Below are 110,076 nucleotides of genomic sequence, written 5' to 3'. Positions count from 1 at the left end.
CTTCGACCTGGATATCCGCGCCCAGGCGCAGCAGTTCGTTGACGTGCATGAAACGGTTCTCGAAGATCGTTTCGTTGATCACACCCACGCCGTCGGCCACGCAGTTGAGCGCCATGAACTGCGCCTGCATGTCGGTCGGGAACGCCGGGTACGGCGCGGTGGTCAGGTTGACCGCCTTCGGCCGCTTGCCCTGCATGTCCAGGGTGATGCTGTCGTCGGTGGTCTCGATCTTCGCACCGGCTTCGACCAGCTTGGACAGCACCGCGTCCATGGTGTTCGGGCGCGCACGGTTGACCGTGACCTTGCCACCGGTCATCGCTGCGGCCACCAGGAAGGTGCCGGTCTCGATACGGTCGGGCAGCACTTCATGGCGGCCGCCGGACAGGCGCTCGACGCCTTCGATCACCAGCCGGGCAGTGCCCAGGCCTTCGATCTTCGCGCCCAGCGCGATCAGGCAGTGCGCCAGATCGGTCACTTCCGGTTCCATCGCGCAGTTGTCGAGGATGGTGGTGCCTTCGGCCAGCACCGCGCCCATCAGCACGTTCTCGGTGCCGGTGACGCTGACCATGTCGAAGGTGAAGTGCCCCCCCTTCAGCCGCTTGGCGGTGGCCTTGATGAAGCCGTTCTCGACCACGATCTCGGCACCCAGCGCCTGCAGGCCCTTGATGTGCTGGTCGACCGGACGCGAACCGATCGCGCAGCCGCCCGGCAGCGATACTTCGGCCGCGCCGAAGCGGGCCAGCAGCGGGCCCAGCACCAGGATCGAGGCGCGCATGGTCTTGACCAGCTCGTACGGTGCCACGTGCTGGTTGACCGAACGCGGGTCGACCACGATCGCACTGCCGCGCGACAGCGTGCCCTGGTCGATGGTGACCTTGGCGCCCAGCTCGCCCAGCAGCTTCACCGTGGTGACCACGTCGTGCAGGTGCGGCACGTTGGTGATCTCCACCGGCGCATCGGCCAGCAGGGTCGCGCAGAGAATGGGGAGGACGGCGTTCTTGGCGCCGGAGATGCTCACTTCACCGTGCAGCGCAGCGCCGCCGGTCACAACGATCTTGGCCATGTATTCGGGATCTTCTGCGGTTCAGCCGGCTTCGGCCGGGGTCACGGTTTTCAGCGCCAGCGCGTGGATCGCGCCGCCCATCAGGTCGCCCAGCGTGGCATACACCATGCGGTGGCGAGCCAGCAGCATCTTGCCGGCGAAGGCCTCGCAGACCACGGTCGCTTCGAAATGCACGCCATCGTCGCCCTGCACGTCGGCGCGGGCGCCGGGCAGGCCGGTTTCGATCAGATTGCGGATGGTGTCGGCGTCCAACGGGCTTTCCTAATAAAATGTGCCTCCATTCTACTTCCGCTGCGTGGCGTCCGCATGGCCGAATCCCTGTTGCCCCCCCGTTCCGTCGACCCTGCCGGCCTGGTCGCCAGCGGCCGCCGCGTGTTCGAGATCGAGCGGCAGGCGCTGGATGCCGTGGCCGACCGCCTCGGCGAGGCCTTCCAGCAGGCCTGCCAGGCGATCCTGGCCAGCCGTGGGCGCGTGGTTGCGACCGGCATGGGCAAGTCCGGCCACATCGCCCGCAAGATCGCCGCCACCCTGGCCTCGACCGGCACACCCGCCTTCTATGTGCACCCGGGCGAAGCCGGCCACGGCGACCTGGGCATGATCACCGAGGACGATGTGGTGCTGGCCCTGTCCTATTCGGGCGAATCGGACGAGGTGCTGATGCTGCTGCCGGTGCTCAAGCGCCAGGGCAACGTGCTGATTTCCATGACCGGCCGCCCGCAGTCCAGCCTGGCCACCGCCGCCGACATCCATCTGGACGTGAGCGTTCCGGCCGAGGCCTGCCCGCTGGCGCTGGCGCCGACCTCCAGCACCACCGCCTCGCTGGCGATGGGTGATGCGCTGGCCGTGGCCCTGCTCGACGCACGCGGCTTCACCGCCGACGATTTCGCCCGTTCACACCCGGCCGGCAGCCTCGGCCGCCGCCTGCTGCTGCATATCACCGACGTGATGCACACCGGCGACGACCTGCCCAGCGTGGGCGCCGACGCCAGTCTCAGTGAAGCGCTGATGGAGATGAGCCGCAAACGGCTGGGCATGACCGCCGTGGTCGATGCCGACGGCGTGCTGATCGGCCTGTTCACCGACGGCGACCTGCGCCGCGCGCTGGACAGTGCGCTGGACGTGCGCACCGCCAAGATCGCCGATGTGATGACGCGCAACCCGCGCACCATCGGCGCCGACCAGCTGGCCGTCGAGGCGGCCCGGCTGATGGAGACCCACAAGATCACCGGCCTGATCGTGGTCGATGGCCAGGGCCGCGCAGTCGGTGCCCTGAACATTCATGACCTGTTGCGGGCCCGGGTGGTTTAACCGACAGTCCATAGACCCCATTCAGTCTGTAACGCCGCACCCGCCCCCAACGAGCCTGCCGCCCTGATGCCCTGGTCCCCCCTGCCCGCCTTCCCCGCCCACCTGCATGCCGCCGCGGCCCGTATCCGCCTGGCCTGCTTCGACGTGGACGGCACCCTCACCGACGGTCGGCTGTACTACGACAAGGACGGCAACGAGAGCAAGGCGTACTTCGTGCAGGATGGCCTGGGCCTGAAACTGCTGCAGCAGCACGGCATCCATCCCGTGCTGATCACCGCGCGCAACAGCCAGTCCGCGCTCAAGCGCGGCGCCGACCTCGGCATCGATACCCAGATCGCCGTAGGCGACAAGCTGGCCAGCGTGCAGGCGCTGTGCGCGCAGCATGGCATCGGCCTGGAACAGGTGGCCTTCATGGGCGATGACCTGCCGGACCTGGCGCCGCTGGGCGCGGTCGGCCTGGCGGTGGCGCCGGCCAACGCCCATCCGTGGATCGCCGAGCGCGTGCACTGGCAGACCCGTGCCGATGGCGGGCGTGGCGCCGCGCGCGAGCTGTGCGACATCCTGCTGGCCGCGCAGGGGCATGTGGACGCCGTACTGGCGAGGTTCGGAGCATGAACCTGCCGACCGTGAACTGGCGCACCCTGCTCGGCATCGGCCTGCTGCTGGCCGCCCTGCTGAGCAGCTGGGCGGCGCTGCGCAACCGCGACAAGGGGCCAGCCAGTGGCGGCCAGGAAGTGGGCGTGGATTACATCCTGCACGACTTCCAGATCGTCGCCCTGGATGAGCACGGCAAGGAATCGACCACGCTGCGCGCACCGTTGCTGGAACGCCAGCGCGGTGACCAGACCATCAACATCGCCACGCCGTTGTTCGAGATGCCGGACAAGGATGGCAGGCACTGGACCCTGCGTGCCGAAACCGGCTGGCTCAGCGCCAAGGGCGACGAGATGAAGCTGCGCGGCAACGTCGCCGGCGACAGCCCGGTCGGCCCGGGCACGGTGCCGACCACCTTCCGCACCGACCATCTGGACGTGTTCCCGAAGGAAAACCGCGCCCGCACCGACGCCCTGGTGACCATGACCCGCCCGGGCATGGAACAGTCCGGTGTCGGCTTCGAAGTGGATTCGAAGAACAACACGTATCATTTCCTCAGCCAGTCCAAGGGCCGCTACACGCCCAAACGCTGATTCCGCCGCCAGCCTGCGACGTCTCCGGACAGGCGCAAGGCCGGCAGCCCCACCCGCCCGCCCCCGGTCCACCCGGGAGGCCCCCACCGGTAGAACGGACCCCGATGAAGATTCCCTTTGCCGCCGTACTCGCGCTTGGTCTTCTTGTCCCCAGCGCCGCCTTCGCCAAGTCCACCGACCGCAACGAAGACATGCACATCGATTCCGGCGCCCAGTCGGGCACGCTCACCGGCGACGGCAAGACCGTGCTGTCGCAGGGCGTGATCATCACCCAGGGCACGCTGGACCTGCGCTCGTCCGAGGCCGAGATCTACCTCAAGGACGGCGAGCCCGTACGTGCGGTGTTCACCGGCAAGCAGGCCAAGATGAAGCAGCAGCTCGATGATGGCACCTGGATGGACGCGCTGGCCGACCGCATCGACTACGACATCAAGACCGAGATCATCACCCTGACCGGCAACTACAAGGTCACCAGCGCGCGCGGCACCAATGCCGGCCAACGCATGGTCTACAACACCCGCACCGGCGAAATGAACTCCGGTGGCGACGGCAGCCGCGTGCGCACTGTCATCCCGCCGAAGAACAAGACCCCGGCCGCACCTGCGGCACAGCCCAAGGCCACCACGCCGGCACAGCCGGCCGGGAGCAGGAAGTAATGCTCGTCGCCAAGGGCCTGCGCAAGAAGTACAAGCAACGCGAAGTCGTCAAGGACTTCGGGCTGACCCTCGACGCCGGTGAAGTGGTCGGCCTGCTCGGCCCCAACGGCGCCGGCAAGACCACCTGCTTCTACATGATCGTCGGCCTGGTTGCCGCCGATGCTGGCAGCATCGTGCTCGACGGCAAGGACATCACCGGCGACCCGATGTATACCCGGGCCAAGCAGGGCGTGGGTTACCTGCCGCAGGAGCCGTCGGTGTTCCGCAAGCTGACCGTGGCCGACAACCTCCGCCTGGTACTGGAGCTGCGCGAAGACCTGGATTCGGCTGGCCGCGAGCGTGAATTGAACAGCCTGCTCGACGAACTGCAGCTGGGCCACGTCGCCGACCAGCTCGGCGCCAGCCTGTCCGGTGGCGAACGTCGCCGCTGCGAGATCGCCCGTGCCTTGGCCGCGCAGCCGCGCCTGATCCTGCTCGACGAACCGTTCGCCGGCGTCGACCCGATTTCCGTCGGCGAGATCCAGCGCATCGTCACCCATCTCAAGCAGCGTGGCATCGGCGTGCTGATCACCGACCACAACGTGCGCGAGACCTTGGGTATCTGCGACCGCGCGTATATTCTCGCCGAGGGCAGCGTGCTGGCCCAGGGCTCGCCGGAAGCGATCCTGGACAACGCCGATGTACGTCGCGTCTACCTCGGGGATTCCTTCAAGCTGTGAAGCAGTCGCCGGGTTCCTCTCCTTCCTTTCGGCACAGGCATGAAGACTCGGCTGCAGACATCGTTGGGACAGCAACTGGTGCTCACGCCCCAGTTGCAGCAGGCGATCAAGCTGCTGCAGATGTCCACCACCGAGCTGGAGCTGGAGATCGCCCAGGCGGTGGAAAGCAATCCGCTGCTGGACTGGGCCGACAGCAGTGACAGCAGCAGCGCCAGCAACGAAGGCAGCGATGGCAACGACGGTGACGCCCCGGCAGAACGTACCGATGCCGGTGACGACTGGGCACCGGCCGAACTGGACTGGAGCGCGGCCGGCAGCGGCGGCAGCTTCGACGATGACGACGACACCGGCAGCGCCGCCGAGCGCGTAGCCGAAACCGAAACACTGGCCGACCATCTGCTGTGGCAGCTGCATCTGTCGCATCTGTCCTCGCGTGATCGCAGTATCGGTGCCGCACTGATCGATGCGCTGGACGACGACGGTTACCTGCGCGAGCCGCTGGCCACCATCGCCGAAACCCTGTTGCCGGCGATCCACGCCGACGAGGACGAGATCCTCGCCGTGCTGCATCGCATCCAGCGTTTCGATCCGGTCGGTGTGGCTGCACGCACGCTGGGCGAATGCCTGCTGCTGCAGCTGGATGTGCTGGCCGGTGACACGCCCGGCCTGGTGCTGGCGCGACAGATTGCCGCAGGCCCGCTGGAACGGCTGCCGCGCAGCGGCGTCGCCGGGCTGGCCCATGAACTGAAACAGCCCTTGGACGAGGTCGAGACCGCAGTCACCCTGCTGCGCTCGCTGGACCCGCGCCCGGGCACGCAGATCGCACCGCTGTCGCAGGACACCTACGTGGTGCCGGATGTGGTGGTGTGGCGGCAGAACGGCGTATGGCGCGCAGCGCTGGCCGCGCATGCCGGGCCGAAGGTGGTGATCCACCGCGGCTACGAACAGCTGATCCGACGTTGTGGCGACGCCGATGCCGGCTACCTGCGTGCCCAGCTGCAGGAAGCGCGCTGGCTGCTGAAAGGGCTGCAGCAGCGTGGCGAAACCCTGCTGCGGGTGGTACGCAGCCTGATCCTGCAGCAGGCCGGCTTCCTCGAATTCGGCGAGCAGGCGCTGCGTCCACTGACCCTGCGCGAGATCGCCACCGAGCTCGGCCTGCACGAATCCACGGTCTCGCGCGCGATCGCCCGCAAGCACGTGCGTACCCCGCGCGGCACCCTGCCGCTGCGCGCCTTCTTCGCCTCGGGCATCGATACCGAGGGCGGTGGCGAGGCGTCCAGCACGGCCATCCAGGCGATGATCCGGCGCCTGATCGACGACGAGAACCCGCGCAAGCCGCTTTCTGACGCCAAGCTGGCTGACCTGCTCAAATCGTCGGGAATTCCAGTAGCGCGACGCACCGTGGCGAAGTATCGTGAAGCCATGAACATTTCCGCCTCGCACGAAAGGGTCAGAATCGCTTGACGCGCCGCCGCGCCCGGCGGAGAGGTTCATTGGCACATCCGAACACAGGAGAAACCCGATGCGCATCGAAACGTTTGGCAAAGATGTCGAAGTCACCCCGGCCCTGCAGTCCTATGTAGAGGAGAAGCTGGCCCGGATCGGCAAACACTTCGACCAGCACTGCGAAGCGCGGGTGACCCTCAAGCTGCAGAAGACCGAACACCACGTCGACGCCAGCCTCAACATTCCCGGCCAGACCCTGCACGCCGAGGCCAATGCCCAGACCATGTATGCCGCGATCGACCTGCTTGCGGACAAGCTTGACCGTCTGGTGATCAAGCACAAGGAGAAAAAACAGCAGCACGCACCGCTGCCGGTGGGCGACAATGGTGGCTGATCGCCACCGTTCCCCGCAGACATGCCCCTGACTGACCTCCTGGCGGCCGTGCAGACCCAGCTCTGCACGGCCACCGACCGCGACAGCGTCCTGCAGGCCGCCGCCGGGTTGCTGGCCTGCCGCCAGGCCAACGCCGAACAGATCTATCTGAACCTGTGCCAGCGCGAAGCGCTGGGCAGCACCGCGATCGGTCATGGCATCGCCATTCCCCACGGCCGCGCGCCAACCCTGGACCGCCCCCGCGGCGCCCTGCTGCGGTTGGCCACCCCGGTCGACTTCGGTGGCGACGAGCCGGTGGACCTGGTGTTCGCCATGGCCGTCCCCGCCCACTACACCCACCAGCACCTGATGCTGCTGTCCGAGCTGGCCGAGCTGTTTTCGGCGCCCGACATCCGCCAGGCCCTGCGCGAAGCGGGCGATGCCCGGGCGCTGCGCGAGGCGCTGGACATGACCCCACCTGCGAGTGCCGCATGAATACCAGCATCACCGCCCGTGAACTGTTCGAACAGCAGCGCGAGCGGCTGGGGCTGCGCTGGGCTGCCGGCAAGTCCGGCGAGAAGCGCGAGCTGGAGGCCGGCAACACGGTCTCGCGGCGTCCATCGCTGGCTGGTTATCTCAATGCGATCTACCCCAACAAGGTGCAGATCCTGGGCACCGAGGAACTGTCCTGGCTGGATGCGCTGGAACCGCGCCAGCGCTGGGAGACCATCGAAAAGATCATGCAGTCGCACCCGCTGGCGCTGGTGCTGACCCGCAACCAGGCCTGCCCGGAAGACCTGCGCGCCGCTGCTGACGAATCCGGCACGCCGCTGTGGCTGTCGCCCAAGCGCGGCCACGAACTGCTGAACCATCTGTCCTACCACCTGGCGCGCACGCTGGCGCCGCGGGTGATCCTGCATGGCGTGTTCATGGAGATCTACTCCATCGGCGTGCTGATCACCGGTGAGGCCGGATCGGGCAAGAGCGAGCTGGCGCTGGAGCTGCTCAGCCGCGGCCACCGCCTGGTTGCCGACGATGCCCCCGAATTCACCCAGATCGCGCCCGACGTGCTCGATGGCACCTGCCCCGAACTGCTGCAGGACCTGCTGGAAGTGCGCGGCCTGGGCGTGCTGAACGTGCGCGAGATGTTCGGCGACACGGCTGTAAAGAAGAACAAGTACCTTCGGCTGATCGTCCACCTGACCAAGCCGATGACCGAACCCACCCCGCATGGCTACGAGCGCCTGACCGGCGACTCGGGCACCCGCCATGTGCTGGACCTGGATGTACCGCTGATCACCCTGCCGGTGATGCCCGGCCGCAACCTGGCCGTGCTGACCGAGGCCGCGACCCGCCTGCACATCCTGCGCACCAAGGGCATCGACCCGGCGGCCATGTTCATCGCCCGCCACAGCAACCTGCTGGAACGGCGAACACCCTGATTCCCCTGTCCTTCGAAGAGCCTGTCCATGAGCACCGTCACCCCCTCCGCCCCGACCCTGATCATCGTCAGCGGCCTGTCCGGCTCGGGTAAATCCGTCGCCCTGAAGACCTTCGAGGACCAGGACTACTACTGCTCGGACAACCTGCCGATCAATCTGCTGCCCGACTTCGTGCGCAGCCTGCTGGCCAACCACGACGGCAGCGCACCACGCCGCCTGGCAGTGGGCATCGACGTGCGCGGCCAGGCCGACCTGAGCCAGCTGGGCGACTGGCGGCAGCTGGCCACCGATGCCGGCGTGGAAGTGAAGGTGCTGTTCTTCGAGGCCAGCGACGAGGCCGTGCTCAAACGCTACGCCGACACCCGCCGCCGCCATCCACTGAGCCAGCTGGGCCTGTCGCTGCCCGAAGCGATCGCGCGTGAGCGTGAATTGACCGCACCGCTGCGCCGCGAGGCCGATGCGGTGATCGATACCAGCAATCTCAACGTGCATCAGCTGCGGCGGCGGATCATCACCGAGTTCACGATGGACCATGCCACCGGCCTGTCGCTGCTGTTCGAATCGTTCGCCTACAAGCGCGGCGTGCCGGCCGAGGCTGACTTCGTGTTCGATGCGCGGGTGCTGCCCAATCCACACTGGGACCCGGATCTGCGTGCGCTGAGTGGCCGCGAACCGGGCGTGCGCGACTACCTGGAAGCGCAGCCGGACGTGCAGCGCTACCTGACCCAGCTGATGGATTTCCTCGATACCTGGCTGCCGAAGCTGGGGGATGGCACCCGCAGCTATGTGACCGTGGCCTTCGGCTGCACCGGCGGCAAGCACCGTTCGGTGTTCCTGGCCGAGCGCCTGGCCCGGCATGCCCGCGAGATGGGCTGGGAAGACGTGGCGACCTACCACCGCGAACAGGATTGAGGGGGTCGGCCGGGCTACGCCCGGCACCCGCAGGTAGTGCCGGCCGCTGGCCGGCAACAGCAAAAGCAAAAGCGGCATTCCGTGGGATGGCGGGGCGGTGTGGGTCTGCAGGACACGCCGTAAACCCGTCCATGGGGGCTCGATGGCGCCATCCATGGCGCCAACGGTCCTGCAGACCCACACCGCCCCACCTCTGACAGATTCCGTGTGCTGTTGGTAGGTGTCGACCTTGGTCGACACAGTAGATCCACGCCATGCGTGGATGAATCCCGGTCAGGCACCGAAAAACGGATGGGGTCGGATCCTTTTCCAACGGAAATGGGCTCCGACCCGAGCAACGCTGAATACGGGACACAGTGCCCCTCATCTGCTGCTATCGCCAATTCACCTTGACCTGTTAACGTGCAGTAATGACCTGTGGCATTCTCCTCGTAACACATCCCGGGGTCGGGACCGCCCTGCTAGACGTGGCGACCCGGCTCCTGCGGCAATTGCCGCTGAAAACCGAAGCTTTCGAAGTTCCGTTCGACGCAGACCTGGACGCCCTGCTCCCGCTCGCCTCGGCCGCTCTGCGGCGGGTCGACAATGGTGAAGGCGTGCTGATCCTGACCGACCTGTACGGCGCCAGCCCCGCCAACCTTGCCGGGCAGCTGGCCCGGCTGGGGACCCCGGTTCGCCGGGTGTCGGCGCTGAGCCTGCCGATGTTGCTGCGGGTGATGAATTATCCGGAACAGGGACTGGATCAACTGCCCGCCACAGCCGCGGCGGGTACCCGTAATGGAGCGATAGTCGACGATGCTTGAACGAGAACTCACCGTGAGCAACCGCCTGGGCCTGCACGCCCGGGCCACCGCCAAGCTGGTGCAGACCCTGGCGCCGTTCCGCTGCAACGTGACCATGGCCGCCAAGGGCCGTGAGATCAACGCCAAGAGCATCATGGGCGTGATGCTGCTGGCCGCCGGCCAGGGCACCCCGGTCACGGTGCGCATCAACGGCGAGGACGAAGCCGCCGCGATGGAAGCGGTGGTCGGCCTGTTCGAACGCCGCTTCGACGAGGACAGCTGAGCGTGCCACGCGCGCGCGCCGGCCAGGTCCCTTCCGGCCAGCGGCCGGTACAGCTGCTGGCCGGGCACGGTGCTGCCCGTGGCGCGGCGATGGGCCGGGCGCGGGTGCGCCTGCCACATGCGCTGGAAGTGGCCGAGCAGCGCGTCGCCGCCCATCAGGTCGAGGCCGAGCTGGCCCGCCTGCACCGCGCGGTGGATGCCGCGCGCACGGAAATGCACGAACTGCGGCAGCGCCTGCATGGCGCCCTGAACCAGGAGGTGGGCGAGTTCCTCGACCTGCATGCCCTGCTGCTGGACGACCCCGAGCTGTTGTTCGGGCTGGACGAACTGATCCGCAGCGGCCCCTACAGCGCCGGCTATGCGTTGCGCCTGCAGCGTGACCGCCTGGCCAAGGTCTTCGATGGCATGGACGATGCCTATCTGAAGAGCCGCATGGACGACCTCGACCATGTGATCGGCCGCATCCATGCATTCCTGCAACCCGAGCGGCCGCCAGCGGTGAAAGGCCTCGCCGGTGAAATCCTGGTCTGCGACAACATCGCGCCCTCCGAGCTTGCCCAGTTGCAGGCGCAGGGGGTGGTCGGCATCGTCACCGCCGCCGGCAGCGCGCTGTCGCACAGTGCGATCCTGGCGCGCAGCCTGCACCTGCCCTTGATCGTCAACGTGCCGCAGCTGCTCAGCCGTATCGCCGATGGCGACGTGCTGATCATCGATGGCGCCGACGGCAGCATCACCGCCAACCCGCAGGCCGACAACCTGCGCGACTACCGCGCGCGCCTGAAAGAACATGCGCGCGAGCAGCGCGAGCTCGGCCGCCTGCGCAGCAAACCCAGCCGTACCCGCGACCAGGTCGACATCGCCCTGCTGGCCAATGCCGAATCGCTGGAGGACGTCACCCAGGCGCATGCGCTGGGCGCGCAGGGGCTGGGCCTGTACCGCACCGAATTCCTGTTCCTGCAGCGCAACGAGCTGCCGGACGAAGAAGAACAGTTCCAGACCTACCGCAATGCCGCGTTGGGCATGAGCGGGCGACCGGTCACCATCCGCACGCTCGATCTGGGCGCGGACAAGGCCGACCGCACCGGCCTGACCCTGAGCAACGAAGAAAACCCGGCCCTGGGACTGCGCGGCGTACGCCTGTCGCTGGCACGGCCCAAGGTGGCCGACACCCAGCTGCGCGCGATCCTGCGCGCCTCGGCCTACGGCAAGCTGCGCGTGCTGGTGCCGATGGTCAGCACCCGCGAGGAACTGCTGGCGGTGCGCCGGCGCATGCTCAAGCTGACCGAACAGCTGCGCAGCGAAGGCCACATGGTGTCCGACCATGTGCCGCTGGGGGCGATGATCGAGGTGCCCGCTGCGGCGTTGGCGCTGGAGAGCTTCATCGACCTGGTCGACTTCCTGTCGATCGGCACCAACGACCTGGTGCAGTACCTGCTGGCCGCCGACCGCAACAACGAGGCACTGGGCGAGCTGTATTCGCCGCTGCATCCGGCCGTGCTGCGGTTGCTGCAGATGGTGATCGAGACCGGCGCGCGGCATCGCATTCCGGTGGCGGTCTGCGGTGAGATGGCCGGTGATGCACGGATGACTCCGCTGCTGCTGGCGCTGGGCCTGAGCGAATTCAGCCTGCACCCCGGCACACTGCTGGAGGTGCGCCGCGCGATCCGCGAGGCCGACCTGGCCGCGCTGCGCGCGCGCGCACCGAAGCTGCTGGCCGCACGCGACCGCCGCGCGATCGAGCGCTGGCTGGCGCTGGTGGCGGATACGCCCTGAGCGCCAAGGGTAGTGCCGGCCGCTGGCCGGCAACCTCATGGCCTTCGATGGGGCCGCTTGCCGGCCAGCGGCCGGCACTACCACCGCCCGGCGGCTATGCGTTGAAACATCCCCTTGCGATAATGACGCGCTGAACACCCCTGTTGCCGCATCCTTGCCGGGATCGCGGCTTTTCTTATCCCGCGGGAGCTGCGATGGCTGAAGCTGTACGCCACGACAAGACTGCGCGCCAACTGCGGATGCTGTCCGACGCACTGGACAGCGGTCGGCTGGGCCCGGTGCGCCGCCTGGTCAACACCCTGGCCCCGGCCGAGATCGGCAACCTGCTCGAATCGCTGCCGCCGGGCAAGCGCGAGGTGGTCTGGGGCCTGGTCGATCCGGAAGATGACGGTGAGGTGCTGGTCCACGTCGGCGACGACGTGCGCGAGAGCCTGCTCGCCGACATGGACCCGGACGAGATCATCGCCGCGGTCGAAGACCTGGACATCGACGATCTGGCCGACCTGGTCGAAGATCTGCCGGACACGGTCATCGACGAAGTCCTCAAGTCGATGGACCGCGAGAACCGCGAGCGCCTGGAGCAGGTGCTGTCCTACCCCGAGGACAGCGCCGGCCGCCTGATGAACCCGGACGTGGTGACCGTGCGCGCCGACGTCAACGTTGACGTGGTGCTGCGCTACCTGCGCCTGCGTGGCGAACTGCCCGACCACACCGATCATCTGTTCGTGGTCAGCCGTCGCCATCAATACCTCGGCCGGGTGTCGCTGGCGGCACTGGTGACCCACGAGGACACCACCCCGATCAACCGCCTGATCGACGACGAGCAACCGGCGATCGATGTCGGCGAAAGCGACCAGGAGGTCGCCCGCCAGTTCTCCGACCATGACTGGATCTCCGCGCCGGTGGTGGACGACAACAACATCCTGGTCGGCCGCATCACCATCGATGACGTGGTCGACATCATCCGTGGACAGGCCGAGCACCAGGCGCTTGGCGCCGCCGGCCTGGACGAGGACGAGGATCTGTTCAGCCCGGTCTGGCGCGCCATGCGCCGCCGCCTGATGTGGCTGTCGGTCAATCTGTGCACGGCATTCCTGGCGTCCAGCGTGGTCGGCCACTTCGAGGGCACCATCGACAAGCTGGTGGCGCTGGCGGTGCTGATGCCGATCGTCGCCGGCCTCGGCGGCAATGCCGGCACCCAGGTGCTGGCGCTGATGGTGCGCGGCCTGGCGCTGGGCCAGGTGGGCGCCTCCAACGCGCGCACGCTGCTGTGGAAGGAAGTGCGGGTCGCCTTGTTGAACGGCGTGATGCTGGGCTCGGTACTGGGCCTGATCGTATTGGCCTGGTTCCATTCACCCGGACTGTCGGCGGTGATCGCCATCGCGCTGACCTGCAACCTGCTGTTCGCCGCGTTGGCCGGCGTGCTGGTGCCACTGACCCTGAAACGCTTCGGCTTCGACCCGGCGCTGGCCAGCGGCATCTTCCTGACCGCCGTGACCGACTCGATGGGCTTCTTCACCTTCCTCGGCCTGGCCACCCTGGTGCTGCTGCACTGACCGCATCAAGGATCGGGCCCCGCCAAGCGGGGCTCGGACCCCACTCAACGGGAACACCCATGGCAACAACGATAGAAAACTACTTCCAGCCCGGCTGGCGCGACCAGCAGCACACCTGCCCGGCCTGCGAATGGAAGGGCAGCTCGCGTGCCATGGAGATGGAGCTGGACGAGGACGCCACCGAGTACGACTGCCCGGTCTGCGAGAACCCACTGCTGGTGGTGCTGCATCCGGATATGGCGCAGGTGCAGGCGGCCGCCGCCGAAGGCAATGCTGAAGCACAGGAGCAGCTGGACATCATCGCCAGCTTCCCGCGCCCGCAGTGACGCGGCGCATGATGCCGGGCCGACGTTGGCGGACTACGATGCAGGCGTTCTCGCCGCTTCGGAAAACCCCATGGTCCGTTTGCTGTCGCGCTGGCTGCCACTGCTGGCCCTTCTGATGATGAGCGGTTGCACTTCGCTGCCGGACAGCGCGCGTGGCCGCTTCGAAGCACGTGCGGTGAAGGTCGATGGCGAGACGGCCTACTACCAGGTGTTCATTCCCGCGGGCCTGCAGGCCCACAGCCCTGGTGGGCAGACGCCCGCAACCTCCAACGTCCCGGTCATCCTGTTCCTGCACGGTTCGGGCGAGCGCGGCGCCGATGGCATCAAGCAGACCCACGCCGGGCTGGGGCCTTATCTGCGCGAGCATCCCGACTTCCCTGCCCTGGTGGTGTTTCCACAGGTACCGGGCCATGAGGAATGGAGCGGCCGCAACAACCGTGCGGCCGTTGCCGCGCTGGACGCGACGATCGCCGAGTTCGGCGCCGACCCGGCACGGCAGTACCTGACCGGTATGTCGATGGGCGGCTATGGCAGCTGGAACATCGCGCTGGATGACCCGCACCGCTTTGCCGCGATCGTGCCGGTATGCGGTGCCGTGCTGGCACCACGCGCAAAGCGCCCGACCCTGTTCGTCGAGCAGGTCGCCCAGGAAACCGATCCGTATGCCGTGATCGCGCAGCGCCTGCAGCACACGCCGATCTGGATCTTCCACGGCGCGCTGGACGACGTGGTGCCTCCGGATGACGACCGCAGGCTGCATGCCGCATTCCAGAGCGCCAACGCACGCGATGTGCGCTACACCGAGTACCCGGAAGGCAATCACAATGCCTGGGACGCCACCTATGCCGACCCGGCCATGTGGGCGTGGCTGTTCGCGCAGAAGCGCTGAACCGCAGTTTCTCGTAGCTGCCAACCTGGGTTGGCACTGACTGCTCTGGTAGTTGCCAACCTTGGTTGGCACTGACTGCTCTGGTAGTTGCCAACCTTGGTTGGCACTGGCCTACCTGAAACCAAGCCATTCCCCGATGTTCACTGGAAGCAGGCCCATCCATGCTTGCTCCATGCAGAACACACGTCTCCTGCTCGGTCGTCGCTCCAGCGTCGGCCTCAGCTATATCCTCACCACAGTCGTCCATGACCGCGCACCGCTCTTCACCAACGCCGCAGTGGCCGCCTTGGCAGTGCGCGAATTCCAGCGACTGGATCAGGAAGGCTTCACCCGCTCGATTGCCTACGTGGTCATGCCCGACCACATTCACTGGCTGGTCGAACTGCGCGCCGGGTCACTGGAAACCGTCATGAAGCGTTTCAAGTCGCGCACAGCCCAGCAGGCAAACCGGCTGCTGGGGCGAGTCGGGCGCTTCTGGCAGGCCTGCTATCACGATCATGCGATCCGCTCGGACGAATCGTTGCACCGACATGCGATGTACCTGATGGGAAATCCGATCAGGGCCGGGCTGACGACGCGGTTGGGGCAATATCCCCATGCATGGTGCGAATGGGAGCATGGGGCATCATGTGATCTACCCGATGACATGAGCTCCGGTGGATAGTGCCAACCAAGGTTGGCATCTACCAAAGCGGTGCGCGGACAAGCCGAGCGGTGAGTGTGCCAACCAAGGTTGGCACCCACCACAACAGCAGTACCAACCAAGGTTGGCACCCACCAAAGTGGTCAGCCCAGCAGCGTTTCCAGCACGGCCATGCGCACGGCGACGCCGTTGGCGACCTGGCGCAGCACCCACGACTGCGGGCCGTCGGCCACCTCGTCGGTCACTTCCACGCCGCGGTTGATCGGGCCTGGATGCAGCACCGCGGCATCCTTGCCGGCGCGGGCCAGGCGTTCGTTGGTCAGGCCGTACTGCGCGTGGTACTGCTCCAGCGACGGCACCAGGCCTTCTTCCATGCGCTCGCGCTGCAGGCGCAGCATCATCAGCGCGTCGACGCCTTCCAGCATCGCGTCGAAATCATCACCGACCACGCAGCCCTTCAGGGTCTCGTCGTCGGGCAGCAGCGACTGCGGGCCGCACACGCGGATCTCGCCCACGCCCAGCGTACGCAGCGCATGCAGGTCGGTGCGGGCCACGCGCGAGTGCTTCACGTCGCCGACGATCACCACTTTCATCTTCGAGAAATCCGGGCCCTTGGCCTGGCGCAGGGTCAGCATGTCCAGCAGGCCCTGGGTCGGGTGCGCGCTGCGCCCGTCACCGGCGTTGATCAGTGCAGTGCCCTCACCCGCTGCCTCGGCCAGTGCGGCCACGGCGCCATCATCGGGGTGGCGCACCACGAAGCCGCGCACGCCCATCGCCTCCAGGTTGCGCAGCGTGTCGCAGGCGGTTTCCCCCTTGCGCGTGGACGAGGTCGATGCATCGAAGTTCAGTACGTCGGCGCCCAGGCGCTGCGCGGCCAGCTGGAACGAGCTGCGGGTGCGTGTGGACGGTTCGAAGAACAGCGTGCACACCGCCGAACCGGCCAGCACGTGGCGCTTGTTGCCGACACGACCGACCGCGGCGTCGCGGATCTGCCCTGCCCGGTCAAGCAGCTGCAGCAGGGTGTCGCGCGGAAGGCCTTCGAGGGTCAGCAGGTGGCGCAGGCGGCCGGAGGCATCGAGTTGCTGGGCGGTCATGGCGGTGTCGGGCAGTCAGGGAATGGGGATGGCATCGTCGGGGGACGACAGCCAGCGGTCGATGATCACCGCCGCGGCAACGGCATCGAGGGCGGCCGCATCACGGCGGCGCTTGCGCCCTTCGGCGCGCTCGACAGCGAAGCGGCGGGCGGCCTCGACCGAGCTGGAACGCTCGTCGATCATCACCACCGGCAGCTTGAAACGTTCCCGCAGCTGGCGGGCAAAGCCCTGCGCGCGCTTGCGGTTGGGCTGGTCCTGGCCGTCCAGGGTCAGCGGGTCGCCGACCACCAGGCCGTCGGGCTTCCATTCCTTGAGCAGGCGTTCGATCGCGGTCCAGTCCGGGCCGTTGCCATGCACATCGACCACCGCCACCGCGCGCGCATGCGCAGCGAAGGCACTGCCGATGGCCACGCCGATGCGGCGCGAGCCGACATCGAACCCCAGAACGGTGCCGTCACGGCGGATGGCCGGGGCAGCAGAATCCGGCGCGGGCGTGATGGGCTCAGACATGGCCGCTGTAGTCGGTCAGCCGGAACAGGTCCACGCCGATGCGCGAAGCCGCGCCCTGCCAACGCTGCTCCAGCGGCAGCTGGAACACCAGCTCGGCATCGGCCGGCACGGTCAGCCAGCTGTTCTCGGACAGCTCGCTTTCCAGCTGCCCTGCGCCCCAACCCGCACAGCCCAGCGTGACCACGGCATTGGCCGGGCCTTCGCCACGTGCCATCGCTTCGAGGATGTCGCGCGAGGTGGTCAGGTACAGGCCTTCACCCACGATCAGGCTGGAATCCCATGCGCGTGCGTCGTCATGGATGACGAAGCCACGTTCGGGATGCACCGGGCCACCGTTGAGCACCATGCGCGCCTGCAGGTCGCCATCACCGGTGGTGATGTCCATCTGAGCCAGCACTTCGCCCAGCGTGTATTCGGAAGGCTGGTTGACCAGCACACCCATCGCACCGTTCTCGTCGTGCTGGCAGATCAGCGCAACGCTGCGGGCGAATGTCGCGTCGAGCAGCGACGGCAGCGCGACGAGCAGGTGATCGGCAAGGGAAGTCGGCGTTACAGGCATGCCCCCATTCTACCTGCTGGGGGCGGGATGGTCGCGCGATGGCGCCGAACCGCGATGGGCTAGGATGGTGCTTTGCCATGGAAGGTCGTCGATGCAGTCTTCATCGCCCCTGACCCTGCCGGCACGCAGCGCCATCGTCCTGATCGCGCTGCTGCAGGGCCTGATGCTGTATGCCGCGCAGGAGCTGTCCGATGCGTGGCCGTTCCGCGATATCGGCTGGCGCTACTGCTGGTACGCCTGGGTGCTTGCCATTCCCAGCGCGGTGGCATTGAGCCTGGTCGAGCTGGGCCAGCGCCGCCTGTGGCTGCAGGCCGCGCTCGGCTCGGCGGTGGTGCTGGCGCTGGCCGCCTGGATCGGCTGGAACCTCAACGGCGAGACCGCACTGGAATCGGGCGCGCTGCAGTTCCCGCTGACCGTGGGCATGGCCGTAGCAGTGTTCGTGGCCCTGCCCTGGTGGCAGTTCCAGCTGCAACACGGGCATTGGCGTGCCAGCTATCCGGAGCTGTTCGAGCGCGCCTGGCAGAACGGCCTGACCCTGGCCCTGGCGGCGCTGTTCACCGGGCTGACCTGGCTGCTGCTGTGGCTGTGGGCGGCGCTGTTCCAGCTGCTCGACGTGACCATCTTCCGCGACCTGTTCCGGCAGGACGCGTTCATCGCGCTGGCCACCGGCAGCCTGGCCGGGTTCGGCGTGCTGATCGGGCGCACCCAGCACCGCGCGATCCAGATCACCCGCCAGGTGCTGTTCGCGATCTGCCGCGGGCTGCTGCCGCTGCTCTCGTTCATCGCCGTGCTGTTCGTGCTGAGCCTGCCGCTGACCGGGCTGGAGCCGCTGTGGAAGACCCGCTCGGCCGCCAGCCTGCTGCTGGTGCTGTCGCTGCTGCTGGTGTCATTCACCAACGCGGTCTACCAGCAGGGCGACGACACCGCGCCCTACCCCGTCGTGCTGCGCCGGCTGGTCGAGGCCAGTCTGCTCGCGCTGCCGATCTATGCGGTGCTGGCACTGTATGCACTGGGCCTGCGCGTGGTGCAGTACGGCTGGACCCTGGACCGCTTCTGGGCGGTGCTGATCGCGCTGGCCGTGGCCGGATATGCCGTGGGCTATGCACTGGCGGTGCTGCGCCGGCAGCCCCGCTGGTTGCAGACACTGGAACCGGTCAACCGCTGGATGTGCTGGGTGGTGCTGGCATTGGCCTTGCTGGGCAACTCGCCGCTGCTGGACCCGGTGCGGCTGACCCTGTCCAGCCAGTTGGCGCGCCTGCGTGCGGACCCGCCAGCGATCACCAGCAGTGACGTCAACGTGCTGCGCTTCGATCTTGGGCGCCGTGGCGTGCAGGCGCTGCGCGAGCTGCAGCGTGATCCGGCCATCACCGCCGATGCCAACGCGCCACAGGTGATCGCTGCCGCGCTGGCACGTACCTCGCGCTGGGACGATGGACAGCGCCTGGACAAGGGTCTGCAGGACGTCGCCGCCCTGCAGCGCGCGCTGAAGCTGGCCAAGGGATCCAGCTCGCCACCCGACGATTGGTGGCAGGCACTGGCCACCCGCTCGATCAATGGCGAATCCTGTGCCCAGAGCGAGCGCGACTGCCTGATCGTGCATCGCGACCTGGATGGCGACGGCAACGCCGAGGTACTGCTGTGCGAGCTGTACACCCACCGCGGGCCGGACTGCGTGCTGTACGCACGTGGCAGGGATGCCCAGTGGCGCCGCGCCGGTTCGCTGTTCGGCACCGTCAGCGGCCAGGCCGAGGCGATCAACCAGGCCCTGCGTGACGGCGAACTCATGCTTGTGCCACCGCGCTGGCCGATGCTGTCCATCGGCGGGCGCCCCGCGGTGGCCATCGATCCCGAACCCGAATCCAGCGAGTCTTCTCCATGAGCGGTTACTGCCTCATCGCCCCGGGCCATCCGGTGCACGACTACTACCACGCCAACGAATACGGCTTCCCGCAGCGTGACGAGCGCGAGCTGTTCGAGCGGCTGGTGCTGGAGATCAACCAGGCCGGGCTGAGCTGGGAGACCATCCTGAAGAAGCGCGAGGGCTTCCGCGCGGCCTATGACGGCTTCGATGTGGATCGGGTTGCAGCCTACGCCGAGCAGGACATCGAACGGCTGCTGTCGGACGCGGGCATCATCCGCAACCGGCTGAAGGTGCTGGCGGCGATCCACAACGCACAGGTGATCCAGCAGCTGCGGGCCAGCCACGGCAGCTTCGCGGCGTGGCTGGACGCGCACCATCCGCGCAGCAAGGCCGACTGGGTGAAGCTGTTCAAGAAGACGTTCCGCTTCACCGGCGGCGAGATCACCGGCGAATTCCTGATGAGCCTGGGCTACCTGCCCGGTGCGCACGCCGAGGACTGCCCGGTGCATGCGCGGCTGCTGACGCTGTCGCCGCCGTGGTTGCAGGCCTCCCGGTAGTGCCGGCCGCTGGCCGGCAACCTCGGAACGCCTCAGGTGTTGCCGGCCAGCGGCCGGCACTACCGTCGAATCGTCACACGCCCATGTAACGGCCCGGGCGGTGGTTGAACATCAGCACCAGGCTGAGCACCACCGCGCCGATCGCCGAGTACAGCACCTTCGACGGCGACAACACGAAGAACGCGGCCACCATCAGGCAGGCGTCGTAGGACATCTGCACCTTGCCCGCGCTCCAGCCGCGGGTGCGCTGCAGGTACACCGCCAGGATGCCGATACCACCGAGGCTGGCACGGTGCCGGATGAAGAACAGGATGCCCAGGCCGGACAACGCACCACCGACGATCGCCGAATACAGCGGGTTGATGTGCGAGAAATCGATCCAGCGCGGCAGCAGGTCGGTCAGCACGCCACAGGCGGTGACCGCGGCGAAGGTCTTCAGGGTGAATTCCCAGCCCATGCGCCGCAGCGCCACCCAGTAGAACGGCAGATTGACCAGCACGAACACCAGGCCGAAGTTCCAACCCATTGAGTAGTGCAGCAGGAAGGCCATGCCAGCCATGCCGCCGATCATCAGCCCACCCTTGGCGAAGATGGCCAGGCCCAGCGAGGCCACCATCGTGGCCAGCACCATGCCCTGCACGTCCTCGGCAATCGAGTGGCGCAGCGCTTTTTCGTCGGCAGTGGTGCCGGCGCTGTCGGGTGGTGGGGTCAGCGGACCAGCGGTGACCAGGTGGCCGTCAGCGTCGTCGCACGGCGCGGGGCCATGGGCGGGAAGGGACATACGGGTGGGGGAACAGCAGGTGGGGAGCGATATTAGACACGATCTGCATGACAGTTGCAGATGAAATCGTTCAGCTGCGCTCGCCCATTCAGGTTATTCCGGAGGCGTCACCGGCAGCACGGCCAGCATGTCCTCGCCATCATCGTCCATGCCTGTCTCGACGAAACCGAAGCTGCCATAGAAGGCGCCCGCCACCGGATTGCGCGGGTTGTAGCAGATCTCGATCTCGGCCAGGCCGGGCGTGTCCCGGATCTGCGCCAGCGCCACTTCCAGCGCGCGCCGCCCGATGCCACGCCCCTGCCAGCGCTGATCGACCATGAAGCGCCAGATCGAGATGCGCTGCGGCGTCTCCGGCACCCACATGAAGAATCCGACCAGCTCGCCATCGGCCTGGATGGCGCGGGTCTGGTAGCCGGGATGGAATGCTGCCTGCACCAGCGACCAGGTATTGCCGGCCACGAAGTCCTGCTGCGCCTCGCTGACCTCGAGGTCGCACACGGCTTCGTAGTTGTCGACGGTGATCGCGTCCAGCGTGACCTGCATGAGGGCGTCCTGCCTCGGGATGAACGCCCAGTCTGCCTGACCCCGGAGGCCGTGTAGCCTGACCCCCACACGACCGTTCAGCGCCGGGTTGCCTGCTCAGCCCTTTCCGGCCAGATGGTGCGCCACCAACGCGTTGGCATGGCCGTGGCCCAGCCCATGCTCGCTTTTCAGGAAGCTGACCAGTTCCATGTGTTTCAGGCCCTTCTTGCCCGCCAGCAGCCCGAACCAGTGCGTCACCGGTTGCCCATAGGTCTTCTCGATGGAGGGGAAGTACGAGGCCGGGCCTTTCGGCTTGGTGTCAGTGCTCATGTGCAGCTCCTGTTGAAGTCATTCATTCGACGAACCACAGTCCCTGAAATCGACATCCCCACACGCCTACACAGAATGGGGTCGGAGCCGTTCCAACAGCTCGCGGGAAATTGTCGAAGGCGGGGCGGCTCAGGTTGCGGGGGCGTGAGCGCCATGGATGGCGCGACCGAGGCTACATGGACGTACTTGCGCCGTCCCCCGCAACCTGAGCCCCCCCGCCTCCCACGGGAAGCCAGCTTTTGACGTTGCCATTGACGTTGTTTCGGCGGGTGCCGGGCGCAGCCCAGCCGTATCATCCCGTCATGCCCCGTGAAAATCTCAACGACCTGCAGGCCTTCGTCCACGTTGCCCGCGAAGGCAGCTTCACCAGGGCCGCCGCCCAGTTGGGTGTCTCCCAGTCCGCGCTCAGCCATGCCATGCGCGGCCTGGAAGAGCGCCTCGGCGTGCGCCTGCTGACCCGCACCACCCGCAGCGTGTCCACCACCGAAGCCGGTGCCCGCCTGCTCGAGACCCTCGCCCCACGCCTGGCCGAGATCGAGGATGAACTGGCCGCACTGGCCGAGTACCGCGAGCGACCGGCCGGCACCATCCGCATCAATGCCACCGGCCATGCCGCCGAATACATCGCCTGGCCGCGGCTGGCGCCATTGCTGCAGCAGTATCCGGACCTGAAGGTGGAACTGGCTGCAGACTACGGGCTGGCCGACATCGTCGCCGAGCGCTACGACATCGGTATCCGCCTCGGCGAACGGCTGGCGCGCGACATGATCGCGGTACCGGTCAGCCCACCGCTGCGCATGCGCGTGGTCGGTGCGCCCAGCTACTTCCGCCAGCACGTGGTGCCGCGGCATCCGAACGACCTGGCCGAGCACAACTGCGTCACCCTGCGCCTGCCCACGCATGGCGGGCTGATGCCGTGGGATTTCGGCCAGGACGGCAACGAACTGAGCGTGCGCGTGACCGGTCAGTGGACCTTCAACACCATGGGCATGACCCGCGCGGCTGCACTGGCCGGCAGCGGACTGGCCTGGCTGCCGGAAGACCAGGTGCAGCCGATGCTGGACGAGGGCCGCCTGCAGTCGGTGCTGGACGATTGGTGCCCGCACTTCGATGGCTACTACGCGTATTACCCGTCACGCCGCCACGTCACCGTGGCGATGCGCACTGTGCTTGATGCGTTGCGCGGGCCGATGGCTGGATGAGCTGAGGAGTGCGGACCAACGGTCCGCACCCACGGCCGGCGGTCAGCCCTTGGCCTGCGCGGCGCGCTGCGCGTTGTAGCGCTCACCGACAATCGACACTTCATCCAGCGCCTGCGCGATGCGTTGCAGTTCCTCCGGCGCCAACTGCAGGTCGGCCGCGCCCAGGTTTTCTTCCAGGCGATGGACCTTGGTGGTGCCCGGAATCGGCACGATCCACGGCGCCTGCGCCAGCAGCCAGGCCAGCGCCACCTGCGCCGGCGTCGCGCCACGTGCGGCAGCAATCGTGCTGATGCGATCAACCAGTGCCTGGTTGGCACGACGCGCTTCCACTTCGAAACGCGGCACGGTGTTGCGGAAGTCGTTGGCGTCGAAGGTGGTATCGGCGTTGATCGCGCCGGTCAGGAAGCCACGGCCGAGCGGACTGAACGGCACGAAACCAATGCCCAGTTCCTGCAACGTCGGCAACAGTTCGCGCTCCGGCTCACGCCACCACAGCGAGTACTCGCTCTGCACGGCGGCCACCGGCTGCACTGCATGGGCGCGACGCACGGTGGCGGCACTGGCCTCGGACAGGCCGAAGTGGCCGACCTTGCCTTCGGCGATCAGGTCGCGCACGGTACCGGCCACATCCTCGATCGGCACGTTGGGGTCGACGCGGTGCTGGTAGAACAGGTCGATATGGTCGGTGCGCAGGCGCTTGAGGCTGGCCTCCGCCACCGCGCGGATGTTCTCGGGACGGCTGTCCAGCCCGGTATCGACGCGCGCATCCTTGAAGCCGAACTTGGTGGCGATCACCAGCCTGTCGCGGTACGGCGCCAGCGCCTCGCCGAGCAGGTCTTCGTTGGTGTAGGGGCCATACACTTCGGCGGTGTCGAAGAAGGTCACGCCACGCTCGACGGCGGCCTGCAGCAGGGCGATGCCCTGACTGCGCTCCACCGGTTGGCCGTAGCCATGGCTCAGGCCCATGCAGCCCAGGCCGAGGGCGGAAACCTTCAGGCCACTGCGGCCGAGTTCACGTGTCTGCATCGTCGTGCTCCAGAGGGGGAGCGCTGACGATACGCCTGCAGAGCCCACGGATTGAATGGGCAGCATTGCAGTTGGTCATGACTGGAATTCATCAATACGCGCAGCCGCCCGCCCGTAGCGTCGAGCCTGCTCGACTCGACAAGAACAGTCGAGCAGGCTCGACGCTACGGAACACCCAGGTCACCGGATCTCGGAGATCTCCACGCCATCCAGCCCCTGCGACAGGGTGCGCGCGTCGCCGCCCTGGCTGAGCTTGATGCGCAGGCGCACTTCGTTCTGCGAATCGGCGTAGCGCAGTGCGTCCTCGTAGCTGATCTCGCCGGCCTGGTACAGCTCGAACAGGCTCTGGTCGAAGGTCTTCATGCCCAGCTGGACCGAATCCTTCATCACTTCCTTCAGCTTGTGGATCTCGCCATCGCGGATGTAGTCCTGCACCAGCGGCGTGCCCAGCAGGATCTCCATCGCCACCTTGCGCGAGCGGCCATCGGGCGACGGCACCAGCTGCTGCGCAACCACGCCCTTCAGGTTCAGCGACAGATCCATCAGCAACTGGTTGCGACGATCTTCCGGGAAGAAGTTGACGATGCGGTCCATTGCCTGGTTGGCGTTGTTGGCATGCAGGGTGCACAGCACCAGGTGGCCGGTTTCAGCGAAGGCGATGGCGTGGTCCATGCCTTCGCGGGTACGCACTTCGCCGATCATGATCACATCGGGTGCCTGGCGCAGGGTGTTCTTCAGCGCGGCTTCCCAGCTGTCGGTATCGATGCCGACTTCGCGCTGGGTGATGATGCAGCCTTCATGCTTGTGCACGAATTCGATCGGGTCTTCGATGGTGATGATGTGGCCGGTCGAGTTCTGGTTGCGGTAGCCGATCATCGCTGCCAGCGAGGTCGATTTACCGGTACCGGTGGCGCCGACGAACAGGATGATGCCGCGCTTGGTCATCGCCAGCGTCTTGATGATCGGCGGCAGGCTCAGCTCTTCCACGGTGGGAATGCGCGTCTCGATACGACGCAGCACCATGCCCACCTGGTTGCGCTGGTAGAAGCAGCTGACACGGAAGCGGCCGACACCGGACAGGCCGATGGCGAAGTTGCACTCGTGGGTCTTTTCGAACTCTTCGCGCTGCGCCGGGGTCATCACGTTCAGGACCAGGTCGCGGCTCTGCTGCGGCGTGAGCGGGGTCTGCGTGATCGGCGAAATCTTGCCGTTGACCTTCATCGCCGGCGGCATGCCGGCGGTGATGAACAGGTCCGAGGCGCGCTGGTGCGCCATCAGCTTGAGGAACGAAGTGAAATCGATGGTGGTCGCGGTGGTGTTCACGGCGGGCTCCCAATGGGGCATGTACCAGGAAACGGTCGGAGGCGGAAACGGCGCGGAAACGGCGGCGCACTGGCGCACGCCGTCCCGTTGCGGCCCCGCCTTACTCGAACAGGCGCTTGTCCTTGGCGTAGTCGCGGGCCTGGTTGCGGGTGATCAGGCTGCGCTTGACCAGGTCCTGCAGGTGCTGGTCCAGGGTCATCATGCCGTACTGCTGGCCGGTCTGGATGGCCGAATACATCTGCGCCACCTTGTCCTCGCGGATCAGGTTGCGGATGGCCGGGGTGCCGACCATGATTTCCCACGCAGCGGTACGACCGCCGCCGACCTTCTTCAGCAGCGCCTGCGAGATCACTGCACGCAGCGACTCGGACAGCATCGAACGCACCATCGGCTTTTCGCCGGCCGGGAACACGTCGATGATGCGGTCGATGGTCTTGGCCGCCGAGCTGGTGTGCAGGGTGCCGAACACCAGGTGGCCGGTTTCCGCGGCGGTCAGTGCCAGGCGGATGGTTTCCAGGTCACGAAGTTCGCCGACCAGGATGATGTCCGGGTCTTCACGCAGTGCCGAGCGCAGCGCTTCGTTGAAGCCATGCGTATCGCGGTGCACTTCGCGCTGGTTGATCAGGCACTTCTGCGAGGTGTGCACGAATTCGATCGGATCCTCGACGGTGAGGATGTGGCCGTATTCGTTTTTGTTGATGTAGTCGATCATCGCCGCCAGCGTGGTCGACTTGCCCGAGCCGGTCGGGCCGGTCACCAGGATCAGGCCCTGCGGCTGCTGGATCACTTCGCGGAACAACGGCGGGCAGGCCAGGTCCTCGAGGGTGAGCACCTCGGACGGAATGGTACGGAACACCGCACCGGCGCCGCGGTTCTGGTTGAACGCGTTCACACGGAAGCGCGCCAGCGACGGGATCTCGAAGGAGAAGTCCACTTCGAGGAATTCCTCGTAATCGCGGCGCTGCTTGTCGGACATGATGTCGTACACCAGCGCGTGGACCTGCTTGTGGTCCAGGGCTGGGATGTTGATCCGGCGCACGTCGCCGTCCACGCGGATCATCGGCGGCAGGCCTGCGGACAGGTGCAGGTCGGACGCTTTGTTCTTTACGGAAAACGCCAACAGCTCGGCGATATCCATGAGCGGCTACTCCCCAATAACGGCTTCGACTGGAAGGATCTTTCCCCGGGCGGCAGTATAGCCTCCTGATTCAACGGAACGCGTTACGTGGCCACTCCCCTGCCCCAGATCCTGAGCAACCTGCACGCCGCCGCCGAGGCCGCTGGCAGGCCCGACCCACGCCTGCTGGCGGTGTCCAAGACCCAGCCGGCCGAGGCCGTGGCCGCGCTGGCCGCACAGGGCCAGCACGCCTTCGGCGAGAACTACGTGCAGGAAGCACTGGCCAAGATGCAGGCGCTGCAGCACCTGGCGCTGGAATGGCACCTGATCGGCCACCTGCAGTCGAACAAGGCCGATGCTGTGGCCAGCCATTTCGACTGGGTGCAGAGCGTGGACCGTTCCAAGCTGGTGACCGCGCTGGCACGCCATCGCCCGGCCGCGCGTGGCCCGCTGAACGTACTGATCCAGGTCAACATCGACGATGAATCCAGCAAGCATGGCTGTGCACCGGAAGAAGTGGATGCACTGGCCGCCGCGATTGCCGCCGAACCCAGCCTGCGCCTGCGTGGCCTGATGGCGATTCCCGCACCGTGGCCGGAAGCGGGGCGCCGTCGGGATGCATTCGTGCGCATGCGCACACTTTTCCAGTCGCTGGCTGCCCAGCACGCGCGGATCGACACGCTGTCGATGGGCATGAGCAGCGACTACGCCGAAGCCATCGCCGAGGGTGCCACCCTGGTGCGCATCGGCACCGCCCTGTTCGGCGCCCGCCCGGGCCCGGCCTGATTTTCCAAGGAGACTTCCATGGCAGCTGATTCCATCACCTTCATCGGCGGCGGCAACATGGCCCGCAGCCTGATCGCCGGTCTGATCCGCCAGGGCGTGCCTGCCGCGCACATCCACGTGGCCGAACCGGTGGCCGCACTGCGCGAGTCACTGGCTGCCGACTTCGGCGTGCAGGTGCACGACAACGCCGCCGATGCCGCCGCGCACGGCCGCACCTGGCTGCTGGCGGTGAAGCCGCAGGTGCTGCGCGATGTGTGCCAGTCGCTGCAGGCGCTGGCGCAGGCGAACCGGCCACTGGTGGTGTCGATCGCCGCCGGCATCACCAGCACGCAGCTGGAACGCTGGCTGGGCGGCAATCTGCCGGTGGTGCGCGCGATGCCGAACACCCCGGCCCTGCTCGGCGCCGGCGTGACCGGCCTGTACGCCACCGCGTCGGTGGACGCGCAGCAGCACGCACGCGCCGAACAGGTGCTGGCCAGTGCCGGACGCACGGTGTGGATCGACAGCGAGTCGCTGATGGATTCGGTCACCGCGGTCTCCGGCAGCGGCCCCGCCTACGTATTCCTGCTGGCCGAAGCGATGGAAGCGGCGGGTATCGCCCAGGGCCTGCCTGCAGAAGCGGCGCGCACGCTGGTGGTGCAGACCCTGCTGGGAGCCTCGCGCATGCTTGATGAGGCCGGTGAAAGCCCGGCCGAGCTGCGCCGTCGCGTGACCTCGCCGAACGGCACCACCCAGGCCGCGATCGAGAGCTTCCAGGCCGGTGGTTTCGAGGCGCTGGTGGACACCGCGCTGCGCGCCGCGCAGGTACGTGGGCAGGAACTGTCTGCGGCGAATGATTGATCCCGATGTGTGCCGACCAACGGTCGGCACCTACCATCATCCACGCATGGCGTGGATGTTCATTGCCCCAATGTGGCCATGACGAAATCGACGAAGCACTGCAACCGCGGGCGCGGCCGTCGATCCGGCAGGTAGATCAGATGCATGGGCCGCGGTTCGGGCAGGTAGTCGCGCAGCAGCGGCTTCAACCGCCCGGCCGCGATTTCGCCGGCCAGCAGCGCGGTCGGCTGCAGCACCAGCCCTGCGCCGGCCACGGCGGCCTCGCGCAACGCGACACCATCATTGCAGGTCAGGCGCGCTTCCCAGTCCACCTGTTCGCCGTTGGCCAGCTGCCAGCCATGGCCGCCGCGCCAGGCCAGGTGGCTCAGGCAGTCATGCCCGGCCAGATCCCCAGGGGTGCGCGGCGTGCCACGCCGGCGCAGATAGGACGGTGCCGCGCACAGGCTCATCGCGTACGGCGGCAACGGCCGCGCCACCACTTCCTGTGACGGCAGCGGCCCAACGCGGATTGCCACGTCGAAGCCATCCTCGATCAGGTCCACGCGGCGGTTGCTCAGGTCCAGTTCGATGTTCAACTGCGGCTGCGCGCGCAGCAGGCCGGCCAGTTGTGGCGCCAGCACACAACTGCCCCAGGTGGTTGGCGCGCTGACCCGCAGCAGCCCGCGGGGTTGTACCTGCAGTCCGGCCACGTCCGCCTCCGCCTGCTGCACCTGCTCCAGCACCTGCCGGCACCCGGCCAGGTAGGCGCTGCCGGCTTCGGTCAGGCGCTGGCGGCGGGTGTTCCGTTGCAGCAGCGCGGTACCCAGGTGCGCCTCCAGTTGCTGGATGTACTTGCCGACCATCACCGCCGACACCTGCAGCTGCTCGGCGGCGCCAGTGAAGCTGCCGCGCTCGGCCACCGCGACGAAGGCCTGCATGCAGCGAAGCGTATCCATTGCTAATCCATAGTTAGGAATCTGCGAAGCATACGCCCCTTACCGAACCCAGATGTGAGGGCGCAGACTGCGCTCATCCCCCTCTCGCAAGGAACCGCCATGAAGATTCTCCTTGTGGGTGCCAGCGGCACCCTCGGCCAGGCAGTCGCGCGCCAGCTTGGCCAGCAGCATCAGATCCTCGCCGCCGGCCGCAACAGCGGTGAGCTGCGCGTCGACCTGACCGACGACGGCAGCGTCGCCGAACTGTTCTCGCGCACCGGTCCGGTCGATGCAGTGATCTCCACCGCTGGCAAGCTGCACTTCGGTCCGCTGAAGGACATGACACCCGAGCAGTTCAACCTCGGCCTGCAGGACAAGCTGCTGGGCCAGGTGCGGCTGGCACTGGTCGCCCAGCACCACCTCAACGCCGGCGGCTCGATCACCCTGACCAGCGGCATCGTCAGCGCACAGCCGATCCGCGATGGCGTCAACGCCACCTCGGTGAATGCCGCGCTGGAAGGCTTCGTGCGTGCCGCCGCGTTGGAGCTGCTGCCGCGTGGCCTGCGCATCAACGTGGTCAGCCCGAACGTGCTGATCGAATCGATGGCGGCTTACGGCCCCTATTTCCCAGGCTTCGAAGCGGTGAGCGCGCAGCGCGCGGCGCTGGCCTTCCAGCGCGCGGTGGAAGGCATCCAGAGCGGCGAGACGATCACGGTCTGGTAAGAAAAAAGGGGACGGAGGGGATTAAGTCGTTAATGCACAAACGACATAATCCCCTCCGTCCCCTTTTCGCGGATCACTCCCAGCGCATCGGGCCGTCGCCGCGTTCGCCGAGGACGTCTTCGGGGTTGGCCAGGCGGCAGCGCTGCAGCGACAGGCAGCCGCAGCCGATGCAGCCGGTCAGTTCATCGCGCAGCAGTTCCAGCATGTGGATGCGCTCCTCCAGCTCGGTGCGCCAGCGCGCGGACAGCTTGGCCCAGTCGGCCTTGGTCGGCGCGCGGCCCTCGGGCAGGCTTTCGAAGGCACGGCCGACAGCTTCCAGTGGCATGCCCACCCGTTGCGCGACGCGGATCACGGCCAACCGTCGCAGCACGTCACGGCTGTAGCGCCGCTGGTTGCCCGAGGTGCGCAGGCTGCTGATCAGCCCCTTGCGCTCGTAGAAATGCAGCGCGGAAACCGCCACGCCACTGCGCTGGGAGACTTCGCCAACGCTGAGTTCCTGGGAAACCATTGCTTGACCTAAACTGCAGTTGAGGTGGCATGCTGCTATCTTCGCCGCCAGTTGACAAGCGCGGCCCGCATCTGACTCGTATGTCCCCCACTCTTTCGCCCGCCGACGCCCGTGCGCCGGCTGATACGTCGATCCTGTCTCCCCGCTATCGCGCCACCACCATCGGCATGGTGGCACTGGTGGCGCTGCATGCCTTCGAGGCCCTGGCGGTGGCGGCCGCCATGCCGACCGTGGCCGAGGCGCTGGATGGCCTGCGCCTGTATGCGCTGGCCTTTGGCGGCACCCTGGCCACCAGTGTCATCGGCATGACCCTGGCCGGACGCTGGGCCGACCGCCAGGGACCAGCTCGGCCGCTGTGGTATGGCCTGGGCTGCTTCGTGCTGGGCCTGCTGCTGGCCGGCTTCGCCATGCGCATGGGCATGCTGGTGGCCGGGCGCCTGCTACAGGGCCTGGGCGCAGGCGCGATCTCGGTCTCGCTGTACGTGATGGTTGGCCGCAGCTATCCCGAACACCTGCGCCCGAAGGTGTTCGCCGCGTTCTCCGCCGGCTGGGTGGTGCCGTCGATGATCGGTCCCGCGCTGAGCGGGCTGATCGTGCAGCATCTCGGCTGGCGCTGGGTGTTCCTGGCCGTACCACTGCTGGCGGTCCCGGCCGCGCTGCTGCTGCGCCCGGCGCTGGCGCGCAGGCAACCGAGCGATGCAGGAAACAGCGACGATGGTCGCGGCAACGTGGTGCGCTGGGCCAGCGGCGCCTCGCTGGCGGCGCTGCTGCTCTACTTCGGCGGCCAGCAGCAGGGCCTGCCTGCGCTGCTCTGCATCGGCGTGGCCATGCTGGCGCTGCTGTTCTGCGTGCACCGCCTGTTGCCAGCCGGCACGTTGCTGCTGCGCCGCGGGTTGCCCAGCGTGATCGCGCTGCGCGGCGTCGCGGCGGCCGCATTCTTCGCCTGTGAGGCCTACCTGCCACTGCTGTTGCAGCGCGAACGCGGGCTCTCGCCCAGCTGGGCCGGCGCGGTGCTCAGCCTCGGCGCATTGGGCTGGTTCGCCGGTTCATGGCTGCAGGGTCACCAGCAGCGCGGCTGGTCACGCCAGCTGCTGCTGCGCGTTGGCACACCGCTGATGACGATCGGCATCGCCGCCACACTGGCCGTGCTGTTCAACGCAGTGCCGCTGCCGGTGGCACTGGTCGGCTGGGCCATGACCGGCTTCGGCATGGGCATGATCTACGCCAGCCTGTCGGTGCTGACGCTTTCGCTGTCGGCGCCGCATGAGCAGGGCGCCAACACCTCGGCGCTGCAGCTGAGCGAAGCGTTGTCGGTGACCACCGCACTGGCGGTGTCCGGTGCTCTGTTCGCGTTGTTCGTGGAAACCGCACCACACACCGGCTACTTCCTGTGCCTGGCAATCACCTTCGGCCTGGCACTGCTGGCCACGGTAATCGCGCGGCGGGTGTAGCACCGCCGCATTGCGGGATTGCCGGCCCGCGGCCGGCACTACCGGCTGCCGGTCCCCATGTCATCGATATCCCGGTGCAGGATGCGCCTCACCTCCAGCACCGCCTGCGGGGTTTCCTGCACGCTGTGGCCGGAGATGATCACCTTCTCCGACAGCGCGCCCGGCAGATGTGCGCTCCAGTACGGCACCAGCCCATCATCGGATTTCTCCACCGGCAGCTCCGGCTTGCGCTGGGCGATGATCGAGTGGTACTTCAGGCCCGCCTCAATCGGCAGCTGTGCGGCGGCCTTCACGAACGGATCGCTGGCCTTGAGGTTGTCGATGCTGTTCGGGATCTTCGGCTTGGCGGTGCCATCGACCTGCTGTTCGGCCTGTGCCAGTGCCATGAACACGTCCTCGAACTTGCCGAGGATTGTCAGCGGCAGGCGTACCAAGCGACCGATCAGGCGACCGACCTTGTTGCCGGCAATGTCGGTGCCCTGGTGCGGCGCGGCGATGAAGATCGCACGCTCCACGTTCGGCTGTGCCTTGAAATGCAGCAGCGGGCCCAGCTTGCTCTGCACCCGCTTCAGCCGTTCCCCCTTCAGGTCGTAGTTGGCCAACAGGTCGTTCCACAGTACATCGCCGGAATCGCTCACCAGCAGGCGCGCCAGCACGCCGCCCATGCTGTGACCGATGTAGACCATGTCCTTCGACGCACGCGTGCTGCCGTTGGGATCGAAATGCTTCAGCGTGTCGTTGAATGCATTGGCGATCTCGTAGCGGTTCAGCGCGATCGGCGCATTGGTCGGGTAATAGACCTGCCACACCTGGAACTGCTGGCGCAGCTCGGGGTCACCCATGATCTCGTTGGCCAGGTTCACCCACGCTTCCGGGCTGCTGGCCAGGCCGTGCAGCATGAAGATGATGCGGCGGTTCGGGTCCCACGGCTGCATCAGGTAGATGTGCGGCTCGCCGATGCCCTCGCTCATGCCGAACAGCGTACGCAGCGACTGCCGGGCGAAGCCACTCTGCGCCAGCCACAGGCCGTAGGCGGCAGTGAAGTTGCCGGCCAGCGGTACCTGCTCACCGTGCAGAGTGATGCGCTCGGTCGCTTCCGGCGAATAGGCATCCAGCTCGACCCGGCGCGTGCGCATCACGTCTTCCAGGCTGCTGCCTTCGAACCGCAGAAGCGCAGTGACGTTGATCGAGGACATCTCACTGAACTCGGGCACCGAATCGTCATGGCGGTGGCGGCGGCCGCGACGCTCATCGTCCTCATCGTCCTGCGCGGTTTCCGCCTTTGGGCCGTCGGGCGCGATCACTGGCGCGACCAGTTTCGGCGGGTCCATCACCATCACCAGCTCGGCACCGAAGCCATCGCGGCGATAGGTGCTGCGCAGGCCGACGAAGCTGACCGTTCCCGCCGGCACAAGCTGCGCCGGAATGCTCTTCAGACCCAGCTGCTGGTAGTTGGAGGCCAGCGACCAGCTACCGACCGTGAGCGGCTTCGTATAGTCCTCGCCGGCCAGCGCAGCGGCACGTGCGCGCACGAACAACACCACCGCCGCCTTCTCGGCCGCGTAGTTGTAGTAGTCGCGCACCTGCGTCTGGCGGTCCTCGAAGGCCCGGTCGGACGGTGAGCGGCCACTGTAGAACAGGTAGGCATAGGCATAGCGCGCGGCTTCCAGCCAGGCATCCAATGCCGCATCGCTCATCGGCGGGTCGCCTGCGGCGGTCTTCTTCGGCGTCATCGCCAATGCAGCCTTCACCCACAGCTCGGACAGCGCCGACAGCCGCTGCTCGACATTGAGGTCGTCGGTCATCAGCAACGTGCTGCGGCAGACCAGGAAGTCCTTCTCGCACTGCGATTCGTCCAGGCCCGCTGCGCTGAGCGTTTCACGCGCGGCAGGGCTGAGCTTGCCGGTGTTGAGCACATCCGCGCGCTTGTTGACCAGTGAATCACTGGATTTGACCTGCTTGACGGTGACCATCGCGCAGCCGCTGCTGCCCAGCAGCAGGAAGGCGGCGAACAACACCGGCAGCAGGCGCTGCCAGCGGGTCAGAAAAAGTTGGGTCATTACTGCGGGTCCTGCTCGGTGCCGGGCACGCCCTGGCGGATCACGGTGGAGAAATGCTCGCCATCACCCAGGTCCAATGCGCGCTGGGTGATGCGGCCCTTGTCGTGCAGCTCGGTGTACGGCACGCCCGGCGTGAGCGCGCCGACCTCCTGCGCGTACTCGGCCAGGTAACCGGACAGCAGCAGCCGATAGTCCAACGGCAGGCGCGGCGCGATGTGGCGGGCCAGGTCGAAGACGATGGTCGTGCAGTTGCTGGTCAGCGTGTTGTAGAAACCCGGCTTGGCATCCAGTTCACGCGCCTGTTTGATGTACGCAGCGAACAGTTCCTTCAGCTGCGCGCGATCCATGCCGTGCAGGCGGTACAGGTAGACATCCTCGCCCCGCGCGTTGGTACGCGTGCGGATGATGTCGGTCTCTTCCGAGGCCACCAGGGTCATCTCGAACTTGCGGAAGAAGCCGCCCAGCGCGGAGAACGACTCGCCGCGCTCCTTGCGGATCTCCAGCGAGAACACCACGTGGCGACCATCCTCGAAACCGAACGAGATCAGCGTGTGGGCGATCGCCGGGCCCATCCAGTACGACAGCACCAGGTCGGCCGAGCGCAGCTGGTCCAGGTCGTATTCGCGGCGCACCCAGTGCGCGTCGTAGTCGGTTTCACTGCGCCAGCTGAAGTCGCGCACGTTGTCCAGCACCACATGGCGCCCGTCGAAGGACACCACATGCAGGCGCTGGGCCACGTCGTCGGCCCATACGCGGTCCTGGCGCGGGGTCAGCAGCAGCCACCACAGGCCGGCCAACGCCAGCGCCACACCGAAGGCCGTGCCGAGGCGGCGGGAGGCACGTCCCCGCGCGACCCGCCACGACGCCCACAGCGCCACCAGCAGCCACAGCACGGCCACGCCGGTGGCCAGCCAACCCGGCCCCGGCAGCTGGTAGGCCAGCAGCCCGCTCACCCACAGCGCCGCCAGCGCCATGGCACTCCCTGTCATCCAACGTCCTGCGGCGTTCACTGGCATCCTGTCGCGGTCTCGAAGCCGCATAGTTAGCCACAAGCGGGTTCACCGTGGCATCTACGGACCGTTCAGGCTGGGCAGCGCACCGTCGGCGGCGGCCTCTGCGGCCAGGTTCACTTCACAGGAGCAACGATGGGCATCACTTCCGTGGCCGGCGTTCCGGTCCAACCCCGGCACCGAGCCACCTGCCACTGCGGCACGGTCGAACTGCTGCTGGACCTGCCGGACGGTATTGTCGAACCCCGCCGCTGCGACTGCTCGATGTGCCGGCGCCGGGGGGCCATTGCCGCCAGCGTCAGCCGCGCGGGCCTGCAGGTGGTGCGCGGGCAGAACCACCTGCAGCTGTACCAGTTCAACACCCATGTGGCCGAGCACTATTTCTGTGGCGTGTGCGGCATCTACACCCATCACCGGCGCCGCTCCAACCCGGAACAGTACGGCTACAACGTGGCCTGCCTGGAAGGCATCGACCCGTTCGCGCTGGGTGTGATCCCGGTCAATGATGGGGTCAACCATCCCGCAGACCGCACCGGTTAGTGGCGCGTGCGCCGTGGCGGTGCGGCAACCTTCTGCCAGGGGGCCATGCCGCTGCGGCCTGCCCGCACCGGGCGCTTCAGCCAGGGCCGGCGGGGCGTCGCCTGCGGTTCGGTGGCGACCGGGGAAGGAACAGGTCTACGGCCGGGCCAGAGATGATCGAGCAGCCACATGGCAGGTCTCCGTGGGGGACGGGGACGACCTACGCTAGCGGCACCTGGGCAAAGAACGGGTGAGGGCGCCGCGGCAGCCAGATGACAGCCGCGCCCCCCTCAGTCCTGCGGCCGTGACCGGCCCAGGCGGCGCACCAGCACGAAGAACAACGGCACCAGCACCACTGCCAGCACCGTGCCGGAGACCATGCCGCCGATCACGCTCATGCCGATTTCACGGCGGCTGACTGCGCCCGCGCCGGTGGCCAACGCCAACGGGATCACACCGGCCACGAAGGCCAACGACGTCATCACGATCGGGCGCAGGCGCAGGCGTGCGCCCTGCAGTGCCGCTTCCACCGCTGAACTACCAGCGCGATAGCGTGCCTCGGCAAACTCCACGATCAGGATCGCGTTCTTGGCCGACAGGCCGATGGTCGTCAGCAGACCCACCTGGAAGTAGATGTCGTTGACGAACCCGGCCGCGGTAGTCGCCAGCACCGTACCAATCACGCCCAATGGGATCACCAGCACCACTGCCACCGGCACCGTCCAGCTCTCATAGAGCGCTGCCAGGCACAGGAAGATGAAGGCAATGGAGGCGATGTACAGCCACAACGTCTGGTTGCTGGCCAGTTGTTCCTGGTAGGACAGGCCACTCCACTGCAGGTCGAACCCGGGTTGATCGGCAACCAGCGCCTGCATGCGCTGCATCGCCTCGCCCGAGCTGCGGCCTTCGGCAGCGCTGCCCTGGATCTGCATCGCCGGCAGGCCGTTGAAGCGCTGCTGCAGTTGCGGCCCGCGCGCCCAGTGGCTGCTGGCGAAACTGGCAAACGACGCCATCTGGCCGTTGCCACCGCGCACATACCACTGGCCGATGTCGTCGGGCACGCTGCGGTAGGGCTGGTCGCCCTGCATGTAGACCCGCTTGACCCGGCCACGGTCGAGGAAGTCGTTGATGTAGCTCCCGCCCCACGCCGCCGACAACGTTGAATTGATGTCAGCCTGGGCCAGGCCCAGTGCGCTGGCCTGGGCATGGTCGATGTCCAGCCGCAGCTCGGCCTTGTCGCCCAGACCGTTCAGGCGCACCGAGGTGAGCCCGTCGTCTTCGCCGGCCGCGCGCACCACCTGTTCCTGCGCCGCCTGCAGGGCCACGCGCCCGGCCGCGCTGGTGTCCTGCAGCCACAGTTCGAAGCCGCTGGACTGGCCCAGTCCACGCACCGCCGGCGGTGCCAGTACATTGACCTTGGCATCCGGCAAGCGGCGGAAGTAGGCATTGGCTCGCGTGATGATCGCCGCAGCGGTGTTGTCGCCCGTGCGCTCATCCCAGGGTTTCAGTGCGAGAAAGCCCTGCCCGGCGTTCTGGCCGGTGCCGGCATTGTTGCGGCCGACCACCACGAACACCACATCCAGGTTCTGCTTCTCGTGCTCCATGAAGTAGCGGCTGATCTGCTCGCCCAGCGCTTCGGTACGTGCCATCGGCGTGCCTTCCGGCGTGGAGAACTGGAAGGTTACCTGGCCCTGGTCTTCCACCGGCAGGAAGCCGGTGGGCATCCGCGCGTACAGCGCGACCATGGCGACCACCAGCAGCAGGTAGAACGCCATCCAACGCCGCGGCCGGGAGACGACGCCGCCGAGTCTGCCCTGGTAGGCCAACTGGCTGCGCTCGACGCCCCGGTTGAACGCCCGGAAGAAGCGGCCCTGCGGTTTCTGCGCCGAAGACGGCTTGAGCAGGGTCGCGCACAGCGCCGGGGTCAGCGTCAGCGCCACCAGCGCCGACAATGCCATGGCAGACGCAATCGTGATCGAGAACTGCCGGTAGATGATGCCGGTGGAACCACCGAACAGCGCCATCGGCAGGAACACCGCGCCCAGCACCACGGTGATGCCGATCAACGCGCCGGTGATCTCGCCCATCGATTTTTCGGTCGCTTCGCGCGGCGGCAGATGCTCGTCGTGGATGATGCGCTCCACGTTCTCCACCACCACGATCGCATCGTCGACCAGCAGGCCGATCGCCAGCACCATCGCGAACAGGGTCAGTGTGTTGATGGTGAATCCGGCAACGGCCAGCACGCCGAAGGTGCCCAGCAGCACCACAGGCACCGTGATCGCCGGAATCAGCGTGGCGCGCAGGTTCTGCAGGAACAGGAACATCACCACCACCACCAGAACGATGGCTTCGATGAGGGTATGGATGACCCCCTCGATCGAGACCCGCACGAACGGTGTGCTGTCACGCGGGTAGGCCACCTGCAGGCCGGGCGGGAAAGTCGGCCGCAGCCGTTCGATCTCCGCGCGCACCGCATCGGCCGTGGCCAACGCATTGGCACCGGAGGCCAGGGTGACCGAGAAGCCAGCCGCCGGATAGCCATTGAGATAGCTGCTGGTCTGGTAGTTCTCCGCGCCGATCTCGACCCGTGCGACGTCGCCCAGCAACACCGCCGCGCCATTGGGCAGGGTGCGCAGGATGATCGCGCGGAACTGTTCGGGCGTCTGCAGGCGCGACTGCGCGGTGACCGTGGCGTTGAGGCTCTGCGTCGGGCTGGACGGCATCGCGCCCAGCTCACCCGCCGTCACCTGCGTGTTCTGCGCCTGGATCGCAGCGCGCACGTCCGACGGCATCAGGTCATAGGCGCGCAGCTTGTGCGGGTCCAGCCATACGCGCATTGCGTAAGCCGAACCGAACACGTTGATCTCACCGACACCGGGAATGCGGCTGATCGGGTCCTGCACGTTGCTGACCAGGAAATCGGAAACATCCACCCGTTCCATGCGCCGGCTGGTGTCGTACAGCGAGACCACCATCAGCGAGTCGCCCTGCGACTTGGCCACCGTCACGCCTTGCTGCTGCACTTCCTGCGGCAGCCGGTTGATCGCCTGGTTGACGCTGTTCTGCACCTGCACCTGAGCGATATCCGGGTTGGCGCTCTGGTCGAAGGTGACCGTGATGCGCGCCTGCCCCGATGACGAACTGGTGGAGGAGAAATACAACAGGTGATCGATGCCTTTGATCTGCTGTTCGATCACCTGGGTGACGCTGTCTTCCACCGTCTGCGCCGAGGCACCGGTGTAGTTCGCGGTGATGTTGACCTGTGGTGGTGCGATGTCCGGGTACTGCTCCACCGGCAGCTGGGTCACCGCGATGGTGCCGAAGGCCATGATGCAGATCGCCAGGACCCAGGCGAATACCGGGCGATGGATGAAGAAGCGCGGCAGCATGCGCTCAGTCCTTCCCGACCGGGGCGGGTGCGGGCTTCACCCGCACCGTCATGCCATCGGCCAGGCCCTGCGCGCCGGCCACCACCACCTGCTCGCCGGCGGCCAGGCCATCAAGGACCAGCCACTGGTCGCCGATCGCACGCGCGGTGCGGAACAGCCGCAGCCGGGCCTTGCCGTCCTTGTCCACCAGCCACGCCTGCGCCTCGCCCTTGGGGCTGCGGTCGACCGCAGCCTGTGGCACCAGCAGCGCCTGCTGGCGGGTTCCCTGTCCCACCAGCGCGCGCACGTACATGCCTGGCAGCAGCTGCCCATCCGGGTTGGGGAAACGCGCCCGCAGGGTGATGCTGCCGGTCTCCTGCTGCACGTCCACGTCGGCAAATTCCAGCGTGCCGGGCAGCGGGTAGTCGGTGCCATCGGACAGGCGCAGCCGCACCGGTGCTGTGTCGGCCTGCACGCCACCGTCGGCGATGGCGCGGCGCAGTGCCAGGTACTCATTGCTGGACTGGGTGATGTCCACGTTCATCGGGTCCATCTGCTGCACCCGTGCCAGTGGATCGGCCTGGCCCGAGGTGACCAGCGCCCCCGGCGTGAACAGCGCACGGCCGATGCGCCCGGCAATCGGCGAGGTCACCGTGGCAAACCCCAGCCGTGTGCTGGCCGTGTCACGCGCGGCCTGTGCGGCCTGCGCCACGGCGGCAGCCTGCTGGTCGCTGGCGATCGCATCGTCCACGTCCTGGCGCGCGGCCAGCTGGTCCTTGCCCAGCGCCTGCATGCGCTGCGCCCGCAGGCGCGCGGTCACCGCAGCGGCCTCGGCGGTCTTCAGGTTGGCCTGCGCCTCGTTCAGCGCCGCCTGGTACAGCGCGGGCTCGATCTGGAACAGTGGCTGCCCGGCCTTCACCCACTGGCCCTGCTCGAACAACCGCTTCACCAGCACGCCATCCACCTGCGGACGCACGTCCGATTCCTGCGAGGCAACGCTGCGCCCAGGCAGTTCCTGCTGCAGTGCCAGCGGCTGGCTGCGCAGGGTCAGCACCGTCACCTCAGGCGTCGTCGCGCCGGGCTTGGGCGCGTCCTTGCCGCAGGCGCTGAGCAGGCCGGCCAGGGCGAGCGCCAGCAGCGGCAGGCCCGCGGTTCGCGGCAGCCGCCAGGCACGGTACGGACGGGAGGGGTTCGGAAGGATCACGGCTGCAGGTTCCACGCGTGGGGGAGCGTTCGGCGCCGAATATAGAAGACGTGGCGGCACGATCCTGCTAAATGGCGCATGAAACATTTTTCATTTGCAGTCGCTGCCCACGATTGCGAGGATGCCCCTGTCCCACTCTGCACACTGGCCCATGCCGCGCGTACTCACCATCGAGGACGATCTTGTCACCGCCGAGGAGATCGCCACCGAACTGCGCAGCCACGGCTTCGACGTGGACCTGGCCAGCGACGGCAGCAACGGCCTGGCGCTGGCACGTGCAGGCGACTACGCGGTGATCACCCTGGACCGCATGCTGCCCGGCATCGACGGGCTGGCCCTGGTCACCGCCTTGCGCCGTGAAGGCATCACCACGCCGGTACTGATGATCAGTGCGCTGTCGGACGTGGATGAACGCGTGCGTGGCCTGCGCGCCGGTGGCGACGACTACCTGACCAAGCCCTTCGCTTCCGACGAAATGGCCGCACGCGTGGAAGTGCTGATCCGGCGCCAGGGCCAGGCCGCTGCCATCGACAACGTGCTGCGCGCCGGTGACCTGGAACTGGACCTGATGACCCGTTCGGCGCGACGCGGCGGGCATGAAATCGCGCTGCTGCCGACCGAGTTCAAGCTGCTCGAATTCCTGGTTCGCAACGCCGGCCAGGTGGTTACCCGCAGCATGCTGTTCCAGGAAGTCTGGGGCTACCACTTCGATCCGGGCACCAACCTGATCGACGTGCATATCGGCCGCGTGCGCAAACGCATCGAACAACCCGGCCGACCGCAGCCGATCATGACCGTCCGTGGAACCGGCTATGTCTTCGACGCGCAATCCTGACCACTGGCGCTCTTCCAGCAGCAGACTGCTGGGCCTGTACTGCATCCTGTTCGTGGCGTGGTCGAGCCTGCTGCTGGGCGTGATGTACTGGCGCATCTCGGATTACCTGAGTGACCTGACCGAATCAGGCCTGCAGCAGCGCGCGCACCTGTTCATGAGCTTCGACGGCCCGGCACTGGATGAAGCATTGCGCGACAGCCAGCGCTTCGATCTGCACCAGGTCTATACCTATGGGTTGTTCGACAAGGGCGGCATGCCGATGGCGGGCCCGCTGACAGCGATCCCCGAGGGACTGCCGCTGGATGGCAACTCGCATGCGGTGGACGGTTGGACGCTGGCCGATGGCCGCCACGACAACGGCGGCAGTGCGCTCGGCGTGGTGACCCGCGATGGCCGCACGCTGGTATTCGTACGCCAGAATGGCAAGCTCATGGCGGTCAACAGCATCATCCTTGATGCACTGCTGTGGGGCGTGTCGCTGACCGTCATTCCCGGCCTGGTGGGCTGGCATCTGCTGCGTCGGCGCCCGTTGAAACGTATCCAGCAGATCGAAGCGGCCACCAGTCGAATTGTTGCTGGCGACCTCGGCCAGCGCCTGCCGGTCTCCAGCCGTCGCGACGAGATCGATCGGCTGTCGAGCATCGTCAACGCGATGCTGGAACGCATCGAACAGCTGATGACCGAGGTCAAAGGCGTGTGCGACAGCATCGCCCACGATCTGCGCACGCCCCTGACCCGCCTGCGCGCGCATCTGTACCGCATGCGCGTGGGGCTGGACGAACGGGACCCGCATGCCGATCCATTGGACAAGGCGCTGGCCGAGACTGACATGCTGATGGCGCGCTTCGCCGCGCTGCTGCGGGTGTCGGAACTGGAGAGCCACCAGCGACGTTCGGCCTTCGACGCGGTCGACGTCACCGAGCTGCTGCAGGAACTGCACCAGTTCTACCTGCCACTGGCCGAAGAGAAGCAGCAGTTGCTGGAGCTGCAGGTGGACCCGAAGGTGGGCCCGCTGCGTGGCGACCGCGAGCTGCTGTTCGAAGCGCTGGCCAACCTGCTGTCCAACGCTCTGCAGTTCACCCCTGCACACGGCCGCATCCTGCTGCGTGCGGTCGATGACCATGGCGTTCCCCGGATCGATGTGATCGACAACGGGCCGGGCATTCCGCCACAGGACCGCACGCTGATCTACCAGCGCTTCTTCCGTGGCAGCAGCAGCGCCGGCCAAGGGCCTGGATTCGGCCTGGGCCTGTCGATCGTGGCCGCCATTGCCGGCCTGCACGGCTTCCGTGTCCGCGCCGGCAGCGCCCCCGGTGGCGGCGCCTGGATGAGCATCCGCGGCGCGACGGACGGCCTGCCCTGACGCCGGGCCAGGGCGCCTCAATCGCACTTGGGAATCATTTGTATTTGAAGGCGAGCATCCGGATAATCCGCCGTCACCGCCCTTCCCGGATCACTCCCGATGCCCGCTCTGCCGTCGCGTCCGCTGCTGTACACGCTCGCCCTGCCCACCCTGCTGGCCTCGGCCATCGCCCAGGCCCAGGACACCCCGGCGGCGCGCACCCTGGACAAGGTAACGGTGGTGGCCGAGCGGGCCAGCACCGCGACCAAGACCGACACCGCCCTGATCGAGACGCCGCAGGCGATCAGCGTGGTCACCCAGCAGCTGTTCACCGATCGCGGCGCGCACAACCTGCAGGAAGTGCTGCGCTACAGCGCCGGCGTCACCGCCGATGCCTGGGGCCTGGATACCCGCAACGATGCGACCTCGGTGCGCGGGCTGGACCCGGTGCAGTACCAGGATGGCCTGCGCCGCAGCTACGGTTTCAGCCCCCTCGCCCGCCCGGAAATCTATGGCCTGGAGCGGGTGGAAGTGCTGCGCGGCCCGTCCTCGGTGCTGTATGGTGCCGGCGCCACCGGCGGCATCATCAATGCAATGAGCAAGCGCCCGACCTTCGGCGCCCTCAACGGCGAGGTCGGCGTGCAGCTCGGCAGTTTCGACCGCAGGCAGCTGCAGGGGGACTTCAGCGGCGCCTTGAACGATGCCGGCACGGTTGCCGGACGCTTCGTCGGGCTGGTGCGTGAATCGAACATGCAGACCGATGTATTGAAGGATGACCGCGTCTATCTGGCACCGTCGATCAGCTGGCGCGGTGAACGCAGCACCTTGACCCTGCTGGCCAGCTATCAGCATGACAAGACCGGCTCCAGCCAGCAGTTCCTGCCGCTGGCCGCGACCCTGCTTGCCCCGCCCGGACGCCGCCTCGACCCGTCCACCTTCATCGGCGATCCCGACTTCGACCGCATCGACTCGCGCGTCTACAGCCTGACCGCGCTGTTCGACCACAGCTTCAACGACACGCTCAGCCTGCGCTCGGCAGTGCGTTACATCGATGGCAGGACCACTCTGCAGCAGATGTACGTGGACAGCTACAGCAATCCGGCCGATCCCTTCATCGACGCCGATCGGCGCGTGGTCAACCGCACGGCCTATGGCACCCGCCCCGACGTGCAGATCTTCAGCGCCGACAATGCGCTGCAGTTCGACTTCGCCACCGGTGCCTTCCAGCATCTGCTGCTGGCCGGCGTGGACTACAGCCAATACAAGGAGCAGCTGCAGCGGCTGGACGCCACCGGCACGCCGATCGACATCTACACCCCGGTATCGGTCGCACCGATCGTGCGTGGCTGGGATCGTCAGCCGGACCAGACCTCCACCCAGCTGGGTGTCTATGTGCAGGACCAGATCCGCTGGGCCGACCGCATCTCGCTGGTGCTGGGCGCGCGCCGCGACCATGCACGCTCGAAGACCGAAGGCCAACCCAGCCAGACCGACAACGCCACCACCTACCGCGCCGGCCTGATCGGCGACCTCGGCGGCGGAGTATCGCCCTACCTGAGCTACAGCGAATCGTTCCTGCCGGTATCCGGCCAGGATCTGTTCGGCAGCGCCTTCAAGCCGATGCGCGGCCGCCAGTCCGAGGCCGGCATCAAGTGGCAACCGGCGCGTAGCCTGCTGCTGACGCTGGCGGCGTACCGCATCACCGAAACCAACCGGCAGACCAACGACCCGGACAACGTGCTGAACGTGGTGCAGACCGGGCAGATCCGCTCCAAGGGCGTGGAGCTGGAAGGGCAGTTCCAGTTCGCCAACGACCTCACAATCACCGCTGCCGTTGCGCGCAACGAGGCTGAGGTCAGCCGCAGCAACTTCGCACTGGAAGTGGGCCAGCGCCTCAACGACACCCCGCAGGACCTGGCCTCGGCCTGGGTGTCGAAGGGCTTCCAGCTGGATGATGCCGCACGCCTGCGCCTGGGCCTCGGCGTGCGCCATGTCGGCAATACGGTGTCGCTGGGCAATGGCGGGCGCATCATCACGCCCAGCTACACGCTGGCAGACGCCTTGGTGGAAGTACAGGTGACTGACTGGACGATGGCGTTGAACATCACCAACCTCACCGGCAAGCGCTACTACGCGCCGTGCCGCACCTTTGGCGACTGCTTCGCCGGCTACCCGCGCGTGGTGACCGGCACCATCAGCTATCGGTTCTGATCACGGCCAACGCTGGCCGCCGCAGCAGCAGGTGCAACAGCACAGCGCATGCGGCAGTCAGCAGCGCCAGGACACGCAGCAGTATCGCCAGCGCCTCGGCACTGGCCTGCTGCAGCTGTGCGCCGCTCATCGCCGGAAGCAGTGCCTGCGCCTGTGCCTGCGCCCCCGTGGCCAGATAGGCACCGGCGCGCGCCAACGATGCCGGCGATGCTCCCTGCAGCTGGTGGCCGATCAGCAGCGCAAGCAAGGCCGTGACTGCGGCCAATGCGATGCCTTCACCGGCCACCCGCACGGTTCCGAAGATGCCGGCGGCCATGCCCGCACGCTGCACCGGCACCACGCTGACCGACAGCCCATCCATCAGGCCCCACGGCAAGGCCGTTCCTGCACCAACCAGCATCAGCAACGGCGCCCACTGCGAGGGCGACGGATGCGATGCATGGCGCGACAACAGGTACAGGCCAGAGGCACAGACCAGCAGGCCCAGCGTGCACAGCCGCGCACTTCCAACGCGCTCCGCCCAGCGCGCGGCCAGCATCGGCAGCACCAGCATCGGCGCAGACAAGGCCAGCATCTGCAGCCCGACCAATGTCGTGCTCTGTCCATGCACGCCCAGCAACTGCAGCGGCAGTACCACCAGCAGCACCACGTAGCCGAAGCAGGTTGCGACCGGCAGCAGCTGGACACCCAGGAACGCCGGTTGCGAGAACAGTGAGAGGTCCAGCAACGGTGAGCGGTGCAGTCGTTCGATACAGACGAACACCCCGCCCAGCATCAGCGTCGCCAACAGCGCCAGTTGCACGCGCATGGCATGCAGGCCGAATTCACCCAGCCACAACAGGGCCAGGGTCAACGCCGCAAGCATCAGGCTGAAGCCCAGCATGCCGCCAACATCCAGCCGCCCGCGTTCGCCATGGCTTTCGGACAACGCGCGCGCGCCCACGGCGAACGCCGCCAGCGTCAGTACACCGCCCGCGGCGAACACACTGCGCCATCCCAATGCCTGCAACAGCAGACCCGCGAGCAGCGGCCCCAGCGCCAGCCCCGCACCGAATGTGGTGCCCAGCAGGGCGAACACACGGGCACGCACCGGCCCCTGCCAGGCATGCGCCAGCGCAGCGGTGCCGGACGCCAGCGCCGCTGCAGCGGCAACGCCCTGCAGCCCACGCGCCAGATCCAGCCACAGCAGCGTGGGCGCAAGGCAGACGACGGCAGTGGCGATGCTGAAGCCCGCGGTACCCAGCAGGAACAACCGCCGTCGGCCATAGCGGTCCGCCAGGCCACCGGCAGCAAGCAACAGGCTGCCGAAGGTGAGCATGAAGGCGTTGGTCACCCAGGCCAGCGCAGTCGGCGACGACGCCGCGGAACGGGCCAGCGCCGGCACCGCGACGGCACCGGCCGAGAAGGACAAGGGCAGCGCCAGTGCAGCCAGGCAGACGGCAAGCAGGGTCCAGCGCTGATGTGTGCGGGAAAGTACGGGGAGCATCGAAACCGGGGCCATGCGGGCCTCCATCCATCAGGGGCATTGATGATGGACAGGCAGCTATTGCTGAAAAACAGGCTCCATGGACGTTGATTGCGGCCGACTGTTCCGCAATCATGCCTCTCATGGACTCCATCTCTGCCCTGCTCGCCTTCGTCCGCACCGCGGAGGCGGGCAGCATCGTCGGTGCCGCCCGCGTACTCGGCCTGTCCGCGTCGGCGGTCGGCAAGCGCATCGCCCGCCTTGAACAGGAACTCGGCACGCGCCTGTTCCAGCGCACCACCCGCCGCGTGCACCTCACCGACGAAGGCGAACTGCTGCTGCAGCGCTGCCGGCGGGCACTGGATGAACTTTCCGAAGCGCAGGCGGATCTGGCGCAGCGACAGCACGCCCCGAGTGGACTGCTGCGCATCGGCCTGCCCACCATCGGCTACCGCTTCCTGTTGCCGGTACTGCCGGGGTTCCAGCAGCGCTACCCGCAGGTGCAGCTGGAGCTGGACTTCAACGACCGCATCGTCGACGTGGTCAGCGAAGGCCTCGACGCGGTGATACGCAGCGGTGAACTGGCCGATTCCAGCCTGACCGCACGGCGGCTGGGCGGCTTCCGTTTCATCCTCTGTGCGGCGCCGGGCTATCTGCAGGCCCATGGCACGCCCGGTGATGTGAGCGAGCTGCGCCTGCATAGCGCGCTGCGCTTCCGTTACCCCACCACCGGAAAGCTGCACCCGTGGCAGCTGCCGGGCATCGAAGGCGATGCTGGAGCGCGCCTTCCCACCGCGATGACCTGCAACAACATGGAGGCCGTGCTGGCCGCTGCGATCGGTTGCATGGGCCTGGCCTGGATGCCTGACTTCCTCGCAGCCGACGCGCTGGCCGATGGCCACCTGCAGCGGGTACTGCCAGCACTGCCCACGCACCAGGGGCAGTTCTCGTTGCTATGGCCCGGTGGGCGCCATCCCAGTGCACGCCTGCGGGTGTTCATCGACTATGCCGTTGCGCATCTGTTCCAGGGCGACAAGGCGTAGCAGGTCCACAGAATCAGTTGGTGCCCGCCGTCTGCAGGAAATTGCGCAGCACCGGCGATGGCTGTTCCGGCCGCTTGCAGAACGGCAGGTCGAAACGCGCTGCTTCGTCCTCCAGCACGCGATAGACGATCTCCTGCGAACGGAAGCTGGCCATGCTGGCCGGAACGATCGCCACGCCAGCCTCCACCGCCACCAGCGACAGCACCGCGTGCATGCCCTGCGCTTCCTGCACCACGCGCGGGGTGAAGCCCGCAGCGGTACACAGGCCCAGCACCTGCGCGTGGAAGCCGATGCCCTCGGCTGCAGGCCATGAAACGAACGGTTCTTCAGCCAGCATCGCCACACTGACCTCCGGCGCGTCGACCAGCGCATGAGCGCGCGGCAGCGCAATCGCCAGGCGGTCATGGTCGAAGTCGTGCAGTACCAGCTCGGCGGCGGGAATCGGTGGAATCAACACGCCAACGTCGATGCGCTGCTCACGCAGCCACAACTGCTGCTGGCGCGACGTGGCTTCCTGCAGGTGCAACTGCACCTGCGGGTACTGCTGGCGGAAGCGGCGGATCAAACCTGGCAGGCGGCCATACAGCGCACTGCCGACATAGCCTACACGCAGGCTGCCGGACTGCCCCGCTGCAGCTTCGCGCGTGCGCTGCAACCCCTGCTCGGCCTGCTGCAGCGTTGCCCGCGCCTCCACCAGCAAGGTCTGCCCGGCCACGGTCAGGCCCAGCGTGCGGTTGCCGCGCACGATCAGTTCACTTCCGAGCTCGTCTTCCAGCCGTCGTATCGCCGCGGTCAGCGGCGGCTGCGACATGTGCAGGCGGGCGGCGGCGCGGTGGAAATGCAGTTCTTCGGCCACGGCCACATACTGGCGAAGCAGGCGCAGGTCGATCATCTCGAAGCAGGCAGTGGGAACCCGCCTAGGGTACGCCCTCAGCCGCGCACGTCGACGCTGGCGCGGGCGATGGCCGGCCACTGCAGCGCCACCGACTCGATGCTGTCGGCACTGACCGCGCGCAGATCCCTTGGGTACGCCACATGCTCGGCCTCCTGCAGGCGCAGTGCGTGGAACTGGCCATTGCTTGCGCGCAGCACCCAGCCGCCGTCCTGGCAGCGCGCGGATGCCAGATAGGCCACACCTTGCGCAACAGCTTCCGGATGCAGCTCATCGGGCTCACCCTCGATGCCCCACATGCGCGTCTTTGCCACCGGCGAAACCGCATTGACCAAGATGCCATGCTCGGCACCTTCCAGTGCCAGCACATTGACCAGACCAAGCGCGGCCAGCTTGCCCATCGTGTAAGCGGACAGCCCGCGCTGTGCGTACTGCGGATACAGCGCGCGATCGGACGTGGTGATGACGATGCGCCCACCGCCCGCCGCGCGCATTGCCGGCCACGCCGCCTGCGCCAGCCACAACGGCGTCTTCGCGGCCAGGCACAGCATCTGCTCCAGCGCATCGTCCTCGATCGCTTCCAGCGTCTGGTACTCGACCCAGCCGGCGTTGTGGATCAGGAAATCGATGCGGCCGTGCTGCTGCAGCAGATCCTGCACCAGCCCGTGGCAGCCCGTGCGATGGTCGATGGGATCACTGACGGCCTGCACCGATAGCCCCCGCGCCTGCAACGCTTCGGCACTGTGCTGGATGCGAAGCGGATCGGTACCACGGCCATCGGTGCCGGCACCGACGTCATGCATCACCACATGCGCGCCGCGCTCGGCCAGCAGGCGGCTGTAGGCCAGGCCCAGTCCACCGGCGGCGCCGGTCACCAGACCCACCTGGCCTTCGAAGGAAACACGCGAGATTGGCTTCATGCGCCCAGCTTCAACCAAGCACGCAGGCCGCAGCCAATACTGTTCACCGCCCTCCACGATACGCGCACGCTATCGTCGGAAAGGGGACGGAGGGGATTAAGTCGTTTCAGGCACAGTAGGGCCGATTACGACTTAATCCCCTCCGTCCCCTTTTTCGCTCAGCGGCTGAAGCGGCGCGCGCCTGCCACGCAGATCACCGCGACCACGGTCACCAGCACCATGCTGAGGCTGACCGATTCGTGCAGCAGCAGCGCGGCCAGGGCCAGGCCGAAGAACGGCTGCAGCAACTGCAGCTGGCCAACAGCGGCGATGCCGCCCTGGGCCAGCCCGCGGTACCAGAACAGGAAGCCGATCAGCATGCTGAACACCGCCACGTAGCCCAGCGCCCACCACGCCGACGCACCGACCGCGGTGAACGAGGCCGGGCGCATCAGCACTGTCAGCGGCAGCATCACCGGCAACGCCAGCAGCAGCGCCCAGCTGATCACCTGCCAACCGCCAAGGTGGCGGGCAAGTCGACCACCTTCGGCATAGCCGAGCCCACACACCACGATCGCCGCCAGCATCAGCAGGTCAGCCTGCAGCGAGGCCTCGATGCCGTTGCGCACCGCATAGCCGACCACGCAGGCACTGCCCAGCAGCGAGAACAACCAGAACGCCGGGCGCGGTCGATCGCCGCCGCGCAGCACGCCGAACACCGCAGTGCTCAGTGGCAGCAGGCCGAGGAACACGATGGTGTGTGCCGATGACGCATGCCGCAGCGCGAGCGCGGTCAACAGCGGAAAGCCGACCACCACCCCCAGGCTGACCACCGCCAGCCCCGGCAGGTCATTGCGCCGAGGCCACGGCTGGCGCAGCAGAAGGAGCAGGCCAAGGCCGAGCACGGCGGCAATGGTCGCGCGTGCAGCAGTGACGAATCCGGCGTCCAGCTGCAGCACCGCCAAGCGGGTGGCCGGCAGGGAGCCCGCGAAGATCACTACACCGATGAAGCCATTGATCCAACCACTCGCCGACCGTTCCACGCCTGTACTCCTGAAGGTGCCGGACGATGCCCGGCTGGACCTGTATGGAAGCATCCAGCGCGGAACGACCCCAGCTACAATCCAGTACAGTCGCAAGTAACTGTACCGCCCACACTTCCACTACGGTTCCGCCATGCCACGTTCGCTCACCCGCATTGAATCGGTCATCCAGACCGTCCGCGCCCGCATCGGTGCGCGGGTGGATGGCCCCGGCTCGCGCCTGCCTTCGGTACGTGCGCAGGCGGCGGCGATGGGGGTGTCGGTCTCGACCGTGGTCGAAGCCTACGAGCGCCTGGCCGCCGAAGGCCTGATCAGTGCGCGCGCAGGATCCGGCTTCTACGTCAGTGGGCCGGCCGCACCGCTGGCGCTGGCTGAAATGGAACCCCGGCTGGATCGCGCCGTGGACCCGCTGTGGGTGTCGCGGCAATCGCTGGAAACACCGGCCGGCCATCTCAAGCCGGGCTGCGGCTGGATGCCCAGCGATTGGCTGTACCACGATGGCGTGCGCCGCGGCCTGCGTCGGCTGGCGCGTGCCGATGCATCACAGCTGGTCGACTACGCCGGCCCGCTCGGGCTGCCCGCATTGCGCCAGCTGCTGCAACGGCGCAGCGCGGCGCTGGGCATCGATGCGCCGATGGAGCAGATCCTGCTGACCGAATCCGGTACGCACGCGGTCGATCTGCTCTGCCGTTTCCTGCTCAAGCCCGGCGACTGCGTGCTGGTGGATGACCCGAGCTACTTCAACTACCACGCGTTGCTGAAGGCGCACCAGGTGCAGGCTATCGGCGTGCCGTACACGCACAGCGGCCCGGACCTGGAGGCGTTCGCGCAGGCAGTTCAGGCGCATGCGCCGCGGCTGTACATCACCAACTCAGGCCTGCACAACCCGACCGGCGCGGTGCTTTCCGCCAGCACCGCGCACCGCCTGCTGGGCCTGGCCGAACGCAATGAACTGATCATCGTCGAGGACGACATCTTCGCCGACTTCGAACTGCAGCCTGCACCGCGGCTGGCCGCGCTCGATGGACTGTCGCGGGTGATCCACGTCGGCAGCTTCTCCAAGACGCTGTCGGCGGCTTCGCGCTGTGGCTACATCGCTGCGCGCCATGACTGGATCGAGGCGCTGACCGACCTGAAACTGGCCACCAGCTTCGGCGGCGGCCATCTGGCGATGCAGTTGATGCACATCGCGCTGACCGACAGTGGATACCGCCGCCACATGCAATCGGTGCGTTCGCGCCTGGCCGATGCGCGCCGGCACACGCTGCGCAAGCTGCAGACGCTGGGCATCAGGCCGTGGCTGCAGCCGGAAGCCGGGCTGTTCCTGTGGTGCCAGCTACCCGATGGCCGCGATGCCGCCGCACTGGCCCGGCAATGCCTGCGCGAGGGCATCGTGCTGGCGCCGGGCAACGCGTTCAGCCAATCGCAGCGCGCGACTGACTATGTACGTTTCAACGTTTCGCAGTGCCAGGACCCGAGGATCTGGCAGGTATTGGCGCGGGAACTGCGCTGAGCCGAGCACCGACCAGGCAGCGTCCACGCTCAGTCGCCCCGCAGGTAGGTTTCCGCTGGAATTTCCATCAACTCCGGCCCCGAGAGCATCGCACCCTTCAGATCGGCGCCTGCGTTCAGGGCATTGTTGATGGCGTTGAGCGACGAACTGCGTTGGCAGATCGCCTTGAATGCGCCACGTGGTCCCTGGTGGTACATCTTCAATGCACGCTCGAGACCCTCCGCCAATATCGGCTCGCAGTCCAGCGGCAGTTCATGCAGGACGCCCTGCCCATCGCGCGCGGTGAATGTATGCGGCAAACGCACTCCCAGTTCCATATGCGCGATCAGGGCCATGGCAAACGCTTCCGGCAGCCAGATCAGCAGACGGATCACCAACCCGCGGGCCACGCCACGCGCGACCAGGTCCCGCTCGGCCTGTTCCTCATCGACGTCTTCCCGGCCAAGCAACGACAACGCGAGCTCGAAGGCCTCGGTCGAGGGCATTGGAGGTGGGCGATGTTCCATTCGCTGTGTCCTTCAGCTCCAGACAGGCGCACACCTTAGGCAAAGCAGCGCCGGCGCGCAATGCCTCTTGCGCGCCGCGCTACAGTGGTATGTCCCCCGCTGCAGGAATCCGCGCATGTCCACGTTCTCCGATCCGCAGGCGGTGGCCCGCTATGCCGAAGCACCGCTGCGCCAGGTGCCCGGCTTCCTCGCCCTGCAGCAGATGAGCCGGCTGCTGCTGGCCGAACGTGTTCCCGCTCAGGGCCGCGTGCTGGTGCTGGGTGCCGGTGGCGGGTTGGAACTGAAGGCCTTCGCCGAGGCGCAGCCGGGCTGGCAGCTGCTGGGGGTCGACCCGGCCGCGCCGATGCTGGCCCTGGCCGAGCAGACACTGGGTCCGCTGATGTCGCGCGTGCAGCTGCTGGAAGGCTATATCGACGATGCACCCGATGCGCGCTTCGACGGTGCCAGCTGCCTGCTGACCCTGCACTTCCTCGATGCCGGGCAGCGCCTGCACACGCTGCGCGAACTGCACCGGCGCCTGCAACCCGGCGCGCCGCTGGTGGTGGCGCACCACAGCGTGCCACAGGACCCGGCCGGCAAGCTGCGCTGGTTGCAGCGCTACGCGGCGTTCGCCGAAGCCTCGGGGGTTGCCCACGCCGATGCGCAGCGCGCGATCGACGCCATTGCCGAACGGTTGCCGTTGCTGTCGCCGGAGCAGGAGGTTGTGCTACTGCAGGAGGCCGGCTTCGACAACGTGGAGCTGTTCTACGCCGGCTTCAGCTTCAAGGGCTGGGTGGCGTACGCCGGATGATGCCTACGGCACCACGGTAATGCCGATGCGCTGCATCAACAGCGCCACCTGCTGCACATCCAGCGTGGCGCCACGCAGATTGGTGCTGCGCAGGTCCAACTCGCCCAGCTCCGAGTTGGTCAGGTTGCAGTCGGTGAAGTTGGCACTGTTCCAGTCGATCCCCTCGAACTGGCCACCGGACAGGTCCGAACCGGCGAAGCTGGCACCGCTCACATTCGCGCCATCCCAGCGGTTTTCCCACAGTTCGCACTTCTCCAATGTCACCCGCGAGAAATTGGCGTAGCGCAGGTTCGACTTCTTGATGAAGGCACTGCAGAACCAGCTGCGCGTGGTGATCTGGTTCATGAAGCTGGCGTTGCTGAAGTCCGCGCCCTGCGCACGGCACTCACTGATCTCCAGGCCCAGCGCCTTGATGAAACTGAAGTGGCACATGCTGATGTCGCAACTACGGAAGCTGGCTTCCTTCAATGTGGCGCCATTGAAGCGGCAACCGGCGCGGTTTTCAGCGTCATAGAAGCTGCAGTTGATGAACTCGGTGGCGGTGAGGTCAGCGCCGGAGAAATCGCATTCGTAGAACTGCTGGTCGACCACTTTCTGGCCGGTGTACTGGTCCGCGCCGATGCGCAGCTTGCGGTGAACGGTGGGGGACATCGTGGATTCCATGCCAGGTGCCCCGCCATGATGCCGGGCCGCGAGGGCGATCCATAGACGCTGGCGCGGTTGGGTTCACCGACAGTCCAGCCGATCTGTGGCCACGCCCGCCCAATGCACGTTGTTGCACGATAATGCACGAACGTGCAGACTTGCGTCATGAGCTCCGATCCCAGCCCCCTCCCCGCCCAGCGCACCCTGCAGATCCTCGAGGAACTGCGCCAGCAGGGCCGCGTGGTCGCCGCCGAACTGGCGCGCCGCTATGCCGTCTCCGAAGATTCGATCCGCCGCGATCTGCGCGAGCTGGCCGCCCAAGGCCTGTGCCAGCGTGTCTACGGCGGCGCCGTGCTGCCGCCCCCCAAGGAACGCCCGCTACGCGAGCGACTGACCCGCGACCGCGGCGACAAGGCCGAGCTGGCCGCCCGCGTCTGCACGCTGCTGCAGCCCGGCCAGGTCGTACTGCTCGACGCCGGGTCGACCAACCTGGCGATCGCCCAGCAGCTGCCGACCGCTCTCGGCCTGACGGTGATCACCAATGCTCCGCAGATCGCCACCGCCGCCAGCATGCTTGAAGGCACCTCGGTGCAGCTGATCGGCGGCCGCCTGGCCAGCGGTGGCGGCGCGGTCGGCGCTGAAGCGTTGGCGCAGGTGCAGCGCCTGCGCGCCGACGTATACCTGCCCGGCCCCTGCGCGGTGGACGGCGACACCGGCGTCTGGGCAATGGATGCGGAAGAAGCCACGCTGAAACGCGCGATGGTGGCCTGCAGCAGCCGCGTCATCGTCGCCGCCACCACTGAAAAGCTCGGTGCCCGCGGCAACTGGCAGATCGCCAGCCTCGATGAAATCGACGATCTGGTGCTGACCACCTCGGCCCCGCCGGCGCTGGCCGCGCGCTTCCGCGCAGCCGGCATCGCGGTACACCCCACTCCGCCCTGACCGTACCGCCATGTCCCTTGCCAACCGCGCGCGTGCCGAACAGCACGCGACCCGCGCTGCGTTCTTCATTCCCGGCTTCGCCACTGCGTTGTGGGCCACCCTGGTGCCATTCGCCAAAGCACGCACCGAGATCAACGACGCTACGCTGGGGCTGGTGCTGCTCTGCCTCGGTGCCGGTTCGCTGCTGGCGATGCCCTTGTCCGGCGTGCTGGCCGCGCGCCTCGGTTGCCGCCGGGTGATGGTGGCCAGCAGCCTGCTGATCTGCCTGACCGTGCCCGGCCTGGCGCTGGCCGGTTCGGCCTGGTCACTGGGGCTGGTGCTGTTCGTGTTCGGCGCCGCCGTGGGCGCAATGGACTGCACGATGAACGTGCAGGCCGTCATCGTCGAGCGCGAAGCACGGCGGGTGATGATGTCCGGCTTCCATGCCTTCTTCAGCATCGGCGGCTTCCTCGGCGCGGCCACCATGACCGTGCTGTTGTCCGCACAGCTGCCGCCACTGGCATCGGTGCTGATCGGCGTTGGCGCCATGCTGCTGGTGATGCTGCTGTCGGCGGCGTACTGGCACAGCGAACGCATGCCGCACGACACACCGATGTTGGCCCTGCCGCACGGCATCGTGCTGTTCATCGGCGTGCTGGCGTTCGTCGCCTTCCTCGGTGAAGGCGCGATGCTGGACTGGAGCGCGGTCTTCCTCAGCGATGTGCGTCGCGTCGATGCCAGCCTCGCCGGTATCGGCTATGTAACCTTCACCCTGACCATGACCGTGGCGCGCTTGTTCGGCGACGCACTGGTGGAGCGCGTAGGCCGTGAGCGCGCGATCGTGTTCGGCGCGCTGCTCGCCGCCGCGGGAGTGCTGGTGCTGACCCTGGTCACGCCGTGGCAGGCGTCGCTGGTGGGCTATGTGCTGGTCGGCCTCGGTTGCGCCAACATCGCACCGGCACTGTTCTCGCTGGCCGGCCACCAGACCCGCATGCCCGGCGCATTGGCAATCACCGCCGTTTCCACGCTGGGCTTTGCCGGCATCCTTGCTGGCCCAGCACTGATCGGTTTTGCTGCCAACCACTTCGGCCTGATCGCTGCGTTCATCGGCGTGGCCACGGCCTTGTTGCTGGTGGCCGTGTCCACACGTTGGCTGCGGATGTAGCCCAGGGCCTCAGCGCCGCCTGTGCCGCAGCTTCATCCGCAATCGCCGATAGCCGATCACCGTCGCCGTGGCACACAGCGCGGTGCCAGCAGCGCTCAGCAGCAGCAACACCGCCAGCCGGGCACCTTCCTGGCGCAGCATCGACGGCAGGTCCCAGCTGTGCAGGAAGTAGAACAGCCAGCGCCCCACGCGCTCACGGTGCCCCATCGTCAGCAACGGATCGCCGGTGGCCAGGTCGAGGTAGACGCGCGTGGCCTCGGCATCGCCGAAATCCGCCACCGCCACTGGGAAGCGCCGTACCGCCGCCCCGTTCATGGCTTCCGGTGCACGCGGATAGAAGTAGGCGTCCGCTGCACGCTGCACCACGAAGCCCTGCATCGGCGCAGCGGACAGCGCACGCACCTTCTGCTGCAGCCACGCGGCCGGCAGCAACCGCGCAACCTGCAGATGCCCATCGTTGCCGGACACGATGCGGGTATCGCCTTTCCCATCCAGCAGCACCGCGAACAGCTCGCCTCCGATGCGGCGCCACTGGATCTCGACCGGTTGGAAGCGCTCAGCACCGGCCACCGCCAGAAGCTTCGCCGGCTCACCCAACGCGCCATCCACCGCCACCACGCCGCCACGATAGCGCCCGCTGTCGATCGCTTCACGCGTGCTGCTGAAGACCCCCAGCGGATTCATCGACATCAGCCCGCTGAAGATCCAAGTGAACACGAAGGCCGCAGCCATCAGTCCGATCAGATGGTGCCAGCGCATCCACGGTTCGACGTACGGCGTCTTCGCACCGGAGCGGTAGCGCCCGCGGAAACGCCAGCGCCACACGCCCACCACGATGCCGCTGACCGCCGCCACCGTGCACAGCGCGGACAGCACGATCACCACCCACGTCCATACCGGATCCACCGACTGCATGCGCAGGAAATACAGCCAGTGCAGCCAGGCCCCCACATAGTTCCAGCGCTGCTGCACGTGCGGTGCGTCCAGCACCACTTCACCGGTGCGCGAGGACACATACAGGTCACCGGGCTGTGCGCCCCCCACCTCCACCCGGTACAGCGGCCGGTGCGCGTCCAGCGCGCGCGAATGCGTCCAACGGTCCTCTTCCACGCGCATTGCACCGACAAAGGCCGGGCCGCCAGCAAACTGTGCCGCTGACGCTTCGGCGCGCTGTGCCGATACGGGCAGCAGGGCGTGGCCGGTGACGGCTGACCACGCCCCCACGTTGCTTCCCGTGCGCACCACATACGCAGGCTGGCCACGCAGCGTGGTCAGTGCCACGGTCTCCGGCTCGGCCTGCACGGCTGCAGGCAGCACCGACAGCCCGCGCAGATCGCGGGCCTCCGGCAGCACCGGCAATGCCGCCAGACGTTCACCGGGCGTCAGCTTCGGGTAGCCGATGAACAACATCACCATGCCGCTGACGAACCACAACAGCATCAGCAGGCATCCGCCGATGCCGAGCCAACGGTGCACCAGGTAGGTCCAGCGCTTGGCAGTGGATCGCAGCGACATGGTGCGCGTCCTCAGAAGCGATGGTCGACGGTGAACTCGACGCGACGATCCGCGCCCAGCAGCCACTGCGTGCTGGTGTAGTACGCGGTGGCGTAGTACGCCTTGTCGAATACGTTGAACAGGCGCGCTGACAATCGCGTGCGCGGTGCTGCCTGCCAGGTCAGCCCCAGATCAGTGGTGCTGTAGCTGGGCAACTCCAGCGTGTTGGCATTGTCTGCGTAGCGCTTGCCGACATAGCGAACGCCACCCGCCGCGCTCCAGTCCGGTGCGAACTGCCAGCTCAACCACACATTGGCCAGGCGTTCGGCCACGTTCGGCGGCACGTTGCCATCGCGCGAGACCAGCATCGGCGGCGAACCGGTGGTCTCCAGGAAGTCCTCGAACTCGGCCTTCAGCACCGTGGCGTTGGCATCCAACGTCCAGTGCGGCGCGACGTTCCAGTTCAACGACGCCTCGATACCACGCGAGGTCTGCGCGCCCATCTGCACGCGGCGGTCCGGCACCAGCGGATCGCGGCTGAGCAGCCCGGTCTTGCGGATGCGATACGCCGCCAGCGTCCACTCGCCGCCATCGAAGGCCTGCTTCAGGCCCACCTCGATCTGCCGGCCCTTGGCCAGGTCGAAGGCACCGTTGGCCGGGCTGATCATCAGCAGGCCACTGACCGGGTCCGCCGCCTGCGAGTACTGCGCATACAGGCTCAGCGTCGGCTGCAGCGCGAATACCGTGCCTGCACGCCAGCCGGTGCTGCTGTAGGTCTTCGAGAACGCATTCTGGCCGCTGATCAGATCGGTACGGTCGATGCGCGCGCGGTCGTGGCGCAGCCCACCCAGCACCGACCAGCGCTCGCTCAGCGCCAACCGGTCTTCCGCGAACAGCGCGTACTGCTCGGCACGATTGCGGTAGCGCGGCAGGTTCGGCGCGTCGCTGACGAACTGGCCCGGCACCGGTTCGAACGGATCGACCGGGCCCGAACTGCCGGCATAGGTGTTGTTGGTGTGCTTGAAGTGCGCGCGGTTGGCGTCCAGGCCCACCGCGAAGCTGTTCTGCAGGCCACCCGCGGTTCCCTGCACACGCAGCGTCGAGGTCAGCCCGGTCTGGTCCTGGTTGTGGGCGATCTCGGTGTTTCCCGAGCGATCGATCAAGCCGGTAGCGCGACTGTAGACATAGGCTTCGGCATTGCGCCAATCGCGCTGGCTGTCGATCTGGTAGAGGCGCGTGCGCCATTCCACGTTCGCGTTCGGCGTCCACAGCGCATCGAGCTGGGTCCAGCGGTCGCGATAGCGGATCTGGCTGTCGTCCACGTTGTAGTTGCGGTGGCGCAGCGCCTCCAGCTGGCGGCCCTCGACCAGCGGCGTGCCGAAGTAGCGCATCGGTTGCTGGTAGCCCTGCGCATGGGTGAGGGTCAGCTGCAGGTCCGCGCGCGGCTGCCACAGCAACGCACCGGAGAATGTCGCGTCACTGTTGCGCCCACGATCGACCCAGCCACCGCTGTAGTTGCCACTCACGTCCAGCCGGTAGGCCAGCTCGGGCGTCAGCGCGCCACCGCTGCCGAAGCCCAGGCGCGCGGTGTCCTCGCTGCCCACGGTTACGCTGATCTCGTTCTCGATCGCACCACGCGTGGGCTTCTTCGGCACGATGTTGATCACGCCGCCGATCGCACCGTCGCCATGGATGACCGAGGCCGGGCCGCGCAGCACTTCGATGCGCTCGATCGACCAGGTATCGAACGGGAAGGTGATACCCACGCCACCGTACTGGCGCAGCCCGTCGTACAGGCGCATCACCGAAGCGCCATCGGTGAAGCCGCGGCTGGACAGCGCACTCAGGCCGTTGCCCGGGTGCGGCATCGCACTGATCGCACCTGCCCGGCTGATCGCATCGTTGAGGTTGCTGTCGCCACGCTGCTCCAGTTGTTCGCGCGAAATCACCGTCAGGCTGGCCGGTGTCTGCAGCACGCTCAGGCCCAACGCAGAGCCTGCGCTGGCGGTGGAAGACAGCTCGCCGCTGCGGGTATCGACCACCCGCACGGTATCCAGCGTGGTCGGTGGTGCCGCATCAGCGGCAAGCAGGGGCGCGGCGTGCATGAGCAACGCGCACAGGACAGGCAGCGTCGCCCGGCGCAGGTGCGCGGAGTTGGGGTTCGTTTTCATTTGTTCACGGCATGCAAGGCCACCCCGCAATGGCAGGGCAGCAATCAGAAAGGGACAAACACGCGCGTGCGGGCACCGGCCGTGGCCGGCAACCTCATGGAAAAATGTTCAATGCAACGCGCGTGCGGCTCAGGCAGCCATCAGTGCCGGCGGCCCACGCGCTCCCAATGTGCCGCTGATCCGTTGCGGCAACGCCCGCACCGCACCGCGCAGCGCGCGGCACACCGGTGCCATCGGCGCCAACAGCAGCACTGCCGCCACCAGCAGGGTGATCAGCCGTGCAGCGATCAGGCAGTAATCGCAGTCCACACCCATCTCATGATCGGCGTGTGGATCGACGGCCGGCTTCTTTGCGGCCTCGCCGTGCGGCATCGCCATCGCGTGATGGTCGTGGTGCCCGTCCATCGCGTGCTGCGCATGCTCTGCGTGCATTGCGTGGTCCATCGCCGCCACCGGCGCAGCGGCAGCCACGTGACCATGCGCCAGCCAGCGGCTCACCAGCGGGGCGAGCAGCACCAGCAGCATGGCAAGCCATGCCAGGGCCTGGAACCGGCGGTGGAGAGCAGAACGGCGCACGCCGCCATTCTACGGGGCCACGGTCAACCTTGGCCCCCGTTCAGGGTTTGTCCCCTGCGACACGGTGACGCAGGGGCTCGCCTCCAGCGGTGACATGTGAATGCACCGCACCGCGGTCCCGGCGCTTGCAGGCACCGCCTCGCCAACGTTAGGGTTCAGATGGCAACGGCAAGGAGCCAGAGGGATCCGCATGACCACCCGCATCACACGCCGGCTGCGCGTCAGCCTGCTCGGCCTGACCGCGCTGCTTGCCGCCTGCGCCGACAAGGGGCCGCCCCCACCGCCAGAGCCGCTGGAACTCTCACAGCCCATCGCCGTGGACACGCCCGGCCAGCAGCTGCAGTTCGAGTTCGAGACCACGGCGCGCAATTTTGCCAGCTACCGTACATATGCGGTGGAGCTGGATCTGCAGCACGTTTCCTCATCGCCAGATGCTGCTTCTCCGCGCGACCTGCACATTCCTTTACGCGTTGGACTTCAGCAATGGTCCGGCGGCACTTGGCAGTCGCTGGCAAGCCCCGACGCCTACCAGATCGCACAGTCGCAATCTGGCCAGCCACTGCCAGACTGGCACCGCGGTAAGGGTCTGAACTACGCCCAGACCCAACGAGGCAGCGATGGGGCCTATCGACTCCATGTCGCGCTGCTGCCGTTGCAGGCGCAAAGTCGCTACCGCGTACAGATCAGCACGGTTGAAGACATCGCACCACTTCGTGGCGCAAGCGCCAGGATACTGATTCACGAATCGCGTCCGCTCGCCAAGTAGCGCAGCGCCTTCGTACACCTTCCAGGAGGATCACCACGCCGATGGACAAGCCACGCTACATCGTCGATATCGTCATTGCGGCACCGGGAACACCTCTTCTCCACCCCGTTACGCAGCAACCGCTGCGCAATCCTGATGGCTCGGCGCAGACGTCCGGGCCGGGACACATGTTCTACGTCCTTCGAGCACCGGGAAAGGATCCGGCAAGCTACGGCTTTGCACCGATCGAGCACGGCAGCATGAACGGCCCAGGTGACATCGTAGTCAACGATGCAAAGACCTATAAGAACCCGCATTACACGCGCTCTCTGGAAATCACCGAAGCACAGTACAACAAGCTCAAAGCGTTCGGCGACGATCCAGTAGCGCACGGCTTCAGCAAGCACTATGCCGACGTGCGTCACAACTGCGTGGACTTCACCTGGGGCGCATTGAATCATGCTGGTATCCAGCGCAAGCAGAGCCTGGACGTGAACAGCATCGGCGGCCCTGTTGGCCAATTGCTGCCAGACGTCCGCATTCCGCTGGGCGTCCAGTCACAGGGCAAGGACGGCTATCGTCCGCTGCGCAACATCCATGGCGTGGACAGCATTGAGCCTCCTTTCCCCAACAGCGAACTCAACCGCACCACCACTCTTCCCCTGCCCGAGCGCAGCTTGAAGCAGCGTCTGCTCAGCGAAACCGATGGCATTGATGGCTCCTTGGGCGAGCGTCTGGCTGCGGATGCGCGCACGCCGGGGCATAGCCTTTACGCCTTGGACCAGAAGGTGCGTGCTGCGCTCGCCCAGACCGGCGAACAGCGCGGACTGCCTGCCGGGCAGGAGCACGAACGACTGGCCGGCCATCTGACCCACGCGGCGGTGCAGGCCGGCTTCAGCGAAAAGGACACGCTGCACGTGGCATTCAGTTCAAACAGCACCGCCGAGGTACCCGGCTACGTATTCCTGCATCGCAGCGGCGACACCGCCTCGCCGGACCCTGCCGCCAATCGCCAGCGCCTGTCCCTGCTCGATACGCAGCAGGGCGACGCGGATACGCTGTATCAGCAGGCCAACGTGCAGCAGCAATCCCGCGACGCAAGCCGGCTGGCGCAGGACGAACAACAGGCACAACAGCAGGCATCGCCGCGCATGGCCTGAGCAAACCGCGTCAGGCGCAGACGCCGTTCCCGCATCAACTCACGTACTGCGCCTGCCCGTTCCCGAACGACCAGTTCTCCTTCTTCACTTCCACCAGATTGATGAACACATCCTCGCGGCGGATACCCACCGCCGCGTGCAGTCCATCGGCGATGCCGACGTACAGCGCCTTCTTCTGCTCCAACGTGCGCCCCTCGTTCCAGGTGATCTGGATGCAGATGAAGTCATCGGTGCGGTCCACGCCCAGGTAGCCGGGGTCGTAGATCAGCGTGCCCGGCGCGTGTTCCTGGAAGATCTGGAAGCGATCGTTTTCCGGCACGCCCACCGCGCGCATGGTCTGGTAGATGGTTTCGCCGACGCGTTGCAGGTAGTCGGCGGATTTACCTTTGCGAAGATCGATACGGGCGAGCGGCATGGTGGCACTCCAGAGTGGATGGGCACGGCAACGGGCCGAGACTACGCCTGCCCGGGGCGGTGGAACAGCGTTGGGATGGAACCCTCTGCCTTCATCGGTGACACATTCCGGCCCGCGTGCGCCGGGTGACGGAATTGCCATGGCGGCGCCGCTCTTGAGTCGTCATGTGCACGGTCGGCGTGGGCGGCGATATGCGCCATCGGTGATGGGCGACACAGCCGCCGAGTGCTGGAGGGCACAGAACTGGAATCACCTGGCGTGCCGGTGTGCAGTTGAGAACTTTCCTTACAGACCACTGTGATTGTGCGATCCCATGATCACCGCGCCGAGGCAGCTGCCTGGGCCGGGATTGGCGTCTCGAATAAACGAACAGGCTCACAGGTTGTTGCGATAGCGATCGCAGCAAAGAGAATGCACTGATTGCCTTCAATGGCGGGCGGTGCGTGGGGATCGCAAGATCCGCCGGGCCTTTTCTCCCTGTGAGCTTTTCTGCCTTGGTACGCCAACCCGCACCGTCCGCCACCTTCGCTCCGGAAGGTGGCCCCACGCCAGTGAGGGTTTCGCCATGACCAACCGCATCGCCATCCGTCCCCGCCTGCACGCACTGATCGGCGACATCGCCAGCGACATGCCTGAGGACCTCGCACGCGAGATCGAATGCGCCTTGCACGAGCAGAATCTGCCCGTGCAGTCGCCTGCCTTCTTCGCGTGCCTCAATGCCATCAACCGCGCCGACGGCGATGACGGGCAACCGTGCAGCAGCCTCACCCTCGGCGCCAGCAATCATGCTTCGCTGCGCCGCTCGATGTCTGGGCTCAGCGCAGTGCTCGATCTGCTGCAGGCCGCCAACCGCGCGCGCAACGAAGGCGGTCCGGACGAACAGTTGGGCGCCTTCCACACCGACGGGCTGACCGTGGCCGCGCGACAGCTGGTACGCGAGGCACATCATTGCCTCTCCGGCGGCGACGCCTGACCGGCCCGGATATCCTCCCGCTACAATCGCGCAGGGAGCGCAGGAGACCGCAATGGACGCCGAACACCTGGAGTACTTCAAGGCCGCACTGGAAGGCCGCGCAACCGTGGGTTGGAACGTCTGGTTCGCCGCCAACCAGCAGGCGCTGGCACAACAACTGAGCCGCCCTGCACTGCTGCGCTTGAAGTTCAGCAAACTGGATGAAGCCGAACGCCTGCTGGCCGAGGCCGGCATCGTGCCCTGCAGCACAGCGGGCAAGCGCTACGAAATGTACTGCGCGCAGTTCTCGGCGGACGTGGTGGACGCGAACGGTCGCCCGCTACCGGCCATCTGGCGCGCGGCGCACGGCGGTGCCATCGGCCTGCTTGCCGATGGTGAGCAGGAGGGCGGCGAGGCGAAGCTGCTCGCGGAGTTCCGCCGTACCCGCAAGCGCGGGTTGCAGCAGGCCCACGAGTGGTTGGCCGATCTATGCTTTGAAGGCGAGATGGAACTGACCAGCGGCAATGCCAAGGTGGGGCGTAGCCTGCTGGCGATGGTGGTGCGGGCCGGCAGCGGTCACGACCTGCTGGATGCAACGGCGATGATCGCGCGCGAGCTGCTGGACGGGCACGGCTGAAACGGTGTGCGTTTCCGGCTGATCTTGCTGGATCGCAGGCAACAATGAAGCAGCTATCGGAACCAACCAGTCAGACTGAAATAACGAAAAATTTACGAAACGGGGCTATAGTAGAGTCTCCACGGAGAGCAGCCCTATGAAAAGCCTAAGCGCAGAAGCCACATTTAGCGCCGCTGCCAAGAAGGCATTCGCCGACAAGGGAACCGCGCGCACCTTGGCAACCAAGGTCCTTGCCGCTCGCTCTGCATCCGGAACTGGCTCTTTTGTTGTCAGTGGGCATTCGTTCACGACGACAAAAGAAGTCCGTGCGGTGGCTGCCAGTGCCCTTTCCCAAGCCACCAAGAATAAGAAAAAGTAAGGAGATCCGTGGGGTCCTTTAGCCTTTCGGTGCTAGTTGGGCTCTGCATCTTCTTGCCCGGAGCCGCGTTCGTCTTGGGTCTGACGCGGCTTTACAATCCATCCGCTCCCAGCAGCCCCATCGACCAGCACTTCAGCGCCGGTCTAGCGTTAGCCGTGGCAGCGAACGTAGTGATTCACGGAGTCGGCTTTTCTCTAGCCACGGGATACACCCGTGCCCGGGGATTGCCGGAACCTGATGTTGGTCCGGTCCTCGCGCTTCTTTCTGGGGATCTCAAGAGCGCGTGGGGGAAAGCTGGAGTTCAGAGCTTGGCCGAGTTCCCCCTGAGAATTTCAGCCTATTTCCTTACTAATACGGCAATAGCGTGGGGCGCGGGCATCCTGGCCAATCGGCTGATAAGGCTGCGCCCCCGCGCCAGCTGGTCTGAACTTCTCCGACCGCAAGAAGTGTCATTCGTATGGCTTACCACGGAAGTTCAATTGGACGGCACGTGCTATCTGTTCGCCGGGCCAGTCCAAGAGTTCAGCGTTGGAAAGGATGGCAACCTTGAGCGGGTAGTTCTGCCATATGCAATCAAGAAGCCGCTCCCCCCACTCAAGAGAAAATCGGCGGACGGCGTCCCTCCAGAACAGCCCCCGCAAGAGGCTGCATCCGGTGCGGAGCTGAATGACGGGTGGACTGAGATCCCCGGTGAAATTCTTGTCTTGCAGCTGAAGGACTCCAAGACGGTAAATCTGGACTACTTCTACGAGAAAGAAGAGGCTCCGAAAGTCGCCAAGAGCCCGGATTAGATTAGCGCTCCGGTGGCGATGGGAAATTGTCTACGAAATCGCAGATTGTTCAGGTGGGGCCGTCAACAGAATGACGGCCCCGCTACCACATCGGCTACTTCTTCTTACCCTTCCCCTTGTCGGATGCCTGAGTAAGGGCACTAGCTGCAACTGACTTCACGGCCTTGGACGACTTCGGATCGGACAGAAGCTTGCCTGCAGTCGAAGCTGTTTTGGAGCCGGTCTTCTCGTTCTTCGCCATCTGGACGTTCCTTGAACCGTGCGGAGGATTCCGCGACGCCGATTCTAGTCATATCCGGACTTAATCAGACAGCTGCCCCGGCGCGACAGACGGCCTGTTTACTTAGACGGCTCCGTCGCCTCATGCTTGGGCAACCACCAAGGACCGGGAATGTCATGGTTGAGCCACTCTACTGCTCCCCACTGCAGCTCTTTTGCCAGCCTTTGAGTTGGTGGTCATCCGCAGCGGCGTGGGCCCAGGCAATCCTATCAGCGGCCGCCATCTTCGGCGCCGCAATGATCGCCCGATGGCAGCACAAAAAGGCTCTGGGGCAACGGGTACAAGCCATCACGGCTATTGCTGCTTTCGCCATCGATGCCGCAAATGGCTATCTCGAGGAAATGAAGCGCTACGAGCACAAGCCAGTCGCCCGTCCTTGGAACCTCGACCCGCTGACCGAGGCGGCCAGAGCATTCGGGGCCATCCCAGCTCACGAACTGCCAGAAGATCGGCTGGTTTATCCGACCTTGGCTCTTAATGACAGCTTGCGCGAGCTGCTGGCGCTAGCACAGCAACTGGACATGCGTATCGCGAGCACCGGAAGCCCCATCAGCGCCAATCACATGAACTCCATTGAGAACCTAGTCGATCGGATCGAGAAGGGCTATGAGGCAGTGGTCGCTGTAGATCGAGCGGTCAACCCCCTAACCTGGCGCGACGTGCGGCGCATGAAGAAGGGACTGGGCAAGTAATGCCAGCGGGCAAAACACACGGGATACGGCGGGCGCTGGCAATCAGGTGGAAACGACGTGCGAAGATCACACTCCGGCAAGATCACCGGCCTGCCTGGTGATTTACCCGCCCACCAGACAGGCGCCGGTGGGGGGCCTTTACTTCATATTACTGCTGGTTCCGAGGCCGGAGTACGACAAGACTGTAGATGCGGGATTGAGGCTCATTCTTTGAATCAAACCACTCGCACTTTGCTTCGTCGTCACGTACCCACGCAACGGTCATCAAGGGACCACTGCTTTTCAGAACGACAACATCCCCTGCCTTGATTTCCATGTCTGATCCCTCGTTGTTGGAAGCCCCACGGGCACGAGAAATCATGGAGGCTGATAAGCGCCTTCTCAAGCAATGAATCAGAAGGAGATCTCTGCTCAACGCGAAGGCACCCCCACTTCGCGGATTGCACTTACTCTGCAAAAACAAAAAAGCCGGCTCAAGGCCGGCTTCTTCATATCACCTGAGAAATCAGGGATTTATTTGGTGGGCGGTACAGGGATCGAACCTGTGACCCTTGCCGTGTGAAGGCAATGCTCTACCGCTGAGCTAACCGCCCGGTGTGTTGCTGAGCCGCTCATTATAGGGGCTTTTCAGAGGCCGTCAACAGTTTTTCACATTCGTGTTCACGGGTGTTTTCGAGGGCGGCAGTCGAGCATGGCTCGACTCTACAGAACAGCCCGGCGCCACCTCACATCGTATGGGTCGGCTTGTCCGAGCCGGTCAGGCCGGCCAGCAGGGTCTCGATCTTGTGGCGCACGCCCTCGCCTTCGGCACCGTCGGCCAGCTGCACGCCGATGCCGGCGGTGCGGTTACCCTGCGCGCCGGCCGGGGTCACCCAGATCACCTTGCCGGCCACCGGCAGGCGCTCGCTGGAATCGGGCAGGGTCAGCAACAGGAACACTTCGTCACCCAGGAAGTAGCGCTTGGGCGTGGGCACGAAGATGCCGCCGTTCTTCACGAATGGCATGTACGCGCTGTACAGCGCGGCTTTGTCCTTCACGGCCAGGGACAGGATGCCCTGGCGGGCGTTGCTGGCACTCATCGATTTCCCCTTGCGGCAGGCCGCTCGTTCACCTTGTTCCAGGCCAGCAGCAACTCGACCACGGCAAGGTCTGCACGCACCGTGGTGCGCAGCAGGTCGCGGGTGCGGTTGGCCGCATCGAACCAGGCTGCAAGCTTGTGCAATCGCTCCGGCGTGGTCAAGGCATCGGTGCTGGCCTGGGCCAGCGCCAGGTCGGCGGCGAAGCGCAGGCGCAGCGCCGCGTTGTCATCACCGCACCACTTCTGCGCCAGCTCCACCGCGCCGGTCTTGCCGGCGGCCAGCTGTTCCAGCTCGCGGCCCACTTCGCGGCGCAGGCTCAGGCCATCTTCGCGCAGCCAGTTGTCGGCCTGGCCGGGGTGGCCGCGCGCCGCGTCCAGCGCTTCGCGCGCCGATGCTTCGCTGTGGCCCTGCTGCTGCAGCCAGGCCATGGCTTCCTCGCGCGGCGGCAACTTGAATTCCAGACGCTGGCAACGGCTGCGGATGGTCTGCGGCAGGCGCGCCGGGTCGCTGCTGATCAGCCACAGGTAGCGGCCGGGCTGCGGCTCTTCCAGCGTCTTCAGCAGCGCGTTGGCCGCCGAGCGGTTGATCGCATCGGCCGGGTCGACGATCACCACCTGCGCCACGCCGTACTGCGGGGTCAGCGCCAGCTTGTCGGTGATCTCGCGCACCTGCTCGATGACGATCTCGGTGCGCAGCTTGTCGCCGCTCTTGTTCGGAATGAAGCTGACCAGCTGCAGGTCAGGATGGGTGCCGGCGGCGATCAGCTGGCGCGTGCGCATGGCATGCGCGGCATCGCCGCGCGCCAGCACGTGGTCGGCCAGCGCCAGTGCCACCTCGCGCTTGCCCAACCCGGCCGGCCCACAGATCAGCAGGCCATGGCCGAGTCGATCAGCATCGAGCGCGGCAACAGTCTGTTCGAACGCGCGCTGCTGCCACGGCGAGAATGTGCTCATGCGCCCTCCCCGTCCTGCAGCCAGCGCTCGACCTGCGCGACCACATCGGCCGCTACACGCGCCTGCACCTGGCCGGCGTCGATCAGCGCGAAGCGCTGCGGGTCCTGCTGCGCGCGGCTGCGGAACACTTCGCGCACGCGCTGGAAGAAATCATCCTGTTCGCTCTCGATGCGGTCCGGCCACAGGTCGCGGCCATTGGCGCGTGCGCGGCCTACTGCCACGTCCACGTCCAGCAGCAGGGTCAGGCCCGGCAGCAGGCCCACCGCGCGTCGTTCCAGATCGGCAATCCACTGCGGGTCGAGGCCACGGCCACCGCCCTGGTAGGCATAGCTGGAATCGGTGAAGCGATCGCTCAGCACATAGGCGCCGCGCTGCAGTGCCGGCTGTATCACCTGGCGCACATGCTGCGCACGTGCAGCGAACACCAGCAGCAGCTCGGCTTCGGCGCTGAGCGGTTCGGCGGCGATCTCGGCATCGGGTTTCAGCACCAAGCCACGGATGCGCTCGGCCAGCGGCGTACCGCCCGGCTCGCGGGTCAGCACCACCTCATGACCGTGGCTGCGCAGGCAGTCACGGATGGCATTGATGGCGGTGGTCTTGCCTGCGCCCTCGCCGCCTTCCAGGCTGACGAAACGCGGGTGGCGAAGCAGCGCGGGACTCATTGCGCCGGGGTCTCCTTGGTACGTTGCTGGCGCAGCTGCTGCAGGTAGCGGGCCACTGCGGCGTTGTGCTGGTCCAGGCTGGGCGAGAACACGTGCGCGCCACTGCCATCGCCCACGGCGACGAAGTACAGCGCGTCGCCCGCTGCGGGTTGCGCGGCTGCCATCAGCGCATCGCGGCTGGGCATGGCGATCGGGGTCGGGGTCAGGCCGGCGCGGGTATAGGTGTTGTAGGGCGTATCGGTGGTCAGGTCGCGGCGGCGGATGTTGCCGTCATACGCAGCACCGATGCCGTAGATCACGGTCGGGTCGGTCTGCAGGCGCATGCCGATCTTCAGGCGGCGCATGAACACGCCGGCGATCTGCGGGCGCTCGCTGGCCAGCGCGGTTTCCTTCTCGATGATCGAGGCCATCGTCAGCAGTTCGTAGGGCGTGTTGATCGGCAGGTCCGGCGCGCGGCTTTCCCAGGCTTCATCCAGTGCGTCCTGCATTGCAGCGTGAGCACGCTTGAGCACATCCAGATCGCTGTCGCCACGCTGGTAGACGTAGGTCTCCGGCAGGAAGCGGCCTTCCGGATGCTGGCCACCGAAGCCGAGGCGCTGCATCAACGCGGCGTCATCGAGGTTGTCGGTGGTGTGCAGCAGCGGCTCGGCGCGCTTGAGCGCGGCACGCAACTGGCGGATGTTCCAGCCTTCAATGATCGTGACGCGGTGCTGCAGCACCTTGCCGGCGCGCATGCGCAGCAGCAGATCACGCGGGGTCAGGTCGCTGCTGAGCGCGTACTCACCCACCTTCAGCTTGCCGGCCGCATCGAGCTGGCGCGCCAGCAGCTGCCACTGCGCGTCCTGGCCCTCGTCCACGCCGGCGTCGCGCAGCTTGCGCAGCACGCTGTTCATGCCATCGCCGCTGGCGATGACCACGCTCTCGGCGGACGGGGTGATCGGGGCGTCGGCGAACCGGGTCTGCTGGTAGAAGAACCATACGCCCGCGCCGGCCACGACGGCGGCCAGCACCACCACCAGCGTTACCACGAACAGACACCCGCGCTTGGCTCCCGCCATGGACTACCTCTGAACTCGATTCCGTCGTGCAGGATACCGTGCCGGTGGATTGGGGTCATGACCGGGGTGGCGCCTGCGTGCCGACCAACGGTCGGCACCCACCGTGGGGGAATGGGGTTGCCGGCCAGCGGCCGGCACTACCCCTGCTGGCCCAGCGCGCGCAGCAGGCCGCGGGCCTTGGCGCGGGTCTCGTCCAGTTCCTTGTCCGGGTCCGAGTCGACCACGATGCCGGCGCCGGTGCGGAAGCTCACCTCGTGGCCATCCACTTCGGCGGTGCGGATCAGGATGTTCAGGTCCAGGTCGCCATCGCGGTTCAGCCAGCCGAACGCGCCGGTGTAGGCACCACGCGGCACCTGCTCCAGCTCGCTGATGATCTGCATGCAGCGCACCTTCGGGCAGCCGGTGATGGTGCCACCCGGGAACGTGGCGGCGATCACCTCGCCGGGGGAGACCTCCGGCCGCAGATGGCCGCTGACGTTGCTGACGATGTGATGCACGTGCGCGTAGCTCTCCACGGTCATCAGCTCATCGACAACCACGGTGCCGGGCAGGCAGATGCGGCCCAGGTCGTTGCGTTCCAGGTCGATCAGCATCACGTGCTCGGCACGCTCCTTGGGGTGGCCGACCAGCTCCTGGATGCGCGCGGCATCATCGTCCCCCTCGAAGCGCGGACGCGTGCCGGCAATCGGGCGGGTCTGCGCGTGGCCGGCATGCACCGACACCAGCCGTTCCGGCGAGGAACTGACCACATGGCGGCCGTGCGCGCTGAACAGGCCGGCGAACGGTGCCGGGTTGGCACGGCGCAACTGCGCGTACAGCGCCTGCGGACTGACCGGCGCGGCGAACTGCGCGCTCCAGCGCCGCGACAGGTTCACCTGGAACACATCGCCGGCACGCAGGTACTGGATCACCCGGCGCACGCCGTCGGTGAAGCGCTGCGGCGCATCCTCGCCCACCGACTGCGGCGGCTGCCAGCCCTGCCCGGCTTCGGGCAGCGTGGCCGAGGCCAGTGCCACCAGCGCATCCAGCAACGCCTGCTCGCCGGCTTCGGCGATGACGAAGCTGGCCTCGTTGTGGTGGTCGTGCAGCACCGCGGCCGGGCAGCGCAGCGCCAGCGCGGTCGGGCGGCCGTCCTCGCGTGCGCGCGCCGGCAGCACCGGTTCTATCTGGCTGGCCACTTCGTAGTCCAGCATCAACGCCCAACCACCGCGGAACGGCAGGCTGTGGCTGCCGTCATGCGGCAGGCGTTCGTGCTGCCAGGCGCGGTCCAGCACCTGCAGGAAGCTGCCGGCCTGCACCGCATCATGCTGGTCGCGCACCTGGCCATCGGCATCCAGCCGCAGGCTATCGCCCTGCGCCGCCAGCAGCAGGCTCCAGCGGCCCTGGGCGGTGCCCGAGGCGGTGGATTCCATCAGCAGCGGGAAGCGTGCCGGGTCGTGCTGCTGCAGAGCCAGCAGATCGATCGGGTGCGGCAGCGGGTGGATCAGCGGTGCGTGGGTCATGGCGGCCAGTTCGGGGATTCAGATGCACGGAAGCCGCCTTGCGGCGGCCTCCTCGTGCGTAGAGTCGAGCTTGCTCGACTGTGTTGCACGTTCAGTCGAGCAAGCTCGACTCTACAACGTCGGTCAGACGCGCTTGAAGATCAGCGTGCCGTTGGTGCCGCCGAAGCCGAAGCCATTGGACATCACCACGTCGACCTTGGCCTGGCGTGCTTCGTTGGGCACGTAGTCCAGGTCACAGCCTTCGCCGGGCTGCTGCAGATTGATGGTCGGCGGAATGATGTTGTCCTGCAGCGCCATCACCGAGAAGATTGCTTCCACGCCGCCGGCAGCGCCGAGCAGGTGGCCGGTCATCGACTTGGTGGAGCTGACCATCATCTTGTAGGCGTGGTCGCCGAAGGCGGTCTTCATCGCCATGGTCTCGCCCAGGTCGCCCAGCGGCGTGGAGGTGCCGTGCGCGTTGAGGTAGCCCACCTGTTCCGGGGTCACGCCGGCGTCCTTCATGGCCATGACCATGCAGCGCGCGGCGCCTTCGCCGTTCTCGCTCGGTGCGGTCATGTGGTACGCGTCGGAGCTGGCGCCGAAGCCGGCCAGTTCGCAGTAGATCTTCGCGCCACGTGCCTTGGCGTGCTCGTACTCTTCCAGGATCAGGATGCCGGCGCCGTCGCCCAGCACGAAGCCGTCACGGTCCTTGTCCCACGGGCGCGAGGCCTGTTCCGGGGCGTCGTTGCGGGTGCTCATGGCCTTCATCGCGCAGAAGCCGCCCAGTGCGGTCGGCGACGAGCCACGCTCGGCACCACCGACCACCATCACGTCGGCATCGCCGTACTGGATCATGCGCATGGCGGTGCCGATCGAATGGTTCGAGGTCGCGCACGCCGACACCGCCGAGAACGACGGGCCCTTCAGGCCGGTGATGATGCTCAGCTGGCCCGGCAGCATGTTGATGATGGTCTTGGGCACGTAGAAGGGCGAGATCTTCTTGCCCTCATGGAACTCGATGGTCTGCTCTTCGATGCCGAGCAGGCCGCCGATGCCGGCACCGACGATGGCGCCGATGCGCTCGGCATTGGCGTCGGTGATTTCCAGGCCCGAGTCGTGCAGGGCCATGAACGAGGCACCGAGGCCGTAATGGATGAACGGGTCCATCTTCTTGGCATCCTTGCCGCTGACCCGGAATTTGCCGAACAGTTCATTGTCGGCGGTGATGTCGAATCCCTTGACCTCACCTGCAATCTTGGTGGTGAACCGATCCAGATAGGCATCAGAAACGTTGGTCAGCGGACCGATGCCCGAACGACCCTGGGTGATGCCTTCCCAGCTGCTGGCCAGATCATTGCCCAACGGCGAGACGATACCCAGGCCGGTTACGACGACGCGACGCTTCATTGCTGATTCTCCTGGCCCGGATGATTTCAACGGGCAACTCGGTTTGCTTCGGTGTGATGCTCAAACACACGGGGCCGCAACAGCGGCCCCATGGGGTGCGGTGCGCGGCGAGCGTGAGCCCGCGCGCGCACTGCCGTCTGACATCAGGCCTTGACGTGGGCCTTGATGTAGTCGATGGCGGCCTGCACGGTGCTGATCTTCTCGGCTTCTTCGTCCGGGATCTCGCACTCGAATTCTTCTTCCAGGGCCATCACCAGCTCGACGGTGTCCAGCGAGTCAGCGCCCAGGTCATCGACGAACGATGCGCTGTTGGTGACTTCTTCTTCCTTGACGCCAAGCTGTTCGACGACGATTTTCTTGACGCGTTCTTCGATGGTGCTCATGGGATCTCGCTCCAGATGGAGTTGTGGTTCAAAAGTGGTCGCCATCAAAGGCGATGGCCGTGGGATAGTGTAGTGGAAACCGGCGCGGCCTTGCATCGCAGCAAAAACCTCCGCAGATCAACCACTTGCGGCGCAATCCCTGCGCCCCTTGCTTACGGCATGTACATGCCACCGTTCACATGGAGGGTTTCGCCGGTGATGTAACCGGCAGCCGGGCCGGCCAGGAAGGCCACCGCATGGGCGATGTCTTCCGGCGAACCCAGGCGTTCGAGGGCGATGTCGTTGATCAGCGCGGTACGCGCTTCTTCCGGCAACGCCTTGGTCATGTCGGTGTCGATGAAGCCGGGTGCGACAACATTGACGGTGACACCGCGCGAACCAATTTCCTTGGCCAGCGACTTGCTGAAGCCGATGATGCCGGCCTTGGCGGCAGCGTAGTTGGCCTGGCCGGCATTGCCGGTCACGCCCACCACCGATGCGATGTTGATGATGCGGCCCTTGCGCGCCTTCATCATGCCGCGCATCACCGCCTTGCTGGTGCGGAACACGCTGGTCAGGTTGGTGTCGATGATCGACGCCCAGTCCTCGTCCTTCATGCGCATCAGCAGGTTGTCGCGGGTGATGCCGGCATTGTTCACCAGGATCGAGATCGGGCCGAATTCCTTGGCAATGCCATCGAGCACGCTGTCCAGCGCGGCGGCGTCGGTGACGTTCAGCGCGCGGCCGTGGCCACCGTGGGCGGCCAGGCGCTCACCGATCGCGGCGGCGCCGGATTCAGTGGTGGCGGTGCCGATGACGGTGGCGCCCTGGGCGGCCAGCAGATCGGCGATGGCGGCACCAATGCCACGGCTGGCGCCGGTGACCAGTGCGATTTCACCCTGCAGGGGCTTGCTCATGATGTTTTCCTCAGGCTGGGACGGCCGCTGTACCCGTACCGCTTGCAGCGGCCACCGGTACGGTCGGCAGGAACAAGGGGGATCAGGCCGACCATGCCTCGCGGGCGGCTTCGAAGTCGCCTAGCGTGGCCAGCGAACGGCCGTCGATGGCCTTGTCGATGCGCTTGACCAGACCGGTCAGCACCTTGCCCGGGCCGCACTCGGCGATCCGGGTGACGCCACGGCCAGCCAGCGCCTGCACGCACCCGGTCCACTGCACCGGCTGGTACAGCTGCTGGACCAGCGCGGTACGGATCGCGTCAATGCCGTCATGCACCTTGGCGTCGACGTTCTGCACCACCGGCAGCTGCGGCGCCTGCCAGGCCAGGCCGGCCATCACTTCGGCCAGGCGGTTGGCGGCTTCGCGCATCAACGGGGTGTGCGAGGGCACGCTCACGGCCAGCTTGACCGCCTTGCGCACGCCCTTCTCGGCCAGCAGCGCCAGCGCACGGTCGACCGCGTCGGCGTCGCCACCGATCACGATCTGGCCCGGCGAATTGAAGTTGGCCGGCACCACCACCTGGCTGCCTGCGGCTTCGGCGCAGACGTCCAGCACCAGCTGGTCTTCGGCGCCGAGCACGGCGGCCATGGCACCGACGCCGGCCGGTGCGGCTTCCTGCATCAGCTGGCCGCGCAGGCGCACCAGGTGCGCACCGTCATGCAGGCTCAGCGCGCCAGCGGCGACCAGGGCGGTGTACTCGCCCAGGCTGTGACCGGCCAGCACCGACGGGCGCGGACCGCCCACGGCGTTCCAGGCGCGCCACACGCCGATGCTTGCGGCCAGCAGGGCCGGCTGGGTGTATTCGGTGCGGTTGAGCATTTCCTCCGGGCCCCCCTGGGACAGCGCCCACAGGTCGACGCCGGCACCATCGGATGCCTCGGTGAAGGCTTCACGCACCTGCGGGTGCAGTTCAGCCAGCTCGGCCACCATGCCCACAGACTGCGAGCCCTGGCCGGGGAAGACAAAAGCGAGGGTGGATACGGTCACGCGGTCATCCGCTTGTTGCAATCGAAGCGGGCCATGATAAGGGGGAACATGCCGTGTCGTCTGTACGTGCGCGTATGCACGCGTATGGTGGGCCAGCCGCGGAACGCCGCCGGGCATGGCCCGGCGGACGCACAGTCAGCAGAACAGCTGCAGGACGTCCAGATCGCCGTCGGCGAGGAAATCCACGCACAGGCCCACCAGCATCAGCACGCCAGCGGTGCTGGCGCCATGGGCGATGAAGATGGAGTGGGCCAGCGCGCGCGCCGAGCGGCCCAGCTTCATGCAGACCCGGGCCAGGCTGCGCAGGCGGCCAGTGACCGCGTGCACGTGCTCGCGCACCGGCGCCTGCGCATCGCCCATCGCCTCGGCCATCATCGCCTGCAGGTGCTCGGGGCGGTCGGCGTAGTACTTGGCCACGCCATAGCCGAACATCAGCCAGTCGCGGGCCTGCGCTTCGGACAGATCCATCACTTCCAGCGGATCTTCCTCGAAGTCGATGAAACCGACCTTCTCGCCATCCCAGGTGAGATTGCGCGGCAACGGCTGACCGAAATAGGCGCCGCGCGCATGCGCTGCGGCAATGGCCAGCATGGCCGCCATCACCAGGCGGTCGCGACCGGCCTCGTCGGCTTCGCGCAGGCAGGTATTGAACGAACTGCCGTTGTCGCCGATCACCAGCGCAGCATGGCCGGTGCCCAGCACATCGGGCACGTTCACGCCCTGCGCCTGCAGTTCTGCAAGGCGACGGGCTTCGGTTTCGCGCGCGGCGTCACCGCCACGGTGCGGCGGCGGGCGCAGGGCATCCAGATGAAAACGACGGGCAACAAAATTGAGCAGGCCAAGGGCCAGCGCGCGGCTTCCCTTGCCGTACTGCTTCAGCCAGGCACGTTGCCCTTCTATGACGATGGGCTCAACCATGACAGGTCCTCCTTAAACGCGTTACGGCCCCAGAGGGGCCGCAACGACAAAGCTTCACGTTGTCGTAACTTGCACCATCAATAGCGCAGCAGAGCCGAACCCCACGTGAAGCCGCCGCCGAAGGCTTCCAGCAGCAGCAGCTGGCCACGTTCGACCTTGCCCGAGCGCACGGCGGCATCCAGCGCCAGCGGCACCGAGCCGGACGAGGTGTTGCCGTGCTTGTCGACGGTGACCACGACCTGGTCCATCGACATGTCCAGGCGCTTGGCGGTGGCTTCGATGATGCGCAGGTTGGCCTGGTGCGGAATCAGCCAATCCAGGTCGGACTTGTCCAGGCCGTTGGCAGCCAGAGTCTCGTCCACGACCGAGTCCAGCGCCTTGACGGCGTACTTGAACACGTCGTTGCCCTTCATGTTGATGGTGCCGCCGCCATTGGCGCCGTCCTTGAAGCCGGTCGAAACGCCAACCGGGTTCCACAGCAGCTCCTTCTTGCTGCCATCGGCATGCAGGTGGGTGCTGAGGATGCCGGTGTCTTCGTCGGCCTTGAGCACGACAGCACCGGCGCCATCGCCGAACAGCACGCAGGTGGTGCGATCGTTCCAGTCGACCATGCGGGTCAGCGTTTCGGTGCCGATCACCAGCACGTGCCTGCAGTCGCCGGAGCGGATGAACTTGTCGGCCACGCCCAACGCGAACACGAAGCCCGAGCAGGCGGCGTTGACGTCGAAGGCGGGGCACCCGGCCACACCGAGCTTTGCCTGGATCAGGCACGCGGTGGACGGGAAAATGAGATCAGGGGTGGTCGTGCCGACCACGATCATGTCGAGCTGCGAGGCGTCGATGCCTGCGGCTTCAAGCGCGCGCAGGGCGGCGTTGTAGCCAAGGTCGCTGGTGGTTTCGCCTTCGGCCGCGATGTGCCGCTCACGAATGCCGGTGCGCGACTGGATCCACTCATCCGAGGTTTCGACCATTTTTTCCAGGTCGGCGTTGGTCAGGACTTTTTCCGGCAAATAGCTACCGGTGCCCGCGATCCTCGAGTAGATCCGCTTGCTCATCATGTTTCCTGTTGCGCGGGCCGCCGATCACCGGCACACCCGGGAAAGAAGGCAAAGGCCGCTGCCCGGGGGCAGCGGCCTTCCCGGCACATCAATCTTCTTCGACGGCCGAGGTCTTGGTCTGGATGACCTTCTTGCCGCGGTAGAAACCATCGGCAGTGATGTGGTGACGCAGGTGCACTTCGCCGGTGGTCGGGTCGGTCGACAGCTGCTTGGCGCTCAGGGCGTCATGCGCACGACGCATGCCGCGGCGGGACGGGGTGACACGGGATTTCTGCACAGCCATGGGATTGCTCCAAACTCGGTTCGTTTTGCTTCGTCGTATCGTCGCGCAGGACGCCAGCGCCCAGCACACTTTCGCTTTCGCCGCAGCCGCCGACGACAATCCGGCTGCTATTGTTTCTTCAGTGCCGCCAACGCCGCGAACGGGTTGGCCTGCTTTGTTTCTTCTTCGCTCGGCGCCCAGTCCTTGTCGACTGCTTCACCGTCGGGCGACAGCGGCACCACAGGCACCGCCAGCACCAGCTCGTCCTCGACCAGGTCCAGCGGACGCAGCTGGCCGTCTTCCGGCACCAGCAACGCCTCGTACTCCTCCGGCAGGGACGATTCCTCGTCCTCGTCGCGGATCAGGCCAAGCCTCTGGGTCATCTTCACCGGCAACAGGAATCGCTGCATGCTGCGCTGACAGGTCAGCGGCAACGCGGTGTCGATGGTCAATTCCACATAGGATACCCGCAAGACGTCGTCGCGACCGAATTCAAGCGAGTAATTGCACTCACCGTCGGTATCTGCGACCAACCCCTGCAGGCGGGTCAATTCAGCCAGGGACACCTGACCGTCGAAGCGCCTTCGCGCTACAACCATCCGCCAGGCATCCAGCGTTTCGGGCACGTTCGCGGACATAAGCCGCTGAATACTAAGGATCGGGGCGGCGGCTGTCAAATGCCCGCCATACAGGACTTGCCGCTGGCGCTGCGGACACGCCAGACTGCCGCGCCCTGCCCCGGTATTCTCGCATGTCACTGGTCCTGGCCTCCACCTCCCGCTACCGCCGCGAGCTGCTGCAGCGATTGGGCCTTGCCTTCGACTGCGCGCGCCCGGAGGTGGATGAAACCCCGTTGAATGGCGAAGCGCCGCGGGCTCTGGCCACGCGCCTGGCTGCGGCCAAGGCCGCCGAGGTGGCTGCCCGCCATCCGGGCGCCTGGGTAATCGGCTCGGACCAGGTCGCGGACCTGAACGGCCAGCCGCTGGGCAAACCCGGTACGGTCGAGGCCGCCTGTGCTCAGCTGGCAGCGATGTCCGGGCAGACCGTGCGCTTCCACACCGCCGTCTGTCTCAGCCGTGATGGAGAATCATTCACGGCCGTCGATCTGACCGAAGTCTGCTTCCGCGCACTGGAACCGGACGAGATCGCCCGCTACGTGACCACCGAGCAGCCACTGGACTGCGCCGGCAGCTTCAAATGCGAGGGCCTGGGCATCAGCCTGTTCGACGCCATCGACAACCGCGACCCGACCGCGCTGGTCGGCCTGCCGCTGATTGCGGTATGCGGATTGCTGCGCAGGGCCGGTTTCGCGGTGCCCTGAACTGTAGCGTCGAGCCCTGCCCGACGGCTTCTGCTGTAGATGGCAGGCGGCCCGGAAAAAGCAGTCGAGCATGGCTCGACCCTACAAAAGCAGAGGCCTCAACGGACCTCGAACGGCTGCTCCTGCCATTGCTCCACGCTGCCATCGCGGCCATACAGGCGCAGGCCCAGCCAATGCATGCCCGGCGCCAGCGTGGTGGTATCCAGCGATGCGTCGAAGCCCACCGCCGGGTGCTGCGGATCGGTGCTGTCCGGCCACACGGGGCGCACGTCGAACACACGCCCATAGCGGGCGTCACCGATGGAACGGCCATCGACCAGCACTTCGACGCGTGCCAGGCCGACGCCATCCTTGAACGCCCAGCCCTTGATCGCGAACGTGCCGGACACCGTCTCGCCATTGGACGGTGCATCCAGCCACGCCATCGCCGGCGTCACGCACGGCCCTTCCGCGCGCTGCACCGGCAGGCGGAACAACAGGAAGCGCTGGAACCCGTGATCACTGCTGACCACGCGTGGCGCCGGCATCGGCCCCACCTGATCGCAGATGGCGTGATAGCGCTCCAGCAGTTCGCGATAGCGCTGGTCGCTGGGTGACAGCACCAGCAGCATCGGCGCCGTGCGCTCGCCCTCATGCAGCAGGCCCCACTGTGCCAGCTGCGCGGTGCGGCCATGCTTGTCATTGAGCGGATGCGGCAGCACCTCGATGTTGCCATTGCCCAGCTGGAAGCCCAGTTCGGCGCCGACCTTGAAGTTGCCGGCCAGCACGCGCGTCCCTTCCGGCATCTGCCGCAGCTCTTCATGGACCGCTACGGCCAGTGGTTGCCAGCCAGCGAAATTGCGCGGGTAGTACTTGCTGCCGGCCATCTGCTCGCGCAGTGCCGGCGTGGATGCCATCAGGTAGTAGCCGAACGCCAGCACCATGCCCGCGCCTGCCAGCCACCAGCCGGTGCGGCGCAGCCAGCGCGGCCAGCCGTTGAGCACTACCGGCACCGCCACCAGCAGTGCGAGGTAGCCCGGCAGCGGCCAATGGAAACTGATCCGCTCGACGTCAGTGAAGAAGCCAAGCACGAAAATGCCCAGCGTGGATACGCCGCCCACCAGGCCGAAATAGCGCCACTGCACGCGCGCACCGCCACCGCTCCGGGTTCCTGCCAGCGCCACCTTCCACATCGCCATGCACAGGATCGGCGTCACCAGCATCGGCTGGATCACCAGGAACCACAGCCCGCCCCATTCAAAGGCCCAGGGATGACGCTCGACCACCTGGAATTTCAGACCGGCATCGTGGTTGTCCGCATTCCACGCCAGCAGTGGCAGCCATGCCAGCACGCCCACCGCCAGTGCGACCCATACGCGCGGATCGGCCAGCATGCGCCGCCCCTGCGGCAATGCCAGCAGCGCGATGAAACCGACGCCGATGACACCGATGAAACGGTAGTGGCTGAGTGCACCGATCAGCAGGCCCAGCGCCAGCTTCATCGCCGAGGAAGCATCCACGTTGTGCAGCAGGCGCGCACCGGCGTGCAGGCAGATCACCGCCGCCAGCGCCATCGGCACGTCGGGTACCGCCAGCAGGCCCAGCGTCGCCGACAACGGCATCAACAGCGTGAGGCTGCCCGCCTGCCAACCAGCCACATTGCCGAACCAGCGCGTGGCCGTGCGCACCACCAGCAGCGGCAACAGCGCACCGATGGCCAGGAACGGCAGGCGCAGCGCAAGCACGTGATGACCGCCGAGCTCCACGCCCAGGCGGGCCAGCCAGGCGGTCAACCCGGGCAGATCCGAATAGGCCGCGGCCAGATGCTGGCCTTCCTGCCAATAGAACGCTTCGTCGACGAACAGCGGCAGGCGCGCAGCCACCACCAGCTTGGCCGCTGTGACCAGCGTCCATAACCAGAGAAATATCGTCCGTGCGCGCTGTTCGCCTTGCATTGCTCTATGGATAATCGAGTGGATTCCAGATCTGAGACGATCATGCCAGCTTCGTCCCCCAACCCCAGCATGCTAACCGATCAATTGCGTCAGGCCCTGCGGGAGGCACAGGATCAGGTGAACGCACTGGTACTGGGCAAGGTGCCGGAAGTCAGGCTGGCGTTCGTCGCATTGCTGTCCGGCGGTCACCTGCTGATTGAAGATCTGCCCGGCCTGGGCAAGACCACGCTGGCGCATGCGCTGGCCAGCAGCCTCGGCCTCAGCTTCCAGCGCGTGCAGTTCACCTCCGATCTGTTGCCCGCCGATGTGCTGGGCGTGTCGGTGTATGAAGCCGGCAGCCGTCAGTTCCAGTTCCACCCCGGCCCGGTGTTCACCCACGTACTGCTGGCCGACGAGATCAACCGCGCACCACCGCGCACGCAGAGCGCGTTGCTGGAAGCGATGGCCGAGCAACAGGTCACCCTGGATGGACAGACCCATGCCCTGCCCGATCCTTTCTTCGTGATCGCTACGCAGAACCCGGTGGATCTGTCCGGCACGTTCCCGCTGCCGGATTCGCAGCTGGACCGCTTCCTGCTGCGACTGGCGATGGGTTACCCCAGCGCGCAGGCCGAGCGCGAGCTGCTGCGCGGCAGCGATCGCCGCGACCTGATCGCGCGTGCCGTACCGAAACTGGATGACACCCAGGTGCGCGCGCTGCGCGACGCGGTGAACCAGGTGCATGCCAGCGACGCGCTGATCGACTATGTGCAGGCGCTGCTGACCCGCAGCCGCCAGCATGCCGGTGTGCGCGTGGGCCTGTCGCCACGTGCGGGCCTGGCGCTGCTGCGCGCGGCCAAGGCACATGCACTGCTGCTGGGGCGCGGCCATGTGGTGCCCGAAGACGTGCAGACCCTGTTCGTGGCGGTGGCCGGTCACCGACTGGTGGCGGAAGCCGAATCCAGTTCGGGTCCGGCACTGGCGCGCGCGATCCTGCAGACCGTCGCGGTGGACTGAGCGTGGCCACACGCTGGGCACGCATGCAGCTGCTGGCTCGGCCACGCAGGCCCGAAGCCTTGCCGAGGCGGCTGGACCGCCATCGCATCTATGTGCTGCCCACCCGCTTCGGCCTGTTCGTTGCCACCCTGCTGACGGCCATGCTGCTGGGCGCACTGAACTACAACAACAACCCGGCGCTGTTGCTGGCCCTGCTGCTCGCGGCAGCAGCAATCGCCAGTGCCATTGCCGCGCATCTCCAGTTGTCCGGCGTGCAGATCGATGCGATCTCCGCCGAGCCGGTAGCGGCCGGGCAACCGTTGCGTCTGCGCGTGGACCTCTCACTGCGTGACCCGCGTGCGCGGCACGGCCTGCATCTGCAGCTGGGTGACAGCAACGCCTGGACCTCGCTGCCTGCGCACGGCCGTGGCGAAGTGGAACTGGACGTTCCCAGCGAACGCCGTGGCTGGCTGGAACTGCCGCGCATCCGACTGTCCACCACCCAGCCGCTGGGCCTGGTGCGGGCGTGGTCGTGGGTGTGGCCGGAACAGCCGCTGCTGGTCTACCCGCTGGCCGAAGCCGTGGCGCCTGCACTGCCGGAGAGCGGCAGCGATCCGCTGCACACCCGCGCCCATGCCAGCGGCGAGGAACTGCATCAGCTACGCCCCTACCGGGCCGGCGATGCGCCGCGCAGCATTTCCTGGAAGCACTCGGCACGCCGCGACAGCCTGCTGGTGCGCGAGTACGAAAAGCCGGTCGGCATCGAAGTGATCCTCGACTGGCGCTCGTTGGCGCCGTTGGGCCATGAAGCACGCATCGCTCGATTGGCGCGCTGGGTGGATGTGGCCGAGCGCGAGGGCCGCCGCTACACCCTGCTGCTGCCTGCACACCCGCCGTTCGGGCCCGGTCAGGGCGCCAGCCACCATCACCTGTGCCTGCGCGCGCTGGCGCTGATGCCGCATGACTGAGACCCCGGCCCTGCTCGACCGCAATGCCCGCAACTGGACCCTGGCCAGCGCGGCGCTGGCCTTGTTGCCGTTGCTGCTGCAGCTGCCGCCACTGCTGGCTGGTGTGATCGCGCTGGCGGCGATCATCACCGCCGCCCTGTCGTGGCGGACAGTGTTGCCGATGCCGGTACGCCTGCTGCTGGTGCTGGGCATGCTCGGCGCCATCGTCTGGCAGATGGGCATGGTGCGCCCCGGGCGCGATACCGGTTGCGCACTGCTGGCCGCGATGCTGGCGATCAAGTCCAGCGAGCTGCGCAGCCTGCGTGATGCCCGCAGCCTGCTCGGCTTCGCGCTGTTCTCGCCCTTTGCAGCATTCCTGCTCGACCAGGGGCCGCTGACAACCGCGCTGGCCGCGCTGGCCGGGGGCAGCGCACTGATCGCGCTGCAACGCCTGGCCCAGGATGAAGGTCATGCCGGCCGCCTGCCACTGCGCGGGCAGCTGCATGGTGTCGGCCGCCTGTTGGCGATCGGCCTGCCGCTGGCATTGGCCTGCTTCTGGCTGTTCCCGCGCCTGGCCACACCACTGTGGGGTGTTCCCGAGCGCGCCGTGGGTACACCGGGGTTGTCCGACAGCATGGAGCCCGGCCAGTGGTTGGACCTGATGGCCGACGACAGCCCGGCGCTGCGCGTGCAGTTCTTCGGCACTCCACCCGAGCCGGCGCAGCGTTACTGGCGCGGCCCTGTACTGACAGCCTTCGATGGACGGCGCTGGACACGCGACCGCGCCAGCGCGCGGCGGCCTGCTGCGGTGGTTGAAGCAAGTACACAGGGCTGGGATTACCAGATCGACTACGAGCCGACCGACCGCCGCCAGCTGGTGGCGCTGGACCTGCCCAGCCGCGCGCCTGCAGGCAGCATGCTGGATGCGGACATGAGCCTGAGCAGCGAACGCCCGCTGGCCTCGCTCAGCCGCTGGCGGTTGCATTCGGCCCCTCCCCTGCGTTTCGACAGCACGCTGTCGCCCTATCTGCGCCGCGCGACGCTGCAGCTGCCAACCGGCTTCAACCCGCGCACCGCCACGTTGGCTCAGCAATGGCGACAGGAGGCTGGCAGCGATGACGAGGCCATCGTGCGCCGCGCGCTGCAGTGGATCACCACCGACTTCTCGTACACGCTGGACACCCCTGCGGCGGGACGCGACCCGATCGACGAGTTCCTGTTCGGCTACAAGGCCGGCTTCTGTGAACACTTCAGCTCGGCCTTCGTGGTGCTGATGCGCAACGCCGGCGTCCCGGCGCGGGTGGTGACCGGCTTCGCCGGCGGCACCCGCAACCGCATCGGCGACTACTGGGTAGTGCGGCGAATGGATGCCCACGCCTGGGCCGAGGTATGGCTGCCGCAGCGCGGCTGGGTCCGGGTCGACCCGACCGCAGCCGTGGCACCGGAACGCATCCTGGACACACTGGATGACCGCCTGCAGGCCGGCACGGACACGCCACTGCAGCAGCGTTGGCTGCAGCTGGGCCAGCTGGGCGACTGGCTGCGCCGCGGCTGGAACGACCTGGTGCTGTCTTTCGATGCGCGCCGCCAGCAGCAACTGCTCAAGCCGTTCGGGCTGGACGATCTGGGCCCCGGGCAGCTGGTCGCTGGCTTCGTGGTGGCCGCACTGCTGGCGCTGGCGTGGATGGCCTGGCTGCTGGCCCGTGGCGAGCGCGAACGCGACCCTCTGCTGCGCGCCTGGCACCGGCTCGGACGGCGCTACGCCCGCCTCGGCCTGGCCCGTGAACCGCACGAAACCGCCCAGGACTGGGCACAGCGCGTACACCGGCAGCGTCCTGACCCGGCCCTGCTCGCGCTCAGCCAGCGTTTCGCTGATGCGCGTTACGCTGGAACTTGCACCGACCTCGCTTCATTATTGCGGGACCTGCGCAGGCATCGCCCGACTTCCGGAGCCTCCCCATGAACACCAAGTTCCTTCTCACCGCTGTGGCCACGCTGGCCCTGTCGGCCTGCGCCACGGCCCCCAAGCCGCTGCAGGGACAGTTCAGCCTGGTCTCCCCTCGCGATTCAGTCGCTACCCAGCAGGTCGGCACGCCGGTCCGTTGGGGCGGTCGCATCATCGAAACCAAGCCCGGCCAGGGCGAGACCTGCTTCCAGATCATCTCGCGCCCGCTCAATGGCAGTGGCCGCCCGAACACCACTTCGTCCGATGCCAGCGACGGTCGTTTCATCGCCTGCCGTGCCGGCTTCTACGACCCGGCGGTGTTCGAAGCCGGTCGTGACGTGACCTTCATCGGCAAGATCGACGGCTACCAGAACACCCGCATCGGCGAATACGACTACCGCCTGCCGAAGCTGTCGGCCGATGTGATCTACCTGTGGCCGGAACAGCGTCAGGTCGACGTGGTGCCCTATCCCTATGGCCCGTGGGGCCCGAGCCCGTATGGCCCGTACTGGGGCGGCTATGGTCGCTGGGGCTGGTGGTGATCATCACCGCACAGGCATGACGGAAAAGGCCGCCCTCGGGCGGCCTTTTCCATCCACGCCGGGATACGGTAGATCCACGCCAGGCGTGGATAGGGGCTTCAACGCCCCGGGGTACCGAAGTGCCCCAGCGGCGCACCGGCCAGCAGGTGCATGTGGATATGGAACACGGTCTGCCCGGCATCCTCGCGGCAGTTCATCACGATGCGGTAGCCGTCCGGAGCAAAGCCCTCGCGGCGCGCATACTCGGCGGCAGCCAGCGCCAGCTTGCCGATCAGGTGCGCCTGCGACGGCTGCAGGTCATCCAGGGTCGGAATGATCTCGTTCTTCGGAATGAACAGCACGTGCACCGGCGCCTGCGGTGCGATGTCCTTGAAGCCCAGCACCTCGTCATCCTCGTAGACGATGGTGGCCGGGATCTCGCGACGGATGATCTTGCTGAAGAGGGTTTCGTTGCTCATGATCGGCCTCGGCGGGTATGTCGTCCGCATTGTAGGCCGCCCGCGCCCGGCCATGCCGGCCGTTGCTCAATCGCGGAATTCGCTGCGCGTCCCGAACGCGTGCGACAGCGTGCCACGATCGACGTATTCCAGTTCACCGCCCAGCGGCAGGCCCTGCGCCAGGCGGCTGGGCTGCACCTTGCGTGCGCGCGCCAGCTGCGCCAGGTAATGCGCGGTGGCCTCCCCCTCCACAGTGGCGCTGGTGGCGATGATCAGCTCCTGCACCTCGCCTTCGGCCAGCCGCCGCTCCAGCTGCTCCAGGCCCAGCTCGCGCGGGCCGATGCCATCGAGCGGCGACAGCCGGCCCTGCAGCACGAAGTAGACACCGCGGAAGCCGGTGGCGTTCTCGATGGCCAGGCGGTCGGCCGGTGATTCGACCACGCACAGCTGGCTGCGTTCGCGGCTGCTGTTGGCACAGGTCAGGCACAACTCGGTTTCGCTGAAGTCGCGACATTGCGAGCAGTGGCCAATGCGCTCCACCGCCAGCGCCAGGGTTTCGGCCAGGCGCTGGCCACCTTCGCGCTCGCGCTCGAGCAGGTGGTAGGCCATGCGCTGCGCCGTCTTCTGGCCCACGCCAGGCAGCACCCGCAGTGCGTCGATCAATTGTTCAAGCAGGGGTGCGGACACGGCAGGGCGCTTCGATCGTGCCGGGCATGCCCGACGGGTATTTGTAGAGTCGAGCTTGCTCGACTGAAGGACCCGGTAAAGTCGAGCAAGCTCGACTCTACGACAGGCACCCCGCTGAAGATCAGAACGGCAGCTTCATGCCCGGCGGCAGCTGCATGCCGGCGGTGGCCGAACCCATCTTCGACTTCGACTCGGCATCGATCTTGTTCGAGGCATCGTTGAAGGCGGCGGCGATCAGGTCTTCCAGCATCTCCGGGTCGCTGGCCAGCGACGGGTCGATGCGCACCTTGCGGCATTCCTTGGCGCCGGTCAGGGTCACGCTGACCATGCCGCCACCGGCGCTGCCGGTCACTTCGATCTTGGCGATTTCTTCCTGGGCCTTCTGCAGGTTTTCCTGCATCTTCTGGGCCTGCTGCATCAGTTGGGCGATGTTGCCGCGCATAGTGTCTTACTCGTCAAAAGAACGGATGGAATCGGAAACAACCCGGGCGCCGTGCTGTTGGATCAGCACCTGCACTTCCGGATCGTCCATGAAAACAGCCTCAGCCACCTGCTGCCGCTCACCACGCTGGCGATCGGCACGCTGGTGCAGGGTCTCGGCCGGAACGTGTTCGGTTTCCACGGTCTCGACCACGATCTTCGGCGCCTGGCCGAGGGCCTTCTCCAGCATCTCGCCCAGGGCGGCCAGCGCGCGCTCCGAGCGCAGATATTCAAATCCGGGCGAAAGACCCAGTTTCAAGGTCCCGTGCTGGCAACTGATGAAGGCGGCGTTGGCGGCCAACTGCCGCGACGGGCCGCTCAGGCCACTGTTGGCGACCAGATCCAGCCAATCCTCGGCGCTGGCCAGATCGCTGACACCTTCCTGCGGCACGGCATCACGTGCCGGGGCCGGCTCGGCCGGCGCGATGGCAATGCCTTCAGTGCGGAACGGGCGCTCGGGCGGCGCAGGCTCGCTGGGAGCCGCGACGGGAGCTGGCGGTTCATGCCAGGGCGCCACCATGGCGGCGTCCGGCCCAGCCATCTCGGCCGCCAGCGCCTCGTCACGCGCCTCGGCTTCGTCGGTGGCCCACGGCGGCAGGTCGTCGCCCGCTTCGGCTTCAACGGATACCGGTGCCGCTGCTTCGGCCTTCACCGGCGGCGGTGACACGGGCTCTTCCACCGGAACCGGCTCGGGCTCCGGGGTCGGGTCCGGTTCGGGTCGTGGGGCCGGCTCAGGTTCGGGTTCAGGTTCGCGCGGCGCGGCCTGTGCCGGAGCGGCCACCTGCGCTACTACGGCCGGGCTTGCCGAAGTGGCGGCAGCCGCCGGTGTCGCTTCGTGGGTACCCGTACCGCTGCCACCACCGGCAGCATTGCCACCCGGCGCATTGCCTGCACCGTCCACCGACTTCGGCACCGGCGGGACCGCCGCGGCCGGGCGGAACGCCAGCATGCGCAGCACAGCCATTTCAAAGCCCGCGCGCGGGCTAGGCGCCAGCGGCAGGTCGCGACGGCCGTTCAAGGCCATCTGATACCAGAGCTGCACCACTTCCGGACGCAGGCGTTCGGCGAACACCGTCGCATCCAGGCCTTCGGCAGCCGCTGCGGCACCCGGTACCAGCTGCTGCACCTGGATGCGATGCAGGCCTTCGGCCAGCGCTTCCAGCACGCCGCTCCAGTCCGGCGAGAACTCCGCCAGCGCAGCCACCACCTGCAACAGGCGCGGACCATCGCCTTCGGCCAGCGCATCGAGCATCGCTGCCACCTGGGTGCGGTCGACCGTGCCCAGCATGGTGCGCACTACGTCCTCGCGCAGCGCGCCGCCGGCGTAGGCGATCGCCTGGTCCAGCAGCGACAGGCCGTCACGCAGGCTGCCGTCGGCGGCCTTGGCCAGCTGCAGGATCGCGCTGCCATCGGCCTCGATTTCCTCAGCCGCCAGGATGCGGGTCATCTGGCCTTGGATCTGGTCTTCATCCAGGCGCTTGAGGTTGAACTGCAGGCAGCGGCTGAGCACGGTGACCGGCAGCTTCTGCGGGTCGGTGGTGGCCAGCAGGAACTTCACATGTTCCGGCGGTTCTTCCAGCGTCTTCAGCAGCGCGTTGAACGCCGCCTTGGACAGCATGTGCACTTCGTCGATCAGGTAGACCTTGTACTTGCCGCGCGAGGGCATGTACTGCGCGTTCTCGATCACCTCGCGCACGTCATCCACACCGGTGTTGGACGCGGCGTCGATTTCCAGCAGGTCGATGTAGCGCCCGGCGTCGATGTCCAGGCAGGCCGCGCACTGGCCACACGGGTCGGCGCTGGTGCCCTGCTCGCAGTTCAGCGACTTGGCGAAAATGCGCGCGATGGTGGTCTTGCCCACGCCGCGGGTGCCAGTGAACAGGAACGCATGGTGGACCCGGCCGCTGTCCAGCGCGTTGCTGAGCGCACGGACCACGTGTTCCTGGCCCACCAGCTCGGCAAAACGCTTCGGACGCCACTTGCGGGCAAGGACGAGATAGGACATCAGGCCACCGTTTTCCATCGGATGTTCCATTGTGCCATGCCTGTCCAGCCCCCTCGCCTCCGGCACGTCCTTCGCAGGTTCCTGACCGGGGTGCTTGTGAAGTGCCGCGCGGCCCGCTAGAATCTGCGCCCCTGCTGAGGCGTTCGCCGATGGCAGGGATCCGGAGAGGTGTCCGAGTGGTTGAAGGAGCACGCCTGGAAAGTGTGTAAGCGTCTAAACCGCGCTTCGGGGGTTCGAATCCCCCTCTCTCCGCCAGATTACGCAAACCCCTGATAAATCAGGGGTTTTTGCTTTTCTGGGGTGACCCTCGGCGGGACACAAATCGGGACACATTTCTCGATGCGCATTCCCCATCACCTCACCCGCTCTCCCACCGGCCTTTGGGCTTTCCGGCAACGCGTCCCTACCGACCTTCAAGGCGTGGTTGGCCGACGCGTCTTCAAGCGCACGCTACGCACCCGCAACCTGCCCACGGCCAGGCTGCGCGCACTGGCCCTGGCTGCGGGCTATGCTCAGGCCTTCGATGTGTTGAGGGACCAACGCGTGGACAAGCTGAGCAAGCGCGAGGCCGATGAACTGATCGCCCGCCTGACCCAATCCGACAACCTGAAGGAATTGATCCTTCACCGGTCCCGCGCCGCCGATGGCACGGTCACCGAGCGCTGGCAGATCGACAACGAGGAAGACCTGCGGCTTTTCCAGAAGATGCAACGCCAGGGCGCAGACCCGTTGCTGGACGCCGTCAACGGCGCCCCCTCCCCCGCCCCGGCACCAGTCACGAAGTCCAAACTGACCCCCATCACCCTCGAAGACGCCTGCGACGCTTGGCTGGCCACGCTCAAGGGCAACACGCTGCCCAAGACCTGGACGATCAAGCGCACGGCCATCGTTTCCCTGGTCGGCTTCCTCGGGAGCAAGACCAAGCTCCACACGCTGACGCGCACGGACTTGGCCCGCTGGTATCAGCACATGCGCGAAGAGGGCGCCTCAACCCCCACCCTGACCAACAAGCAGTCTTACATTGGAGGCAAGGGCGGCTTCTTCGAGTGGGCCATGGCCTCGGGCTACTACCCGAGGGGCGACAATGTTGCCGCTGGGCATGTCAGCTACTCCATCCGAGAGAAGCGAGCTCGGCGAAAGTTTGGCTTCAAGCCTTACGACACCCACCAAGTCCATGCCCTCTTTGCGCCAGCCGCCTTCGAGCGACTGGCGCTTTCGGCCCGCTGGGCGGCGGTCATCGGTCTTTACACAGGCGCTCGTGCCGCCGAGGTGGGCCAACTGCTTCCCAGCGATGTCACCGAGGAGGCGGGATTGCTCTGCATCCACATGTCCGACGAAGGGGAGCATCAGAAGCTCAAATCCGATGCCAGCATCCGAACCGTCCCTGTTCACCCTGATCTGCTGACCCTCGGGTTTAAGGAATGGGTTGAGGGGTTAAGGGCGGCAGAGGCAAAGCGGCTGTTCCCTGCCGCCAAACCAGATGCCAAGAACGGCGCCGGCAATTGGATCACCAAGGCGTTCGGCCGCCACCTGGAAGCCGTGGGCAAGAACTGGACGCCCGGCAAGCGCGGCTTCCATTCGCTCCGGAAAACCGTCATTCAGTCGCTCCAAGGGGCGGGCGTACCGTCCGAGCTGCGGGCCCAGGTGGTGGGACACGAGTTGGACGACGAGCACCACGCCACGTATAGCCGCGAGTTCACCGCCCAGGAGAAGCTGCATGGGCCTGGAAAGAACACGCCGGGATTGGCGGTCCTGGATTTTGGCTTGAACCTGCCTGCGCTGCGGGCCCTTTTGAACGACCAAACGCCCAGAAAGCGCGTTAGAAGGACGTCGACAGGGTAGTCTTTAGATATTCGACATCAGGGGGATGTATGGGACGACGGAGCGGCCTAGAAGGGTTTCTGCGGGCAGCCGGCCGGGCAGCGGCGGCAGCGCAGCGCGAAAACAAGCGCCAGCAGCGAATGCAAGCGACGCAACTGAGGCAGTTGGAGCGCCATGAGCGTATGGCTGCTGCGCAACAGATGCGGGAGCTGCGCGCCCTGGAGAAACAGGAGAAGGAAGCTGCGCGCTTGGCCAAAGCCGAATACCTCCAAGACCGCCAGGCGGAAGCAGACGACCTCAACGCCGAGCTCAAAGACCGGCTGGAGGAGCTGGAAGGCTTGCTTCTACACACCCTGTCGGTGAACGACACCATTAGCTTCGACAGCCTGCGTCACACCGATGCCTATCCCGGCTTCAAGGTGCCCAAGGACTTGGTTCCGGGGTTGGCGCCGGTCGAGGTCGAGGTTCCGGGCCCCACCGGCTTCTCACGCTTTTGGCCCGGCGCCGCAAAGCGGCACTTGGCAGCCCAGACGGCGGCCCATCAAGCCCACCAGCAGGCTCTCGAACAGTTCCATCGCGCAGAAGCGCAAAAGAAGCAACGGCTGGCCGATCTACGGGCCCAACACGAGACCGAACGCGCGCTCTATGAGGCTGACGTTGGTCGCCGAAACGCTGAAGTGGATGAGTTTCAGAGCGCCTACCTGGCTCACGAGCCTGATGCCGTTGTGGCCTACAACGACATGGTGCTCACGCGCTCCGAATACCCCTCTGAGGGCTTCCCTCAGGCGTTCAAGCTGGCCTATGCCGAGGCATCCAAGGAATTGGTCATTGAGTATGACCTGCCCGAGGTGGGCGTCGTCCCCACCGAAGCCGATTATCGCTACGTCAAAACACGCGATGCGATCGACTCCAAGGCGCGCAAGGCCAGCGACATCAAATCGCTCTACCAAGACATCATTGCCTCAATCGCGCTGAGGACCTTGCACGAAGCCTTTGAGGCCGATCAAGCAAACGCATTGGCGCTGGTGACCTTCAATGGCGTGGTGGACACCCACGATCCCACCACCGGCCAAGAGGTTCGGGTGCCGGTGGTGTCCGTCCGCGCAACAAAGGCCGCCTTCCTTCAGCTGCGGCTCGAACGCGTGGAGAAAGTCGCATGCTTGCGCAGCCTGGGTGCTCAAGTGTCAAACAGGCCCGATGAATTGCAGGCCATCAAACCAATCGTCGAATTCAACATGGTCGACAAGCGCTTCATCGCGCAATCGGACGTGCTCTCAGGGCTTGAATCGCGCCCCAACCTTCTGGATCTGACCCCCAGCGAGTTCGAAGCACTCGTCTCCAACCTGTTCAGTCGGATGGGTCTGGACACGAAACTGACCCGGAGCTCCCGCGATGGTGGAGTGGATGCGGTGGCCTTTGACACCCGTCCCGTCTTGGGCGGAAAGGTCGTAATACAGGCCAAGCGCTATCGGGACACCGTAGGGGTCAGCGCGGTCCGCGACCTTTACGGAACCATGCTCAACGAAGGCGCCAGCAAGGGCATCTTGGTTTGCACCAGCGGCTACGGCACCGAAGCCTTCAACTTTGCCAAAGACAAGCCCATTGAGCTGATCGACGGGGGTGGTCTGCTCTATTTGCTGAGGGAACACGCCGGCTTGGATGCACGCATCGCAGCTTAAGGACAAGAACATGGCTAACGGATCAGTCCCTCACGACACCAAAGTGGCCGTTTTGGTCGATTGCGACAACGTCAGTCCCGAGATCGTGGAACACGCGCTGCTGATGGTGGCCCAGTTCGGGCGCGTGGTGCTGCGGCGCGGGTATGGAAACCACGCCACGTTGGCCAACCGCTGGCAGGAAGTGCTCGTCCAACAGGCGTTTACCCCTTGCCTCCAATACCAATACGCCTCTGGAAAAAACACTTCCGACATTGCCCTGGCTCTCGATGCTCAAGAGGCGTTGTTTGATCACCGCGCCGACACCTTCTGCCTGGTGACCAGTGACTCCGACTTCGCTTACCTGTGTCGAAAGCTGCGGGAGCGCGGCGCGACGGTCTGTATCGTCGGCGAGCCCAAGACGCCAGCAGCCCTGCGAAACGCTTGCGATCAGTTCTTCGAATGGGAGCGCAAAGCAGTCGCCGAGCCTTGCGAAGACCGACCCAATGCATCACCGGCCAAAGCGGAGGGCAACAAAGCTGAGCCCACCGCGGCGGACACAAAGCCGCTTCCCAAGCGCCGTCCCAAGTTCGTGGTGGAAGCGGTCACGCTGCTGGCTGGAGACACCTCAGAGGGCGAGGTAGGACTGGGGCCGTTGGGCCAATACCTCAAACGAACAGACCCCTCCTTCTCTCCCAATGCATATGGGCATTCGGGCCTACTCAGCATGCTGAAGACCTATGACCTACTGACCCTACGTCGGCAGGAAGGAGGCCAGTGGACCGTCAGTCTCGCGCCGGAAAGCAGCCCAGCAAGACAAGACTGAAACGCAGCAACTCTCGACGCTTAAGGCAAGGCATCCAAACGGCAAATGTGTGACGCGCTGCGTCATCACAAGCTTGCGCATTTCCGTCTGGGTGCTTCGATGTGAAGACCCTTCACCAGATGACTTAAAAATGCCAGCAAACGTCGAACTTCGTATCGCCAGCCAGGTTCTTCAAGCCTTGCTGCCTGAAAACAACACCCGCAACGCTGCTGAGCGTGAGTTGGATGTTCAACATGCACTGGATGTCGCAAGACTACTGTTGCGTCGATTCGCCGAGTCGCAGGGAGGCCAAGGAGGTCAGCCCCTCGCCTACTCTCCTACGAGAAGCACTGTATCGCAAGCAGCGAGCGTGGACCGCAGCCAAGTGCCGATAAGCTTCCCTTCTCCCGATGCTTGGCGTGCATCTCGCGGCCTTCCGCCAGCGAAACCACTGCCGCCTCGAAAACCATCGGTGGGCACCGGCCCCCATTGAACACCAGCCCCGCATTCGCGGGGCTTGTTCTTTGTAGAGTCAGTGAAACGTTGGCCCTCGGGGGACAGACCGGACGGAACCCAGGTCATCAGGCGGCACAGGCTTGGGCTCAGCGATCCTGAGAGTTGAGACTGAGGGATGAGGCAAGCCAGCAAGCAGCTCAGCTTTCGCAAGGATGTCGGCATCGATGGCATTCAGCTCTACCTCCGATGCCCGCTCCTGAGCCGCCTTCAGCTCGGCTGTATGTTTCTCGAGAACCGAAAGCCGCCGCCCTCGGCGCAGGGTCCACTCCGACCTCGAGTATCTGGTCGACCCCGGCGGACAATCGGCGTTGAACCGTTCCCACTCCTGCTCGGCCATGTGACGCAGCCTGGTTGCACTCTTCACGTTAAGCAGCCTGCGAGCCCGGCTGATGATGAGGGACTTAAGGGCACGAACCTGGAGCGAAGCTCTGGTGACCCACTGCCGAAGCTCGCTGGTTTCTCCTTGAGAGGAAAGCTGCCGCTGAGCCCACCTCAAGGCATCGCGAATCTTTTCCATGGCCAAGTCTGCCCTAGCCCGGGAAATCTCTTCCACGTCGCGCAGTGCATTGATAATTTTTTCGGCAAGGCTGATGGGCGCCTGCTCCTGCGTATGCCCGTGAGACGAAAGGAGCAGGTTCTGCAGCCGGACCCCGGATACGCCTCGCATCTCCAGCCCCCCAGGTAGCCCTGCGGTTTCCGCATTGAGCACTCGCCCACTTCGCTTTGCGGCCTCTTGGCCAGGCACTGGGGCGGGCTTTCCTTCCAGCCCGGCTTTGCGCACGAGGAAATCATAGTGCTCCCGATTGTCTTCGGCGATCTGGTCGTTCGTGCTTGCCTTGTCGGTCGCCACACCCTTCCCAGCTAGGGCCGCAGCATGCTTGCCTAGGTGCTGAGTCGGTTCGCGGGAGAGCGCCGCTGCCGCCAAGTCGTCGCCTCGCTCCATCGCAGACCGTGCCTGTTCGGCCAGACTTCGGTGGTCGATGGTGCTGGTATGGCCGGCCGCCTCCAAGTGGGCATTTGTAGTCGCCGCGACCATCTCCCGAATCCACTGCACCTGCACCTTGCCAGACGGCCCCACGTCCAGCTCCCGGGTCTTGTCCCCAAAGCCCTCAGGTCCGAGGCGGCGCGTGGTGGCCAGGATATGGACATGGTGGTTGAGCCCATCAGGCGTCCCAGGCGAATGGATGCTGGCCTGGACAGCGAACCCATAACGATCGACCAGCGCGTCGGCGATGACAAACGCCAAGTGCGCCCGCTGCTCTTCGGATAGCTCATGGGGTAAGGAGACTTCAAACTCCCTCGCCACAGTCGAGTCTTTCCGCCGCTCCGCAGCCTCTGCGACTGCCCAGAGCTCCCGAGGGTCCAAGGCCCACGCGGGAGCGTCAGGCGGGGCGAGGCAGAAGCTCTCAACGACGCCGCTGCGGCGGCGGTAGTCGTGCTGCTGCCCGGTGAGCAAGTCCATGAGCAGCAGCCCGCCCCGGTAGGCCGCCGCAGCGACGGCCGACTGCCCGCGGCCGCGGCTGAAGGTTTTGATTGAGGTGTGGAAGATAGCCATAAAAACTCCTGAAAACAGTAGTCTTTATGGATCAGCTTTTGCTTTTGGCAAGCCTCGCAGAGGCTTGGGGTCCTAGGGGCGAAGCCCTTGGCGCACGCATCCGTCAGGATGCCTAAGTGCGCTCTTGCTTCTTCTTGTAGATGCCATGCATCACTACAACGAACTAGCGACCAAAGCCGGAAAATGTAATGTGGAGGTGCTACGTCCTTCCCCATCGACCAGTGGGACAAAGGCACAATGCTAGAAGGCTTAGCAAAGACAACAGCCATATCATGGAATATTCGGACTTATACGCAATCCCTATTGCTCCTCCCGCAAGCCCCAATCCATAGATGAAGTTCAAAGACCTCACTACCAAAGAGAGAGTTCCATCCTTCATTCCGGCCTTTGCAGCCACCGGCTTGGGACCGCTTTCGCTTCGAACTTCTGCGTCATCAGGAGCCACCGCGTTTGGCATGCACCACCAAGGGATGTTTAGCCCATCACCTGGAATCACCAACGGCCGGTCGCCCCCTGCCGCATCCAAAGCAGGTGAATCGCCTTCAGCTGTTTGGGCTTCTGGTCCGAAGTTCTCTAAGTATGTTGCCAAATCGAAATTCTGGACTGTAACGATCTGACTTTTCGGAACGACCACTTTGAAATCGCTCGACTGAATTCGATTTGTCGACGAGCCTTTTAACTTATCGTAGATCTGCTTGTAACCAGTCGTAATGACCAGCTCGCCTTGCTCGTTACGATAACCCGAGGCCAAGGGCTGGATCTGAATCCATTGGCTTTCTGCCAGCCCCCCTTGGCCCGTTTCAAGAGGCACACCAATGTAAACCTTTCCATTCGACAGGCTGACAGCAACCGTAAGACCGGTCCTTACTGATGACGCGAGGATTGTCTCAACAACCTCCAGATCGCCCCTCGCAACCACATACCTAAGATGCCGATTCGCCATATATGGCTGATTCAGCAAGAAAGGCAAAACAACTGCGATGAATAGCGCCCACGCCGCAATAGACACGGCAGCGAGAAAGTCATCCTTTCCCTTACCTAGAGGTGAAAGCCCAATCCCCCCCTCAGGCTTCCCCGACTGATCCGCGAAGATAACTTTTGAGTTGGTCAATGGAGCACCAATGACCACAGGCCGCAGCTGGGTTACGCGCTCTGAAGGTGCGGTGACTTTAACGCGCGCATCTTCAGAACGCGGGAGAACGTCAGAGATGGCGGAGAGAAGAGATCCATAAATCGGAAGGCGCTGTGCAGCCGTATGGACGCTAAGCGCAAGGACAAACACCAATCCCGCCGCAAGTGCTGCCCCGAAATACTGAGGATGCCCAAGACTTCTTATCGCCTTAGCCTTGGTAGGAATGTAATCGCGATACAGCTTCCATCCGCAAGCCAAAATAAAAAGGCTTACTGCTAAGAACCCCATCCTTGGCCCCCTTAGGACTACTTTTTCTTACGAGCCTTTAGGACCTCGTAAAGTCGATCAGCCGCCTGATACTGGCGATCAAGCACTCCACTCTCACTAAGCGCTCGCCTGTCCAGAACCAAATGACCGCGCTCATCGACCGCCATCAAGGATTCGGTACGGCTACGCGAGGACTTCTTTTTTAGGAATGTGAACATGGGCCAATTATCACACAAAGGACACCAAATGCAAGCAGCTAAGCCTCGACAAGCATCTGCGCCCAGCGCCTGCCGTCACATTTGTGAATTCACCAATGTAATGGCGCTTGAGGGGCATCCGGCAACTCCATACTGAGACGCTGCTGTCTCACTTGGTCTGCGACCATAGTCATCCATCCCGACTCCGAATAGCCGGCAGCGGCTCTCAGGCTGGCAGTTCCCGGGCGAACTGCCAACGAGGTCAGATCATCTCGGGACTGGAGGAAGAAAGGCCCATTTACGCCCATCACAAAGTGGTCTCCCTGGAGGGCGTCACAGTGGGAACAATGGTTGGCCCAATAGTTGACGCCGGCAGTCTGCGACCGGCCGATGCGCAGGAGTGGTGCGGCCTGGACGACGAACGCCTCGACGGCTGCGTCCAAGGATTCGACATATTGCAGGACAGCAGCATCAGCAACCTCTAACTCGCCCTCCTCATCGAACTCTGTGAGGCGAGGCACCCAGATGGCAGTGACCAGGGTTCCTGAGCCACATTTCCAACAGGCGATGGGAGCTTGGAGCAAAGCAAAGCTAGGCGCCCGGAGGTTGAAGTCAGTCACGGCGAGAATCCAGATAGTCTCCACGGTCCCAAGATCGGTAGCGCCAAGGGAGGACATCCTCCAAGGCCGTTATCCGCGGCTCTGGCATCAGTGATAGCGCACGGGTGCCCAAAAGCAAGCGATCCACGCGGTCGTTGGGAACGAACAACCATGGCTGAAGCGTCCAATCGGCGGGGATACCACAGTCCCTCGCCAGCGCCTCCTTCAAGGCAAGCCAGTGCTGATCCCAGCTTCTAAGGCGGCCCAACAGCGCAGGCAGGCGGCCCGCATAAGAGATTTCGCAAAGGTAGGCCGCTCGGTCCCGGACGCTCACAGCGACCGCGTCGCAATACCAGTGAGGGCCACTTGTATCAGGATTGCTTCCAGGGTTCAGCTGGATGCAACACTGTGCATTGATGAACAGCCTTCGGTCTGCCCGCAGGAAGTCCAGCACTACGCCCTCAAAATGATCCACCACCCGTCCTACCCCACGCGACCTTGACAGCAATCTCTTGCGATGCAAACGCAATGGACGGTATTGGACGCTGACGGCATACCACATCGCTCTTTGAGCGGGCTAGGGCCTCCGCTGGACCACAAAGACCAGTCCGGCACTCTTCAGCCTGCGCCGCAGGTCTTCCACCACTTCAAGACTGGGATTGTTAGCGAACTCCAAGCGAATGTCGGCATCCTCAAGCCCTGGAATATCCAGATACTCTTCGAAGGCAATGTAAGGAGTGTGTCCGAGCGAAGGGTCTCCCTCGCACACCTTCAGGTGGGGAGCATCCTTGTGCACTGAAGCGCTCATCTAAACCTCCGTCGTGAGGGGTTGGAAAATCTCTTTATACCTTGGCAAGACCTACCAGGGAATGTCGTCGTCAAGTTCGACGATGTCGACCGACGTGGCCTCGGAACCCGCTGCGGGGGACAACATGTCCAACAATCGCTCGCCTTGCGCCAGTAGATGGTCATAGGTCATGACGGTGATACCGTTCATCCGCCGATTGAGACCGTGGAGTGCACGCTGCTGCTCGTCAGTCCAATCATGGGATCGCCCGATCACGATGGTGGCGCGCGGGTGGTAAGCCACGACCTCTTTGTGGTCGAGTAAGCCTTTGTCTGCGAAGTCGTGAAGCATGTCGAGGTATCGGTGGCACTGACCGATGGCTTTCGATACCTCGGCGGAAAAATAGTGGTTCTTGTGGGCCTTGTCATAGAGAAGCACCTCCATGTCGGGCCGCTTCAGCTCAACGATATCTCGATACCCCGCAATGACGTTAGGCAACATCAGATCGATGTTGTCCCCAGTGGTGATTGCACGCACCTCGTCCCGGACCACGTAGGCATTGCCGAAGGCCCAGCAGTGCTTCTCGCACCATGACTGGTAGACCTGCTCAGCCGACTCGCGCCCTAGGCTGGAGCGTAGCTCGGCGACTGCGGAGCGCATCTCACTCAGACGAATAGATCCCCGAAGCGCAGCGGTCAGCTCATGAGTGAGCTCAGTGTTGGCCAGATGCTGGACCAAATCCGAGTGAGAGAGCACTTTGGTGAGCGCGCCAACCAGCGACTGGGGGTCATGCCCGGTAAGATCGGCCGCCCCGTTCGCCACCTTGATCAGGATGAACTCACCGGCTTCCGATTGCTGCGCCAATGGAAGATGCGTCTGAAGGTATTTGAAGAGCTTGAGCGTGGAGGCCTCGGTCAAGGTGATGCTCTTGACCGGGTCCTCCTGCCAGGGCGAAGCCTTGGTCTTCTTGAATCCCTCAAGCTTTATGGAGAACTCTGTATGGTCGCTATGAGGAATCAGCCATCCAACCACATGCAGCTTGGTCCGCGTCGTCTCATTGAGGACCACGACGGGCACATAGTCGAGCTTTCCGCTGCTCGCCGTCTTCCGAACGACTTTAGCCAAATCCCCTGCCTCGCTCATTGCATCTCTTCCTTGGGCCACGGTGGCCCGGATAGTCTCAGCTCTGCTTCGCAAGCGCCATCAGGTGACGCAGCGCTCCCGCCCGGTCCTTCCATGTGTCGACGTTCCACGATGGATGGTAGACCCACGTCATCAGGGCTGACCCTCCCTCGTAGTCCAGTGACCAGACTTCCCTGGATTCGATGTAGCGTGGCTTGCTCGCTCCTCGATTCACCTGTTGGGCAATGAAGGGCTCTAAGCCAGGTTGTGGTTCACCATGACTAAAGAACCGCCAAGCGGTGCGACCCAGCACCAGCACCACATCCGGGTTTAGGACTGGCAGGATATCGTTGACCAAAACGTTGCCACCATCCCGCAGCGCCTGGCTGCGCGGCCGATGATTTGCTTTGGTGCCAGCGAAAGACTGGGATAGGTTGATGAAGGCAATGCGCCGCCAGACCTCTGCCGCCTCCGCTATCGAATGCTGACTGTCCCCGGTAAGCACCAGGTCCAAGGCACGGAAGAATGGACCATCACTGGAATCCCGAACCCGAGTAGCCATCCCTTGAAAGATGTTCTTGGTGTATGGCCGGGTCACCTCTACGGCATCGCTGACTCCTTCCGTCCGATAGTGAGACTCCCCAAGCAGCAACAGCCGCTGCCCATCGAAGCCTTGGGAAAAGCGCTCACCCACGTAAGGGACGAAGCGGACAGATGCCGGCCAAACTTCCTCTATCATCGACTTCCTCATGCCACGCCTCCGTCAAACTGGCCCGATTTAGGATGCGGAGAACGAGAAACCAAACTCAAAACCCTAACAACGAAAAAGTTTCATTTAACCAATGTTCAGCAAAAGATGGGAGCCTGAACGTTTTTTGTTAGCTTATATACATTAAACAGTACCAAAATGACTCTTGAGTTTTCGGATGGACCAATCGCCAACTCATTGTTTTTACTAATTATGGTAGCGCAAACCAGCCCGGTACAAATGTGACACTTCCTTGAGCTAGTCGTGTCGTTGCGCAACACTTACGGCGTTCAGATTGATCCCGATTTTGTATTGACCATTTTGGGACCTGTTCTATTGGTACTTCCATCGTCCCGATGGAAGCCAAGCAATGCCCTCCCCCGCTTTAGAACACCTCCACCAATACCTACTCCACCCCATGGGCACTCTCCAGCTCAGGGGCATCCAGGTAGGCAATCTTCGCATCGAGGAATTGAACATCACCGGCCGAGAGGCTGCCATCCACGCTCAAGAAATGCTTGACCGGGCCGACGACCGCCAACGTCGCAGCCGCCGGGCCAATGGCTGCACCCAATACCCTGTCCCGCTGCCTGTCGCATCCGCCCCTCGTCTTCTTTCAGTGGAGATAGCGGATTACGTTAGGTCCCGCGATGACCGAGGCTTGGCGAAGGACACGACAGGCTCCACCTTCCGCACGCTCACCTTGCTCAAGATGGCGTGTGGCGACATCCCCGTCTCCCGCATCGACCATGCCCATATCTATCGCCTCTGGGAGTTGCTGCGGTGGGCTCCGCCATTGCTTCTCTCAGACCCGAAGTATCGCGGCTACACGTATGACCAGGCAGTCGCGCTGGGCAAGGAGCTGGCCGTTCCTCCGCTGGCACCCAAGACGCTTGAGAAGCATCGCCGCTTTCTTTCCACCTTTTTCAAAGGCCTGGTCGAGGCCAACGCGATTCCGGCCTCCCCCATGGCGCCCTTCAAGAAGTTCAAGGAAGACTTGGCCGAAGACGCAGACAAGGCGGAGCGCCTGTTCGACGAGTCAGACCTGCAGAAAATCTTCGCGCAGGAGACCTTTGTTCCCTGGGCAAAGAACCATCCCCACCGCTGGTGGATGCCCATGATCGGCCTCTACACGGGAGCACGCATCAACGAAGTCGCGCAATTGAAGGTTGCGGACATCGTTCAGGAGGCGGGCATGTGGTGGCTCCGCATTCGAGTCACGATCGATCCAGACCTAGCGCATAAGAACCGAGGCAGAAGCCGACAACGCTTGAAAGGCAGGTCCGCCATTCGAGATGTGCCCATCGCACAGCAGCTCATCGACGCTGGCTTCTTGGACTTCGTGGAGGACATTCGGGAGTGCGGCCATCCCAGGCTTTTCCCTCACCTCTCGGCGGGCGTCAACCGCAAAACGGGCGACTCAAACGCTCGCTACAGCCAAGCGGCACTCAACCAGTTCAGCACCTACATGAAGCGTCTGGGCTTCAGAAAGGGGGTTGGGTTTCATGCATTCCGCCACACCATCGCCACAGAACTTCATCACCAGGACATCCCGGAAGAGGTCATCGCACTGATCACCGGGCATTCACCCAACAAGCGTGTCGCCGTCTTGCACGAGGCCTACTTCCACAAAAAACCGGCGTTGGCTCAAAAAAAGAAGGTTCGCACCATCAAGCGTTACCAGCCTAGCGTTGAACTGCCTAAGTATGAGCGAGGTCAGTTCGCAGCACAGCTTTCCGACCCCAGCAAGTTCTACCCATAATGGCCACCCGGCCACCGCGCGTGTGGCAATCAAGCTCGTTCCACACTAGGCTAACGGCTGTCCATTTTGAGGAAATCTCTAATGCCTATCGATTTGACGGGATTGTCGGTCAAAGAGTTGCGCTCTTTGATCAGCACCGCAGAGAAGCAGCAGACCAAGATCCTGACACGCCCGAAGGCTGCTGCCATGCGTGCCAAGATCAACAAATACGTCAAGGATCATGGCTACACAATCAAGGAACTCTACGGAGTTCCTGATGCGGCGGCGCCCAGCAAGTCCAAGAAGACAAACGTCCGGAGAAGCCCTTCGGCCCGCAAACTGGGCAAGGTGGCTCCGAAGTATCGCAACCCGGCCAATCCGAACGAGACTTGGACTGGGCGTGGCAGACAGCCCAAGTGGATGGCCCAGCTGGTTGCCATGGGCAGATCCCCTAGCGACTTCCTTGTCGCCTGACCTACGTCACGCTGGGCAGGTGGCTCAGTGCGGCGCAATGCTTCCAGTTCCAGGCCCTGCGTTGGGCGCCGGTGGTGCGGGCGAACCCGGGTGAACTTGTAAGCCAGCTGGGAACCATGCTAGGGTTACTCCATACCAGCGACCAGGAGTAGCTCCGGTCTAACGTCTGGTCCCTAGGGCGTTTTATCAACTTACGTATGCCCGGTCGCAGGCTCACGCCCGACCGGGCATTTCGTTTGTGCATCTCTGGCCGGTAATGGGCTACGCTTTCTTCCATTCTAGGGAGCCATAGGCCGCAATTCATGACCCCGCAGCCGTTGCATAAGCTGTTCGACGCCATGTATCACGGCAAATACCGCTTCGACGAATTCTTGGCCCTTTCCCCTGGAGAGAACTACAGCCCGGTCAGCTGGAAGAGCCGCACCATCTACAAGCCGTCCAAGATCCTGAAGGACTTCCATGCCTTCCTCAACGGCTTTGTTTTGGAGCACCTGCCTGTCGACACTTCAGTTTCTTTTGCATATCGCAAGGGAGCGACCCTCGTTCAGGCGGTCGAACCACATGCGAACAGCCGAGCCTTCTTCCAGACTGACCTAGAAAGGTTTTTCGATAGCATCACGACGCCGTTGGTTCGCAAGGTTCTGATGGAGAGCGCGACACCCGTTGCAGACCTTCCTGATCACCTGGAGCATATCCTCGGGTTGCTTACCATCGATGGGAAGCTGCCTATCGGCTACTCCACCTCCCCTATTGTGAGTAACGCCTGCCTGCTCCCTTTTGACCGTCGCATGGTCCAAATCAGCCAGGACCGGGGATGGATTTACACGCGCTATGCCGACGACATCATGCTATCCACTCAGGAGCGCGCCAATCTTTCAGACGCAGAGGCTGTCATTGAAGACTGCCTTGCTAGTGAGCTGGGCGATGAATTCAATCTCAACCCGGCAAAGAGCAAGCTGACAACGGTAGGCAGGAAGGTCAAGCTCTTGGGGCTGGTGATCCTGCCCACGGGCGCCATTGCCATTGATCGGGATGTCAGGAACCGGATTGAGGCCTGGATCCACTTCTACCTCAGCGACCGGGCGCGGCTATTAAGAATATTTGAGGAAACGTATAGCCAAGGAATGGAAGAAGGGTTAGAGCGGCTCAGTGGCCTCATCAGCTATGCCCACGCCGCCGATCCAGCCTATCTTGAGAAGCTTAGGAACAAGTTCGGCACCACCGTCATTGACAGCCTCCTGCATAGGTCTGCCCAATGAGCCGCCTCCAAGTAACGCTTGACGCTATCCAGCACGTGGCGCATCTCCACTTGGACGTGGATCTTTCCAAGAGCGGACTGATGTGCCTTGTCGGCCGAAACGGGGCAGGCAAGACGACCTTGGTGCGAGCTCTTCGGAACCTGTCCAACTCGGACACGTTCATACGGACAGCGACACCCTATGCCTTCTCTCAGAAAAGCCGGATCGTTTACGCCCTAGACGGCGAGCAAGCAACGTTCACCTACAACAGCGCCCTCCGCTCTCTGGATTGTCGAGACAAGATATCCAAGGAGTTACGCGACCTTGTGGACGCGGAGCTCCCGATGCCTTACGGAGCTCGGTTCAACTACTTCAAAAGCGCCAGCGATGCTGATCAAGACATTCGCAAAGCCATTGCGCTAACAACCTATCATTCTCCCGAGGAGCTGATCGCCTTTTTGAACGCTGTCTACGAAACCGACCGCTACTTGGCAATGGCCGAGATCCGGGTCAGGGGAAAGAGCTACTACGCTCTTGTCATGGATGATGGCACATACATCCGAGAGGATTACCTCAGTTCCGGGGAGCACTTCCTCATCAATCTTTACCGCACAATCAAAGGCTCTTCCAAGCTCTTGGTGATTGACGAGATTGACCTTTCGTTAGACGCAGCAGCCCAAGCGAATCTTCCAGGTTGGCTGCGTGGGTTTTGCGCAAAATACGATCGCAAGATCCTATTCACAACCCACTCTCTCGCGCTTATGCGGCAGTTAGAGGTTGATGAGCTCTTCTACATGGAGCGGGAGACTACCCAGGTCTCAATAAAGCCAATCTCCTACAGCTACGCGATGGCGAGGCTATTTGGATTTGAAGGGTATGACAGATACATCTTGACAGAGGACAAGATGCTTACTGCCTTCATTGGTCACATCGTATCTAAGCATTGCGAAAAAACTCTTCTTCGCCACAAGATCATCTTCATCGGCGGCGGCTCTCAGATTGCCGAGCTCATCAGTAAGAATCGAACGGAAGAGTTCTTGGCCCCACGTGATAAGGTCATCGCGATCTTGGATGCAGACCAGAAGAACGAAAAATTTGCCGGGGACCCGGGCATTTACACCATCCCGCTGGATAGCGTAGAAAAAGCTCTGCTAAGCGCGAGCCGAGAGGATGCAGACTTCCCCTTCAGGACACACAAGAGCGATTACACCAACGGTCGGAGCTTGAACTACGACATCAGAGACCAGAGAATCGCCACTCAAGAGGATATCTTTGACTACCTTCTTGAAAGGCATAGGGATGATTTCCAGGACATAGTTGGAACCATTTGTGCCTTCTTGCCTCAACCACAAACCTAGTGGCTCCAGCGTTTTCCCCCTTGAAGAGCTGCAAGCCCTATTAGCAGAGCTAGAGGTCTAATTTAAACACCTCGTGGTGCCTAGCCCTCGATCACCGACCCGCGTTTTTTGGCGAAATCACGCATCTGACGCAGCAGCTCCTCCTGCGCCCCTTCTGGCAACTGTGACATCACTAGGATGGCTTCTGCCATGGGTTCGCTGACAGCGTGGAAGTAGGCGACGGGCAGCTCCAAGGCCTCCGCCAGTTTTGCCATGCTCTCGTTGTCCGGCATCCGATCGCCTCTCTCGTAGCGAGAAATCCTAGGGGCGGCAGTGTTTTCCTCCTCCAACCCCAGCACCGCTCCCAACGCAGCCTGGGTCAGTCCCTTGCTCAGCCTCGCCTCGCGTAAACGGCGACCAAAGGTAGAGGCGGGGGGAAGCGCTGCGGGCATGGAGAAGACCAACGAATGCTGAATTGACCCGTTAGTCTGCCGCTTCCAATCTTGCCCTGCATTTGCCATATTTGCAAATACCGCCAAGCGGGCGGTTTTGCAGGGGATTTGAATGAAGCATCGTGGACAAGGAGCGTTCCTCGCGCTCGTGGCTTTGGGCCTTTGCCCGCACTTCTCTGCCGACGCGCAGAGCCCTTGGAATTCGGATCAAACCGGTGAAAGGCCCGGCTTCTTCCGCCAGTTGGGAAAGAGCCTGAAAGACGCAGGCCAGCAAGCCCTGGGGGCCAAGCCGGCAACCGGCTCCGCGTCGGCCACTGGTCCGCTCTACGCCCCGATCAGTGGTGCTGGCCGGATCAATGGGCTGTTCAAGAACGAGGACCACCAGAGCGCGCAGCAGGGCTGGCTGGATTGGCCCCGGGTCGCGCTGACCTACAAAGAATGGGGCGCAAGCCTGCCCTGTTGGACCGTGGAAGCCCGGATCTGGACCAGCCCCACCGCTTCCACCACCGAGACCTTCCGAGCCTGCGCCGACGCCCCGTTGACCATCCGGGACGACCTGGGCGAAGAAGCGGAGCTCAACAGCAATGCTCGAGCCAAGGCCACCACCGACGTGATGGTGGGCCTGAGGGTTCGCGCTGGAAAGCCGAACACGGGCGACGATCGGACCACTGGCCCTACCCCGCCCCGTGAGCCCTTCAACGTGCGCACGACCCGCGAGGGGGTCGCTTGGCAGGCCCGAAAAGTGGCCTTGAGCGCCGCTTGGGTCTCCGGCTTCCTGCGGGCGGACGACCTGTATCCCGGCCCCTCGGGAATGCTCACGCCCTTCCGCGACACCCGCATGTGGATCGCCGGGTTTGATCCGGCCGGCAACCGCGACAAGTAAGACCCCAATCCTCAACCAGGAAGAGACCCTCATGAACACGATCAGGAACATCGCTTTCAGCTTGACCGCCGCTTTGGCGCTGACGGCCTGCGGCAGCAAACCCTCCGATGATCAGGCCAAGAAAGCTATCACCGCCGAGTTTGAGCGCGTGCTCGGCAGCCAAGTTTGGGTGAAGGAGTATCGGGACTTCAGCCTGAGCGGCTGCAAGAAATCGGAAACGGCCGAGGGAGTGATTTGCGACGTGGGCGGCTCGGTCGTCCTCGACATCGGTGGCGTCGCCCAGGCGCGGCCGTTCGTCCAGCCGGTTCGCTTTTCGAAAGCATCCGGCGAATGGACCGCTCACAAGCTCTGAGGCCACCATGACCACGCGTTCTTACGCCCATGTCGGTTGCGCGACGGTCCTGCTGGGAGGCGCCGGCCTGCTCTTTGTAGCCGGCGGCCTTGAGGCCCAGCAGCAGGGCGCCCCGCTGGGCTGGCTCGCTATCGCGGGCGGCTTGGCAATCTGGGCCGTCTTGGGTTTTCTCTACTGGATCAACGCCCGGGCCTACCGGCGTCAGGAAGAGGCCCAACGGCAACCGTACTCCGCACCCTCGCCGAAGCGAAGCTTGTTCTGGAAAGGCTTCTTCGTGACCTGGGCGATCGTGACGGCCACCCACGTGGCAGCTTTCTTGGGGATGGGTTTTGCTGACCTGCTTCCACATCCTGAGCAAAGCAGAGCGTTCTTCAGCCTGCTCGTCCTAGCGCTTGTGCCAGCGCACGTGGTGGTTCCGGTGTTGGGCGGGGTTGTTTACAGCATGGTCCGGTCAACGGCATCGGCATAGCCTTGCTTCGGGCTGCTCCAGCTTCCCATCGGACCTTGCGTGTTCGTCGTCGGGCCGCTGATGGCCCGACGCGAAAACCGGAAGGCGGCAGAGGAGACACTTTTGATGCCTCCTCTGCGGGCAACGTCGAGAAACCGTCAGTTGTGCTCCTGATGGCCCGTCACCAAGTCCCAGAAGCCGGCAGCTGAATAGTTAGGGTGCCTCGGAGCCGCGCAGGCTGCCGAGATAAACGTAGAAATGCTGTGTGCTGGCAGCGTATTGACCGTGGTGAAAACGGCTACGATTTCTCCGACTCTTTCTTGAACGAGAACAATGATGTCCTTGTCTCCGTTCACCGCCGATGGCTGAGCATTAGTGAGTGAGGCTTGACTTGCGACGCGCACAAATCTCCATTCCAGGTCTCGCGCGGTGGTAGGAGGCTCGAACGATGCGTCATCAAACTGCGGCACTCCAAAGCCGTGCATCAATTTCCCTGAATACGCATTAACGGTCGTTGCAACCCCATTTCTGTTCCGTAGGACCGGGTTCGGAAGAGGGAAAAATGCTCTCGCTATCGCTTCAAAATCCTTAAATCCGTTAAATCGAAGATCCCGAGCCCCGCCTCCAGCACTTGGATCATCGTTAGACTGGCCCACAAACTTTCTCCAGTCACCGTCCGGCACCGTTTTAAAGAGAATGCGCTCCGGATTTCCGTAGATACCTGCCGCTGTCACTGCTGCCATGAGACCCTCCTGATGGTCTGGATTGAACTTCCTACAGGACATCCATAGCTGACATTCGATCCCTATTTCAAGAGCTCAGGCAACTTTTCCAGACCCTGCCTAATTTCTTGGACAAAGCTGGCTAACGCTCGGCGGCCCGATATGCCACGGACCTCAATAGACACCGCCAAGATTGGCCCGCAGCCGGATATCTGAACCTGCTCCAGCACTTCAATCCTTCCCAGAGGAACAACGGGCGATGACGCGAGCCGCGGGTAAGCAAGTATCACAGGGAGCCCTTTGCTCGCCATAGAAAAGGCCATGGACTCATAGATGTCTGACTCGGCGGCGCGCTCACGACCACGGTCAACTCGGCCTTTGTATTTCGCATCCACATGGAACCGGCGTCCATCTGAAAAAATGGATGTATCCGGCCTGACATTAAGCTTGCCCATTTTTCCGTAGGGATAATGTCTCATCCCCAGTTCCAGAGGCGGTTCCGCCAGCACGTTGCCTGCGCCAAAGCCAAGGCGAAGGGCAATGGTGACGAGATCCTGCCATAGCTGCCACGTCCCCATGACGAACCCAGGAGCCCTAGCCTCGCCTTCATTGAACCCCATGCCAAAGCCGTTCACCACATCCACCGAAAGATCCATCAATGCCTGCCAACGCCGCGACCGACCGGGGACCACCTGGTGAAGCAAATGTCCACGAGGGAGGCGAGGCTGAACTCCCAAATGTGATCTCACTCTGGACAGATCAGCGCTCGCGGCCGGGTTTCGGACGTGCCTACGTGCAACCCCGGCAGCAGCAGAAATGATGGCATTGTGGCGGTTGGCCCTGCTGTATCGGATGACCTCCTGCGGATATCCAGCCGCTCCTGGAATGCGTAAATCAAATGGGTCTACGTCACCGTCGAGAAAGAAATCGTGATCGATGGATCTTTTGTAGGATCTGATTGGGCGGTGGTGATGCTCCCAATACATCTCAGTGATCGCCCGAGCCAACAACGAGTCAAGATCGCTGTCCACATCGGTGTCGGCCCGTATGCGATCAGAGGCGAGCACGTGTCCATGCTTGGAGAGCATGGCAAGAAAGAAAAAATCCTCCTGCCATCCAGCACCGTCAGCGTGTTCCCCCAGAAACTTGGGCGCGATCTCGAGCTCGCAGGATCGCCCCAAATGAAGAAGGCCCGCGACCTTACTGGAAGATACCAACGGCCCGCTCACCTCAATCGGCGACTTCTTGAGCCCAACCTGACGCGCAATTCGTGCGCCGGCATCGGCGATGTGCCGGGCAGCCTCAGCCGTCCCCTTCCCCATTGACGCTGCGAGGGACGGAAGAAGGTTTACCGGCTGCCCATACTCTACGACGGAGAAGCGGGCCATCTAGAGCTACTTTCCAGCAATGCTTCGGAGGCCCTTATACAAAGCCTTGCGTGTCCACTGGCTCTCCCCTTCCAAAGCGTATCGAAGCTCGGTGCCGAAAGTGTGCTCAACAAGCTTCAATGGTGACTCCTCGTTGGCGAACTCGGTGGCGTTCAAGGCAATAGCCACGCTACGGAGGTCCCCATAGAAGACCTCTGTGACATGGGCCACCACCTTGTCCCACCCCTTAGCCAGCAGCATTGTCGCCTCTTCGAGTGAAAGGGATGCTGACCAATCCTGCATCAATACGCCATGCCCCACCTGAAAGTCCCTTCCACGCCCTATGGCTATCCTCTCGTTGACCGCCGCCCATGCCCGGGCACTTGCCTCGGCAAGGTCGGCCACGACGCTGGGCTCCTCGGGAAGCTCCCGCTTATGGCCCCCTTCAATCTGAAAGTGGCTTCTTAAGACCGCTTCATCCGGATTGAGCCGGTACGGCTCAAACCGACGGAGGAAAGCAACATCAATGGGCTCCACTGAGCTGTCTGCCTGGTTCTGAACCGCCAGAATGAAGAGACGGTCTGGCAGTGCATACTCCTCAATGAGACCCGTCGGAGGCATCATCACTTCAAAGAACTGCGTGAGCCCGTGAGGACTTCCATCAGGACTGAGGCGCTTGTCCGCCTCGATCGCCACCATGGAGCCACCAAAGACCTGCACGGCGGGGCCTCGGTTGATTTCATCGATGACCAACAGAGAGGCGCACCCTTCTTGGCGCGCATGTTGCGCTGCTCGGAATAGCGTGCCTTCTACAATAGTGAACTGACCGGCCTTGCCCTCACCGACAGCTGGAGCAAGCCCAGTTACAAAGTCCCGGTATTTCGAGTTCTGATGGAAAACCGTTCGGAAGACCTTCGCCTCCTCTGCATCTTGGATGGCCACATCATCGCCATGACTTAGCGTCGGCGTGCCCTGTGAACCTAGACTGCCCGCCTGAAACGCTGCGGCAATCTCCGAAAGCAGTCGCGTCTTGCCAACGCCGGGAGGGCCCGAAAGCAAGACATTCTTCGATGAAGCCAGGAGATTTAGAACTTCGCGCACGGCGACAGATGCGGAATCAGACATGGCAATGCATCCGTCCAGATTGCAAATCGAAGAATCCGTAAGATGCCCGGCGTGTAGATTTTTTGCTGTCTAGGCAGCCGAGAATGTGCTGCTTCACTGCCGCGCTCCATTTGTCTTTGCGAAGCGAAGCCTCAGTTGTAAACCGGGGCCAGATGTCGCCATCATCTGTCTGAATGAGCAGAAGCAGCACACGGTCTCCCGCAGTTATCGGCGGGATGACCCCTTGGAAAACACCGTAGGTGTGAACGCGTGTAATCCGCCACTCACCCTCCCGAGCGCTGGTAGGAGGCTCGATGTAGGCAGCTTCAGAGTGAGTTTCCTGCTTGACGCCTGCACCAGACTTCCAGCAGAACTGCCCCCGGTGACGGATAATGGTCGTCGAGACTTTGTTTCGCCTCCGATTCGCCTTCTCCTGGACTGGGAACATCGCCAAAACGATGGCCTTAAGCTCTTCGTCTCCGCGGAAGCGAAGGTCTCGTGCCCCGCCCCCCGTGTCAGAGTCGTGAGACTGCGCAACAAACTTCCTGCGGTCTCCTGGGAGGATTTCCTTCCAAAGAACTCGGGCGATACCTGCTGCCCCTTTACGTTGACTCGACCCGCTCTGCTCCATAAGTGCCCCCTTCCTCCGGCTCGAAACCTGAATGCTGAGCTGGAACAAAGGCGATCGCCCCTGCGTCCTGCGCAGCAACCATTCGCCGTTGCCAAGGGTCCTTGCCGCCGGACATGCCGGCGAGCACAGAGTCCCAAGTGATCGTTGACCGGCTGTCCTGTTCCAAGGAAGGCTGTCCCCGATCCAACAACGGGAAATCAGCGGCCATTAGATCAAGTTCTGCAAGGGTGACGCTATAGGCACGGGCCACTTCGACATCAATCCTTGTGCGCAGTCCTGCGGCCTCACGGTCGGTTTCAGGGGTCCTGGCAGCCAAGTTAAGCTCATGAAGCTCCCGGGCAGCGGTGGCCAGACGCCTCCAAGGCAACCCGTTGGGCTTTATCGAGGGCATGGGGATACTTAAGAGCACAAAGTAGTTGATGCTGGTCGTAAGGACCCTGCGGAGCATCCAGTCAAAGGTCAAACTATTGACGACGGCCAGCCACACGAAGAGGCGATCC

At 65.1% G+C, this 110,076-nt stretch carries 113 protein-coding genes and 2 tRNA genes (2 of these 115 running past the window's edge); 56 read left to right on the top strand and 59 right to left on the bottom strand.

Annotation, left to right across the window (positions count from 1 at the left end):
* On the bottom strand, positions 1-1,063 hold the 5' portion of the coding sequence (gene murA / locus ACZK5G_RS05420; RefSeq protein WP_032130369.1) for a UDP-N-acetylglucosamine 1-carboxyvinyltransferase. It extends 209 nt beyond the left edge of the window; the window shows 1,063 of its 1,272 coding nt (coding positions 1-1,063); the start codon lies at positions 1,061-1,063; its stop codon lies beyond the left edge, outside the window.
* A 21-nt stretch (positions 1,064-1,084) separates the two neighbouring features.
* Positions 1,085-1,315: a BolA family protein gene (locus ACZK5G_RS05415; RefSeq protein ID WP_478465558.1), complete on the bottom strand. Its 231-nt coding sequence runs from the start codon at positions 1,313-1,315 to the stop codon at positions 1,085-1,087.
* Between the two features lie 54 nt (positions 1,316-1,369).
* Here ACZK5G_RS05415 and ACZK5G_RS05410 point away from each other — a divergent pair, with 54 nt between their 5' ends.
* From ACZK5G_RS05410 to ACZK5G_RS05330, 17 genes are all read left to right on the top strand, one after another.
* Positions 1,370-2,371, top strand: coding sequence for a KpsF/GutQ family sugar-phosphate isomerase (locus ACZK5G_RS05410; protein ID WP_110711422.1), 1,002 nt, complete (start codon positions 1,370-1,372; stop codon positions 2,369-2,371).
* Between the two features lie 66 nt (positions 2,372-2,437).
* Positions 2,438-2,986, top strand: coding sequence for a KdsC family phosphatase (locus tag ACZK5G_RS05405; protein ID WP_049398160.1), 549 nt, complete (start codon positions 2,438-2,440; stop codon positions 2,984-2,986).
* Positions 2,983-3,558, top strand: a complete 576-nt coding sequence (gene lptC / locus ACZK5G_RS05400) for an LPS export ABC transporter periplasmic protein LptC (RefSeq protein WP_049462883.1) — start codon at positions 2,983-2,985, stop codon at positions 3,556-3,558. Before ACZK5G_RS05405 ends, lptC begins: the two co-directional genes overlap by 4 nt.
* 104 nt (positions 3,559-3,662) lie before the next feature.
* Positions 3,663-4,214 carry a lipopolysaccharide transport periplasmic protein LptA gene (lptA, locus tag ACZK5G_RS05395; RefSeq protein WP_032130194.1) on the top strand — a complete coding sequence of 184 codons (552 nt, stop codon included), beginning with the start codon at positions 3,663-3,665 and terminating at the stop codon, positions 4,212-4,214.
* Positions 4,214-4,933, top strand: a complete 720-nt coding sequence (gene lptB / locus ACZK5G_RS05390; protein WP_032130193.1) for an LPS export ABC transporter ATP-binding protein — start codon at positions 4,214-4,216, stop codon at positions 4,931-4,933. Before lptA ends, lptB begins: the two co-directional genes overlap by 1 nt.
* A 39-nt stretch (positions 4,934-4,972) precedes the next feature.
* On the top strand, positions 4,973-6,397 hold the full coding sequence (locus tag ACZK5G_RS05385; protein ID WP_253144174.1) for an RNA polymerase factor sigma-54: 1,425 nt from the start codon (positions 4,973-4,975) through the stop codon (positions 6,395-6,397).
* A 58-nt stretch (positions 6,398-6,455) separates the two neighbouring features.
* Positions 6,456-6,773, top strand: coding sequence for a ribosome hibernation-promoting factor, HPF/YfiA family (gene hpf, locus ACZK5G_RS05380; protein ID WP_004147311.1), 318 nt, complete (start codon positions 6,456-6,458; stop codon positions 6,771-6,773).
* 21 nt (positions 6,774-6,794) lie between these two features.
* The gene (locus ACZK5G_RS05375; RefSeq protein ID WP_032130191.1) at positions 6,795-7,247 is read left to right on the top strand and encodes a PTS sugar transporter subunit IIA; all 453 of its coding nucleotides are present in this window, start codon (positions 6,795-6,797) and stop codon (positions 7,245-7,247) included.
* Positions 7,244-8,194 carry an HPr(Ser) kinase/phosphatase gene (gene hprK / locus ACZK5G_RS05370; RefSeq protein ID WP_005408388.1) on the top strand — a complete coding sequence of 317 codons (951 nt, stop codon included), beginning with the start codon at positions 7,244-7,246 and terminating at the stop codon, positions 8,192-8,194. Before ACZK5G_RS05375 ends, hprK begins: the two co-directional genes overlap by 4 nt.
* 27 nt (positions 8,195-8,221) lie before the next feature.
* The gene (rapZ, locus tag ACZK5G_RS05365) at positions 8,222-9,106 is read left to right on the top strand and encodes an RNase adapter RapZ (RefSeq protein WP_032130190.1); all 885 of its coding nucleotides are present in this window, start codon (positions 8,222-8,224) and stop codon (positions 9,104-9,106) included.
* 410 nt (positions 9,107-9,516) lie between these two features.
* On the top strand, positions 9,517-9,909 hold the full coding sequence (locus ACZK5G_RS05360; protein WP_049462131.1) for a PTS sugar transporter subunit IIA: 393 nt from the start codon (positions 9,517-9,519) through the stop codon (positions 9,907-9,909).
* Complete coding sequence (locus ACZK5G_RS05355; protein WP_005408385.1) at positions 9,902-10,171, top strand: HPr family phosphocarrier protein; 270 nt, start codon at positions 9,902-9,904, stop codon at positions 10,169-10,171. Before ACZK5G_RS05360 ends, ACZK5G_RS05355 begins: the two co-directional genes overlap by 8 nt.
* 2 nt (positions 10,172-10,173) lie before the next feature.
* Positions 10,174-11,943, top strand: coding sequence for a phosphoenolpyruvate--protein phosphotransferase (ptsP, locus tag ACZK5G_RS05350; RefSeq protein ID WP_478465555.1), 1,770 nt, complete (start codon positions 10,174-10,176; stop codon positions 11,941-11,943).
* A gap of 194 nt (positions 11,944-12,137) precedes the next feature.
* On the top strand, positions 12,138-13,499 hold the full coding sequence (gene mgtE, locus ACZK5G_RS05345; protein ID WP_010483662.1) for a magnesium transporter: 1,362 nt from the start codon (positions 12,138-12,140) through the stop codon (positions 13,497-13,499).
* Positions 13,500-13,558: 59 nt separating this feature from the next.
* Entirely contained in the window at positions 13,559-13,825 is a 267-nt protein-coding gene (locus ACZK5G_RS05340; protein ID WP_010483664.1) for a hypothetical protein, read from the top strand.
* Positions 13,826-13,895: 70 nt separating this feature from the next.
* Positions 13,896-14,714: a carboxylesterase family protein gene (locus ACZK5G_RS05335; protein WP_478465553.1), complete on the top strand. Its 819-nt coding sequence runs from the start codon at positions 13,896-13,898 to the stop codon at positions 14,712-14,714.
* A gap of 172 nt (positions 14,715-14,886) precedes the next feature.
* Complete coding sequence (locus ACZK5G_RS05330) at positions 14,887-15,378, top strand: REP-associated tyrosine transposase (RefSeq protein ID WP_478465551.1); 492 nt, start codon at positions 14,887-14,889, stop codon at positions 15,376-15,378.
* Between the two features lie 122 nt (positions 15,379-15,500).
* Here ACZK5G_RS05330 and ACZK5G_RS05325 read toward each other — a convergent pair whose 3' ends face one another.
* The 3 genes from ACZK5G_RS05325 to ACZK5G_RS05315 are packed head-to-tail and all read right to left on the bottom strand — an operon-like array spanning position 15,501 to position 17,520.
* Complete coding sequence (locus tag ACZK5G_RS05325; RefSeq protein WP_032130186.1) at positions 15,501-16,451, bottom strand: aspartate carbamoyltransferase catalytic subunit; 951 nt, start codon at positions 16,449-16,451, stop codon at positions 15,501-15,503.
* Between the two features lie 15 nt (positions 16,452-16,466).
* Complete coding sequence (gene ruvX / locus ACZK5G_RS05320) at positions 16,467-16,961, bottom strand: Holliday junction resolvase RuvX (RefSeq protein WP_182267361.1); 495 nt, start codon at positions 16,959-16,961, stop codon at positions 16,467-16,469.
* Positions 16,954-17,520, bottom strand: coding sequence for a YqgE/AlgH family protein (locus ACZK5G_RS05315; protein ID WP_004147177.1), 567 nt, complete (start codon positions 17,518-17,520; stop codon positions 16,954-16,956). The genes ruvX and ACZK5G_RS05315 overlap by 8 nt, the downstream gene beginning before the upstream one ends.
* 91 nt (positions 17,521-17,611) lie before the next feature.
* Here ACZK5G_RS05315 and ACZK5G_RS05310 point away from each other — a divergent pair, with 91 nt between their 5' ends.
* Positions 17,612-19,399: a DUF4153 domain-containing protein gene (locus ACZK5G_RS05310; RefSeq protein WP_478465550.1), complete on the top strand. Its 1,788-nt coding sequence runs from the start codon at positions 17,612-17,614 to the stop codon at positions 19,397-19,399.
* Entirely contained in the window at positions 19,396-19,938 is a 543-nt protein-coding gene (locus tag ACZK5G_RS05305; protein ID WP_049400680.1) for a DNA-3-methyladenine glycosylase I, read from the top strand. Before ACZK5G_RS05310 ends, ACZK5G_RS05305 begins: the two co-directional genes overlap by 4 nt.
* A 73-nt stretch (positions 19,939-20,011) precedes the next feature.
* On the opposite strand, the gene ACZK5G_RS05300 is transcribed toward ACZK5G_RS05305, so the two are convergent.
* The 3 genes from ACZK5G_RS05300 to ACZK5G_RS05290 all read right to left on the bottom strand — a co-directional run bounded on the left by ACZK5G_RS05300 (position 20,012) and on the right by ACZK5G_RS05290 (position 21,571).
* Positions 20,012-20,719 carry a YitT family protein gene (locus ACZK5G_RS05300; RefSeq protein WP_032130182.1) on the bottom strand — a complete coding sequence of 236 codons (708 nt, stop codon included), beginning with the start codon at positions 20,717-20,719 and terminating at the stop codon, positions 20,012-20,014.
* Positions 20,720-20,812: 93 nt separating this feature from the next.
* Positions 20,813-21,262, bottom strand: a complete 450-nt coding sequence (locus ACZK5G_RS05295; protein WP_197616494.1) for a GNAT family N-acetyltransferase — start codon at positions 21,260-21,262, stop codon at positions 20,813-20,815.
* A 96-nt stretch (positions 21,263-21,358) separates the two neighbouring features.
* Complete coding sequence (locus tag ACZK5G_RS05290) at positions 21,359-21,571, bottom strand: DUF4287 domain-containing protein (RefSeq protein WP_005408372.1); 213 nt, start codon at positions 21,569-21,571, stop codon at positions 21,359-21,361.
* Positions 21,572-21,873: 302 nt separating this feature from the next.
* Here ACZK5G_RS05290 and ACZK5G_RS05285 point away from each other — a divergent pair, with 302 nt between their 5' ends.
* Positions 21,874-22,773: a LysR family transcriptional regulator gene (locus tag ACZK5G_RS05285; RefSeq protein WP_478465548.1), complete on the top strand. Its 900-nt coding sequence runs from the start codon at positions 21,874-21,876 to the stop codon at positions 22,771-22,773.
* A gap of 42 nt (positions 22,774-22,815) precedes the next feature.
* Here the strand turns inward: ACZK5G_RS05285 and ACZK5G_RS05280 are convergent, their stop codons facing one another.
* From ACZK5G_RS05280 to ACZK5G_RS05270, 3 genes are all read right to left on the bottom strand, one after another.
* Complete coding sequence (locus ACZK5G_RS05280; protein ID WP_049400676.1) at positions 22,816-23,799, bottom strand: aldo/keto reductase; 984 nt, start codon at positions 23,797-23,799, stop codon at positions 22,816-22,818.
* A gap of 180 nt (positions 23,800-23,979) precedes the next feature.
* The gene (locus ACZK5G_RS05275) at positions 23,980-25,143 is read right to left on the bottom strand and encodes a PilT/PilU family type 4a pilus ATPase (protein ID WP_049400675.1); all 1,164 of its coding nucleotides are present in this window, start codon (positions 25,141-25,143) and stop codon (positions 23,980-23,982) included.
* 79 nt (positions 25,144-25,222) lie between these two features.
* The gene (locus tag ACZK5G_RS05270) at positions 25,223-26,260 is read right to left on the bottom strand and encodes a type IV pilus twitching motility protein PilT (protein WP_006422551.1); all 1,038 of its coding nucleotides are present in this window, start codon (positions 26,258-26,260) and stop codon (positions 25,223-25,225) included.
* Positions 26,261-26,347: 87 nt separating this feature from the next.
* Here ACZK5G_RS05270 and ACZK5G_RS05265 point away from each other — a divergent pair, with 87 nt between their 5' ends.
* Both ACZK5G_RS05265 and proC read left to right on the top strand, forming a co-directional pair.
* Positions 26,348-27,025 (top strand): YggS family pyridoxal phosphate-dependent enzyme, encoded by a 678-nt coding sequence (locus ACZK5G_RS05265; protein WP_478465546.1) that lies wholly within the window; start codon positions 26,348-26,350, stop codon positions 27,023-27,025.
* A gap of 18 nt (positions 27,026-27,043) precedes the next feature.
* Complete coding sequence (gene proC, locus ACZK5G_RS05260; RefSeq protein ID WP_478465544.1) at positions 27,044-27,865, top strand: pyrroline-5-carboxylate reductase; 822 nt, start codon at positions 27,044-27,046, stop codon at positions 27,863-27,865.
* A gap of 59 nt (positions 27,866-27,924) precedes the next feature.
* On the opposite strand, the gene ACZK5G_RS05255 is transcribed toward proC, so the two are convergent.
* Complete coding sequence (locus ACZK5G_RS05255) at positions 27,925-28,800, bottom strand: LysR family transcriptional regulator (protein ID WP_478465543.1); 876 nt, start codon at positions 28,798-28,800, stop codon at positions 27,925-27,927.
* A 99-nt stretch (positions 28,801-28,899) separates the two neighbouring features.
* Between ACZK5G_RS05255 and ACZK5G_RS05250 the strand changes: the two genes are divergently transcribed.
* The gene (locus tag ACZK5G_RS05250) at positions 28,900-29,502 is read left to right on the top strand and encodes a short chain dehydrogenase (RefSeq protein WP_478465541.1); all 603 of its coding nucleotides are present in this window, start codon (positions 28,900-28,902) and stop codon (positions 29,500-29,502) included.
* Between the two features lie 73 nt (positions 29,503-29,575).
* On the opposite strand, the gene soxR is transcribed toward ACZK5G_RS05250, so the two are convergent.
* Positions 29,576-30,010, bottom strand: a complete 435-nt coding sequence (gene soxR / locus ACZK5G_RS05245) for a redox-sensitive transcriptional activator SoxR (protein ID WP_032127734.1) — start codon at positions 30,008-30,010, stop codon at positions 29,576-29,578.
* Between the two features lie 29 nt (positions 30,011-30,039).
* Between soxR and ACZK5G_RS05240 the strand changes: the two genes are divergently transcribed.
* Entirely contained in the window at positions 30,040-31,461 is a 1,422-nt protein-coding gene (locus ACZK5G_RS05240) for an MFS transporter (protein ID WP_478465540.1), read from the top strand.
* A gap of 38 nt (positions 31,462-31,499) precedes the next feature.
* Here the strand turns inward: ACZK5G_RS05240 and ACZK5G_RS05235 are convergent, their stop codons facing one another.
* Positions 31,500-33,521: an esterase/lipase family protein gene (locus ACZK5G_RS05235; RefSeq protein WP_478465539.1), complete on the bottom strand. Its 2,022-nt coding sequence runs from the start codon at positions 33,519-33,521 to the stop codon at positions 31,500-31,502.
* On the bottom strand, positions 33,521-34,495 hold the full coding sequence (locus ACZK5G_RS05230; RefSeq protein WP_478466487.1) for an Lnb N-terminal periplasmic domain-containing protein: 975 nt from the start codon (positions 34,493-34,495) through the stop codon (positions 33,521-33,523). The genes ACZK5G_RS05235 and ACZK5G_RS05230 overlap by 1 nt, the downstream gene beginning before the upstream one ends.
* 171 nt (positions 34,496-34,666) lie before the next feature.
* Between ACZK5G_RS05230 and ACZK5G_RS05225 the strand changes: the two genes are divergently transcribed.
* Positions 34,667-35,071, top strand: coding sequence for a GFA family protein (locus tag ACZK5G_RS05225; RefSeq protein ID WP_012510263.1), 405 nt, complete (start codon positions 34,667-34,669; stop codon positions 35,069-35,071).
* Between the two features lie 269 nt (positions 35,072-35,340).
* Here ACZK5G_RS05225 and ACZK5G_RS05220 read toward each other — a convergent pair whose 3' ends face one another.
* Both ACZK5G_RS05220 and ACZK5G_RS05215 read right to left on the bottom strand, forming a co-directional pair.
* Positions 35,341-38,442, bottom strand: a complete 3,102-nt coding sequence (locus tag ACZK5G_RS05220) for an efflux RND transporter permease subunit (RefSeq protein ID WP_423163225.1) — start codon at positions 38,440-38,442, stop codon at positions 35,341-35,343.
* A gap of 4 nt (positions 38,443-38,446) precedes the next feature.
* The gene (locus tag ACZK5G_RS05215; RefSeq protein ID WP_478465537.1) at positions 38,447-39,625 is read right to left on the bottom strand and encodes an efflux RND transporter periplasmic adaptor subunit; all 1,179 of its coding nucleotides are present in this window, start codon (positions 39,623-39,625) and stop codon (positions 38,447-38,449) included.
* Between the two features lie 151 nt (positions 39,626-39,776).
* Between ACZK5G_RS05215 and ACZK5G_RS05210 the strand changes: the two genes are divergently transcribed.
* The 3 genes from ACZK5G_RS05210 to ACZK5G_RS05200 all read left to right on the top strand — a co-directional run bounded on the left by ACZK5G_RS05210 (position 39,777) and on the right by ACZK5G_RS05200 (position 44,013).
* Positions 39,777-40,460, top strand: a complete 684-nt coding sequence (locus ACZK5G_RS05210; RefSeq protein WP_100437437.1) for a response regulator transcription factor — start codon at positions 39,777-39,779, stop codon at positions 40,458-40,460.
* Positions 40,438-41,823, top strand: a complete 1,386-nt coding sequence (locus ACZK5G_RS05205) for a sensor histidine kinase (protein WP_478465535.1) — start codon at positions 40,438-40,440, stop codon at positions 41,821-41,823. The genes ACZK5G_RS05210 and ACZK5G_RS05205 overlap by 23 nt, the downstream gene beginning before the upstream one ends.
* 99 nt (positions 41,824-41,922) lie before the next feature.
* Complete coding sequence (locus tag ACZK5G_RS05200) at positions 41,923-44,013, top strand: TonB-dependent siderophore receptor (RefSeq protein ID WP_478465533.1); 2,091 nt, start codon at positions 41,923-41,925, stop codon at positions 44,011-44,013.
* Here the strand turns inward: ACZK5G_RS05200 and ACZK5G_RS05195 are convergent.
* Entirely contained in the window at positions 43,997-45,514 is a 1,518-nt protein-coding gene (locus ACZK5G_RS05195) for an MFS transporter (protein ID WP_478465532.1), read from the bottom strand. The two genes, ACZK5G_RS05200 and ACZK5G_RS05195, sit on opposite strands and share 17 nt — an antisense overlap.
* 107 nt (positions 45,515-45,621) lie before the next feature.
* On the opposite strand from ACZK5G_RS05195, the gene ACZK5G_RS05190 reads away from it, so the two are divergent.
* Positions 45,622-46,521, top strand: coding sequence for a LysR family transcriptional regulator (locus ACZK5G_RS05190; protein ID WP_478465531.1), 900 nt, complete (start codon positions 45,622-45,624; stop codon positions 46,519-46,521).
* A 13-nt stretch (positions 46,522-46,534) separates the two neighbouring features.
* On the opposite strand, the gene ACZK5G_RS05185 is transcribed toward ACZK5G_RS05190, so the two are convergent.
* The 3 genes from ACZK5G_RS05185 to ACZK5G_RS05175 form a co-directional block, all read right to left on the bottom strand.
* Positions 46,535-47,413 (bottom strand): LysR family transcriptional regulator, encoded by an 879-nt coding sequence (locus ACZK5G_RS05185; protein ID WP_478465529.1) that lies wholly within the window; start codon positions 47,411-47,413, stop codon positions 46,535-46,537.
* Positions 47,414-47,451: 38 nt separating this feature from the next.
* The gene (locus ACZK5G_RS05180) at positions 47,452-48,333 is read right to left on the bottom strand and encodes an SDR family NAD(P)-dependent oxidoreductase (RefSeq protein WP_478465527.1); all 882 of its coding nucleotides are present in this window, start codon (positions 48,331-48,333) and stop codon (positions 47,452-47,454) included.
* Positions 48,334-48,491: 158 nt separating this feature from the next.
* Positions 48,492-49,355: a DMT family transporter gene (locus tag ACZK5G_RS05175; protein ID WP_049400660.1), complete on the bottom strand. Its 864-nt coding sequence runs from the start codon at positions 49,353-49,355 to the stop codon at positions 48,492-48,494.
* Positions 49,356-49,488: 133 nt separating this feature from the next.
* Between ACZK5G_RS05175 and ACZK5G_RS05170 the strand changes: the two genes are divergently transcribed.
* The gene (locus tag ACZK5G_RS05170) at positions 49,489-50,868 is read left to right on the top strand and encodes an aminotransferase-like domain-containing protein (RefSeq protein ID WP_478465525.1); all 1,380 of its coding nucleotides are present in this window, start codon (positions 49,489-49,491) and stop codon (positions 50,866-50,868) included.
* A 29-nt stretch (positions 50,869-50,897) separates the two neighbouring features.
* Here ACZK5G_RS05170 and ACZK5G_RS05165 read toward each other — a convergent pair whose 3' ends face one another.
* Positions 50,898-51,374: a hypothetical protein gene (locus ACZK5G_RS05165; protein WP_152593481.1), complete on the bottom strand. Its 477-nt coding sequence runs from the start codon at positions 51,372-51,374 to the stop codon at positions 50,898-50,900.
* Between the two features lie 115 nt (positions 51,375-51,489).
* Between ACZK5G_RS05165 and ACZK5G_RS05160 the strand changes: the two genes are divergently transcribed.
* Positions 51,490-52,164, top strand: coding sequence for a class I SAM-dependent methyltransferase (locus tag ACZK5G_RS05160; protein ID WP_107431417.1), 675 nt, complete (start codon positions 51,490-51,492; stop codon positions 52,162-52,164).
* Positions 52,165-52,167: 3 nt separating this feature from the next.
* Here the strand turns inward: ACZK5G_RS05160 and smqnr are convergent, their stop codons facing one another.
* The gene (gene smqnr, locus ACZK5G_RS05155) at positions 52,168-52,815 is read right to left on the bottom strand and encodes a SmQnr family pentapeptide repeat protein (RefSeq protein ID WP_032127748.1); all 648 of its coding nucleotides are present in this window, start codon (positions 52,813-52,815) and stop codon (positions 52,168-52,170) included.
* 159 nt (positions 52,816-52,974) lie between these two features.
* On the opposite strand from smqnr, the gene ACZK5G_RS05150 reads away from it, so the two are divergent.
* Both ACZK5G_RS05150 and ACZK5G_RS05145 read left to right on the top strand, forming a co-directional pair.
* A complete protein-coding gene (locus tag ACZK5G_RS05150; protein ID WP_478465523.1) occupies positions 52,975-53,751 on the top strand; it encodes a DeoR/GlpR family DNA-binding transcription regulator in 777 nt (258 codons plus the stop codon).
* A 10-nt stretch (positions 53,752-53,761) separates the two neighbouring features.
* Positions 53,762-54,895: an MFS transporter gene (locus tag ACZK5G_RS05145; RefSeq protein WP_478465522.1), complete on the top strand. Its 1,134-nt coding sequence runs from the start codon at positions 53,762-53,764 to the stop codon at positions 54,893-54,895.
* 9 nt (positions 54,896-54,904) lie between these two features.
* On the opposite strand, the gene ACZK5G_RS05140 is transcribed toward ACZK5G_RS05145, so the two are convergent.
* The 3 genes from ACZK5G_RS05140 to ACZK5G_RS05130 all read right to left on the bottom strand — a co-directional run bounded on the left by ACZK5G_RS05140 (position 54,905) and on the right by ACZK5G_RS05130 (position 59,085).
* The gene (locus ACZK5G_RS05140; protein ID WP_478465520.1) at positions 54,905-56,410 is read right to left on the bottom strand and encodes a PepSY domain-containing protein; all 1,506 of its coding nucleotides are present in this window, start codon (positions 56,408-56,410) and stop codon (positions 54,905-54,907) included.
* Between the two features lie 11 nt (positions 56,411-56,421).
* Positions 56,422-58,560: a TonB-dependent receptor gene (locus ACZK5G_RS05135; RefSeq protein WP_478465518.1), complete on the bottom strand. Its 2,139-nt coding sequence runs from the start codon at positions 58,558-58,560 to the stop codon at positions 56,422-56,424.
* Between the two features lie 129 nt (positions 58,561-58,689).
* Positions 58,690-59,085, bottom strand: a complete 396-nt coding sequence (locus tag ACZK5G_RS05130; RefSeq protein WP_478466485.1) for a DUF2946 family protein — start codon at positions 59,083-59,085, stop codon at positions 58,690-58,692.
* Positions 59,086-59,326: 241 nt separating this feature from the next.
* On the opposite strand from ACZK5G_RS05130, the gene ACZK5G_RS05125 reads away from it, so the two are divergent.
* Together ACZK5G_RS05125 and ACZK5G_RS05120 are read left to right on the top strand one after the other, a co-directional pair.
* Positions 59,327-59,902 carry a hypothetical protein gene (locus ACZK5G_RS05125; RefSeq protein WP_478465517.1) on the top strand — a complete coding sequence of 192 codons (576 nt, stop codon included), beginning with the start codon at positions 59,327-59,329 and terminating at the stop codon, positions 59,900-59,902.
* A 41-nt stretch (positions 59,903-59,943) separates the two neighbouring features.
* Positions 59,944-61,041 (top strand): XVIPCD domain-containing protein, encoded by a 1,098-nt coding sequence (locus ACZK5G_RS05120; RefSeq protein ID WP_478465516.1) that lies wholly within the window; start codon positions 59,944-59,946, stop codon positions 61,039-61,041.
* A 34-nt stretch (positions 61,042-61,075) separates the two neighbouring features.
* Here ACZK5G_RS05120 and ACZK5G_RS05115 read toward each other — a convergent pair whose 3' ends face one another.
* Positions 61,076-61,456 carry a tautomerase family protein gene (locus tag ACZK5G_RS05115; protein ID WP_478465514.1) on the bottom strand — a complete coding sequence of 127 codons (381 nt, stop codon included), beginning with the start codon at positions 61,454-61,456 and terminating at the stop codon, positions 61,076-61,078.
* Between the two features lie 565 nt (positions 61,457-62,021).
* On the opposite strand from ACZK5G_RS05115, the gene ACZK5G_RS05110 reads away from it, so the two are divergent.
* The 4 genes from ACZK5G_RS05110 (at position 62,022) to ACZK5G_RS05095 (ending at position 64,194) form a co-directional block, all read left to right on the top strand.
* Complete coding sequence (locus ACZK5G_RS05110; RefSeq protein ID WP_478465512.1) at positions 62,022-62,429, top strand: hypothetical protein; 408 nt, start codon at positions 62,022-62,024, stop codon at positions 62,427-62,429.
* A 52-nt stretch (positions 62,430-62,481) separates the two neighbouring features.
* Entirely contained in the window at positions 62,482-63,045 is a 564-nt protein-coding gene (locus ACZK5G_RS05105; RefSeq protein ID WP_478465510.1) for a hypothetical protein, read from the top strand.
* A gap of 136 nt (positions 63,046-63,181) precedes the next feature.
* On the top strand, positions 63,182-63,403 hold the full coding sequence (locus tag ACZK5G_RS05100) for a hypothetical protein (RefSeq protein WP_478465508.1): 222 nt from the start codon (positions 63,182-63,184) through the stop codon (positions 63,401-63,403).
* Positions 63,404-63,711: 308 nt separating this feature from the next.
* Complete coding sequence (locus ACZK5G_RS05095) at positions 63,712-64,194, top strand: hypothetical protein (RefSeq protein WP_478465507.1); 483 nt, start codon at positions 63,712-63,714, stop codon at positions 64,192-64,194.
* Between the two features lie 94 nt (positions 64,195-64,288).
* Here ACZK5G_RS05095 and ACZK5G_RS05090 read toward each other — a convergent pair whose 3' ends face one another.
* A complete protein-coding gene (locus ACZK5G_RS05090; protein WP_172617741.1) occupies positions 64,289-64,435 on the bottom strand; it encodes a hypothetical protein in 147 nt (48 codons plus the stop codon).
* 155 nt (positions 64,436-64,590) lie between these two features.
* Here ACZK5G_RS05090 and ACZK5G_RS05085 point away from each other — a divergent pair, with 155 nt between their 5' ends.
* Positions 64,591-65,166 (top strand): hypothetical protein, encoded by a 576-nt coding sequence (locus ACZK5G_RS05085; protein ID WP_478465505.1) that lies wholly within the window; start codon positions 64,591-64,593, stop codon positions 65,164-65,166.
* Between the two features lie 148 nt (positions 65,167-65,314).
* Here the strand turns inward: ACZK5G_RS05085 and ACZK5G_RS05080 are convergent, their stop codons facing one another.
* The 15 genes from ACZK5G_RS05080 to ACZK5G_RS05010 form a co-directional block, all read right to left on the bottom strand.
* Positions 65,315-65,431, bottom strand: a complete 117-nt coding sequence (locus ACZK5G_RS05080) for a hypothetical protein (protein WP_478435783.1) — start codon at positions 65,429-65,431, stop codon at positions 65,315-65,317.
* A 253-nt stretch (positions 65,432-65,684) separates the two neighbouring features.
* Positions 65,685-65,759: transfer RNA gene (locus ACZK5G_RS05075), tRNA-Val, on the bottom strand.
* 132 nt (positions 65,760-65,891) lie between these two features.
* Positions 65,892-66,245 (bottom strand): PilZ domain-containing protein, encoded by a 354-nt coding sequence (locus ACZK5G_RS05070; protein ID WP_005412452.1) that lies wholly within the window; start codon positions 66,243-66,245, stop codon positions 65,892-65,894.
* On the bottom strand, positions 66,242-67,198 hold the full coding sequence (locus ACZK5G_RS05065; RefSeq protein ID WP_478465503.1) for a DNA polymerase III subunit delta': 957 nt from the start codon (positions 67,196-67,198) through the stop codon (positions 66,242-66,244). The genes ACZK5G_RS05070 and ACZK5G_RS05065 overlap by 4 nt, the downstream gene beginning before the upstream one ends.
* Entirely contained in the window at positions 67,195-67,860 is a 666-nt protein-coding gene (tmk, locus tag ACZK5G_RS05060; RefSeq protein WP_049400648.1) for a dTMP kinase, read from the bottom strand. Before tmk ends, ACZK5G_RS05065 begins: the two co-directional genes overlap by 4 nt.
* Positions 67,857-68,918 (bottom strand): endolytic transglycosylase MltG, encoded by a 1,062-nt coding sequence (mltG, locus tag ACZK5G_RS05055; protein ID WP_032127761.1) that lies wholly within the window; start codon positions 68,916-68,918, stop codon positions 67,857-67,859. The genes tmk and mltG overlap by 4 nt, the downstream gene beginning before the upstream one ends.
* 137 nt (positions 68,919-69,055) lie before the next feature.
* Positions 69,056-70,420, bottom strand: coding sequence for an aminodeoxychorismate synthase component I (locus ACZK5G_RS05050; protein WP_478465502.1), 1,365 nt, complete (start codon positions 70,418-70,420; stop codon positions 69,056-69,058).
* 123 nt (positions 70,421-70,543) lie between these two features.
* On the bottom strand, positions 70,544-71,806 hold the full coding sequence (fabF, locus tag ACZK5G_RS05045; protein ID WP_049400645.1) for a beta-ketoacyl-ACP synthase II: 1,263 nt from the start codon (positions 71,804-71,806) through the stop codon (positions 70,544-70,546).
* Between the two features lie 143 nt (positions 71,807-71,949).
* The gene (gene acpP / locus ACZK5G_RS05040) at positions 71,950-72,189 is read right to left on the bottom strand and encodes an acyl carrier protein (RefSeq protein ID WP_005415509.1); all 240 of its coding nucleotides are present in this window, start codon (positions 72,187-72,189) and stop codon (positions 71,950-71,952) included.
* A gap of 152 nt (positions 72,190-72,341) precedes the next feature.
* On the bottom strand, positions 72,342-73,085 hold the full coding sequence (fabG, locus tag ACZK5G_RS05035) for a 3-oxoacyl-ACP reductase FabG (RefSeq protein ID WP_004146899.1): 744 nt from the start codon (positions 73,083-73,085) through the stop codon (positions 72,342-72,344).
* A gap of 82 nt (positions 73,086-73,167) precedes the next feature.
* Positions 73,168-74,112 carry an ACP S-malonyltransferase gene (gene fabD, locus ACZK5G_RS05030; protein WP_478465501.1) on the bottom strand — a complete coding sequence of 315 codons (945 nt, stop codon included), beginning with the start codon at positions 74,110-74,112 and terminating at the stop codon, positions 73,168-73,170.
* Between the two features lie 135 nt (positions 74,113-74,247).
* The gene (locus ACZK5G_RS05025; RefSeq protein ID WP_032127765.1) at positions 74,248-75,030 is read right to left on the bottom strand and encodes a BUD32 family EKC/KEOPS complex subunit; all 783 of its coding nucleotides are present in this window, start codon (positions 75,028-75,030) and stop codon (positions 74,248-74,250) included.
* A gap of 77 nt (positions 75,031-75,107) precedes the next feature.
* Complete coding sequence (locus ACZK5G_RS05020) at positions 75,108-76,085, bottom strand: beta-ketoacyl-ACP synthase III (protein ID WP_032127766.1); 978 nt, start codon at positions 76,083-76,085, stop codon at positions 75,108-75,110.
* 91 nt (positions 76,086-76,176) lie between these two features.
* Positions 76,177-76,371 carry a 50S ribosomal protein L32 gene (gene rpmF / locus ACZK5G_RS05015; RefSeq protein ID WP_004154640.1) on the bottom strand — a complete coding sequence of 65 codons (195 nt, stop codon included), beginning with the start codon at positions 76,369-76,371 and terminating at the stop codon, positions 76,177-76,179.
* Positions 76,372-76,478: 107 nt separating this feature from the next.
* A complete protein-coding gene (locus ACZK5G_RS05010; RefSeq protein ID WP_032127767.1) occupies positions 76,479-76,988 on the bottom strand; it encodes a YceD family protein in 510 nt (169 codons plus the stop codon).
* Positions 76,989-77,101: 113 nt separating this feature from the next.
* Here ACZK5G_RS05010 and ACZK5G_RS05005 point away from each other — a divergent pair, with 113 nt between their 5' ends.
* On the top strand, positions 77,102-77,671 hold the full coding sequence (locus tag ACZK5G_RS05005; RefSeq protein WP_049400644.1) for a Maf family protein: 570 nt from the start codon (positions 77,102-77,104) through the stop codon (positions 77,669-77,671).
* Positions 77,672-77,769: 98 nt separating this feature from the next.
* Here the strand turns inward: ACZK5G_RS05005 and ACZK5G_RS05000 are convergent, their stop codons facing one another.
* Positions 77,770-79,605, bottom strand: a complete 1,836-nt coding sequence (locus ACZK5G_RS05000; RefSeq protein ID WP_478465500.1) for a glycosyltransferase family 39 protein — start codon at positions 79,603-79,605, stop codon at positions 77,770-77,772.
* A 42-nt stretch (positions 79,606-79,647) separates the two neighbouring features.
* On the opposite strand from ACZK5G_RS05000, the gene ACZK5G_RS04995 reads away from it, so the two are divergent.
* The 4 genes from ACZK5G_RS04995 to ACZK5G_RS04980 are packed head-to-tail and all read left to right on the top strand — an operon-like array spanning position 79,648 to position 84,014.
* Positions 79,648-80,601: an AAA family ATPase gene (locus ACZK5G_RS04995; protein WP_032127770.1), complete on the top strand. Its 954-nt coding sequence runs from the start codon at positions 79,648-79,650 to the stop codon at positions 80,599-80,601.
* A 23-nt stretch (positions 80,602-80,624) separates the two neighbouring features.
* Positions 80,625-81,548, top strand: a complete 924-nt coding sequence (locus tag ACZK5G_RS04990) for a DUF58 domain-containing protein (RefSeq protein WP_185749964.1) — start codon at positions 80,625-80,627, stop codon at positions 81,546-81,548.
* Complete coding sequence (locus ACZK5G_RS04985) at positions 81,541-83,490, top strand: transglutaminase TgpA family protein (protein ID WP_149908909.1); 1,950 nt, start codon at positions 81,541-81,543, stop codon at positions 83,488-83,490. Before ACZK5G_RS04990 ends, ACZK5G_RS04985 begins: the two co-directional genes overlap by 8 nt.
* Positions 83,487-84,014 carry a Slp family lipoprotein gene (locus tag ACZK5G_RS04980; protein WP_032127773.1) on the top strand — a complete coding sequence of 176 codons (528 nt, stop codon included), beginning with the start codon at positions 83,487-83,489 and terminating at the stop codon, positions 84,012-84,014. Before ACZK5G_RS04985 ends, ACZK5G_RS04980 begins: the two co-directional genes overlap by 4 nt.
* A gap of 98 nt (positions 84,015-84,112) precedes the next feature.
* Here ACZK5G_RS04980 and ACZK5G_RS04975 read toward each other — a convergent pair whose 3' ends face one another.
* The 4 genes from ACZK5G_RS04975 to dnaX all read right to left on the bottom strand — a co-directional run bounded on the left by ACZK5G_RS04975 (position 84,113) and on the right by dnaX (position 87,623).
* Positions 84,113-84,472 carry a histidine triad nucleotide-binding protein gene (locus ACZK5G_RS04975; protein ID WP_478465498.1) on the bottom strand — a complete coding sequence of 120 codons (360 nt, stop codon included), beginning with the start codon at positions 84,470-84,472 and terminating at the stop codon, positions 84,113-84,115.
* Between the two features lie 66 nt (positions 84,473-84,538).
* Entirely contained in the window at positions 84,539-85,138 is a 600-nt protein-coding gene (recR, locus tag ACZK5G_RS04970) for a recombination mediator RecR (RefSeq protein ID WP_478465496.1), read from the bottom strand.
* Positions 85,139-85,259: 121 nt separating this feature from the next.
* Positions 85,260-85,580: a YbaB/EbfC family nucleoid-associated protein gene (locus ACZK5G_RS04965; RefSeq protein ID WP_004154630.1), complete on the bottom strand. Its 321-nt coding sequence runs from the start codon at positions 85,578-85,580 to the stop codon at positions 85,260-85,262.
* Positions 85,581-85,586: 6 nt separating this feature from the next.
* Positions 85,587-87,623: a DNA polymerase III subunit gamma/tau gene (dnaX, locus tag ACZK5G_RS04960; protein ID WP_478465494.1), complete on the bottom strand. Its 2,037-nt coding sequence runs from the start codon at positions 87,621-87,623 to the stop codon at positions 85,587-85,589.
* A 162-nt stretch (positions 87,624-87,785) separates the two neighbouring features.
* On the opposite strand from dnaX, the gene ACZK5G_RS04955 reads away from it, so the two are divergent.
* The 4 genes from ACZK5G_RS04955 (at position 87,786) to ACZK5G_RS04940 (ending at position 91,925) form a co-directional block, all read left to right on the top strand.
* A tRNA-Ser gene (locus tag ACZK5G_RS04955) sits at positions 87,786-87,878 on the top strand.
* A gap of 84 nt (positions 87,879-87,962) precedes the next feature.
* Entirely contained in the window at positions 87,963-89,465 is a 1,503-nt protein-coding gene (locus ACZK5G_RS04950) for a DUF6538 domain-containing protein (protein ID WP_478465493.1), read from the top strand.
* A 161-nt stretch (positions 89,466-89,626) separates the two neighbouring features.
* Positions 89,627-91,123 carry a restriction endonuclease gene (locus tag ACZK5G_RS04945; protein WP_478465492.1) on the top strand — a complete coding sequence of 499 codons (1,497 nt, stop codon included), beginning with the start codon at positions 89,627-89,629 and terminating at the stop codon, positions 91,121-91,123.
* Positions 91,124-91,133: 10 nt separating this feature from the next.
* A complete protein-coding gene (locus ACZK5G_RS04940; protein WP_478465490.1) occupies positions 91,134-91,925 on the top strand; it encodes an NYN domain-containing protein in 792 nt (263 codons plus the stop codon).
* Between the two features lie 511 nt (positions 91,926-92,436).
* On the opposite strand, the gene mobQ is transcribed toward ACZK5G_RS04940, so the two are convergent.
* The 6 genes from mobQ to ACZK5G_RS04910 form a co-directional block, all read right to left on the bottom strand.
* On the bottom strand, positions 92,437-93,975 hold the full coding sequence (gene mobQ, locus ACZK5G_RS04935; protein ID WP_478465489.1) for a MobQ family relaxase: 1,539 nt from the start codon (positions 93,973-93,975) through the stop codon (positions 92,437-92,439).
* Between the two features lie 199 nt (positions 93,976-94,174).
* The gene (locus ACZK5G_RS04930; protein WP_478465487.1) at positions 94,175-95,395 is read right to left on the bottom strand and encodes a hypothetical protein; all 1,221 of its coding nucleotides are present in this window, start codon (positions 95,393-95,395) and stop codon (positions 94,175-94,177) included.
* Positions 95,396-95,681: 286 nt separating this feature from the next.
* Positions 95,682-96,191, bottom strand: a complete 510-nt coding sequence (locus ACZK5G_RS04925) for a hypothetical protein (RefSeq protein WP_478465485.1) — start codon at positions 96,189-96,191, stop codon at positions 95,682-95,684.
* A gap of 556 nt (positions 96,192-96,747) precedes the next feature.
* A complete protein-coding gene (locus ACZK5G_RS04920) occupies positions 96,748-96,978 on the bottom strand; it encodes a hypothetical protein (RefSeq protein ID WP_478465484.1) in 231 nt (76 codons plus the stop codon).
* A gap of 51 nt (positions 96,979-97,029) precedes the next feature.
* Positions 97,030-98,100 (bottom strand): Shedu anti-phage system protein SduA domain-containing protein, encoded by a 1,071-nt coding sequence (locus ACZK5G_RS04915; protein WP_242912780.1) that lies wholly within the window; start codon positions 98,098-98,100, stop codon positions 97,030-97,032.
* Positions 98,101-98,137: 37 nt separating this feature from the next.
* Positions 98,138-98,830: a hypothetical protein gene (locus ACZK5G_RS04910; protein ID WP_478465482.1), complete on the bottom strand. Its 693-nt coding sequence runs from the start codon at positions 98,828-98,830 to the stop codon at positions 98,138-98,140.
* A gap of 367 nt (positions 98,831-99,197) precedes the next feature.
* On the opposite strand from ACZK5G_RS04910, the gene ACZK5G_RS04905 reads away from it, so the two are divergent.
* The 4 genes from ACZK5G_RS04905 to ACZK5G_RS04890 all read left to right on the top strand — a co-directional run bounded on the left by ACZK5G_RS04905 (position 99,198) and on the right by ACZK5G_RS04890 (position 103,638).
* The gene (locus ACZK5G_RS04905; RefSeq protein ID WP_478465480.1) at positions 99,198-100,589 is read left to right on the top strand and encodes a site-specific integrase; all 1,392 of its coding nucleotides are present in this window, start codon (positions 99,198-99,200) and stop codon (positions 100,587-100,589) included.
* 81 nt (positions 100,590-100,670) lie between these two features.
* Positions 100,671-101,042: an H-NS histone family protein gene (locus ACZK5G_RS04900; protein ID WP_478465478.1), complete on the top strand. Its 372-nt coding sequence runs from the start codon at positions 100,671-100,673 to the stop codon at positions 101,040-101,042.
* Positions 101,043-101,344: 302 nt separating this feature from the next.
* On the top strand, positions 101,345-102,301 hold the full coding sequence (locus tag ACZK5G_RS04895) for a reverse transcriptase domain-containing protein (protein WP_478465476.1): 957 nt from the start codon (positions 101,345-101,347) through the stop codon (positions 102,299-102,301).
* On the top strand, positions 102,298-103,638 hold the full coding sequence (locus ACZK5G_RS04890) for an ATP-dependent nuclease (RefSeq protein ID WP_478465474.1): 1,341 nt from the start codon (positions 102,298-102,300) through the stop codon (positions 103,636-103,638). Before ACZK5G_RS04895 ends, ACZK5G_RS04890 begins: the two co-directional genes overlap by 4 nt.
* A gap of 80 nt (positions 103,639-103,718) precedes the next feature.
* On the opposite strand, the gene ACZK5G_RS04885 is transcribed toward ACZK5G_RS04890, so the two are convergent.
* Positions 103,719-104,069: a helix-turn-helix domain-containing protein gene (locus ACZK5G_RS04885; RefSeq protein WP_100443450.1), complete on the bottom strand. Its 351-nt coding sequence runs from the start codon at positions 104,067-104,069 to the stop codon at positions 103,719-103,721.
* 112 nt (positions 104,070-104,181) lie between these two features.
* Between ACZK5G_RS04885 and ACZK5G_RS04880 the strand changes: the two genes are divergently transcribed.
* From ACZK5G_RS04880 to ACZK5G_RS04870, 3 genes are read left to right on the top strand one after another with little or no spacing between them, the layout of a single operon-like run.
* The gene (locus ACZK5G_RS04880; protein ID WP_478465472.1) at positions 104,182-104,952 is read left to right on the top strand and encodes a hypothetical protein; all 771 of its coding nucleotides are present in this window, start codon (positions 104,182-104,184) and stop codon (positions 104,950-104,952) included.
* A gap of 31 nt (positions 104,953-104,983) precedes the next feature.
* Positions 104,984-105,304, top strand: a complete 321-nt coding sequence (locus tag ACZK5G_RS04875) for a hypothetical protein (protein WP_185807127.1) — start codon at positions 104,984-104,986, stop codon at positions 105,302-105,304.
* A gap of 7 nt (positions 105,305-105,311) precedes the next feature.
* The gene (locus ACZK5G_RS04870) at positions 105,312-105,773 is read left to right on the top strand and encodes a hypothetical protein (RefSeq protein WP_478465470.1); all 462 of its coding nucleotides are present in this window, start codon (positions 105,312-105,314) and stop codon (positions 105,771-105,773) included.
* Between the two features lie 137 nt (positions 105,774-105,910).
* Here the strand turns inward: ACZK5G_RS04870 and ACZK5G_RS04865 are convergent, their stop codons facing one another.
* From ACZK5G_RS04865 to ACZK5G_RS04850, 4 genes are all read right to left on the bottom strand, one after another.
* Positions 105,911-106,495, bottom strand: a complete 585-nt coding sequence (locus tag ACZK5G_RS04865; RefSeq protein WP_478465468.1) for a hypothetical protein — start codon at positions 106,493-106,495, stop codon at positions 105,911-105,913.
* Positions 106,496-106,557: 62 nt separating this feature from the next.
* Positions 106,558-107,862, bottom strand: a complete 1,305-nt coding sequence (locus ACZK5G_RS04860; RefSeq protein WP_201861827.1) for a 5-methylcytosine restriction system specificity protein McrC — start codon at positions 107,860-107,862, stop codon at positions 106,558-106,560.
* A gap of 6 nt (positions 107,863-107,868) precedes the next feature.
* Positions 107,869-108,966: an AAA family ATPase gene (locus ACZK5G_RS04855; protein ID WP_478465466.1), complete on the bottom strand. Its 1,098-nt coding sequence runs from the start codon at positions 108,964-108,966 to the stop codon at positions 107,869-107,871.
* Positions 108,967-109,547: 581 nt separating this feature from the next.
* Positions 109,548-110,076 carry the end of an N-6 DNA methylase gene (locus tag ACZK5G_RS04850; protein ID WP_478465464.1) on the bottom strand. The gene runs 1,694 nt beyond the window's last position, so the window shows 529 of its 2,223 coding nt (coding positions 1,695-2,223); its start codon lies off the right edge, out of view — the gene reads right to left on this strand; its stop codon occupies positions 109,548-109,550.

This window comes from Stenotrophomonas sp. 62841_Sma (genome assembly GCF_056482945.1).
This window is presented reverse-complemented; position numbering and strand designations above follow the sequence as displayed.

Coding starts and splice junctions, on each gene's coding strand:
- ACZK5G_RS05210 (WP_100437437.1), top strand. CDS start 39,777: ATGCCGCGCGTACTCACCATCGAGGACGATCTTGTCACCGCCGAGGAG.
- ACZK5G_RS04985 (WP_149908909.1), top strand. CDS start 81,541: ATGACTGAGACCCCGGCCCTGCTCGACCGCAATGCCCGCAACTGGACC.
- ACZK5G_RS05200 (WP_478465533.1), top strand. CDS start 41,923: ATGCCCGCTCTGCCGTCGCGTCCGCTGCTGTACACGCTCGCCCTGCCC.
- rpmF (WP_004154640.1), bottom strand. CDS start 76,371: ATGGCTGTGCAGAAATCCCGTGTCACCCCGTCCCGCCGCGGCATGCGT.
- ACZK5G_RS05150 (WP_478465523.1), top strand. CDS start 52,975: ATGAGCTCCGATCCCAGCCCCCTCCCCGCCCAGCGCACCCTGCAGATC.
- ACZK5G_RS04860 (WP_201861827.1), bottom strand. CDS start 107,862: ATGGCCCGCTTCTCCGTCGTAGAGTATGGGCAGCCGGTAAACCTTCTT.
- ACZK5G_RS04975 (WP_478465498.1), bottom strand. CDS start 84,472: ATGAGCAACGAAACCCTCTTCAGCAAGATCATCCGTCGCGAGATCCCG.
- ACZK5G_RS05185 (WP_478465529.1), bottom strand. CDS start 47,413: ATGATCGACCTGCGCCTGCTTCGCCAGTATGTGGCCGTGGCCGAAGAA.
- ACZK5G_RS04885 (WP_100443450.1), bottom strand. CDS start 104,069: ATGCCCGCAGCGCTTCCCCCCGCCTCTACCTTTGGTCGCCGTTTACGC.
- fabF (WP_049400645.1), bottom strand. CDS start 71,806: ATGAAGCGTCGCGTCGTCGTAACCGGCCTGGGTATCGTCTCGCCGTTG.
- ACZK5G_RS04915 (WP_242912780.1), bottom strand. CDS start 98,100: ATGAGCGAGGCAGGGGATTTGGCTAAAGTCGTTCGGAAGACGGCGAGC.
- ACZK5G_RS05050 (WP_478465502.1), bottom strand. CDS start 70,420: ATGACCCACGCACCGCTGATCCACCCGCTGCCGCACCCGATCGATCTG.
- soxR (WP_032127734.1), bottom strand. CDS start 30,010: ATGGTTTCCCAGGAACTCAGCGTTGGCGAAGTCTCCCAGCGCAGTGGC.
- ACZK5G_RS05010 (WP_032127767.1), bottom strand. CDS start 76,988: ATGTCCGCGAACGTGCCCGAAACGCTGGATGCCTGGCGGATGGTTGTA.
- ACZK5G_RS05230 (WP_478466487.1), bottom strand. CDS start 34,495: ATGGCGCTGGCGGCGCTGTGGGTGAGCGGGCTGCTGGCCTACCAGCTG.
- smqnr (WP_032127748.1), bottom strand. CDS start 52,815: ATGTCCCCCACCGTTCACCGCAAGCTGCGCATCGGCGCGGACCAGTAC.
- ACZK5G_RS05280 (WP_049400676.1), bottom strand. CDS start 23,799: ATGCAGACACGTGAACTCGGCCGCAGTGGCCTGAAGGTTTCCGCCCTC.
- ACZK5G_RS04980 (WP_032127773.1), top strand. CDS start 83,487: ATGAACACCAAGTTCCTTCTCACCGCTGTGGCCACGCTGGCCCTGTCG.
- ACZK5G_RS05310 (WP_478465550.1), top strand. CDS start 17,612: ATGCAGTCTTCATCGCCCCTGACCCTGCCGGCACGCAGCGCCATCGTC.
- ACZK5G_RS05315 (WP_004147177.1), bottom strand. CDS start 17,520: ATGCCTGTAACGCCGACTTCCCTTGCCGATCACCTGCTCGTCGCGCTG.
- ACZK5G_RS05330 (WP_478465551.1), top strand. CDS start 14,887: ATGCAGAACACACGTCTCCTGCTCGGTCGTCGCTCCAGCGTCGGCCTC.
- ACZK5G_RS05285 (WP_478465548.1), top strand. CDS start 21,874: ATGCCCCGTGAAAATCTCAACGACCTGCAGGCCTTCGTCCACGTTGCC.
- mobQ (WP_478465489.1), bottom strand. CDS start 93,975: ATGGCTATCTTCCACACCTCAATCAAAACCTTCAGCCGCGGCCGCGGG.
- ACZK5G_RS04920 (WP_478465484.1), bottom strand. CDS start 96,978: ATGAGCGCTTCAGTGCACAAGGATGCTCCCCACCTGAAGGTGTGCGAG.
- ACZK5G_RS05120 (WP_478465516.1), top strand. CDS start 59,944: ATGGACAAGCCACGCTACATCGTCGATATCGTCATTGCGGCACCGGGA.
- ACZK5G_RS04950 (WP_478465493.1), top strand. CDS start 87,963: ATGCGCATTCCCCATCACCTCACCCGCTCTCCCACCGGCCTTTGGGCT.
- hpf (WP_004147311.1), top strand. CDS start 6,456: ATGCGCATCGAAACGTTTGGCAAAGATGTCGAAGTCACCCCGGCCCTG.
- ACZK5G_RS04880 (WP_478465472.1), top strand. CDS start 104,182: ATGAAGCATCGTGGACAAGGAGCGTTCCTCGCGCTCGTGGCTTTGGGC.
- ACZK5G_RS05025 (WP_032127765.1), bottom strand. CDS start 75,030: ATGGTTGAGCCCATCGTCATAGAAGGGCAACGTGCCTGGCTGAAGCAG.
- ACZK5G_RS05325 (WP_032130186.1), bottom strand. CDS start 16,451: ATGACCGCCCAGCAACTCGATGCCTCCGGCCGCCTGCGCCACCTGCTG.
- ACZK5G_RS05355 (WP_005408385.1), top strand. CDS start 9,902: ATGCTTGAACGAGAACTCACCGTGAGCAACCGCCTGGGCCTGCACGCC.
- ACZK5G_RS05225 (WP_012510263.1), top strand. CDS start 34,667: ATGGGCATCACTTCCGTGGCCGGCGTTCCGGTCCAACCCCGGCACCGA.
- mltG (WP_032127761.1), bottom strand. CDS start 68,918: ATGGCGGGAGCCAAGCGCGGGTGTCTGTTCGTGGTAACGCTGGTGGTG.
- ACZK5G_RS05170 (WP_478465525.1), top strand. CDS start 49,489: ATGCCACGTTCGCTCACCCGCATTGAATCGGTCATCCAGACCGTCCGC.
- ACZK5G_RS04930 (WP_478465487.1), bottom strand. CDS start 95,395: ATGGGGTTCTTAGCAGTAAGCCTTTTTATTTTGGCTTGCGGATGGAAG.
- ACZK5G_RS04855 (WP_478465466.1), bottom strand. CDS start 108,966: ATGTCTGATTCCGCATCTGTCGCCGTGCGCGAAGTTCTAAATCTCCTG.
- ACZK5G_RS05270 (WP_006422551.1), bottom strand. CDS start 26,260: ATGGATATCGCCGAGCTGTTGGCGTTTTCCGTAAAGAACAAAGCGTCC.
- ACZK5G_RS05080 (WP_478435783.1), bottom strand. CDS start 65,431: ATGACCGTTGCGTGGGTACGTGACGACGAAGCAAAGTGCGAGTGGTTT.
- ACZK5G_RS05385 (WP_253144174.1), top strand. CDS start 4,973: ATGAAGACTCGGCTGCAGACATCGTTGGGACAGCAACTGGTGCTCACG.
- ACZK5G_RS04875 (WP_185807127.1), top strand. CDS start 104,984: ATGAACACGATCAGGAACATCGCTTTCAGCTTGACCGCCGCTTTGGCG.
- dnaX (WP_478465494.1), bottom strand. CDS start 87,623: ATGTCCTATCTCGTCCTTGCCCGCAAGTGGCGTCCGAAGCGTTTTGCC.
- ACZK5G_RS05115 (WP_478465514.1), bottom strand. CDS start 61,456: ATGCCGCTCGCCCGTATCGATCTTCGCAAAGGTAAATCCGCCGACTAC.
- ACZK5G_RS05085 (WP_478465505.1), top strand. CDS start 64,591: ATGGTTGAGCCACTCTACTGCTCCCCACTGCAGCTCTTTTGCCAGCCT.
- ACZK5G_RS04995 (WP_032127770.1), top strand. CDS start 79,648: ATGCCAGCTTCGTCCCCCAACCCCAGCATGCTAACCGATCAATTGCGT.
- ACZK5G_RS05300 (WP_032130182.1), bottom strand. CDS start 20,719: ATGTCCCTTCCCGCCCATGGCCCCGCGCCGTGCGACGACGCTGACGGC.
- proC (WP_478465544.1), top strand. CDS start 27,044: ATGGCAGCTGATTCCATCACCTTCATCGGCGGCGGCAACATGGCCCGC.
- ACZK5G_RS05000 (WP_478465500.1), bottom strand. CDS start 79,605: ATGCAAGGCGAACAGCGCGCACGGACGATATTTCTCTGGTTATGGACG.
- lptC (WP_049462883.1), top strand. CDS start 2,983: ATGAACCTGCCGACCGTGAACTGGCGCACCCTGCTCGGCATCGGCCTG.
- ACZK5G_RS05305 (WP_049400680.1), top strand. CDS start 19,396: ATGAGCGGTTACTGCCTCATCGCCCCGGGCCATCCGGTGCACGACTAC.
- ACZK5G_RS05125 (WP_478465517.1), top strand. CDS start 59,327: ATGACCACCCGCATCACACGCCGGCTGCGCGTCAGCCTGCTCGGCCTG.
- ACZK5G_RS04910 (WP_478465482.1), bottom strand. CDS start 98,830: ATGAGGAAGTCGATGATAGAGGAAGTTTGGCCGGCATCTGTCCGCTTC.
- ACZK5G_RS05020 (WP_032127766.1), bottom strand. CDS start 76,085: ATGAGCAAGCGGATCTACTCGAGGATCGCGGGCACCGGTAGCTATTTG.
- ACZK5G_RS05140 (WP_478465520.1), bottom strand. CDS start 56,410: ATGTCGCTGCGATCCACTGCCAAGCGCTGGACCTACCTGGTGCACCGT.
- ACZK5G_RS05290 (WP_005408372.1), bottom strand. CDS start 21,571: ATGAGCACTGACACCAAGCCGAAAGGCCCGGCCTCGTACTTCCCCTCC.
- ACZK5G_RS05295 (WP_197616494.1), bottom strand. CDS start 21,262: ATGCAGGTCACGCTGGACGCGATCACCGTCGACAACTACGAAGCCGTG.
- lptB (WP_032130193.1), top strand. CDS start 4,214: ATGCTCGTCGCCAAGGGCCTGCGCAAGAAGTACAAGCAACGCGAAGTC.
- ACZK5G_RS05205 (WP_478465535.1), top strand. CDS start 40,438: ATGTCTTCGACGCGCAATCCTGACCACTGGCGCTCTTCCAGCAGCAGA.
- ACZK5G_RS04940 (WP_478465490.1), top strand. CDS start 91,134: ATGGCTAACGGATCAGTCCCTCACGACACCAAAGTGGCCGTTTTGGTC.
- ACZK5G_RS05195 (WP_478465532.1), bottom strand. CDS start 45,514: ATGGCCCCGGTTTCGATGCTCCCCGTACTTTCCCGCACACATCAGCGC.
- tmk (WP_049400648.1), bottom strand. CDS start 67,860: ATGAGTCCCGCGCTGCTTCGCCACCCGCGTTTCGTCAGCCTGGAAGGC.
- ACZK5G_RS05100 (WP_478465508.1), top strand. CDS start 63,182: ATGAAAAGCCTAAGCGCAGAAGCCACATTTAGCGCCGCTGCCAAGAAG.
- ACZK5G_RS05135 (WP_478465518.1), bottom strand. CDS start 58,560: ATGAAAACGAACCCCAACTCCGCGCACCTGCGCCGGGCGACGCTGCCT.
- fabG (WP_004146899.1), bottom strand. CDS start 73,085: ATGAGCAAGCCCCTGCAGGGTGAAATCGCACTGGTCACCGGCGCCAGC.
- ACZK5G_RS05275 (WP_049400675.1), bottom strand. CDS start 25,143: ATGCCCCATTGGGAGCCCGCCGTGAACACCACCGCGACCACCATCGAT.
- ACZK5G_RS05180 (WP_478465527.1), bottom strand. CDS start 48,333: ATGAAGCCAATCTCGCGTGTTTCCTTCGAAGGCCAGGTGGGTCTGGTG.
- ACZK5G_RS04990 (WP_185749964.1), top strand. CDS start 80,625: ATGCAGCTGCTGGCTCGGCCACGCAGGCCCGAAGCCTTGCCGAGGCGG.
- ACZK5G_RS04870 (WP_478465470.1), top strand. CDS start 105,312: ATGACCACGCGTTCTTACGCCCATGTCGGTTGCGCGACGGTCCTGCTG.
- ACZK5G_RS05240 (WP_478465540.1), top strand. CDS start 30,040: ATGCTGCTATCTTCGCCGCCAGTTGACAAGCGCGGCCCGCATCTGACT.
- rapZ (WP_032130190.1), top strand. CDS start 8,222: ATGAGCACCGTCACCCCCTCCGCCCCGACCCTGATCATCGTCAGCGGC.
- ACZK5G_RS05410 (WP_110711422.1), top strand. CDS start 1,370: ATGGCCGAATCCCTGTTGCCCCCCCGTTCCGTCGACCCTGCCGGCCTG.
- ACZK5G_RS05070 (WP_005412452.1), bottom strand. CDS start 66,245: ATGAGTGCCAGCAACGCCCGCCAGGGCATCCTGTCCCTGGCCGTGAAG.
- ACZK5G_RS04895 (WP_478465476.1), top strand. CDS start 101,345: ATGACCCCGCAGCCGTTGCATAAGCTGTTCGACGCCATGTATCACGGC.
- ACZK5G_RS04905 (WP_478465480.1), top strand. CDS start 99,198: ATGCCCTCCCCCGCTTTAGAACACCTCCACCAATACCTACTCCACCCC.
- ACZK5G_RS05220 (WP_423163225.1), bottom strand. CDS start 38,442: ATGCTGCCGCGCTTCTTCATCCATCGCCCGGTATTCGCCTGGGTCCTG.
- ACZK5G_RS04900 (WP_478465478.1), top strand. CDS start 100,671: ATGCCTATCGATTTGACGGGATTGTCGGTCAAAGAGTTGCGCTCTTTG.
- ACZK5G_RS05340 (WP_010483664.1), top strand. CDS start 13,559: ATGGCAACAACGATAGAAAACTACTTCCAGCCCGGCTGGCGCGACCAG.
- ACZK5G_RS04865 (WP_478465468.1), bottom strand. CDS start 106,495: ATGGCAGCAGTGACAGCGGCAGGTATCTACGGAAATCCGGAGCGCATT.
- ACZK5G_RS05165 (WP_152593481.1), bottom strand. CDS start 51,374: ATGGAACATCGCCCACCTCCAATGCCCTCGACCGAGGCCTTCGAGCTC.
- ACZK5G_RS05335 (WP_478465553.1), top strand. CDS start 13,896: ATGGTCCGTTTGCTGTCGCGCTGGCTGCCACTGCTGGCCCTTCTGATG.
- ACZK5G_RS04965 (WP_004154630.1), bottom strand. CDS start 85,580: ATGCGCGGCAACATCGCCCAACTGATGCAGCAGGCCCAGAAGATGCAG.
- acpP (WP_005415509.1), bottom strand. CDS start 72,189: ATGAGCACCATCGAAGAACGCGTCAAGAAAATCGTCGTCGAACAGCTT.
- ACZK5G_RS04945 (WP_478465492.1), top strand. CDS start 89,627: ATGGCTGCTGCGCAACAGATGCGGGAGCTGCGCGCCCTGGAGAAACAG.
- ACZK5G_RS05405 (WP_049398160.1), top strand. CDS start 2,438: ATGCCCTGGTCCCCCCTGCCCGCCTTCCCCGCCCACCTGCATGCCGCC.
- ACZK5G_RS05090 (WP_172617741.1), bottom strand. CDS start 64,435: ATGGCGAAGAACGAGAAGACCGGCTCCAAAACAGCTTCGACTGCAGGC.
- ACZK5G_RS05105 (WP_478465510.1), top strand. CDS start 62,482: ATGGACGCCGAACACCTGGAGTACTTCAAGGCCGCACTGGAAGGCCGC.
- ACZK5G_RS05160 (WP_107431417.1), top strand. CDS start 51,490: ATGTCCACGTTCTCCGATCCGCAGGCGGTGGCCCGCTATGCCGAAGCA.
- ACZK5G_RS05255 (WP_478465543.1), bottom strand. CDS start 28,800: ATGGATACGCTTCGCTGCATGCAGGCCTTCGTCGCGGTGGCCGAGCGC.
- ACZK5G_RS05375 (WP_032130191.1), top strand. CDS start 6,795: ATGCCCCTGACTGACCTCCTGGCGGCCGTGCAGACCCAGCTCTGCACG.
- mgtE (WP_010483662.1), top strand. CDS start 12,138: ATGGCTGAAGCTGTACGCCACGACAAGACTGCGCGCCAACTGCGGATG.
- lptA (WP_032130194.1), top strand. CDS start 3,663: ATGAAGATTCCCTTTGCCGCCGTACTCGCGCTTGGTCTTCTTGTCCCC.
- ACZK5G_RS05250 (WP_478465541.1), top strand. CDS start 28,900: ATGAAGATTCTCCTTGTGGGTGCCAGCGGCACCCTCGGCCAGGCAGTC.
- ACZK5G_RS04890 (WP_478465474.1), top strand. CDS start 102,298: ATGAGCCGCCTCCAAGTAACGCTTGACGCTATCCAGCACGTGGCGCAT.
- ACZK5G_RS05190 (WP_478465531.1), top strand. CDS start 45,622: ATGGACTCCATCTCTGCCCTGCTCGCCTTCGTCCGCACCGCGGAGGCG.
- ACZK5G_RS05130 (WP_478466485.1), bottom strand. CDS start 59,085: ATGCTGCTGGTGCTGCTCGCCCCGCTGGTGAGCCGCTGGCTGGCGCAT.
- ACZK5G_RS05145 (WP_478465522.1), top strand. CDS start 53,762: ATGTCCCTTGCCAACCGCGCGCGTGCCGAACAGCACGCGACCCGCGCT.
- ACZK5G_RS05360 (WP_049462131.1), top strand. CDS start 9,517: ATGACCTGTGGCATTCTCCTCGTAACACATCCCGGGGTCGGGACCGCC.
- ACZK5G_RS05005 (WP_049400644.1), top strand. CDS start 77,102: ATGTCACTGGTCCTGGCCTCCACCTCCCGCTACCGCCGCGAGCTGCTG.
- ACZK5G_RS05235 (WP_478465539.1), bottom strand. CDS start 33,521: ATGACCCAACTTTTTCTGACCCGCTGGCAGCGCCTGCTGCCGGTGTTG.
- ACZK5G_RS05110 (WP_478465512.1), top strand. CDS start 62,022: ATGACCAACCGCATCGCCATCCGTCCCCGCCTGCACGCACTGATCGGC.
- hprK (WP_005408388.1), top strand. CDS start 7,244: ATGAATACCAGCATCACCGCCCGTGAACTGTTCGAACAGCAGCGCGAG.
- ruvX (WP_182267361.1), bottom strand. CDS start 16,961: ATGTCTGAGCCCATCACGCCCGCGCCGGATTCTGCTGCCCCGGCCATC.
- ACZK5G_RS05065 (WP_478465503.1), bottom strand. CDS start 67,198: ATGAGCACATTCTCGCCGTGGCAGCAGCGCGCGTTCGAACAGACTGTT.